This window comes from Mixta mediterraneensis (genome assembly GCF_030283135.1).
GTDB lineage: Bacteria > Pseudomonadota > Gammaproteobacteria > Enterobacterales > Enterobacteriaceae > Pantoea > Pantoea mediterraneensis.
The window spans coordinates 1-115,343 of record NZ_JASUAZ010000009.1 but is presented as its reverse complement, the minus strand read 5'-3'; the positions used below and the strand labels follow the sequence as shown (position 1 = coordinate 115,343).

Genomic DNA, 115,343 nt, shown 5'->3' with positions numbered 1-115,343 from the left:
CCCTGAGCGACGTAACCCCGACGGAAGCGATAATGGCTGATAGCAATACCCAGCCAGGCAATAAAACCGGTCATGCCGGAGGTATTCAGCAGCCAGAGATACACTTCCTGATTGCCGAATTTTGAGGTGAGAAAACACAGCCCGGCCACCACGGTGGTTGCCCATAACGCGTTGCGCGGCACGCCACCTTTTGACAGCCTGGCGAAAATACGCGGCGCTTTACCTTCGCTCGCCAGGTTATAAAGCATACGCGTTGAGGCGTACATACCTGAGTTCCCCGCAGATAATACTGCTGTCAGGATCACTGCGTTCATTACCGCTGCTGCCGACAACAGACCGGCGTTTTGGAACACTAAGGTAAACGGGCTGACGCTAATATCTTTGATGTCATTGTGCAGCAATTGCGGATCGGTATAAGGCAGGATCAGGCTGATAATCAGGATAGCCAGCACATAGAACAGCAGGATTCGCCAGAATACCTGGCGTACTGCGCGCGGAATGTTTTTCGCCGGATCTTCAGATTCCCCCGCCGCGATACCGATCAGCTCGGTGCCCTGGAAGGAGAAACCAACAATCATTGCCACGCCAATCATCGCAGCAAATCCACCCGCAAATGGCGCATCGCCAACCTGCCAGTTATGCCAGCCCGCGTGCTCTGCGCCGCGCATAATGCCAGTAATCATCAGCACGCCAACCACAATAAAAATGATAACAGTGGCGACTTTGATCAGCGAAAACCAGTACTCCGCTTCACCAAACCCTTTCACCGAGATGTAGTTCAGCAGAAACATCAAACCGAGGAACAGCGCACTCCAGATCCAGCCTGGCGTGTCCGGGAACCAGTAGTTCATCACCAGTTGCGATGCGACCAGGTCAACCGCGATGGTGACCGCCCAGTTGTACCAGTAATTCCAGCCCAGGGCGAAACCAAAGCCTTCTTCAACATATTTCGCGCCGTAGGTAGCAAAAGAACCGGACACCGGCATAAATGCCGCCAGCTCGCCAAGGCTGGTCATCAGAAAATAGACCATCAATCCAATCAGCGCATAGGAGAGCAGCGCCCCGCCGGGTCCCGCCTGTGAAATGGTGGCGCCAGAAGCCACAAACAGACCGGTTCCTATGGAACCGCCAATGGCGATCATCGTCAGATGACGCGCTTTCAACGCACGTTTTAACGCAGGTTGTTGTGTTGTATTTGAGTCGTTATGCATGTGTAAACGCTACGTCAGGTAAAAATGAGGCGCGATTGTAGCAGCTAAGCCTGCTCTGTATAGCAAAGGTGCGCTGTTATAAGTTACCTTCATAATTTCTCTTACATTATTAGCCAGCCCCTGAGTTATTCCCGACAATAAGAGAGAAAACGCGTTAACGCTTTTGAAATGTGTTTTTGCCGATGATGGATGCGATAAAGGGTGCGCGTCAGCCGTGGCAGCGGGATTTGCAGCTCTACCAGCGTGCCGGCTTCAAGCAAATCGCTTATTACCCGACGCGACAAACAGCTGATGCCCATGCCGTGACGAACGGCGTGTTTGATGGCTTCCGAATTACCCAGCTCCATGCCAAGTTGAAAGGCAGGCAGATGCGACAACAGCAGATAATCGACGATTTCACGGGTGCCGGAACCGCGCTCGCGCAGGATCCAGGGCGCGGAGGCTAGCGTATCCAGCGTAACCGGCTGCTGCAAAATCCCGGCGTCTGGCGCGGCAAACACCACCAGCTCGTCTTCCAGCCAGGCTTCACTGACCAGATCAGACATGTGGCAGGGGCCTTCAATCAAGCCGACATCGACACGGAAATCAGATACCGCATTAATAACGTCCTGGCTATTTCCGACGCTCAGTTCCAGCGGTAATCCGGGGAAGTCACGACGATACCCCGCCATCATTCCCGGCAGTAAATAGTTGCCAATGGTGCTGCTGGCGAAGATACGTATCGCACCGTTATCTTCTTTAAACAGCTGCTCAATTTCACCCGCCTGCTCCAGTAATCCTACCGCACGCGGATAGAGTAAGCGGCCATGCTCGTTCAATACCAGCCGCTTGCCCACGCGATCAAACAGCTGCACGCCAAGCTGCCCTTCCAGATCCGCCAGCGCGGCGCTCACCGCAGACTGCGATAATGCTAAGATCTGTGAAGCCTGGGTTGTCGAACCGCTTTTTAATACTTCCGTAAACACTTCAATCTGACGCAGCGTAATATGCATGCGTTTTCCTCATATTACTTAATGCTTCACAAAATAAATCACCACGGCGAGCCAGATAAGCAACACCAAAAGTAACCCGAACGCGCGCGCTGAACTTCGGCCCGCCCGGCGGCGCTGCTATGGATTTCACGCGGCAGCAGCCTGAGCAAAATCATCACCCCCAGCGGAATAATAATGGCGTCATCCAGCAGGCCAACGATCGGGATAAAGTCAGGGTTGAAATCAATCGGGCTGATCGCATAGGCAGCCAGTCCTACAGCGACTATTCTGAACCACCAGGGTGTGCGCGGATCGCGGCAGGCGAACCACAGAATCAGAACATCTTTTTTAATTAAACTGGCCCAACGGCGAAGTCGTCCAAACAGCATATCTTCTGCCTTATCACTTATAGCGGTTAATATTAAATATATTATCAATTTCTCTTTTAAGCCAGACAGCGTCATGATCGGGTTTCAATCAGGAGCAACGATTATGGCCGAATTCAGTATTCACAAAACGCATTTGCCCTTCCAGCACTGGCTTTCCGGCTTATTACTGACCGCCTCGATTGGCGCTGCGGCGGCCTGGCTGGCACAACAGCCGTGGTTAAGCGGGTTAGGATTAGGGGCGCTGACGCTGGCTATCATGCTGGGCATCGTAGTGGGCAACAGTGTCTATTCACCGCTGGCATCACGCTGTGATGCGGGTGTGGTGTTAGCGAAACAAAAATTGCTGCGACTTGGCATCATCCTGTTTGGCTTTCGTATTACGTTGCAGCAAATCATGGATATTGGCGTCAGCGGCATTGTTATTGATACGCTGACATTAAGTAGCACCTTCTTAATGACCTGCCTGATCGGCCGACGATTACTAAAGCTGGATCGCGAAACTGTTTGGCTGATTGGCGCAGGGTGCAGCATTTGTGGCGCCGCAGCCGTATTAGCAACAGAACCGGTCGTTAAAGCTGCCCCGTCGAAAGTGGCGGTGGCGGTTGCTACCGTCGTGCTGTTTGGTACGTTAGCCATTTTTGTCTATCCGCTGCTGTGGCCGCTGGTTCAGAGCCTGTATCCTGCTCTCAGCCTGACGCAGTTTGGTATTTTTACCGGATCAACGGTTCATGAAGTGGCGCAGGTGGTTGCGGCGGGTCATGCGATGGGAGCGGATGCGGAAAACAGCGCGGTGATTACCAAAATGTTGCGCGTGATGATGCTGGCACCGTTTCTGTTATGTCTCGGCGGCGTACTGCGTCGCCATCAGCGCGGCACACAGTCGCGTGGACCGGTGACCTTTCCGTGGTTTGCCTTGCTGTTTGTGCTGGCCGCCATGTTCAACTCGCTGCATATTTTGCCGGTAAGCGCAGTAGCAATGCTGAATCAGCTGGCAAATCTGCTGCTGGCCATGGCAATGGCCGCGCTGGGCCTCACCACGCGTTTCAGCGCACTGCGTGATGCCGGCATCAAACCGCTGCTGTTGGGGGCCATAATATTTGTCTGGCTGATTGTTGGCGGCGGCAGCATCAATCTGCTGGTGCAACATTTCATGGGTTAAGCGCATCAGGTATTATGCCGGCACATCTGTGCATAGCGACTTCAGGAGATCGGCATGAAATATATTGGCGCACACGTCAGCGCGGCTGGTGGGGTAGACCAGGCAGTGATTCGCGCCCATGAGCTGGAAGCCACCGCCCTCGCTCTGTTTACCAAAAATCAGCGTCAGTGGAAAGCCGCCCCGCTTTCGACTCAGGTCATCGATGCTTTTCGCGCCGCCTGTGAAAAATATCATTACGGCCCGCAGCAAATTCTGCCGCACGACAGCTATCTGATTAACCTTGGCCATCCGGTGATGGAAGCGCTGGAAAAATCGCGTGAGGCGTTTTTGGATGAGATGCAGCGTGCCGAGCAGCTTGGCCTTACGCTGTTAAACTTCCATCCTGGCAGCCACTTGCAGCAGATAGATGAGCTGGCATGCCTGAAGCGTATCGGCGAGTCAATCAATAAGGCATTAGATAAAACCCACAACGTAACAGCGGTAATCGAGAATACCGCCGGTCAAGGTAGCAATTTAGGTTTTCGCTTTGAGCATCTGGCGACCATTATCGACCACGTTGAAGATAAATCGCGGGTTGGCGTATGTATTGATACCTGTCACGCTTTTGCGGGGGGTTATGATTTGCGTACGGAGGAGGCCTGCGTTGACACCTTTGCGGAATTTGAACGCATTGTCGGTTTTAAATATCTGCGCGGGATGCATCTCAACGATGCCAAAAGTGAACTGGGGAGTCGTGTTGATCGCCACAACAGCCTCGGTGAAGGCAATATTGGTAAAACGGTATTTAGCTGGCTAATGAAAGATCCGCGATTCGACGGCATTCCGCTGATTCTGGAAACCATCAACCCAGCTATCTGGAAAGATGAAATTGCCTGGCTGAAGTCCGAACAATCAACCTAAATGCTAAGGGAGCCAACCGGCTCCCTTATCTTAAGTTTACGCTTTGACCAGCTCGTCTTCAGGCCGTTTCAATACGGCGTAGCCCAGGCCCGCAATCACCGTGCCAGCCACAATCGCCACCAGGTAACCCAGTACAGGCGTGATAGCACCAGGGATCAACAGCACGAACAGGCCACCGTGCGGCGCCATCAGTTTAGCGCCCACCGCCATAGAGATAGCACCGGTTACCGCGCCGCCGATAATGCAACATGGCAGAACACGCATGGGATCACGCGCCGCAAACGGAATCGCCCCTTCGGAGATAAAGCATAAGCCCAACACCAGCGCAGCTTTGCCACCTTCCTGCTGACCTTTACTGAACTTGCGGCGTGCAACCAGCGTTGCCAGCCCCATCGACAACGGTGGCACCATACCCGCCGCCATAATCGCGGCCATTGGCGCGTAAGTTTGCGAACTCAGTAAACCCACACCAAACGCATACGCTACTTTGTTAACCGGGCCGCCCATGTCAGTACACATCATACCGCCAAGGATTGCGCCCAGCAGCACGGCGTTCGCGGTTCCCATATTCGCCAGCCAGCTGGTCAGGCCGCTCATGATGCCTGCAACCGGTTTGCCTACCACATAAATCATCAGCAGGCCGGTAATCAGGCTGGCAAACAGCGGAATGATTAAGATTGGCTTTAACGCTTCCATACTTTGCGGCAGCTTCACTTTACTACTGATCAGTCTGGCAGCGTAACCGGCAATAAAACCGGCGATGATGCCACCCAGGAAACCGGCGTTAATACTGGTCGCCAGCATACCGCCAATCAATCCCGGCGTCAGGCCAGGGCGGTCAGCAATGGAGAAGGCAATGAAACCCGCCAGTACCGGCACCATCAAAGCAAAGGCGCTGCCTCCTCCAATCTGCATCAATGCCGCAGCCAGCGTGCCCTGTTCTTTAAACGCGGTGATACCGAAGGCGAACGAGAGCGCAATACTTAAACCGCCCGCGACGACCATCGGCAGCATATAAGAGACGCCGGTCAACAGGTGACGATACGCGCCTGCGCCCTCTTTTTTCTCTTCCTGATTGTTATTGCCTTGCGCGCCAGACGGCTTGTACGGTTTCGCTTCTGCTACCGCTTTGTCCAGCTCCTGAGACGTTTTCTTCAGCGCTAAACCGGTTGAGGTGCGATACATCGGTTTACCGGCAAATTTTGCCAGATCGACTTCAATATCAGCCGCAACTATGACCAGATCGGCTGTAGCCACTTCTTCCGGGGTAATCGCATTACCGGCGCCGACCGAACCGCGGGTTTCCACTTTTACCCACCAGCCGCGTTTGGATGCTTCCGCCTGAATCGCCTCGGCCGCCATAAAAGTATGTGCTACGCCGGTTGGACAGGCCGTTACCGCCACGATACGTTTTTGCGCATTCGCTGGCGCTGCGGAAGCGGCTGGGGCCGTCTGCCAGGTTTTGGCTTCGTCTTTGGCGCGATGCAGAAACTGTTCTGGCGCGCGTACTGCCTGCTGTACATCGCCCAGCCATACCGCTTTACCATTTAGCGTCGCGTCATTGGGCACCTGATTACCGATAACGATAACCAGCTCAGCGTCAGCAGGCTTCTCAGTTATTGTCAGCCCGGCCTGGGCAGCCGCCGCGCTAAGGCGCTGTGTTGCCATGTAGGCAGAGGCCAGACCGAGTGTAGGATCTTTTATCAGCAGCGTTTTCATTATCGCTCTCCTGCTGTCAGTTAACGGGTTGTAAGTCGACGCGCGCCATCATCGCGGCCAACTGGGTACGATCGGACACACCGACGTTGCTCTGGCTGACGGCCATTGCCGCCACGGCTGTGGCAAGGCGCAAGGTGTGTTCGCTGGATTCACGCATCAGCAGGCCGTAAATCAGGCCGCCCACCATTGAATCGCCTGCGCCCACGGTGCTGACAACCTCGCACACCGGCGGTTTGGCGAGCCATTCGCCAGAGGCATTCACCCAAAGCGCGCCTTCAGCACCCAGCGAAATCACCACATGCGCAATGCCTTGCTCACGCAGCTCATGTGCGGCACCGATCACATCCTGCAGCGTTGGCAGTTTGCGGCCTGCCCAGATTTCCAGCTCGCGACGATTTGGCTTGACTAACCACGGCGCGGCTTTCAGGCCCGCCACCAACGCGGCGCGGCTGCTGTCAAAAATGATGCACGGACAGTGCGTGCGCAGCTCACTCATCCATCGGGTAAATGCGTCGGGGTCAACGCCTTCCGGCAGGCTGCCGCTGACGCAGACCATATCGAACTGACCCAGCCAGGTCAGCGAGTCGCTGGTAAAACGATCCCAGTCCTGCGGATTGACAGTAAAGCCCGAAAAATTCAGATCGGTTACGTCACCGGTTTGTTCGGTGAGTTTAACGTTGATGCGGGTACGGCCTGATACCACCTGAAAGCGATTAGCAATGCCTAGCTCGCTAAACAATTGCTGAAAGCCGTCCTGATTTTCTTTACCCAGGAAACCGCCGACGGTGACATCAATACCCAGATCTTTCAGCACCTTCGCCACGTTGATGCCTTTACCGGCCGCGTGTAATCCGGCGGTTTTTACCAGATTGACTTCGCCGCGTTCGATCTCCGGCGTATAGCCGACTAAATCGTAGGCTGGATTAAGTGTGATGGTTGCTACGCGCCTGCTCATGCTGCCCCCTCGCCCAGTCCGCTGTTGATCGCTTCTTCAATTGCGGTCAACGCTTGTTGTGCATCTTCTCCACTGACGGCGAAACGCAGGCGATGCCCTTTTTTGACACCAAGCGCCACAACTTTCATCAGGCTGCGGCCATTGGCTGGCTTACCGCTGCCATCAAGATTGGTGATGGTAACCTCACTATTAAACTGTTTGATCACGCTGACCAGCGCGGTTCCTGGACGTGCATGTAAACCATGCTCGTTACGGATGGTGAATTCGGCCGTTAACACCTCGGCCTGTTCATCAACATCACTGGTCAGCAGCGCGTAGACGCCCGCAGCATCCGCTTTCAATAAACGATCGGCTTTCTTGTTCAGCAACAAGGCGCTGAGATAGCCCAACACTTCTAAGGGTCGATCGTCGGTAGCAGCCACGTTTACCAGCATCGCGACTGATTCGCCCTGATAGTCGAAGGGGGTTGCTGCACGGCTTACCGCGATACCGCTGCGCAAGTTACCGCTGGCGCTGTCGCTCAGCCAGATGCCCTGACCGAGACTTAACGGCGCGGTCGTCACCACGCTGGCAACATAACCTGCATCAACCACGCCAGCAGCCTGTAAACGACCCGCGTTCAGCGCTTGCAGCGTCATTAAGTCATTGGCTGCAACCTCAACGCTGATCAAAGAGGTGTCAAAACTGAATTCAGCGGCTTGTTTTTCACCCATCAACAGCGCGCGTAGATCTTCAGCTGATGCGGTTTTAAGCTGACCGGCAATGCTGTCGTCGCTCAATACGTGGGTAAGCTGACGCAGCAGCGCCAGGTGTTCGTCAGATTTCGCTGCGATACCAATCGCGACGTAAGCGGTTTGATCTTCGCCCCAGCGAATACCCTGGGGAAACTGAAAGACCTGGACGCCGGTTTTCAACACCAAATCGCGGGTGTCGGTAGTGCCGTGGGGGATGGCGATCCCATTGCCAAGAAACGTCGAGGTTTGCTGTTCACGCGCCAGCATCCCATTAACGTAATCTTCCGCCACGTTGCCTGCAGCGGTAAGCGCTGCCGCAACCTGACGAATAGCGTCTTCTTTGTTTTGCGCACTGGCTCCGGTATGGATGGCCTGCAACTCGAGCTGGAACATAATTCTCCTCGCTTGCTGAAAATGAATCGTTTCAGCTTAATGGCGGCAACATTTTCTGAATAAGATCAGGAAGGCTTCGCAGACGATGCTGAAACGTTTCAAGGATTCTGGTGCAGTGAACGAAAGCAGGCAAGAAAATGCGCAAACGGCATAGCAGATTTTTGACGCTACGCACATTTCACCGGTTATTTAGGCGTTTATTAAATTTATGCTGACGCTTTGCTGTAACCACAGCGTCATCAACGACAGGAGAATCAGCAAACTTCAGCGAATTAAGGCGCGGTATCCGCTTCCAGCTTCAGCAGGAAGATCATGGCGTCATGGCGCGAAACACCGCACATTTCAGGTTGCGGCTGTAAGCCCGCACACACCGCAGGCCGCAAAGGGGATGCAAAGATTTTACAGCGTAGATTGTCATCAAGCTGGATGCACGGCGTGTTTGCTGGCTTGCCATTTGGCATACCCGGAATGGGCGAAGAGATGGAAGGCGCCGTACAGCAGGCGCCGCATTGGCTACGACATTGCATGTTGCGCTCCGGCCGGAAATTTCGTCGCGACAATAGCAGCCCAATACACTTTTTGCCATGCTTCTGTCAGCACAAATAAAAATTCCCGCGCGGCATATTGCCTGTTTTCATCCGCGCGAGTAACGTGACGCGCAATTTAATCTCAGAGAAAGCGAGAACTGCAATGCCAAAAGCCAATGAAATCAAAAAAGGAATGGCGGTAACCCATAATGGCAAGCTGCTACTGGTGAAAGATATTGATATTCAAAGCCCGAGCGCGCGTGGCGCCGCGACGCTGTATAAAATGCGTTTTACCGATGTTCGCACCGGCATGAAAGTAGAAGAGCGCTTTAAAGGCGACGATATTGTTGAAGCGATTTCGCTCAGCCGCCGCAGCGTCACCTTCTCTTATATCGATGGTGATGAATATGTATTTATGGACGATGAGGACTATACGCCTTTCACCTTCAAAAAAGAGCAGATTGAAGAGGAACTGCTGTTTATTCCTGAGGGCGGTATACCTGGCATCCATGTGCTGACGATGGATGGCCAGGTGCTGGCGTTAGAGCTGCCACAGACGGTGGATATGGAAATTGTTGATACCTCGCCGGGCATTAAAGGCGCCTCTGCCAGCGCACGCACTAAACCGGCAGGTATGAGTACCGGTTTAAGCATTCAGGTGCCGGAATACCTCAGCAATGGCGATCGCATCCGCATTCATGTCGCTGAACGTCGCTATATGAGTCGCGCAGATTAATTGCCCCGCCTTTTCGCCAACAAATAATGTTATAAGATAACATCTTACCGTTGGCGATTTTCTACCGGAGCTTTTCATATGACGCGCGTTAACCTTCTCACTGGCTTTCTCGGCAGCGGCAAAACCACCACCCTGATCCATCTGCTGGCACACAAACCTGAAAACGAAAACTGGGCGGTGCTGGTCAATGAGTTCGGTGAGATTGGTATTGATGGTGCGCTGTTAGCCGGTCACGGCGTGGCATTAAAAGAGATCCCAGGCGGCTGCATGTGCTGTGTCAACGGCCTGCCAATGCAGGTGGGGCTGAACATGCTGCTGAAACAAAGCAAACCGGATCGCCTGCTGATTGAACCCACTGGCCTGGGCCATCCACGCCAGTTGCTTACAATGCTGAGTTCGCCGGTCTATCAGGACTGGTTAGAACTCAACGCCACCATCACGCTTCTTGACGCACGCCAGCTTTCCGATGCGCGCGTAGTGGCAAATGAAAACTTTCGCGATCAGCTGGTGGCTGCGGATATTATCGTGGGAAATAAAAGCGACCGCTGGAGTGATAGCGATCGCCAGGCGTTACAGCGCTGGCAGACACAGTTTCTTGCCGATCGCCCGTTTGTCACCACGGCATTTGGTCAGATCTCAACGGCTTTGTTAGACACACCGCGCGGTCAGCCACGCGATATTCCGCAGCCGCAACATCATCATGCCTCAGCTTCTACCAGCGGAATGGCTGCGCTACGTCCTGAAGGCCCATCGCGCTGGCGTCGTGCGTTAAATGAAGGCCAGGGCTACGTTGCCTGTGGCTGGATTTTTGATAGCGAAACGGTGTTCGACACTATCCCGCTGCTGGAATGGGCACGCCTGGCACCCGTTGATCGGGTAAAAGGTGTGTTGCGGATCGCGGCTGGCGCGGTAAGCATTAATCGTCAAGGCGAGGACTGGCATATTGAAACACTCCCGACCGCGCCCCTCGACAGTCGGGTGGAGATGATCCATTCGCAGCCAGAGCCAGTTAACTGGAATAAACTACAATCCGCATTGTTGAAGTGCCGTTTATCCTAACCAGGTTAGGTTCTGCGGTTGTTTTTCAGTTATGAGTTGAATTATGGCCGCTTCCCGTCTTATTACAATCCTGTTGCTTAACGCACTGGGTGCTGTGTTGTTTTTATCCTGGTATTTACCGCCTGAACACGGTTTTTGGTTTGGCGTGGATAAAGCGATATTTTTTAGTTTTAACAAACAGATGGTCGCACATCCAGGCTTTGCCTTGCTGGTTGCGATGACTAATTTCCGTGGCTTTGATTTGATTTCACTGCTGGCAATGGGTTTGCTTTACCTGACTTTCTGGCGTCGTGAAACGCCGCAAGGTCGCCGCAAACTGTTGGCGATTGGCATCACCATGCTGCTGACGGCGGTTGTTCTCAACCAGCTTGGTCATTTATTGCCAGTACAACATGCCAGCCCAACGCTGTTTTTTGAAAATGTACATCGCGTCAGCGAACTCACGGGCATTCCTGCTAAGGACGCATCAAAAAACAGTTTTCCTGGCGATCATGGCATGATGCTGATCATCTTTGCCTGCTTTATGTGGCGCTATTTTGGTTTTCGACCATTTCTGATCGCTGCGGCTATTGTGATTATCTTCGCTCTGCCACGCATCATGGCGGGTGCGCACTGGTTTACTGATGTTGCCGTCGGTTCGCTTTCGATAATACTGGTGGGGTTAAGCTGGTGGCTATTAACGCCAGCGAGCGATGTGGTGGTGAACTGGTTTTATCGCAAGCTTCCTGCAAGACATAAGCGACAAGCGTAACTGATTAGCGCGGGCATTAAATCGGAGATTAACTGACCTGCCCGCGCTTATTAAAAACGAGAATATATTATTAGCAAACTAAGCAAAAGAACTAAAAGAAAAGATTATGACCGTGTTAGCGGCTAACGCGTCTGATGACCGCGTTGTCCAGCGTAAACATTCTTAAAAACCCGCCAGGACGAGAATTAACGCCAGTTTCCTCTGCTATTCCCTCCATTATTTCCTGTTAATTGCTAATAAATTAACCAGCATGTTACAGATTGATTTCACATCATAAAAACCTATAAAAATTTGACTAAAAGCACTCGCCACGGCGTCTGTAATCAGTTAACCTCAGTCGCAATGAGGCAACAGCAGCAGAAAATGCGGTCTTTTTTATCGTTAAATTGTGGGCATTAACACAATTTAGTAATTAAGGAATTGTCTTAGGCTGACTCGCTTATTAATCTCATTCCGTTTTGTCATCTGGCTGGCGACAATCTTGTCGTAAGGACATCGAAGGAAAACCCGAACAATGGTCAAATCTCAACCAATACTGAGATATATCTGGCGGATTGTGCCCGCAATGGCGCTGGCAACTCTGCTCTCAGCTTGTAGTAGTACTCATAACGGTCAGAACGCGAATAACGAGAAACATGAAGTTAACAACCAGAATGGTTTTTTACTTCAAGCGTCTCAGGATGAATTTGAAGAGATGGTACGCAACGTCGATGTTAAGTCGCGTATCATGGATCAATATGCCGTCTGGAAAGGTGTGCGCTATCGCCTTGGTGGTGAGACCAAACGGGGTATTGACTGCTCAGCCTTTGTTCAGCGTACCTTTCGCGAACAGTTTGGTTTAGAATTGCCGCGCTCAACTTCTCAGCAGAAGGATAGCGGCAGAGAAATTTCCCGTACGAAGTTGCGCCCAGGGGATCTTGTCCTGTTCCGTGCAGGTTCCACTGGTCGTCATGTTGGCATCTATCTTGGGAACGATAATTTCGTTCACGCGTCTACCAGTAGCGGTGTGATGATCTCCAGCCTGAACGACAGTTACTGGAAGAAGCGCTACCGTGAAGGACGCCGGGTGTTAAGCCGCAATCCAGGTTAAAACTCGGTTTCGGGCACCTTCTCAGCCAGAGAACATTAAAACGCTGCCGATGCAGCGTTTTTTTTCGCCTTTTGTTGCAAGCCTTAGCACTATGCGGAAAGGGGGTAATTAACCCGCCGGATAACGGTTATTTTCCTGTAAGTTAGCCGTTTACACTGAAGCAGCAGTGCGTTGATCTCCCTGTCATCCATCATAAATTGACTTCACGCGCTGACTTTGCCAAAAATCTGTGCAGATCACAGGACACGCTTTTAATTTCTCTGCCACGCTCGCTTTTATCGGCTGCTTATTTCCCTGCTAACCCATGCGAGGCGTGACGGTGATATACAGATTAAACCCGACTATTTTCAGTTTCACAGCGCCTAATCTGCCGTTATGCTTTGGTTATTGCTACCTTTGCGGCGGAAACCGATAAAAGAATGTCATGCTTATGCTGCTTCGCTTTGTAATCTTGCTGCTTTGCACGCTCGTTGCCCCGTTACAGGCGGCCACTATTCATGAAAGCTATGCCTTTGCTCAGCTGGGCGAGCCGAAGTATGCCGCCAACTTTACGCATTATGACTACGCGAATCCCGCTGCGCCCAGGGGTGGCAAAATCGTCATGGCCGTGACTGGCACCTACGATAACTTTAATCGCTACGCTTCACGCGGCAATCCCGGCGTCGGCACCGGCACGCTGTATGACGGCTTATTTACCACTTCCGATGATGAACCCGGTAGCTATTACCCGCTGATCGCGCAGTCAGCACGCTATCCCAGCGATTTTCACTGGATGGAAGTTAACATCAATCCACGTGCGCAATTCCAGGACGGTACGCCTGTCACCGCCAGCGATGTGGCCTTCACTTTTAAAAAGTTCATGCGTGAAGGCGTACCGCAATTTCGTGTGGTGTATAAAGGCGTCCGCGTTACAGCATTAAATCGCCTGACGGTACGTATTGATGTGCCGAAACCGGATAAAGATTTAATCCTCGGTTTGCTGACGCTACCGGTGATCCCTGAAAAATTCTGGCGGGATAAAAAATTCAACGAGCCACTGAGTTCGCCGCCGCTGTCGAGCGGACCTTATCGCATCAGCAACTGGAAGCTGGGTCAGTTTATTGAGTACAGCCGGGTAAAAAATTACTGGGCGGCTAACCTGCCGGTTAATCGTGGTCGTTTCAATTTCAATGTCATGCGTTACGATTATTATCTTGATGACAACGTGGCCTTTGAAGCGTTTAAAGCCGGAGCTTTTGATCTACGCGAAGAATCTTCAGCCAAAAAATGGGCGACGCAGTATCGCGGGCGCAACTTTGACAATCATCAAATCATTAAAGAAACCACGCCAAATAATGCTTCTACCGACACACGCTGGCTGGCTTTTAACAATGAAAAGCCACAGTTTAGCGATCGCCGCGTGCGCCAGGCGCTGAGCTTAACCTTGGATTTTGAGTGGATGAACAAAGCGCTGTTCTATGGGGCTTACAAACGCACCAGCAGTTATTTCCAAAATACTGAATATGCGGCATCCGGTTATCCCGATGCCGATCAGCTGGCGTTGCTGGCACCGTATAAAACACAACTACCGGCCGCATTGTTTACAGAAAAATATGCCCCGCCCCGCTCCAGTGGCAGCGGCTACGATCGTGCTGGTTTACTTAAGGCATTGGCACTACTGAAGCAGGCGGGATGGTCGATCAAAAATCAGCGACTGACTAATGATAAAACGGGTCAGCCATTTAATATTGAATTGTTATTGCGCGGCGGCAGCAGTAATGAATGGGCGCTGCCATTTCAACACAGCCTGGCACGCCTGGGTATCACGCTCACGCTGCGCCAGGTGGATACGTCGCAATATCTGCGACGTCTGCGTGAAGGTGATTACGACATGATCGGGTCGGTCTATTTAGCCATGCCAACGCCGTCAACCAACCTGCAAATGAACTGGCAGTCAGATTATATTCAGTCGTCGTGGAATACCGCCAGGGTGAAAGATCCCATCGTCGATCATTTCGTGAAAGCAATCGTGGCGCAACAGGGTAACGCCGACGCGCTGCTACCGCTCGGCCGGGCGCTGGATCGCATCCTGCTGTGGAATGCCTATATGATCCCCATGTGGTTCAATGCTGAACAGCGGCTGGCTTACTGGGATAAATTTTCACACCCTGCTATCAAACCGGCTTACAGTACCGGGCTGGATAACTGGTGGTATGACGTGAACAAAGCCGGACGATTACCGGCTGATCGACGCTAAGGGGAACGCAGTTGGCGGCTTATTTTCTGCGCAGGATTTTACTGATTATTCCTACCTTGTGGGCCATTATCACCCTCAACTTTTTCATTGTGCAGATTGCGCCCGGCGGGCCGGTCGATCAGGCGCTGGCCAATATTCAGTTCGGTCAAACCAGCGGTTTGCCTGGCGGCGGCGGTGATAATAGCGGCGCGCGCGCCAGCTTCAGTCACGCCAATCCCGGAGATAATCAATACCGTGGCGCGCGTGGTCTCGACCCAGAAGTCATTGCAGAGATCAAACAGCGTTACGGCTTCGACAAGCCGCTGTGGCAGCGCTACGTCGATATGCTGTGGAACTACGTGCGCTTTGATTTTGGCGACAGCCTGTTTCGCAGCGCCTCGGTGCTGCAGCTGATCAAAGAGAGTTTACCGGTTTCGATGAGCCTGGGGTTATGGAGCACGCTGATCATTTATCTGGTTTCTATTCCGCTGGGCATCAAAAAGGCGGTGCGCAACGGTAGCGCTTTTGATGTCTGGAGCAGCATCGTTATTATCATTGGCTATTCGATTCCGGCGTTTCTGTTCGGCATCATGCTGATTGTGCTGTTCGCGGGTGGCAGCTATCTCGACTGGTTCCCGTTACGCGGACTGACCTCTCCACAGTTCGACAGCTTGCCGTGGTATGGCAAAGCGCTGGATTATCTTTGGCACATCAGTTTGCCGGTACTGGCGACGGTGGTTGGCGGCTTTGCCACCTTGACCATGCTGACCAGGAACGCCTTCCTTGATGAAATCCGCAAGCAATATGTCGTGACCGCGCGTGCCAAAGGAGTGCCGGAACAGCGTATCCTCTATCATCACGTTTTTCGCAATGCCATGCTGTTGGTGATCGCCAGCTTCCCCGCCACCTTTATCAGCATGTTTTTCACCAGTTCAGTATTAATTGAGGTGATGTTTTCACTGAACGGGCTGGGATTACTGGGTTACGACGCCACTATTCAGCGCGATTATCCGGTGATGTTTGGCACGTTATATATATTTACCTTGATCGGACTGCTGATGAATATTCTCAGTGATTTGACCTACACGCTGGTCGATCCCCGCGTTGATTTCGAGGGCCGCTGATGCATTTGTCTCCCCTGAATCAGCAGCGCTGGCAGCGTTTTTGTTATAACCGCCGTGGTTACTGGTCGCTCTGGCTTTTCCTGATTATTTTTGTGTTGTCACTGGCGGCCGAGCTGATTGCCAACGACAAGCCGCTGCTGGTGCATTATCAGCAACGTTGGTATGCGCCGCTGTTTTTCAATTACAGCGAAACCGATTTTGGCGGAGCGTTAGCCACCGCGGCCGATTATCAGGACCCGTGGTTGCAGCAGCGCATTGAGCAGCAAGGATGGGCGATATGGGCGCCGATCCGCTTTAGCGACAGCACGATCAATTACGCCAGCCAGGTCCCCTTCCCTTCGCCGCCGTCAAAGCAAAACTGGCTCGGCACCGACGCGAATGGCGGCGATGTGTTGGCTCGATTGCTATATGGCACGCGGATTTCACTGCTGTTTGGCTTAATGCTGACGCTATTCTCCAGCGTAATCGGTATCGTGGTGGGCGCAGTGCAAGGCTATTTTGGCGGCAAGGTAGATTTAGTCGGGCAGCGGCTGATTGAAGTATGGTCGGGCATGCCATCGCTGTTTTTACTGATTTTGCTCTCCAGCGTGATTCAGCCCGGTTTCTGGTGGCTGTTGCTGGTGACGGTGATGTTTGGCTGGATGAGCCTGGTCAGCGTGGTACGCGCCGAATTCCTGCGCACGCGCAATTTTGATTATATTCGTGCGGCGCAGGCGCTGGGCGTTAGCGATAGTCGTATCATGCTACGTCATATGCTGCCCAATGCGATGGTCGCCACGCTGACTTTTCTGCCGTTTATTCTTTGTGGATCGATTACTACGCTCACGTCGCTCGATTTCCTCGGTTTTGGTTTACCCATCGGTTCACCCTCACTCGGTGAGCTGTTATTGCAGGGCAAAAACAATCTGCAGGCGCCGTGGCTTGGACTGGCGGGATTTTTCTCGCTGGCGATTTTATTGTCGTTGCTCATTTTTATCGGCGAAGCGGTGCGCGACGCTTTTGATCCCAGCAAAGGAAATTAAATGTCATCGTCGCTGCTTACTGTTAATCATCTTTCCGTGGCTTTCCGCCAGGGGAAAACGCTGCGTTCGGTAGTGAATGACGTGTCATTGCAGATCAATGCCGGTGAAACCCTGGCGCTGGTTGGTGAATCCGGTTCGGGTAAAAGCGTTACCGCGCTGTCGGTTATGCGCCTGTTACATGCGTCGTCGGTAACTTATCCCAGCGGTGAAATCTTATTTGAAGGGCAAGATCTGTTACATCGCCATGAACGTGAACTGCGCGCCATTCGCGGGAACAAAATCGCGATGATTTTTCAGGAACCGATGGTGTCGCTTAACCCGTTGCATAACGTTGAAAAACAGCTATATGAAGTGCTGTCGCTACATCGTGGCATGCGGCGCAATGCAGCGCGAGCAGAAATCATTAGCTGTCTCGATCGCGTGGGTATTCGCCAGCCAGCTTCGCGACTTAATGATTTCCCCCATCAGCTTTCTGGCGGCGAACGTCAGCGCGTAATGATTGCAATGGCATTACTGACTCAGCCAAAACTGCTGATTGCCGATGAGCCGACCACCGCGCTGGACGTCACGGTTCAGGCGCAAATTCTCAACCTGCTGCGCGAATTACAGCGTGAACTCAATATGGGCATGCTGTTTATTACCCATAACCTGAATATCGTACGCCAGCTGGCAGACAGCGTCAGCGTGATGCGTCACGGCAGCGTAGTTGAGCACAATCGCTGCCAGACACTGCTCAGTCAGCCACAACATCCCTATACCCAGCAGTTGCTCGCCGCCGAGCCGGAAGGTCACGCCCTACTGCTTGCCGCCGACGCGCCGGTGATTCTTAAAGTGAAGAATTTGCGCGTTAGCTTCCCGCTGCGCCAGGGGTTGCTAAAGCGTCAGGTTGGCGAAAAAATTGCGCTACATAATCTCACCTTCAGCCTGAAACGCGGTGAAAGTCTGGGCTTAGTCGGGGAGTCTGGCTCGGGAAAAAGTACCACGGGTCTGGCCCTGCTGCGTCTGATTCCGGCACAAGGGGAAATTTGGTTCGATGGTCATCCGCTGCACCAGATAACGCGCAAACAATTATTGCCGCTGCGTCGCCGGATCCAGGTGGTGTTTCAGGATCCTAGTTCTCCTCTGGATCCTCGCATGACGGTGCAACAAATCATCGCTGAAGGTCTGGCGGTACATCAGCCGATGCTCAGCCCGGCGCAACAGGAAGCGCGTGTCATCGCGGTGATGGAAGATGTGGGACTGGAAACGGCAAGCCGACACCGTTATCCGGCTGAGTTTTCAGGAGGACAGCGCCAGCGTATCGCTATTGCACGTGCGCTGATTCTGGAGCCGGAGCTCATTGTGCTGGATGAACCGACCTCTTCACTCGACCGCTCCGTACAAAAACAGATCCTGACGCTACTGCGCCGGTTACAGCAGCAACATCAGCTAAGCTATCTGTTTATTAGCCATGACCTGGACGTCGTGCGCACGCTCTGCCATCAGTTGATTGTGCTACGACAAGGCGAAGTGGTTGAACAGGGTGAATGTGAAACATTGTTTGCGACGCCTGGCGAAGCCTATACCCGTGAGCTGCTCGCCTCGGCGCAATTTAGTGACCATTAAAAGTTTCCGCAATGGCGACGCCCTGGTTCTTCAAACAGCAATTGGTCGCACTTTCGTCGCTGCGCTGAATAAACAGGCAAGGTTGCCCTTCACATTCGGCGACTTTGCAATCGACCTGAATCGCGGCCAGCACGTCCTGAAGCTGATGTAAAATTTCCCATGCGGGCTTGCCATCATGGCTGATCAGACGCAGCGCAATCACATCCTGTTCATCTGTCGCACCATCCTCTGCTTCGATGGCGCTGTGGCGATCGCTGGCCCAGCGGAAACGCTGCGGTAGGCGATGCACAACTGAAAGTTGCAGCATTGTCATTAATGTCCCCAGAAATTAACGCTTAATTCACAACGAACGGCATCTAGCGCAGTGAATCCCTTTTCCCGGTCAAAATAGAATACGGACGTCAAGGTTTGCCTTCTCGTTTCAAAATAAAGCGCGTCGGTAATATTATTTTTTTTGCGAGTGGTCTCGCAATTTAAGGCTATATGTACCGCGTTCAGCAGCGCTTAACAATCATTTTAGACGCAATATGATTACTTTTTTGGCTATATTTTTTCACATAAGCGAAACATCGTCCTCAGTTTTGAGGACGATGATAAAAAAATTTTGTATTGTACAATGCAGACTGTGGCCTAATCAGGCAGCGGCACGCGGGCGGGAAGCATAGAAAAACAGCAGGACAGAAAGGGTTGCGCACAGAGCAATAGTTCCGACCATCGGCCAGGCGCTGTTAAAGCTGGCAAGCGACAGTAATGCCCCCACTAATGCCCCAACGCCGAAGCGCAACGTACCAGCCAGCGATGACGCCGTGCCCGCCATATGCGGAAATTCATCCAGAATGACCGCCATAGCATTTGACGACACCATCGACACGCAGCCAATAAACATCGCCACACCAAACACCAGCGGCAAAAAGCCCAGGTTCAGCGCACTCACCACCAGCAGCCAGATGCCCATGCAAAACTGAATTAACAGGCCTAAACGGAACAGCGCAACCGGGCCAAAACGGCGTACCGCGCGGCTGTTGATTAGCGTCATCACAAATAAGAACACCACATTCAGGCCAAAGTAATAGCCAAAGCTTTGCGGCGAGACATGGTTGAGTTCGATATAGACAAAGGGTCCGGCGTTGAGAAAGGTAAACAAACCAGCAAAAGAGAAGCCGCTCGACAACATGTAGCTGAACGCGCGTTTGTGGCGAAACAGGGTCACAAAATTGCCCAGCGTGGTGCGCAGATGAAAACGCTGGCGCTGTTCAGGTTTCAGGGTTTCGCGGATCTGTGTCGCCACCAGCAGAGCGGTAATCACCCCGGCCACAGAAAGTGACCAGAAGATAGCGTGCCAGTTCCAAATCAGCAACAGCCAGCCCCCCATAATCGGGGCCAGCAGCGGTGCGATGGTAGTGATGAGCATGACGAAAGACATCATGCGTGAGAAATCCTCTTTCGAGTAACTGTCACGCATTAACGCATTGATTACCACGCTGGCAGCCGCAGCAGATAAACCATGCAGGAAGCGCATGGCAATCAGCTGATCGATGGATTGCGACAGCGCGCAGGCGGCTGCCGCACCGGCAAAAATCAATGTGCCCAAGGAGATCACCGGTTTGCGGCCATAGCTGTCAGCCAGCGGGCCATACACCAGCTGACCCACGGCAAAACCCAGAATATACAGATTAAGCGTCATCTGCACGCTGCCGGCCGATACCGCAAATTCACGCGCGATTTGCGGCATTGCAGGCAGGTACATATCAATCGATAACGGCATCAACATCGCTAATAAACCGAGGATGACCACCAGACCCACCGGTGAATTTTTTTCCTTGCGCACACAGGCTCCCGCTATTTTTGTTTTAACTCGTCGGGCAGGCCGACGCTGGCAATCTCTTCTTCGGTTAGCGGACGGTATTCGCCTGGCGCTAAATCATCGTCCAGCACAATCCCGCCAATCCGTTCACGATGTAATTCCACCACACGGTTACCGACAGCGGCAAACATGCGTTTAACCTGATGATAACGCCCTTCGCAGATCGTCAGCAGCACTTCTGTTGGGGTAATCACCTGCAACTGCGCGGGCTGAGTCAAATTCTTTTCACCATGCAGCTGCACGCCAGCGGCAAACTGCGCTTCCGTGTCGTCACTGACTGGCGATTCCAGCATCACACGATAAGTCTTATCGCAGTGATGACGCGGGGAAGTGACGCGGTGCGACCATTGGCCATCATCGGTTAATAACACTAACCCGGTGGTATCAATGTCCAGCCGGCCGGCGGCGTGCAGTTTGAACGCCATCGGTTCTTCGATAAAATAAAGTAAAGTGGGATGATCGGGATCTTCATTCGCGCAAACATAACCTTGCGGTTTGTTGAACATAAAATAGCGCGGCCCTGTTTGCATCTGCAATATATTGCCGTCGTACTCTATCTCGTGTTCGGGCAGCAGCTTAAAGGCAGCATCGCGTACCACTTCACCGTTGATGGTAACTTTTTGAGCACGGATTTCGCGTCCGGCGATGGCACGGCTGACTTCCAGCTGCTGAGAAATGAATTTATCAAGTCGCATGAATTCGTTTTGCCTGTTACTGCGGAGGGAAACTGAAACGGTGTTTTTAACCGTTGAAATTGTGCGGGAAGTATAGCCTGAACCGGCGTCGCCTGACAGAGCGTTTGCTGCACTTTCATGGCATAATTGCCACCGGTTTTAGAAAAATGATCGGTATGTCTTTTACCTTACGTCCTTATCAGCAGGACGCGGTTAATGCCACCGTGGCATATTTCCGGCGTCATCATGAACCCGCCGTTATTGTTTTACCAACCGGGGCGGGGAAAAGTTTAGTGATTGCTGAACTGGCGCGGCTGGCGCGTGGCCGGGTGCTGGTACTGGCTCACGTCAAAGAGTTAGTGGCACAAAACCACGCCAAATATCAGGCGTACGGCCTGGAAGCGGATATTTTTGCCGCAGGTCTGCAACGTAAAGAAAGCCAGCGTAAAGTTGTGTTTGGCAGCGTGCAGTCGGTAGCGCGTAACCTTGAGCAATTCGACAGCGCCTTCTCACTGGTGATCGTTGATGAATGTCACCGCATCGGGGATGACAGCAGCAGCCAGTATCAGCAAATTTTTACTCACCTGCGACAGCACAATCCGCAACTGCGACTGCTCGGTCTCACCGCGACGCCTTTTCGCCTCGGCAAAGGCTGGATTTACCATTTCCATTATCACGGCATGGTACGCGGCGATGAAAAAGCGCTGTTTCGCGACTGCATTTATGAATTACCGCTGCGTTACATGATCAAGCATCAGTTTCTGGTGCCGCCAGAGCGGCTGGATATGCCGGTAGTACAATACGATTTTAGTCGCCTCAGCGTGCAGACTAACGGCTTGTTCAGCGACGCCGATCTCAACCGCGAACTGAAGCAGCAGCAGCGCGTCACGCCGCATATTATTCGTCAGATCGTCGAATTTGCGGCGGATCGCCTGGGCGTAATGATCTTCGCGGCTACGGTAGAGCATGCCCGAGAAATTTTGCGCTTACTGCCGGACAACAACGCGCTGGTATCAGCAGAAACCCCCGCCAAAGCGCGTGATGCGCTGATTGTGGCGTTTAAAGCACAGCAGCTAAAATTTCTGGTGAATGTCGCGGTGCTGACCACGGGTTTTGATGCACCCCATGTTGATTTGATTGCTATTCTGCGCCCCACCGAGTCGGTAAGCTTATACCAGCAAATTGTCGGACGTGGTTTGCGCCTGTCACCCGGTAAAACTGATTGCCTTATTCTGGATTATGCGGGAAATCCGCACGATCTCTTCACACCGGAAGTCGGCATGCCCAAAGGCGCCAGTGATAATCAGCCCGTCCAGGTGTTTTGCCCGGCCTGCGGTTTTGCCAATACTTTTTGGGGCAAGACGACCGCCGACGGCATGATTATCGAACATTTTGGTCGTCGCTGTCAGGGCGTGCTGGAAGATGACAATGGCGAAAGAGAGCAGTGTGATTACCGTTTTCGTTTTAAAAGTTGCCCGGATTGCGGGGCAGAAAACGACATCGCCGCGCGGCGTTGCCATCAGTGCGACAAAATTCTTGTCGATCCCGATGACATGCTAAAAGCCGCGCTAAAACTGAAAGATGCCTTAGTGCTGCGCTGCGGCGGCATGACGCTGGAGCAAGGGCGCGATAACCAGGGTGAATGGCTTAAAGCCACCTATTTTGATGAGGACGGTACCCACGTCAGCGAGCGCTTTCGCCTGCAAACTGCCGGACAGCGCAAAGCGTTTGAACAACTGTTTATGCGTCCGCATCAGCGTGCGCCAGGGGTGCCGCTTGGCTGGCAAACGGCCGCCGATGTACTGGCTTTGCAACCCTTGCTGCGTTATCCCGATTTCGTCGTGGCACGGGCTAAAGGCCGTTTCTGGCAGATCCGTGAAAAAGTATTTGATTATCAGGGCCGCTTTCGCCGGGCAAATGAGCTGGGATAATCATTTGCCCGTCCACCCTATAACGGCTATAATGCCGCCCGCTTTTGCATGGGTAAAAGCGATTTTGAATAACCCTCCTGCTGCTGGGTCGCCTGTAGCAGGGATCATAAAGAGATATAGCAATGTTCACTATCAATGCAGTAGAACGTAAAGAGCAGGGTAAGGGTGCGAGCCGCCGCCTGCGTACAGCGAACCGCTTCCCGGCCATCGTTTATGGTGGTAATGAAGCTGCTGTTTCTATCGATCTGGATCACGATAGCGTGATGAATATCCAGGATAAACCTGGTTTCTATACTGACGTTCTGACTCTGGTTGTCGACGGTAAAGAAACTAAAGTAAAAGTTCAGGCTGTTCAGCGTCACCCGTTCAAGCCAAAACTGTTCCACATCGATTTCATTCGTGCTTAATCGCCGAGTGGATTGAAGTAAAAAAGCCGGTTGCGAAACCGGCTTTTTTATTGCCAGCTGAAAACCTGCTCTGGGAGCTTTTTTCAGTTAGCGATAAAATCCGGGAACCTGCCCTACCCGGATATTCACTTATTTAGTGCTGGTCCGACGCTGTAGCTGATCGCGTAGATTCGGTGGCGTACCTTTAATGGTCAGCGTGTCCGTGACAGGATCCCAAAAGATACGTTCGCCAAGCAGCATGGCATCAAAATTCAGGGTGAGCCCCCCGCCGCTACCGGCAAATTTTGTCAGCTGACGCAGCGTGCTGCGATCCGCCGGGAAGTGTTCTTCCAGCTCATAGCCCTGTTCCTGAGTAAAAGCCTGGAACGTTTTTTCGCCCAGCGGGGGTAGCTCACTCGACAGATCTTCCAGCGCAATTTCTTCGCCCGCCTGCAGCTGATCGTTGCAGTAACTGTACACTTGCTGGCGATAGTTCTGCCGCTCGTTTTTATCAAGATTCGATTCATCGAAATAGTCATCCACTGCCTGCAACAGGCCGCGGTTTTGCGCTTTAGTGTCAAGCCCCACTTCCGCACCTAAGAAATCCATAAAGAAATCAGCGATCTTGCGGCCTACGCGACCACGCAGAAAAGTCAGATAGCGGGTGGATGCTGGATTGGTTTCCCATTCGGTTAAATCAATACGCGCCACAATATCGGCATGATTAATATCCAGATAATGGGTGCTGCTGATGTCCATCTGTTCATTGACGCGCATGCTGGATTGGCTGTTTAACACGGCGATCAGCAAGTATTCCACCGCCAGGTAGCGATAATGAACAAACAGCACCACGCCGCCTTCAGCAAACGGATATTTTGCCAGCTCATCACGCAAACGGCCGGTTGCCGCGCGGCTGAAGGCGAGAAAATCATCGTTTCCTTTGCGACAGTTGCGCAGCGCTTGTGCCAGTTCACTGTCGGCATTAAACAAACCGTAAGCTTTGCTTTTGGCGCTGTAAACACGGTGCAACTCTTCCACCATCGCTTCAGCGGTGTGGGTAGCAGGCAGCAAGGAATCGCGCAGCACCAGCTCTAACTGGTTCTCGTCGCGTTTAATTAACTGATGCAGGGCGATCTGGTCGATATCCAGACTCATGGTAGACTCTCCTTTAAGCTCAGGCGCGTATTCAAACACCGCCTGCAACGGCTTTCAACTCCATGCGTAAAACCAACGGTGCACTTTCGATAAAATTGCAGAAAAAACCGCGTTGTTACGGTAATATATCGCCTTTTGAAATGAGCCTAGACGACGATATGCCACAATCATCCCGTTACAGTGACGAACGCGTGGAGCAGCTCCTCGCGAAAATGGTGCAAATCCTGGAAAAAGATCAGGCACCGACGGACCTTTCCCTGATGGTGTTGGGAAACATGGTCACCAACCTGATTAATAACGATGTGGCCCCGGCTCAACGCCGTTCGCTGGCCCGATCTTTCGCTGAAGCTTTGCAGTCTTCAGTTCGTGACGACAACGCTCATTAACAGTTGATTTGACCCTATAATATGGTAACCAACCGGCAGCGCTACCGCGAAAAAATCTCCCAGATGATCAGTTGGGGACACTGGTTTGCGCTGTTTAATATCTTATTCGTGCTGATTTTAGGCAGTCGCTATCTGTTGGTCGCCGACTGGCCCTCTTCGTTGGCCGGACGTATTTACGCTTACAGCAGCTGGATTGGCCACTTTAGCTTTATCGTATTTGCCGTTTATCTGCTGCTTATTTTCCCCCTCACCTTTGTGGTGATGTCGCAACGGCTGTTAAGGGTGTTATCGGCGGTGATTGCCACCGTCGGGTTGACATTGGTGATGGTAGACAGCGCGGTATTTAGCCGCTTTCACCTGCACCTGAACCCGGTGGTGTGGGAGCTGGTTATCAATCCCGACCAAAGCGAGATGGCGCGTGACTGGCAACTCATGTTTATCTGCGTACCGCTGATATTCCTCGTGCAGTTGTTGTTTGCCACCTGGAGCTGGCAGAAGTTACGCAGCCTTAATCGCCGTTCGTTTGGTAAACCGCTGGCAGCGCTGTTTATCTGTGCCTTCTTTGCCAGTCACCTGATGTATATCTGGGCAGATGCCAACTTCTATCGTCCAATTACCATGCAGCGCGCGAACCTGCCGCTTTCTTATCCGATGACGGCCCGCCGCTTTCTTGAGCGTCATGGTTTATTAGATGCCCAGGAATATCAACGCCGTCTGGTGCAGCAAGGCGATCCAGAAGCCTTGTCGGTGCAATATCCGCTTAGTGATATTACCTTTCGCGACGGCGGTACACGTAACAATTTGCTGGTGATTACCGTTGACGGTCTGAACGGGGCCACTCTGCAGAAAGCGCTGCCGCAGTTGAACCAGTTTGCTAACGATAATGTACGTTTTACCCAGCACTTCAGCGCGGGGGATACCCCTGAGAAAGGCCTGTTTGGTCTGTTCTATGGCATTTCAGCCAGCTATATGAATGGCGTTTTGGCCTCACGGACTCCATCGGCATTGCTCGGCGCACTGAGCAGCCAGGGGTATCAGTTTGGCTTGTTCTCGTCGGAAGGTTTTAATCCGCCGCTCTATCGCCAGGCCTTGCTGGCGGATTACTCCTTACCTGCCGGCAATAGCCAACCAAATAGCGCAACGGTGACGCAATGGCAGAACTGGCTGAAGCAGAAAGATGACGGCAATCCGTGGTTCTCCTGGGTGTCATTAAACGGTGTAGATTTAAGTGGCGACACGGCTAAAGCGCGTCAACGTAGCTATTTACATCAGACTTCGGCGATAGATGCGCAAATTCATAACGTGCTGAATACGTTAGAGCAGCAAGACTTATTGAAAAATACCGTGGTAGTCATTACCGCACAGCGGGGACTGGCGCTGGATGGCGATGGCGAAAGTGCCAGCAATCGCGCGGCGTTGCAGGTGCCGTTAGTGATTCACTGGCCGGATACGCCAGCGCAAACGGTAAATCGCTTAACCGATCATCAAGACGTGATGACCACTCTGATGCAGCGCTTGCTGCACGTGCGTACCAACCCAGTAAATTATTCTCAGGGTGAAGATCTGTTTGCCGCTCAGCGCCACCACGATTGGGTCGCCAGTAGTGAAGATAATAAATTAGTGATTACCACGCCGCAGATCACGCTGGTGCTGGATAACAATGGTAGCTATCACGCCTATGATGCCAGAGGAAATACGCTAAAGGATCATAAGCCGCAGCTGGCGCTGTTGTTACAAGTGCTAACGGAAGAGAAGCGTTTTATCGCAAACTGATTAATTATGAGGCAGTTAGTTTGCTGATAGCTTGCAATCAGTGCAATTATCAGTAGACTCATTCTCCACAGTTCGGCACGTAGCGCAGCCTGGTAGCGCACTGTCATGGGGTGTCAGGGGTCGGAGGTTCAAATCCTCTCGTGCCGACCAAAATTCCCAACTAAAGCAGCCTGTTATGGCTGCTTTTTTATTGGCTTAAGTTCGCGATGGCAAAATGATGGTAAAAACTACCGCACCTTGCCACACGGTTCTGGCTCATTTTGCTACTGCCAGATCAGACAACCGGGTCGTGTAAGCAGATGCAAGCATTTCGCGCTTCATAGCCCATGCCTTTTGCTTCCCCAGCCCGGCAAACCACCACTTCCCGCATGACAGGGAGCATACGTAAAAGTGGTTTATTTCACCCGCACTTTCATCGGCTTGTAACATTTATCGCCTGAAACTCTTCTATACCGGCAATCGCGACTATAATCAGATTTGTGTGGGTAACAAGAGGAGAGTTTATGCATCGAGTCGAAAAAGACGATCCATCTGAAGCACCAGAGTCCGGCGATAAGACATCCCAGCCGGACAATAAGTAACCCACTAAGGCCGCCATTTATTGCGCGGCCTTTCACTGCGTGAATCGTGCTGCCCGCTGCGGAATGTCCCTGCTCTCTCGCGCTGGTCGCATTCTCAGAAAAATGCCATACACGCTGTTATTTTAATTGGATATTCAGTCGGTTACACAGCACGGCCTTTTGTGTTATCCGTCACTAAAATCTCAAATCTACTAACTCTTCATTAAATTGAAACAAAAACGTCACTTCTCTGCCTTATGCTAAAGGCCCTTGATTTTGACGGAATATTTTATGGTCATCAAAGCGAAAAGCCTTAAAGATGCAGAAGATATGTTGCATTCGGGCATTAGCAAAATTGAGTTGGCATACGACATTGGCAGCGACGATTTCTTTCGTCTGGCGTCTCGTTGGTGCGATCGCGGTGCGCGTATCAGCAAAGGGCATGACCACTTTGTCGTTTCACTAAAAAGTTTTGCCATCCCGCCTAACGACTGACTATTCAGGGCCACTTGCCCTTATTGCGGCGGGCTGATTAAATGCCTTTTTCACCTTAATTGTGATGCCGCATGCGCTATCCCGACATTCCCCTGCCGCTTCCTGCAAGCGGCTTTGTGCTTTCTCAACACCTGAATGACAGCGATCCGTTGCTGGCGATCGGTCGCTTTGACGCTAGCCGCTATCATGATGAGCTGTGCGGACAATGGTGTTTACCGTTGCCGCCGCGCCTGCAAAAAGCGGTGAAAAAGCGCCGTGCTGAATATCTTGCCAGCCGGGTATTAGCCCGGCAAATCATGGCGCGGCTGGGACACAGCGGATTCATCCTGCATAACGCGGCGGATCGCTCTCCGCTGTGGCCAGCTGGCATACAGGCATCGTTGTCACACAGCGATAGCGTTGTGGTAGTAGCGGCAACCAGCCGGTCGCTGTGCGTAGGGGTCGATGTTGAACAGAAAATGACAGCGGAAACCGCACATGAAACTGCAGGGATGCTTATGTGTGCCGCCGAAAAAGCCTATTTACATACCCTGCCGCTGGATTTTTCTCTCGCCGCGACCTTGCTGTTTTCGCTGAAAGAGAGCGTTTACAAAGCGTTATGGCCACAGCTGCATCAGCCAATGGATTTTCATCAGGCCGAGTTGATACAGATGGATTTAGCCTCACAGTGTGCCACGTTGCAGTTGACGCATCGCTTTAGTGAAACCTTTAAGGAAGGCTGTTTGCTTCAGGCGGAATTTCTGTTACAGGATAAATATGTCATTACCCTGGTAACCCATGATGGTAAAAACCGGCTTAGCGGGCAGGCTAAACCGGTATAACTACAGCCGACAGCAGGTATTAATGGCCGGTATCCGTTCGTTTTACTGCGTCCAGCGTCGCCATCGCTCGTTCTTTGCCGGTAAGCTCATTAAGCTGCCCGTCACGCATCTCCAGTAGCCGATCGGCATGGATAAAGTAATGATCGTCATGGCTGATAGCCAATACGGTTTTACCGGAACGCTGTAACCACGGTAGCAGCTCACGATAGAAAATGCGTCGAAAATGTGGGTCCTGATCCGCAGCCCATTCATCCAGCAGTAGCACGTCGCGTTCTTCCGCCGCCGCCAGTAACAATGCCAGTCGTTTGCTCTGCCCTTTTGACAACTGCAGGTTGAGAACCCGGTTACCTTCAATCTTCAGCTTGTCCTGCATTTTCAGTTTTTCCAGCCATTGCTGCACCAGCGCCGGGTTAGCGGGTTCGCCTTCCCGGCTAATCAGGCGATCAAACACATGCACATCGGTAAATACCGCCGAGAAATGCCTGCGCCACATGTCAAGGTCGCTTGCATCAATCACATTGCCATCCAGCAGTAACGTGCCGGACTGGGGCTGGTACAAACCGGTTAGCAGCATAGCCAGCGTCGATTTACCGCTGCCATTGCCACCAATCAGGAAAACTAATTCACCCCGGCGCAACGTCAGGTTAATTGGCCCGACCTGAAAACCGTTTTCGCCATAATGAAAACTGACGTCACGCAGTTCCAGCGTTTGCCAGTGGGTTAGCGTAGGCAACGTAGGAAATTCGGGTTGATAAGGCGCCAGGTCGAAGGTGTTGAGTTTACGAAATGCCACCTGTGCGCTAAGCAAGGTGGGTAGCGCGCCAACAGCAGAAAGTAGCGGCGTGCGCAAAAAAAGCAACGTCAGCGAGAAGGTCGCCGCAACTGCCGTGTTGGCCCAGCCAAGACTGTTGGCCATAAAAAACACCATGCCAATCGCGCCCAGCGTCATAATATTTGACCAGTTCACTGCACTGAGATGATAAGTATCGGCACGCACAATATGATGACGGTAGGTGTTAGCATCTTCCAGATAAACGGTGTCGTACACCAGTCTGGCGCGTTCGCGGTTAAGCTGAAGCTCTTTGCGCCCATCAATTACCGTTTGATAATCCCGATACAGGTTATCTTCAACTTCACGCAACTTCGCCATATGCTGATAAACACGCGATACCAGTAACCAGCCGCCGAAGAGTGTCACGGTCAGCCATAAACTGGTCACTATCAGCATTTTAGGTGACAGCCAGGCGAGATATATCGCCGAGCCGAGGGTAAGGATGATGCCCTGGATCAGCTCCGGCAAGCGGACAAAGGCGATGGTAATCGCACGTACGTCGCTGGTTAATCCTGCCAGTAACTGCGCGCTGCCAATTTGCTCAATGCGCTCGACGCGTGTATCCAGAATACGTTTGATAAACTGACCACGCATGCGCCAGACAAACTGATGCCCAAGCAGCGTTAATGCCAGCTGTGAAGCCAGCGTCACTGCCATTAACAGCAACAGCTGAAACAGGAACTGCGGCAGTACGCTAAAGGAGGTATTGATGGCGACAATCATTTCACGATTGATAAAGGCGATCATGCCAATACCTAACGCCGCGCTCAGCAAGGTAAGGAAAATAACCCCGATAAATGGCCAGCGGAACTGGCGAAAAACAACGTTTAACAACGTCATAAAAAGTATCCAGCAGTCAAAAAGCAGCCTGCAGTTTAAAGCGATGCGGAATGATAGCAATAATTATTCGCAGGGCGTATTGACGCCCCTGTTAATGCACGCGACGGAAGGTCAGATTATAACGGAAGGCGCCGATCAGCGGATGCACGCCCGGTTTCAGCGGTAAAATCCCGTGATAGCGCAGGCGCGATGGCCCGCCCCACACCACCACGTCGCCGTGCTCCAGCAATATACGCTGAGCGCTGTCGCCACGTTCAAACCCGCCAAACTGAAATACCGCCGGCAAACCCAGTGATACCGACACAATCGGCTGGCGCAAATCCTTCTCATCTTTATCCTGATGCAGCGTCAGTTTTGCCCCCGGTTCATAGCGGTTAAGCAGGCAGGCGTCTGGGTTGAACAGAGGGAAACCTGCTTCGCGGGCGGCCTCCTGCGCCAGGCTGCGAAATAAGTGCGGCATCGGCGGCCATTTGCGGTTGTTTTGATCGTCTTGTTCGCTGTATTTATAACCGCGCGAATCAGTAGACCAGCCAAAATCGCCGCAGTTGGTCATGGCTACCGACATACGATGACCGCCTGGCGTGATGCGATAGGCAAACGGATTTTGCGCGGAGATGGACAAGATGTGTTGATAAAGCGCATCAGCATTGTCGCGTGCGCGGCGGCGTAAAATGACGGCCCCTTCCGCCAGCGGTTCTTGCCATGGTTCATCTTCGCTAAACAGATCCAGCATAGTGGCCCTCCTGTCGATCACTGTTTAATAAGGAAAGCGGCAAACTGCGGAGACATCCAGCTAACAAACTGGTCGCCCTGTTTGCTGATTAAATACACGGCCAGATGCTCTTTTAGCGCCAGCGCTTTCGCCTTTTCACTGCCCAGCACCATCAGCCCGGTATCCCAGCCATCGGCTTCAAGCGCGGTCGTCGCAATTACGGTTGCCGAAACCAGCCTGTGCTCAATTGGCCGCCCTGTGGCGGGGTCGATGATGTGGGAAATGCGTTTGCCGTCTAGTTCATAATAGTTGCGATAGCTGCCCGCCGTACTGATGCCATGACCGTGCAGTTCAACGCGCGCCTGCACCGCATTTTCACGATCGGTAGGTTTTTGAATTGCCACGCGCCACGGCTGACCGCTGGCATTGTTGCCGCGGCTCAATACTGCCCCGCCCACCGACACCAGATAATTACTGATGCCCTGCTGCTCCAGTAAACGTGCCAGATGATCGGTAGCAAATCCTTCGCCCAGCGTTGAAAGATCAACATACAAACCTGGCAGATCTTTTTGTAGCCACTGCCCATCTACGCCCTGAAGCACGCGTAAATGCTGTAAGCCGGTTAAGGCTTTAGCGGCAGCAATTTGTGCCTCGCTGGGTGTACGCGCTGGCTGCCTGTCCGGTCCAAACCCCCAGAGATTGACCAACGGCCCGACGGTGATATTCATCGCGCCCGACGTTTTATGACCAATGCGCAACGCTTCGGTGACAATATCCGCCATATTGGCGCTTACCGGTTGCGGCTCCCTGCTCTGGTTTTGATTAAAACGCGATAACGTCGAGTCCGGCTTCCAGGTAGAAAGCTCAGCATCATCGGCATCAAGCTGCTTTTGTATCGCCTGCCGCAAGGCAATTTTACGCCCGGCTTCCACGCCTGCCATACTGACGCGCCATACGGTCCCCATGGTTTTGCCTTCCAGTACCAGGGTCTGCGAGGGCGAACCTTGATCACAGCCTGCTAATAAAAACATTGCCAAAACCACTAACGGCAGATTAATCTGAATACGCATCATTCCTCACCTGTAAAACTTTATTCCAAGCTGATACAAAGCATAAACAACTCGTAAATCCGTGAAAATCGTCTTGATCCATTGTCAGGCCATTGCCACCATGAAGGCTTCCGCTCGCAACCGGGGCATGACATTAAAGGAGCATCAGATGATTTATATAATTCTCGCCATCGCTCTCGGCCTGTTTGCCTTCAGCAGTTATAAACTGTGGCAGCAAAAGCGCATCAGACATATTGCGCCCTCCCAGCCGCGCCAGCATTAACGCTCTCTGCACCAAAACAGAACATTGTTCCCTTCATCAGGGCGGCGGCAGTTTACCAGTTTCCAGTCGGTCTCCGTGGCGTTACGAGCGGTGAAACTGGCATGAATTCTGCACTGTTAAATCAGCGTTTAACTCTGAGAGGTGCGGAATGGATAAGACACAACCAAAGCGTATAGGCTGGCAACGCTGGCTGGATTTTTCAGCCTTCACCTTAGCAGGTTCGGCCTTTGAAGGAAGCGTTCCACCCGTTAACAGGGCGCGGAAGCAAAAGAAATGGCGTTCAGCGGAATAAAAAAAGGGGAGCGTGAGAGAGTCACGCTCCCTGTCCGCTTAGAACTGGTAAACCAGGCCCAGGGCGACAACGTCGTCGGTATTAACACCGGCAGCATCAGTAAAATCATTGTCGTCTAACAGGTTGATTTGATAATCAACATAAGTAGACATGTTCTTGTTGAAGTAGTAAGTCGCACCTACATCAATATATTTTTTCAGGTCCTGTTTGCCCCAGCCCTGAATATCTGTACCACGAGAAGTCACGTAAGCCAGTGATGGACGCAGGCCGAAATCAAACTGGTACTGTGCAACCAGTTCCCAGTTTTCTGCTTTATCTGCGTAACCGTAAGCGGCTGAATCACTGTCACCGAAGCGCGTCGCATTGTAAGACTTGGTGTACATCGCTGCCAGGTAAATATTGTTCGCGTCATATTTCAGGCCGCCGGTGTAGGCTTCGGCTTTATCACCACGACCCAGTATGGCTGGATTGTTCCGGCCATTCTGGTCATTAGTACGATCAGACTGGAACATAGCCGCACCGATACCAAAACCAGAACCCAGATCATAAGTGGTGCTCAGGCCCCAGCCGTCGCCGTTCTGACCCAGTACGTCACGGCCATTCGGTGATTCGTCACCGTCGCCGTTTTTCCCCTGATACTGCACGGCAAAGTTCCAGCCATCAACCAGGCCAAAGAAGTTGGTGTTGCGATAGGTTGCCATGCCATTGCCGCGCTGGAACAGGAAGTTATCTGCGCCATAGGTATCGCCGCCGAACTCAGGCAGTACGTCGGTCCATGCGCCGATGTCATACGTCACGCCATAGTTGCGACCATAATCAAGTGAACCTGCATCACCAAATTTCAAACCGGCAAAACCAATACGGGTATAGCTATTTGCGGTGCCTTCAGACTCAGCCGTATTCAGTGCAGCCTGATATTCCCACTGACCGTAACCAGTAATTTGATCATTAACTTCGGTTTCGCCCTTGAAACCAAAGCGCAGATACGACTGGTCACCATCGGTGCCATCGTCATCTGAGAAATAGTGCAGACCATCAACTTTCCCGAACAGGTCTAATTTATTACCGTCTTTATTATAGATCTCAGCTGCGTTTGCTGAACCTGCGGCGACCAGCAACGCAGGAACCATCAGGGAGAGAATGCGAAGTTTCATTTTATTACCCTCTGTTATGTGCCTTTATAATTTGCCACTGCAAACTGAACGATTAAAAATTCAGCCGGCAAGCCATTGTTCTTTTATAAAGAGCAATAATCCACCGCGAAAATGCTACTAAATTTCCGAAACTGTTTCATAAACCGCAATAGTTATTTCAATAAGTAAATTTTGGGGAACTAATAACCAGCACATATTGATGATAAACATAGCACAAAATGTTTACTTAATTTAATTCCCTTTAAAATCAAAAAGTTGAATCATGTCCTTCTCAGCACTGAATGATAAAACTTATATCTCATCAGTGCCTACAATAGATCCCGCTATCATCATTTATTTCATTATTACCTTCATTCACCCCGAATGAGATATTTACCCTAATTTCCCGCCGGACATGATTGTCCGGCATTTTTTTGCACAAAATGTCTCCCTGTCTTATTTAAACGTAAACTTAACTTACGTCTTAAAATAACAGCGTTTGCAGACCGCACTAAAGGTCAAATTCAGCACGGGTTATTCATTTAACCGGCAAACAATATTCGACTTAATTTATGCTGATAATAAAGAGAGGTGGATATAGCGCTGGATCGAATGATCAACGCTCACGCATCGATTCTTTGGCTTTATTCAGGGGTTTAAGTAAATAATCTATTACTGATTTCTGACCGGTTTTAATTTCCACATTCGCCACCATACCCGGCACAATCGGGAATTTTCGGCCTGCCCGGTTCGTTAGCTCTGCTTTCTGGGTACGAACATAGACACGATAGTAATATTGATCGCGTTTTGCCTCGTCCTGAAGGGTATCTGGCGAGACGATTTCTACTTCGCCAGGTTTATGCCAGGAAAGTTCTGGAAAAAAATCGCGGCGGGGAAAAAGTCGGTAAACTCCCTTTTTTGCCGATTGTTCGCTAATGATCACCCGTTTGATGAATACCTATTACGCGCAGAGAATTAACGGCTTCAATGCTACACTTGGCCGCTTTGTCACCGATGAATTTAAGCTATGACCGCACTGAATACCGCACAGCAGAACAGACATACCAGCCGCCTGCATTGGGGCACGCGCACTATCTTTTTAATTAACGGATTAGCCATGTCTGCCTGGGCCCCTCTGGTGCCTTTCGCACGCGATCGTTTACAGCTTACGGGTGCGTCGCTGGGCGCGCTGCTGCTGTGTTTAGGGATTGGATCGCTGGCAGCGATGCCGGTCACCGGTAAGCTGGTGGCACGTTTTGGTTGCCGCCGCGTCATGCTGGTATCAACGCTATTGGTGTTGATTATGCTGCCGCTGCTGGCAACCGCAGCATCTCATCTATTACTGGCTGCTGCGCTGATGTTGTTCGGTGCCGGTTTGGGCACACTGGATGTGGCAATGAACTATCAGGCGGTCGAGGTAGAAAAAGCAGCGGGTCGCCCGATGATGTCAGGCTTTCACGGCTTCTTCAGCCTGGGCGGCATCTTAGGCGCGGGAACGGTTAGTCTGTTACTGAGTGCCGCATTCACACCGCTCACTGCCGTTTTAGTCGTGATGGCCATCATGCTGCTGCTACTGATATGGCGTCTTCCTGGTTTTATGAACGATCGGCTGCATCAGCCCGAACAGCCGTGGCTGGTGATCCCACGCGGCTGGGTGGCGTTTCTCGGTGTGCTGTGCTTTATCCTGTTTCTGGCCGAAGGCGCGGTGCTGGACTGGGGTGCGCTACTGCTGCTACAAAGCCCGACGATGCCGCCCGCTCATGCGGGTCTCGGCTATGCGTTGTTTTCGGTGGCGATGACGCTGGGACGCTTCACTGGCGACAGCGTCATTCATCGCTTTGGTCGCTATCCGGTCATGCTGACTGGCGCCTTAGCCGCAGCGGCGGGCATGTCGCTGGCTGTGTTGCTGCCCTGGCCTGAGATGGCGCTGCTCGCCTTTTTGCTGGTCGGTTTTGGTTTAGCTAATACGGTGCCGATGTTGTTCAATGCTGTCGGGAATCAACAGGATATGCCAGCAAACCTGGCGATTTCAGCCATGACAACGCTGGGATATGCGGGTATTCTCTCAGGTCCGGCCTTAATCGGATTCATTTCTCAATGGTTCAGCCTCAGCGGCGCGTTTTTGCTAATTGCGCTATTACTGCTAGCTGTGGCGGCCAGTGCGCGACTGGTTGCGCGATAATTCAGGTATCTGAGACGTTATGTTGTATAAGTTTCCCCTGACATCAGGCAATGTCACCCGCTTTTTTGTGGTTTTCAATCTGGTGCTGTTACTGGCGCTGGGCTTTGTGGTGCACAACTCGGTGAACGCCTGGCTGACCGAAAAACGTTATGCCATGACTGACGTGGCGCGCGCCATGCAAAAACGCATTGATGCTTACCGTTTCGCCACCTGGCAGATTTATGAAAATCTGGCTACCAGTGCAGCGGGATCGACGCCGACCAGCAGCCTGCAGGAGACGCGTCTGCGCCCTGATGTTTATTATCTCGAAAAAACCCGTCGCAAAACCGAAGCGCTGATTTTTGGATCGCATGACAGCAGCACGCTCGACATGACCATGCGTATGTCCAGTTATCTGGATACGTTGTGGGGTGCAGAAAATCCAACCTGGTCGATGTATTTTCTGAATGGGCAGGATAACAGTCTGATTATGATCTCAACGCTGCCGCTGAAAGATATGGCGACACGTTATAAAGAAAGCGCCATCAGTTCGCTGGTTGATGGACGCCGTGCTGAGATGCTTCAGCAGGCCAATGCGCTGGACGAGCGAGAAAGCTTTTCGCCGCTGCGCCATTTATCCTTTCAGAACGACCACTATTTTACCGTGCGCACCACCTTCAATCAGCCAGGCCATCTGGCAACGGTGGTGGCATTTGATCTGCCAATTAATGACCTGATCCCACAGAATATGCCGTTGGAAAACTTCCAGCTGCGTCAGGTCGCGGCGTTGCCGAGCAGTACCGATCAGGAAGAGGCAGAGAACTCGCAAATTTCTTTGGCAAACCCTAACTTAGAAATTGCCGCCACGCTGCCGAGCACCTCGTTACAGCTGGTATATCGCGTTCCGGTTACCCGCTTATTTATCGATACGCTACACAATTTGTTATGGCCGCTGCTGAGTAACCTGCTGCTGTTCCTGCTGTCGCTTGCGGGCATGGTGCTGCTGCGTCAGCAGTCGCTGCGTCCCAGCGAGAACCAGAGTGCGGAACTTGATTCGCTGCGGGTTCTGAATGAAGAGATCGTCGCCAGCTTGCCGGTCGGCTTACTGGTATATGACTTTGCCAGCAACCGTACTTTGCTGAGCAATAAAATTGCAGAGCACCTGTTGCCTCATCTTAATTTACAAAAAATCATCAACATGTCAGACCAACATCAGGGCGTATTGCAGGCAACCATTAATAACGAAGTGTATGAAATCCGTCACGCACGCAGCATGCTATCGCCGCATACCCAGCTATTTATGATGCGCGATCAGGATCGTGAGTTGCTGGTGAATAAGAAGCTGCAAAAAGCGCAGCAGGTACTGGATCGTAATCACCAGATGCGTCAGCAACTGCTACAGAATCTGGGCCATGCGATAAATGTGCCGCTGGAAAAAATGGTGGCCCAACTGGTGCAACTGAGTCAGCACGATCACAACGAAGCCGTGCTTGACGTGCTGGATGAAAGCCAGGGTTTATCACGCCTGGTCGATGATATTGTGCTGCTGAATCGCCTTGAAGCGCACGACTGGTCGCCTGACGCCACGGTATTTAATTTACAAGAATTGTTAGATGAAATCGCGCTGGAAAGTTTGCCGCTGATGCGCCGCAAAGGCTTATCACTGGTGGTTAATAATCATCAACCTAATGATGAAATGCGTTTTGGCGATCGTCGTGCGCTGCGAAAAGTGCTGACCACGCTGGTGCATTATGCGTTGACCACCACGCGCTGGGGTAAGATTTCACTTGATGTAAAAACGCCTGAACAACATGCCGATCGCCTGAGCATTGAGCTGGTAGATACCGGTGCAGGCTTAACAGTAGATGAACTGGCCAATGTTGATTTCCCGTTCCTGGGTGATACCAGCCAGGATCGCTACGGTCAGGCTTCTGGCATGGCGTTTTTCTTGTGCAAACAGCTCTGTAAACAGATGGGCGGCAGCCTGGAAATCGTGGCAAAAGCCGACATCGGTACGCGTTATAACATCCAGTTGCCGCTCGCGCTGGAGCAAAGAAGTGTAGAGGAAGAAGAGAAAATTCTTGATGGCGTGACCGCATTAGTGGAAATCGCTATGGAAGATGTGCACAAAATCGTGTGTCGTCATTTGGAAAACTGGGGCGCACGTTGCCTGACGCCTGATGAACGTATTTCAGGACAAGATCATGACGTGCTGGTGACAGACGATCCGGCAAAATTAACGGGCTGGGCACTGCTGCTGGCTGAGGATGAACTTGGCCATCATGCGTTGAACGACCAGCAATATCGGGTCAATTTCAATCTGAGCAGCGCGTTACTTGATGCGCTGCTGGCGCTGATTGAGAAGCAATTGTCCCATGATGTTATGGAGGATAACACTGAAACAGAGGCTGCCACGCCACTTATGAGCGGGGGTTATTTCCAGCTATTCACTGAGACAGTACCGGATGATGTAAAGAGATTGTATACTGAGTCGGCGGAAAAGGATTACGCCTCGCTTGCTCAGACAGCGCATCGCCTAAAAGGCGTGTTTGCCATGCTCAATTTGCTACCAGGCAAACAGCTTTGTGAAGAGTTAGAACAGCACATTAATGTGTGTGACGATTCAAACATTACAAATACCACCAGTGATATTGACGCTTACGTCAACCAACTGCTGCAGCAAGGTAACCAATAAGATGAATAACTTAAACGTAATTATTGCCGATGACCATCCAATTGTTCTTTTCGGTATCCGAAAATCACTGGAACAAATTGAATGGGTTAATGTTGTAGGTGAGTTCGAAGACTCAACAGCACTGATTAACAACTTGTCCAAACTGGATGCTAACGTTCTGATCACCGACCTTTCTATGCCAGGTGAAAAATACGGCGACGGCATCACGCTGATTAAATACATTAAACGCCACTATCCCGATCTGTCGATTATCGTTCTGACCATGAACAATAACCCGGCCATTCTGAGTTCAGTACTGGATCTGGATATTGAAGGGATTGTGCTGAAGCAAGGCGCACCTACCGATCTGCCGAAGGCGCTGGCTGCCCTGCAGAAAGGCAAAAAATACACGCCAGAAAGCGTAGCAAAATTACTTGAGAAGATCAGTGCCGGTGGTTACGGCGATAAGCGTTTATCGCCGAAAGAGAGTGAAGTCCTGCGTTTGTTCGCCGAAGGTTTCCTGGTAACGGAAATCGCTAAAAAGCTGAATCGCAGTATTAAGACCATCAGTAGCCAGAAAAAGTCGGCGATGATGAAACTGGGCGTGGATAATGACATTGCTCTGCTGAACTACCTCTCTTCCGTGAGCGCGACGCAAGTCGAAAGAGACTAAGTGGTTTCCGGCAGTCATACATCCAGCCACGCTTCGGCTGCTGACAAACCTGAAGCGCGGAAAGCACAGGCCGAAAAGTAAAGCGTTCCGCGCCATGAACGGCGCGAACCGAGCCGTCATGGATGACGTTTCTGCAACTTTACTATCGTCTGTGTGATTTGCGCTGGCAGGCTCAGACGGTGCGTTCAGTACCGCCTTTCTCTTTCGCCCTACCCTTACCGCGCTATCCTTGCCGCGCTTTGCGTACCCGTTCAGCATAAATTGCCAGCGTCACTTTTAGCACGTCTAACGTCACCGGTTTCGACAGGCAATTGTCCATCCCCGCATCCATACAGCGCTGTTTCTCTTCCGCTAAGGCATTCGCCGTAACGCCAATGACAGGGAAAACATGACCTAACTGGCGTAAACGCTGTGTCAGGCGGTAACCATCCATATTTGGCATATTAACGTCGGTAAGGACAATATCGATCTCATTGCGACTTAATACATTGAGCGCATCCACGCCGTCCTGAGCCGTTTTGACCTGATAACCTAATGTTCCCAGCTGCTCAGACAGCAACATACGGTTTATCGGATGATCGTCAACGATCAGGACCATCAGATCGTCGTTATGTACTTTTTCTTCGACAGGACCCACTAGCAGTAGCGTATCAGCGGCCTCACTCTCGACAGCAATGCGATAGATGCGTGCCAGCAACGTTGGCAGTTCATGTAAAGTGGCTGTGCTATGAACCCAGCGCCCCGGCTGGTATTCACGCGGCATATCGGCATGCCCACCATTAAAGATGATACCGGCACGCAGCGGTGTATCGATCTCTGGCTCATAATCAGACAGCAAGACGTCATCGCTGCCCGCCTTGCCATTATATTCAGCGACCTGAATCCCCTGCTGCTGCAATAACCGTTCGATAAACTGCGCCAGATATTCATTACGCATCGCCAGCCAGATAGTTTTATCCTGCATTCCTTCCAGCAGCGGCGGCGAAGGCTGTTGCCCTTTATAAATGGGAATGCGCACGATGAACTGGCTACCCATAGCGGGTTCAGAGTCAACCTCAATATCGCCATCCATCATGTTGATCAATTTTTCACAAATTGCCAGCCCCAGGCCGGTTCCCTGGAAATTACGCTGTACGCCGCTACCCACCTGGAAAAACGGATCAAACAAACGCGGCATTTCTTTCGCCGGAATGCCGACGCCGGTATCACGTACGCGGAACGCCAGATACCCCTCGCACACGTAGGCGTGCAGAATAATGCAGCCGGTATGGGTAAACTTAATGGCGTTGTTCAACAGATTAGAGATGACCTGCTGCAAGCGCAGCGGATCGCCATCCAGCGACTGCGGCACATCGTGTTCGATGTAACAATATAATGTCAGGCGTTTTTTCACTACCAGCGACAGATAATTACCCACAATGTGGGTAATTACTTCACGCGGCGCAAACGGACGCGGCTCAATCTTTAGCTGTTCCGACTCAATTTTTGAGAAGTCGAGAATATCGCTGATGATTTTGAGCAACAGGCTGGAGGAGTTATTCATCGCCGTAACCAGAGAGTCCACGCTGGCTGGCAACTTTTTGGTTTGCAGCAAGTCAAGGTTGCCGATGATGCCGTACAAAGGCGTCCGCAGCTCGTGGCTGACGGTCGCCAGGAACATGGATTTTGACTGGCTGGCCTGCTCTGCTGCGTGCGCCATCTCCTGTAATGACTGTTCCATGCGCACGCGCGCAGAAACATCCACTAATACGCAAATCGCTACGTTTTCGTTGCGATAGCGTGAATGCACAAAACTGATTTGCAGGTTGGTATTGCTACCGGTAAGCACATCAACAAAGTTAACCTGCTGCCCGCCAATGATTTCATTAAGGCGCTGGCGATCTTCCTGCGTCAGCAGGGTCAGATAGTTATGCGCCAGTTCGTTACTCAGAATATTGGTGCCGTCGCTGGTGCGCAGAATACAAATGCCTACCGGTGCTGAAGCGACAATTTTACGGTTGAACTGTTCATGTTCTTCCAGCCGATGGGCGTTCTCTTCAGCAGGCAGAAACATACGGCGCTCAAACAGCCAGGCAAACGTAAACAGCAATACCGCGCTAAGTACATTCAGTAGCAACGCGTTAATCATCAACAGCTTGAGTTGATCAACCAGCACATCGGTGGAAACCGACCACACTACATTTAAGTCAGACGGTGGCAGCGGCTTTTTCAGCACCAGCTGGCGATAACCATCCAGGTAGCCAAACCAGGTTTTTTCATCGGGCAAATCATCCATTGCAAAGCCAACGCCGCCACGGCGCGACGTAATTAACGGACGATAGTTACTGTCGGTAATGGTAGCAACGACAGGCAAATTACCCGGCTGAATAAATTCGTCGAGGCGGATATTCTGCTCAACGCCAAGCAGCGCCTGCAGTTTATTGGCAACATATACCGGCATCACCATATAGAAATTGCCAATGCCAGGCTGCGTGCTGTTGTTTATCCAGTATATCGGATTGCGCCGTTCTTCTTCATTGCTGTTGCGGTAGTGCAGGACATGCTCGCGCAAGGTTTTCAGGCTGCGTTCACGATCGACACTGCTGCTGCCGATGGTGAAATCGGCGAGGCACTGATTTTCTCCTCCAATAAAGAACATGCGATTAAGTTCGTAAGACGAGGCGAAATTGCTTTTCCAGTAGTTGATGTAATAGCTCAGCGAATCCAGTGAGCTGCGCCAGGCTTTACTCATTGAAGTGCAATCGCCATCGGAAAACAGCGGCGTGAATTGGGGTTGAGTCGATTTGCCGGGCATCATGCCGGTCAAAACATCCAGCCCATTGTTGGCATTGGTTAAGCGGTTTTCGGTGATAAATTTCAGTTCACGCAACATGTCGGCTGAGTGCCGAACGTACCATTCTGTCAGGCCGTAATTACTGGAGAATTCCTGACGCACCTGGTTCTCTTTTTCATGAAGCACATTGATGATATAGAACGAGGTAAGCACCGCGCCCAACAACCAAATCAATAGCGCCAGCGCTCTGAATAAGTAGCGCGAAATGCGAAGCGTGGTGCGAAAAGAGACAAGATATTTCAAAGGAAACTCGCAGTTGGCAAGGTGAATCGCGTGATGAATGTGGAATGCCCATACACTAGCTTTATCATGCGAAAAAAGCCAGCCGGGGGCTGATCTGACAGGGTTTTAGGAACAGGGAACGTTGGCGTATCAGGGTTTCAGACGTAACGATCCAGCAACCCGTATTAACAGGCGCTGCGTAAAATTTAATGCGGTTCAGTTGAGACAGGTAAGCCATTAGATAAAAACGGCAAGTCGGGTTTCCCCTGACCTGCCGTTTACCGTTAAGCCTGAATTTCAGCCTGGCACAACATTACTCTTCGTCGTCAGCCGCTTCGTCTTCATCGTCGATGTCAGCTTCCGGTGCAATATCGTCATCACCTTCTGCGACGCTGCCATCAATGGAATCTAACTCTTCTTCCTCAACCGGTTCAGCCACACGCTGCAGACCCACTACGTTCTCGTCTTCTGCGGTACGAATCAGAATGACACCCTGCGTATTACGGCCCACGATACTGACTTCTGAAACGCGCGTGCGAACCAGTGTACCCGCATCGGTAATCATCATGATCTGATCGCTGTCAACGACCTGCACCGCACCAATTACCGGGCCGTTACGTTCAGTGACTTTGATCGAGATAACGCCCTGAGTCGCACGCGATTTGGTTGGGTATTCCGTGTTAGCGGTACGTTTACCGTAACCGTTCTGCGTCACGGTAAGAATGGCGCCATCTTCACGCGGCACAATCAGCGACACAACGCGATCGCCTTCTGCCAGCCTGATGCCACGAACGCCCGATGCGGTACGTCCCATTGCACGGACTGCCGTTTCGGCGAAACGCACCACCTTGCCCGCCGCGGAAAACAACATGGTTTCATCGCTACCGTTGGTCAGCGCCACGCCAATCAGCTCATCATCTTCACGCAGGTTGACCGCAATAATACCGGCGCTACGTGGGCGGCTGAACTCTTTCAGGGCCGTTTTCTTCACCGTACCGCTGGCGGTTGCCATGAAGATATTAAAGCCTTCAGTGTACTCGCGGACCGGCAAAATAGCAGTGATGCGCTCGTTGGCTTCCAGCGGTAGCAGGTTGACGATGGGTCGTCCACGCGCGCCACGGCTGGCTTCCGGCAGCTGATAGACCTTCATCCAGTACAGACGACCACGGCTTGAGAAGCACAGAATCGTATCGTGCGTATTAGCAACTAACAGACGATCAATAAAGTCTTCTTCTTTAATACGGGCTGCTGATTTGCCTTTACCGCCACGGCGCTGCGCTTCGTAATCCGTTAACGGCTGATATTTGACATAACCCTGATGTGACAGCGTTACGACAACATCTTCTTGATTGATGAGATCTTCAATATTGATGTCAGCGCTGTTAGCCGTGATTTCGGTTCGGCGTTCATCGCCAAACTGATCGCGCATTAACTCCAGCTCTTCACGAATGAGTTCCATCAAACGTTCCGCATTTTGCAGGATGTTAATCAGTTCGGCGATCTGATCGAGTAAGTTTTTGTACTCGTCGAGCAGTTTTTCATGCTCAAGTCCCGTCAGCTTCTGCAGACGTAAATCAAGGATGGCCTGCGCCTGCTGTTCGGTCAGATAATATTGGCCGTCGCGAATACCAAACTGGGCGTCCAGCCACTCTGGACGGGCGGCGTCATCACCGGCGCGCTCAAGCATGGCGGAAACATTACCCAGTTTCCATGGCTGCGCGATCAGGCCGCTTTTCGCTTCTGCAGGCGTTGGCGCCCGACGAATCAGCTCAATAATCGGATCGATATTCGCCAGCGCAATCGCCAGCCCTTCAAGGATGTGTGCACGGTCGCGCGCTTTACGCAGTTCGAAAATAGTACGACGCGTAACAACTTCACGGCGATGGCGAACAAAGGCTTCCAGAATCTCCTTCAGCGCCATAATCTTCGGCTGGCCCTGATGCAGCGCCACCATATTGATACCGAACGAAGTTTGCAGCTGTGTCAGGGAATACAGGTTATTCAGAACCACTTCGCCGACCGCATCGCGTTTGATCTCAATGACGATGCGCATGCCGTCTTTGTCAGACTCGTCACGCAACGCACTGATGCCTTCAATACGCTTCTCTTTTACCAGCTCCGCAATCTTCTCGATCAGGCGCGCTTTATTTACCTGATAAGGAAGTTCATGGACGATAATGGTTTCACGGCCTGTTTTCGCGTCAGCCTCTACTTCGCCACGGGCGCGAATGTAAATTTTGCCGCGACCGGTGCGATACGCCTCTTCGATACCGCGACGACCATTGATGATGGCCGCAGTAGGGAAATCAGGCCCCGGAATGTGCTCCATCAACCCTTCAACGCTGATGTTTTCATCTTCGATGTAAGCCAGGCAGCCGTTAATCACTTCGCGCAGGTTGTGTGGCGGAATGTTCGTTGCCATGCCCACTGCGATACCGGACGAACCGTTAACCAGCAGGTTAGGAATTTTAGTTGGCAGAACTTCAGGAATTTGCTCGGTGCCGTCGTAGTTCGGGACGAAATCGACGGTCTCTTTTTCCAGGTCAGCTAACAGATCGTGGGCGATTTTAGACATGCGCACTTCGGTATAACGCATCGCAGCAGCGGAGTCGCCGTCGATGGAGCCGAAGTTGCCTTGACCGTCCACCAGCATATAACGCAGGGAGAAAGGCTGGGCCATACGAACGATGGTGTCGTAAACGGCAGAATCACCATGTGGGTGATATTTACCGATAACGTCACCCACGACGCGGGCAGATTTTTTATAGGGTTTATTCCAGTCGTTACCCAGTTCGCTCATCGCGAAGAGTACGCGGCGATGCACCGGCTTCAGGCCGTCACGCACATCGGGTAAAGCTCGGCCAACGATGACCGACATGGCGTAATCGAGATAAGAATTTTTTAATTCTTCTTCGATATTGACCGGTGTAATTTCTCTCGCAAGGTCGCTCATGGAGCCGCTATCCCTCTACTTAATCCCGGATTTAAAGGTGCGAAAGTATATCACACTGCATTCATCTGGTGAATGTTAACCGCCGATTTCACGCGCTTTTCCTTGTGTTTGAAAGATGCGCCGCAGCAGGTTAAGCGTTTATACTGAGTCCACATTTTGTCAGGAGTTACGATTCAATGAATGCACAGCCGCAGAATCATCAGCAGAACGTCGATGCACAGGAAATTGCCAAGTTTGAGGCCGTTGCCTCGCGCTGGTGGGATCTCGAAGGTGAATTTAAGCCCTTGCACCGCATTAATCCGCTGCGCCTCGGTTATATTGCGCAACACAGCAACGGTTTATTTGGCAAAACGGTGCTGGATGTCGGCTGCGGCGGCGGTATTCTGGCGGAGAGCATGGCGCGAGAAGGCGCTCTGGTCACCGGCCTGGATATGGGCGCGGAGCCGCTGGCAGTAGCACGCCTGCACGCACTGGAAAGCGGCGTAAAACTCGATTACGTGCAGCAAACAGTGGAAGAGCACGCCGAAGCCAGCGCCGGAAAATACGATGTGGTGACCTGCATGGAGATGCTGGAACACGTTCCCGATCCGCGTTCGGTCGTTCACGCCTGCGCACGTTTAGTTAAGCCCGGTGGAGAGGTATTTTTCTCTACCCTCAACCGCAACCCTAAAGCCTGGCTGCTGGCCATATTTGGCGCGGAATATGTGTTGCGCATGGTGCCGCGCGGCACACATGATGTGAAAAAGTTTATCCGCCCGTCAGAGTTGCTGGCCTGGGTCGATGAAACCCCGCTGCGCGAGCAGAACATAATTGGTTTGCACTATAACCCGCTTACCAATGCATTCCGGCTGGGTCGTGGCGTTGATGTTAACTATATGATTCATACCCGTCACAGTAAAAATTAATCTCAGCGGCGCACAGCATCGCGTTTGTGCGCCGTCGTCATTTTCCTGTCATGATGTATTCTTAGCGTAGGTAACGCCCTCTTTAGCGGATGTGCATGTCAGCAGGCAGCCGATGCGTTTTAAGCCCAGCCGTAGGAAACGCCAGCCTGCTGTCTGGAAAAATGCGACGATGAATGAAAAATCAGCGGTCGATCAAGGAACGGAATTTTTTATCAAACCGGTTGACACGATGGCGAGCCTTACAACACGCGGCTTAAGAAATTCCGCAAAAAAAACAACCCTTGAATCATCATTTTTTCCTCTTGTTATGCCGCCGCAAATTACTAGAATATACCCCCATATTGTTATGCATTTCCTCTTTACCCCCTAGATGTAGTGTTTATCCACAACATTATTCACAATGAATATGTTGTGCATAAGCCGGGATTTCTTTTAATTTTTGGATACTCACGCAAAGGTAAAAACGCGACATGAACCAAAGTCTGCTCGTTACTAAACGCGATGGCCGCCAGGAGCGCATTGATCTCGACAAAATTCACCGTGTACTGGACTGGGCAGCCGAAGGGCTAAACAACGTCTCCGTGTCACAGGTTGAACTGCGCTCCCATATTCAGTTTTATGATGGCATCAGAACATCTGACATCCATGAGACTATCATCAAGGCCGCTGCAGACCTCATCTCTCGCGATGCCCCCGATTATCAGTACCTCGCTGCACGTTTAGCGATTTTCCATCTGCGTAAAAAAGCATACGGCCAGTTTGAACCGCCGAAGCTGTACGATCAGGTTGTGAAAATGGTGGATAAGGGTAAATACGATCGCCATCTGCTGGAAGACTACAGCGTTGAAGAATTCGAACAGATGGACGCGTTTATCGACCACTGGCGCGATATGAACTTCTCTTACGCTGCGGTTAAGCAGCTGGAAGGCAAATATCTGGTACAGAACCGCGTCTCGGGTGAGATTTATGAGAGCGCGCAGTTCCTGTATGTTCTGGTCGCCGCTTGCCTGTTCTCAGGTTATCCGCGCGATACGCGTATGGATTACATCAGGCGCTTCTATGATGCGATCTCAACGTTTAAAATCTCGCTGCCGACGCCTATCATGTCTGGCGTGCGTACCCCAACGCGCCAGTTCAGCTCGTGCGTCTTGATCGAATGTGGCGATAGTCTCGACTCCATTAATGCCACCTCCAGCGCAATCGTGAAATACGTTTCTCAGCGTGCAGGTATCGGCATCAACGCCGGTCGTATCCGCGCTCTGGGCAGCCCAATTCGTGGCGGCGAAGCTTTCCACACCGGTTGTATTCCGTTCTATAAGCATTTTCAGACGGCGGTGAAATCCTGTTCGCAGGGCGGCGTGCGCGGTGGTGCAGCCACGCTGTTCTACCCCATGTGGCATCTGGAAGTCGAAAGTCTGCTGGTGTTGAAAAACAACCGCGGCGTAGAAGGCAACCGCGTGCGTCACATGGATTACGGTGTGCAGCTCAATAAACTGATGTATCAACGTCTGCTAAAAGGCGAAGAGATCACTCTGTTTAGCCCCTCCGATGTGCCGGGCCTGTACGATGCGTTCTTCGCCGATCAGGATGAATTTGAACGCCTGTACACCAAATACGAAAAAGATGACAGCATCCGCAAGCAGCGCGTGAAAGCGGTCGATCTGTTCTCATTGATGATGCAGGAACGTGCCTCAACGGGCCGTATCTATATTCAAAACGTCGATCACTGCAATACTCACAGCCCGTTTGATGCCAGCATCGCGCCGGTTCGCCAGTCTAACCTGTGCCTGGAGATCGCGTTGCCAACCAAGCCGCTGGATGATGTTAACGACGAAAACGGTGAAATTGCGCTGTGTACGCTATCGGCGTTTAACCTTGGTGCTATTGAAAGCCTCGACGATTTAGAAGAGCTGGCAACGCTGGCGGTGCGTGCGCTTGATGCCCTGCTCGACTACCAGGATTATCCCATCCCCGCCGCACAGCGTGGCGCGATGGGGCGTCGCACGCTGGGTATCGGCGTCATTAACTACGCTTACTACCTGGCGAAGCATGGCGTGCGTTACTCTGACGGCAGCGCCAATGGTCTGACACACAAAACGTTCGAAGCGATTCAGTACTATCTGTTGAAAGCTTCCAGCGAGCTGGCGAAAGAGCAAGGCGCGTGCCCGTGGTTTAACGAAACCACTTATGCGCAAGGCATTATGCCCGTTGATACTTACAAGAAAGATCTCGACGCCATCTGTAGCGAGCCGCTGCATCTGGACTGGGATGGCCTGCGTGAGCAGATTAAAACCCACGGCCTGCGTAACTCTACGCTGTCCGCGTTGATGCCGTCTGAAACCTCTTCACAGATCTCCAACGCCACTAACGGTATCGAGCCGCCACGCGGTCACATCAGTATTAAAGCGTCCAAAGACGGCATTCTGCGTCAGGTAGTGCCAGAGTACGAGCGTCTGAAAGATCAGTATGAGCTGCTGTGGGAAATGCCAAACAACGACGGGTATCTGCAACTGGTTGGCGTGATGCAGAAGTTTATCGACCAGGCGATTTCGTCAAACACCAACTATGACCCGTCACGCTTTGCAAACGGTAAAGTACCAATGAAGCAGCTGCTGAAGGATTTGCTGACGGCATATAAGTTCGGTGTAAAAACGCTTTATTACCAAAACACCCGTGACGGTGCAGAAGATGCGCAGGACGATCTGGCACCTTCAATCCAGGATGACGGCTGCGAAAGCGGCGCATGTAAAATCTAACGGTCAGGCGGGAGCTCTCCCGCCTTAGTCATTTCACGGGGCCTTTGTGCGTCCCGTTCAATTTTGGACAGTTTTTTATGGCTTACTCCACTTTTTCACAAAACAAAAATGATCAACTGAAAGAGCCGATGTTTTTCGGTCAGCCGGTTAATGTGGCGCGCTTTGACCAGCAAAAATATGACATCTTTGAAAAACTGATTGAGAAACAGCTCTCCTTCTTCTGGCGCCCGGAAGAGGTTGATGTTTCCCGCGACCGCATCGATTATCAGGCGCTGCCGGAGCATGAAAAACACATTTTTATTAGTAACCTGAAGTATCAGACGCTGCTGGACTCGATTCAGGGCCGCAGCCCGAACGTCGCGCTGCTGCCGCTGATTTCTATCCCGGAACTGGAAACCTGGATTGAAACCTGGGCCTTCTCCGAAACCATTCATTCTCGCTCTTACACCCATATCATTCGTAACATCGTCAACGATCCGGCTGTGGTTTTTGATGACATCGTCACGAACGAGCAGATCCTTGCACGCGCGCAGGACATCTCGCAGTACTACGATGATCTGATCGAAATGACTAACTACTGGCATCTGTTGGGTAAAGGCTCGCATCAGGTAAACGGCAAAACGGTTACGGTTAGCATGCGGGCGCTGAAAAAACAGCTCTATATCTGCCTGATGAGCGTGAATGCACTCGAAGCCATTCGTTTTTACGTCAGCTTTGCCTGTTCATTCGCGTTCGCTGAGCGCGAACTGATGGAAGGTAACGCAAAAATTATTCGCCTGATTGCACGCGATGAAGCACTACACCTGACCGGCACTCAGCATATGTTGAACCTGCTGCGCACGGGTGAAGACGACCCGGAAATGAAAGAGATTGCGGCGGAATGTCGTGATGAATGTTTCGAACTGTTTAAGAAAGCGGCGCTGCAAGAAAAAGAGTGGGCAGAATATCTGTTCAGTGGCGGTTCGATGATCGGCCTGAACAAAGATATTCTGTGTCAGTACATCGAATATATCACTAACATCCGTATGCAGGCGGTGGGTCTCGACCTGCCATTCCAGACGCGTTCTAACCCAATTCCGTGGATTAACTCCTGGCTGGTGTCTGATAACGTTCAGGTTGCGCCGCAGGAAGTGGAAGTGAGTTCGTACCTGGTGGGTCAAATCGACTCTGAAGTGGGCGAAGACGATTTTAACGACTTCCAGCTGTAAGCATGAGCCGTTCTGTTGTTATCCTGCGCACTTCCGGCACCCGGCTGGAGTGTTCAGAAGATCACCCTAACCTGCTGACGATGCTGGAAAAGCAAAACATCTGCATAGAGTTTCAGTGTCGTGAAGGCTATTGTGGCTCCTGCCGTACGCGCTTGCTGAAAGGGGAAGTGCACTACGCAGAGACGCCGCTGGCATTTGTGGAACAGGACGAAATTCTTCCCTGTTGCTGCAAGGCAAAGGGTGAGATCGAAATTGAGCTGTAATTGACATGGGCGCCTGGGGCGCCCATTTTGCTTTAATTTTTTACCGTTTCGAGCACATCAATCCAGCCATGACCCGTGCTGACTTCACTGCCGTATAGCCAGCGACGCAACATATTCATCGCCATCATCGCCACCACTTTCTGCCGTGTCTCCTGATTATGCCGACCATGCGTGAACTTCACCCGTTGTCCCCACGTCGCCTCTGGCGTATGCAGCGCTACCGATACTTCGTCTTGCTCTAATGCACCGACTGATAACGCCAGCTGCGTATGCTGGCGCGTTGCCAGCGCTTTAGTCCGTGCCACCAAAGCTTCCAGCGTCTCATTCTGGTGCGGCAATATTTCTGCGGCGCTCAACGGCACGCCTGCGGCGGCTAACTGCCAGTTCAGCAGGCCAGCCGTGAATTGTTCGCTGATCGTCAGATAAAACTCACGCGCTGTTAATTCACGTGCCAACAGCGCTGGTAATCCTTCCGTCCCTTCAAAAATAGTGCACTCCGCCAGTTGCAGGCGGATTTGCTGCCATATCTGCTCCATCGCCACTTGCTGACTGGCTGGACCGGTAAGTTTGATTTCAATGACTGGCATAGAGGTGCGATACCCCATCACGACACCTTCTGGCAGCACAAGCGGTTCCAGCTCTGCCGCTAAATCGCTTTCACCCCGACCAAAGGTGGTCAGACGTAAACAAAGCGGTGGTGCCGGCAGCGCAAATTTACTTTTTAATCGCGGGATGATTTGCTGCTCAACCATGATTTTAAATTCGGATGGCACGCCAGGGGTAAAGAACATCCAGCAGCGATTGAGTTGCAGCGCAAAGCCACAGGCAGTGCCGACCGGATTATCCAGCATCTCAGCATTGGCTGGAATTTCAGCCTGCTTGCGATTGCTGGGCGCCATGGTACGGCCGCGACTGGCAAACCAGGTCTCTATTTTTTCCAGCCACGCCTGCTGCATCACCAGCCCGATGCCGCAGGCCTTTGCGGCCGCCTGCGCGCTGAGATCATCGCTGGTGGGGCCAAGCCCGCCGTTGACGATCAAAACATCGGCTTCGTGACTGCGCGCCAGTAGCGTATCCACCAGTGACGTCATCGCGTCGCCTACCGTGCTGCGAGATGTCATCGGTAAGCCCTGCTGGAACAGGACATCAGCCAGCCAGGCTGCGTTGGTATCGACGATTTGGCCGTGCAGCACTTCATCACCGGTTGATAACATTTCTACTCTCATCACGTTCAGTTCTCCTTTTGCCGGTTGCTCTACTGTAGGAAGCCCGCCGACTAAACACAATCAATCCTGTGCGATTAACGGTTTTACCAAATAGCAGCAATAGTTTTTGCCAGATTGCCGAACGAAGCGCAAAAAAACAAAATGGGCGTACAAAAGGTTTACCCAATCGTTAAAAGATAATCAGACGGCAATTCTTATCATAAGAGGGAAAAATAGTGATGAAAAAAGGGCTTACTACCGCTTCGGGCGCACCGGTTGCGCATAACAATAACAGTATGACCGCAGGCCGACGTGGCCCGATGCTGCTGCAAGATGTGTGGTTCCTTGAAAAGCTGGCCCACTTCGACCGTGAAGTTATCCCTGAACGTCGCATGCATGCGAAAGGGACTGCGGCGTATGGCACCTTTACTGTTACCCAGGATATTACACATTTTAGCCGGGCCAATATTTTCTCTGAGGTGGGCAAGAAAACTGATCTTTTCTTGCGCTTCTCAACCGTAGCGGGTGAACGCGGGGGAGCCGACGCCGAACGGGATATTCGTGGTTTCGCCATCAAGTTTTACTCCGAAGAAGGCAACTGGGATCTGGTTGGCAACAATACGCCAGTATTCTATCTGCGCGATCCGCTGAAATTCCCCGATCTTAACCATGTCGTAAAACGCGATCCGCGCACTAATCTGCGCAATCCAACCTACAAATGGGACTTCTTCTCGCATCTGCCGGAAGCATTGCATCAGCTCACCATCGATTTTAGCGACCGTGGACTGCCCCGCTCTTATCGCCATATTCATGGTTTTGGCAGCCATACTTACAGCTTTATCAATGATCAACAGGAACGCTTCTGGGTTAAGTTCCATATGCGCTGCCAGCAAGGCATCGAAAATCTGATGGACGAGGAGGCGGCAACCTTAATTGGTCAGGATCGTGAAAGTTCGCAACGCGATCTGTTTGAATCGATCGAAAAAGGTGATTTCCCGCGCTGGAAATTTTATGTACAGGTGATGCCGGAGCAGGAAGCCTCCCAGACGCCCTATAACCCCTTTGATTTGACCAAAATCTGGCCGCATGCCGATTATCCGCTGATTGAAGTGGGTGAATTTGAGTTGAACCGCAACCCGGATAACTATTTTGCTGAAGTGGAACAGGTGGCGATGAGTCCTGCCAATATCGTACCGGGCATTGGCTTCTCGCCGGATCGTATGCTGCAAGGTCGGCTGTTCTCGTATGGCGATGCGCACCGCTATCGTCTGGGCGTAAATCATCATCAAATCCCGGTTAATGCGCCAAAATGCCCGTTCCATAATTATCATCGCGATGGGGCGATGCGTATTGATGGCAATAGCGGCAATGGCCCAACGTATGAACCGAACAGCTTTGGCGTATTCCAGGAGCAGCCAGATTTCAGCGAACCCCCGCTCTCGCTGGAAGGCGCCGCCGATCACTGGAATCATCGGGAAGATGAAGATTACTTTAGCCAGCCTCGTGTGCTGTTTGCGCTGATTGGTGATGAAGAACGTCAGCGTATGTTTAAGCGTATCGCCGGAGAACTGGCACAGGTGCCAGAATTTATCCAGCAGCGTCAGATTGCCTTATTTTATCAGGTGGATGAAGTGTATGGTGCTGGCGTCGAACGCGCGCTGACCGAAGCAAAATAGCCAACAAAAACGGCGGGGAGAAACCCGCCGTTTTATGACTGCTGATACGGCTTAACGACGCGCCAGCAGCAGTCCCATTATCAGCCCGGCGGTCGCACCGATGCCGATGCCCTGCCAGGGTTTTTCATGCACATAATCATCAGCGCGATAAGCAGCTTGTTTGGCGCAATAGTAATAACTGTCGGACGCCTGGCTGACACGTGATTTCACATCGTGCAGCGCCTGCTCCGCTTTAGTTTTGAGCTCAATGTATTTCTGGTCTGTCGGATCGCCCGACGACTTCAACACTTCTTCCAGCGTTTCAGTCAGCAGCGTTAAATCATCATCCAGGCCAGTCTCAAACGGTTCAGTCTGTTTCACCATTATTTTCTCCGTGTACATTGCGAAGCGGTCCATTAACTATAGCCACTAATTTTCGCCCTGCCGCTTTCCCTTGCCAGGAATCACCCGAGTTTTCATCCGTTAACGTGTTTTTCCTTTTCACGCTACGCTTGAGACTTGTACAAAGAACCTGAGCCAGACACTGCAAGCGACAATTTCCCTTCGCTTCTTTGATTAATCTGATAAATTTTGTTCAGACTGAATTTTTCAATAACCCGGCTGTCGTATCCACCTGTTGCCTGCGATTATCAGGCCATGTAAGTGCATTACGCACGACAGTCACGACAAACTCGAACAGCTAAGGAAAGATCTCTGGCATGAATCGAAGAATGTTTATGAAAGCGTCAATGGCCTTTTCCGCTGTCAGCGGCATGACCGGCCTGTCAACGCTGTTTGCACAATCCGCCTGGGCAGAAGATGGCATTGCTGACGGAACCGCAGTACGCTTCGATTTTGACGTATTGAAGAAAAAAGCGGCTAATCTGGCAAAACAACCCTGGGGCGGCGCACCGGGTGCGCTTCCAGAAACGCTGGCTACTTTAACGCCGCAGGCGTACAACGACATTCAGTACGATGCAAATCACTCTTTATGGAATAATATTCCCAACCGCGAGCTTGACGTGCAGTTCTTTCACGTTGGTATGGGCTTTAAGCGTCGCATCCGTATGTTCTCGGTTGATAGTGACAGTCGCGAAGCGCGTGAAATCCACTTTCGTCCCGAGCTGTTTAACTACAACAGCGCCAAAGTTGATACTCAACAGCTGGAAGGCAAAACTGATCTTGGCTTCGCCGGCTTCCGTGCCTTCAAAAAGCCTGAGCTGGCCCGCCGCGACATCGTCTCATTCTTAGGCGCCAGCTATTTCCGTGCCGTTGATGATACTTTCCAGTACGGTTTGTCGGCGCGCGGCGTGGCTGTGAATACTTTCAGCAATGGCCAGGAAGAGTTTCCTGACTTTACCGCTTTTTGGTTCGAAACCCCGGCAGCGGATGACAACACTTTTACCTGTTATGCACTGCTGGACGGCGCCAGCCTGACCGGCGCGTACAAGTTCATCATTCATTGCGAAGATAAACGCGTGGTAATGGAAGTGGAAAACCACTTGTATGTCCGCAAAGCCATTCGTCAGCTTGGCATCTCGCCCATGACCAGTATGTTCAGCTGTGGCACCAACGAACGGCGGATGTGCAACACCTATCATCCACAGATCCACGACTCCGATCGTCTGGCGATGTGGACCGGCAAAGGCGAATGGATCGCTCGCCCATTGAATAATCCGCAGCGTTTGCAGTTCAACGCCTACGAGGACGAGAACCCCCGCGGGTTTGGTCTGCTGCAGCTTAATCATGATTTCAAGGATTATCAGGATGTTATTGGCTGGTACGACAAACGTCCAAGCTTATGGGTTGAACCAGTCGGAAAATGGGGTAAAGGTGCTATCAATTTGATGGAGATCCCCACTACCGGGGAAACGTTAGATAACGTGGTTTGCTTCTGGCAACCCGCGGAGCCGGTTAAAGCCGGTAGCGAATTAAGTTTCTCCTACAAACTCTACTGGAGCGGCTTACCGCCCGTTCGTAGCGCGTTGGCGCGCGTTGATGCCACCCGCACCGGTATTGGTGGCTTCCCTGAAGGCTGGGCACCTGGCGAACACTTCCCGGATACGTGGTGCCGCCGTTTTGCTATCGACTTCATCGGTGGCGAACTTAAAGCCGCAGCGCCGAAAGGGATTGAACCCGTCATTACCGTGTCTTCCGGTACGTTTAAGCAGGTTGAAATTCTTTATGTCGAGCCGATTGACGGTTATCGCATTCTGTTCGACTGGTATCCAGACAGCGACGCCACCCAGCCGGTAGAGATGCGCCTGTTCCTGCGTACCAAAGATGAGACGCTGAGTGAAACCTGGCTGTATCAGTATTTTCCACCACCACCAGACCAGCGTAAATACGTTGATGACCGGCAAATGACGCCGGGTTAACCGGGCGGCGAGGAAGATTCCTCGCCGTTTTTATTTCTGCATATCAACGTGCGGAATAGCATCTTCAAGATATTCCGCGCTCACCGCCGTGAAACCATGTCGGCCATAGAATGTTTGCAGATGCGCCTGAGCAGAAAGAAATAGGGTGCGATCGGGCCAGTGCTGCTGACAGCAGGTTAACGCCTGCTCCATCAGGCGGTTGCCCAGACTTATGCCGCGCACCTTATCGGAGACGATGACACGACCGATTTTTACCGGGCTTGCTGCATCCATCGGAGAAAGAATGCGCGCGTAAGCGACCAGCTGGTCGCCGTGCATTCCCAGCAGATGACGGTTTTCTGCCAGCAGATCCTGACCATCGACATCCTGATAGGGGCAATTCTGCTCCACCACAAATACCTCACAGCGCAACGCCAGCAAGGCATAAAGCTGTTGCACGCTTAAGTCACGATGATGAAGATCCAGCCAGTTAATTTCCATGCTTTCTCCTTTTTAAAGCCGCCACTATAAATTAACTGCGGCGCCTCTGCATCAACGCGAAACCGGTAAAAAGCGCACATAAAATGGCGGCCAGCCACGGCAAACCGTGCACGGTCAGTGACATCGCCACACCGCCTAATGCCGGCCCCAGCAAAGCGCCAACGCCCCACGCCACAGACAATGCCGCATAAGCTCCGGCCAGTTCCGCGCCCTGGAAATGTTGACCCGTCAGGGTGATGATGACCGTGTAGATTCCGACAAACACGCCTCCCCAACAAAACAGCAATAGCCGCGCCAGCCACAGATGCTGCAACGCCAGCGGCCAGACTAACGCACCAAGAGTCGAGAGTGCGGCCAGCCAGATGATAAGACGATGACGATCGAGACGATCGGCCAGCCAGCCAATCGGTAACTGCAGCACAATCGCACCAACCATCAGAATGGTAATGAATGAAGTTGCCTGCGCTTCGGGCCAGCCAAGATTCATCGCGTAAATCGCCAGCAAATTCATACCTGCCGCTTCCAGCGCGGCATTAAGCAAGGTCGCCGCCAGCGCCAGCGGCAACAACCGCAGCCAGCGGGAAAGTTTATGCGGTACGCTGGATTCGGCGTTGAGCCGCAAATGACGCGAGGCTAATAGCGTTAAGGCCGCCAGCGCCGCTAAGCTGGCAGCGGTGATAAATGCATCTGTTCCACTGCCCTGAAGGGTGAGAATGAACGGGCCAAGGGCAAAACCGAACGACAGCATGGCGGTGTAGGTCGCCAGCATTTTGGCCCGGTTGCTTTCGGTACTTTGCTGATTAAGCCAGGTTTCGGTGACCACCAGCATGACTTCGGTCGCCATTCCTAACAGCAGACGCAGCACAAAACTGCTCCACAGCGGCAAAAAAGGAAAAAGAGTTAACAGTAGCGCAGCAGCGATCAGCGAGGTGATCAGTAAGCCGGTAGCTGAAAAACGGCGGCACAGCGCGGGTAACCCAGGCGCAATCAGTAGCACACCCAACGCGTGCATCGCCGCATTGATACCAATGAATGCCTCGCTATAACCAGCGACGGAGAGGCGCAACGCTATCAGCGGCGAGCTGAGTCCGTAGGTCAGGCCGAAGATAGTCACGGCGAGCAGAACCGCCAGACGGTTACGTGTCATTTCACCACGCTACGCGATGGCGCCCGCTTTTTCTGCCACAGCGCATGACGTAAACGCAGACCCTGCCACAGGCGCAACGGCCATAACTGGCTGGGCTGCGGCTCAATGACGCGCTTCAACAGGCGGACATAATCCAGTACCAGCCCTGGCGTCCAGGTCACTGCCTCTGCCCGGCCACGAATCACGCCAAGTAGCCAGAAATTAGGATCGATAAACAGGCGAAAACCCGCATACGGCTGCTGCGCTAAAATGCCCTCAATCGCCACGTCTAACGCCTGAATCACGGTGGATGAGCAGTTGCGCGCCGTCAGGTTGTAAGCGCTGTCGGCGCTGTAGCGCTGCCAGTAATTTTTCAGCGCCTCCTGATTGTAACGCGGGAAGTGAACCTGCTTATCCGGGCGACACCACTCCGCCACTTCAACGGCCAGCGACGGCAAAAACCGGCCAGCAACATCATTTTGCTCACTGGCACGTAGCACGGCGCGGAAGTTACTGCTGTCACGATCGATCTCATCGCGCGGATAGTGGCTGATATACAGATCACCGCCCGCTTCCATTGCGGCATGGCCGGTCGAGATCACACCGTTGTGATCGACGGCAGCGATGTAACGATCAATTAACCGATAGCCTTCGCGCACCACACCGGATCCTATCGGCGTCCAGACATACACCGTCAACGGCTGAGTTGGCATCTCAGCGGGAAACGGTGGATGTGAATAGTGGCTGCTGTGCCAGCACCGCAGTCCGCCAGCCTTAAACAGCGGCAGCACGGTAACCGAGCTGTCTTCCGTTAATAATCGAGCCTGACGCGCCATCAGCAGCAGATGGATGCCGATACTGAACAGCAGCAAGGCAAAACAGAGTGGGACGGCGATGTGATGATGAAATGGCCAGTTACTGATAATCAGAATGCTGAGGATCAGTTCGACAATGCCGGTGATGCAGCGTTTGCGCCAGCGCGCGCCGCGCAACACCAGCGCCGCCGCAATACGAAGCACGCCATCTGCAAAAAATGCGACGCCGAACAATACGGCTGAAACATCATTATTATCTTGCGGGCTGTCGAAAATCAGAAACGCGATGAACAAAAAGCCCATGCCTTTCAGCATAGTGAGCCAGTCAATCAACATTTCTTTGGTCAGGGCTAAAAACATCTGCACCAGCCCTTCAATGATGAACAGGATGGCGAGCATATCCAGCGGCACCGAAAGCAGACCGTCACTGCCAATATCGTAGAGGATTAATGCACAGAGCAACAGCAGCGCTACGCCGCCTAAAGCCAGCCAGGACCAGCGTCTACGCAGTACCTGCGCACCGGTCAGCAAAAAGATCAACTTGATCACGTAACCTCGCAGCTCAGGATGAACACTGCTTAAAGTTAGCAACCCGCGCAGCAGTTGTCAGATTACAGGCAAAAAAGTCAGGCCCAGGGGCCTGACTTTACGTCTGGGTCACATCCATTATAACGTCTGGATTGCATCCATTACATCAACGGCTGAGCCATCTGCACCAGATTAATCAACGGTTGTGGATACACACCCAACAGCAATACCAGAATCGCAGAAATCAGTACCACCACCCCACCGGCAGTAAATGCCCAGTTAGCTGGCGTGTCGCGGGTGTGCAATTCTGGTGGGCTAAGATACAGACTCACCGTTACACGCAGATAGTAATACAAGCCAATCGCACTCCCCGCGACCACTGCACCGGTTAACCACCACAGATGGGCGCTGACACCGGAAGCGATCACATAGAATTTACCGATAAAGCCCAGCGTCATTGGGATTCCCGCCAGCGATAACATCATCACCGTCATCACCGCTGACAAAACTGGGCGATGCCAGAACAGGCCACGGTAGGAATAAAGTGAATCCGCATCCGGGCCACGATATGGGCTGGACATCAGGCTAACCACGCCAAACGCGCCCAGGCTGCTGAACAGATACCCGGCCAGATAAACCCCTGCCGTTTCCAGCGACAGCTGATGCGATTTCACGGCGATCAACGCCACCAGCAGATACCCAAGGTGGGCGATAGACGAGTAACCTAACAGACGCTTAATGTTGCTCTGCGAGATCGCCATCAGGTTACCAAACAGAATTGACACAAAGGCGATGACACCCAGCACCGTGCGAACAGCTTCGCTGTCGGTAACCGGCGCGTACATAAACAGACGCATAATCACGCCAAAGATAGCAATTTTGCTCGCGGTCGCCAGGAAAGTGGAAACCGGTGCGGGCGCGCCCTGATAAACATCCGGCGTCCAGAGATGGAACGGCACCAGCGACAGCTTAAAGCCAAGACCGATGATCATCATCCCCAGGCCCACCAGCAATAGCGGCTCCTGGATCATGCTGTCATTCAAACTTTTGCCCAGCTCAACGAAGCTCAAACTACCGGAATCGGCATAGACCAGTGCAATACCAAACAGCAGAAATGATGACGCTGCGGCTGACAGTATGGTGTATTTCAGCGCCGCTTCCAGCGAACGTTTCTGGCGGAAAGCGTAACCGATCAAACCAAACAGCGGCAGCGACAGCAGTTCAATGCCGATAAACAGTGCAGCAAGATGATTCGCGCTTGCCAGTACTACGCCGCCTAGCGCAGCAATCAGTACCAGCAGGTAGAACTCATCTTTGTTGTCCGGGAAATCGGCCAGCCATGGATAAGCAAAGGTACAGGTTGCCAGACTCGCCAGCATCACCAGCGCGGTATAAAACATGGAGTAGCCGTCAATGCGCAACAGCGGCGTGACGTCTGTTGGACCGACCTGACCGACAAAATACAGCGAGAACAGTGCGAGATTGAGGCCAATCACCGTCAGCGTGGCGTTAACGAAATGGTTGCGTCGCCAGGCAATGGACAGCATCACAACCACCACCGTCAATCCGACGATCAACAGCGGCAGCAACGCGATCAATTGTTGAGGAGTTATTGTCATGGCGAATTACGGCCTTGTAGTTGAAATTGAAGCGGTAAACCACTGCTGAATATTGCTCATTGCAGCATGCGAAGTGTCCAGAATCGGCTGCGGATAAATGCCCAACAGCACCAGCAGAACCACCAACACACCGATCGTCATGAACTCGCGTGGCGACATGCCCGGCAGCGGCTCTTTTGACTTCGCTTCGCCGTAGTAAGCGCGCTGCATCATGATCAATGAATAAACAGAAGCAAACACCAGACCAAAAGTTGCAATCACGATAATCATCGGTACTACCTGGAAACTACCGGTAAGAATCATAAACTCACCGGCGAAGTTACCTGTACCCGGCATACCGAGGTTAGCGACCGCGAAAAACAGGGACAAACCCGGAATCCACTTGATGCGTGACCACAGCCCGCCCATCTGACGCATGTCGCGCGTATGCAAACGCTCATATAGCTGCCCACACAAGATAAACAGTGCAGCCGCTGACAAACCGTGTGCAATCATCTGTACGACCGCGCCCTGGAACGCCAGTTGACTACCGGTGTAAATCGCAATTAACACAAAACCCATATGCGAGATCGAGGTGTAAGCAATGAGTCGTTTAATATCGGTCTGGGAAAATGCCATCCACGCACCGTAGAAGATGCCGATGATACCGAGCCACATCGCGATCGGTGCGAACTCAGCCGACGCATTCGGGAACAGCGGCAGGCTAAAGCGCAGCAGGCCGTATGCAGCGGTTTTCAACAGAATACCGGCAAGGTCAACAGAACCGGCCGTTGGCGCCTGGCTATGTGCATCGGGTAACCAGCCATGCAATGGCACAACCGGCATTTTCACCGCAAAGGCGATGAAGAAGCCCAGCATCAGCAAATACTCAACGGTGTGCGACATGGGCGTTTTCAACAGCTGTTCGTAGTTAAACGTCCAGACGCCAGTCGCATTGTAATGCACAAACACTAACCCCAGAATGGCAATCAACATCACCAGACCCGATGCCTGGGTATAGATGAAGAATTTGGTTGCCGCCGTAATTCGGGTTTTACCGTCTGACGCTTTATGCCCCCAGAGCGCGATGAGAAAGTACATCGGCACCAGCATCATTTCCCAGAAAAAGAAGAACAGAAACATATCGATGGAGAGGAACACACCGATAACGCCGCCTAAAATCCACATCAGGTTGAGATGAAAGAATCCCTGATATTTGTTGATTTCATTCCACGAACAGAGCACTGCCATCAGGCCGAGCAAGCCGGTCAACACCACCATCAGAAGTGACAACCCGTCAATGGCCAGATGGAAGTTAATCCCGAAGCGCGGGATCCACGGCACGGAGAAGCTCGATTGCCACTGCGGTATACCCGCTGCCTGCGTCAGTGAATAGCCTCCCTGCAACCACAATTGCAGCGAAAGCGCCAACGTCAGTCCCATGGTAAGCAGGGCGATCCAGCGCGGCACCTTCGCGCCGAGGCGCTCGGTCAGCCAGCAGATCAAGCCGCCGACGAAGGGGATTATGATTAGCCAAGGTAGTAACACGGCGTTTAGTTCCCTTTTGTTATCCTGAGTGGGCTATCTTGCTTGCCCTTTCTGCCCCCGAAAGCGTTACAACCCTCCTGTATTTCAATACGTTCGTGTTGTTTTACGCTAACGGTGACAAAACTGACTGCGCCGATGACGCCCTTATATCCCAGGTAATTTTTTACAATCTCGATCGGGAATGAGCGTTTATCTCACCCCACGCAATAACCTTTAAATCACCAACATCAATGCCAGCACGACAACCGCACCAACGCTCATGGATGCGACATACCAGCGCAGATACCCATTTTCACTCACCACCAGACCCTTATTGGCAATGCGTGAAAGCAGCGCAGGCAGGTTCATTAATCCATTAAGCGGATCGCGTTGCAGCAACCACGCAATACCCAGGTACGGTTTAACGAACACTTTATCGTAGAGCCAGTCAAAGCCCCAGGCCGCAAACCACCATGTACCAAAGAAGCGGCCCGGCGCGCTGTTGGCGATGCGGGTGACCAGCTGACGTTTGCCCAGCCACAGCGCGGCAGCAATCAGAATGCCGATAATCGCGACTGCGCCCGAGGTCATCTCCAGCGCCACTTTGCCGCCTTCACCAAACTCATTACCCGGTAATACGCCCGCCAGTGGAGGAGTAATTAACGCGCCAACAAAGGTGGACAGTACCAGCAGCACAATCAGCGGCAGGTGATGGGTAATGCCTTTACCGGCATGGGCATGGATTTTCTCTTCGCCATGGAACACGATGAAGATCATGCGGAAGGTATAAATCGAGGTCAGGAACGCACCGACCAAACCGGCAACCATCAGATTGATATGGCCGTTGGCTAATGCACCAAACAGGATTTCGTCTTTACTGTAGAAGCCTGCGGTAATCAGCGGCAGCGCAGCGAGTGCGGCACCGCCCACCAGGAAGCAGGTATACACCAATGGGATGCTTTTACGCAGTCCGCCCATCTTAAAGATGTTTTGCTCATGGTGGCAGGCCAGGATGACGGAACCTGAAGAGAGGAACAGCAACGCTTTGAAGAACGCGTGCGTCATCAGGTGGAAAATTGCTGCATCCCACGCCTGCACGCCCAATGCCAGAAACATATAGCCGATCTGGCTCATGGTGGAGTAAGCAAGCACACGTTTGATGTCGGTTTGTACCAGTGCGGCAAAACCGGCCAGCAACAGGGTAATGGCACCAATAATGCCAACCAGATGCAGCACTTCCGGCGTCAGCAGGAACAAGCCATGAGAACGGGCGATAAGGTAAACACCCGCTGTTACCATGGTTGCGGCGTGGATCAGTGCTGAAACCGGTGTCGGGCCCGCCATCGCATCGGCCAGCCAGGTCTGCAAAGGTAGCTGGGCTGATTTACCCACTGCCCCGCCTAATAACATCAGGGTCGCCCATTGCAGCATAGGGTTATCAGCAGCGAAATGTGCCGGCGCCAGTTCTACCATCTCACGGAAGTTCAGCGTGCCCAGTTCGTTATAAAGAATGAACAGCGCAAACGCGAGGAACACATCACCGACACGCGTAATGATGAAGGCTTTCATCGCCGCTTTGCCGTTGTCTGGATTGGTGTAGTAAAAACCAATCAGCAGGTAAGAACACAGCCCCACGCCTTCCCAACCCAGATACATCAGCATCAGGTTATCGGCCAGCACCAGAACGACCATGCTGGCGATAAACAGGTTGGTATAAGCGAAGAAGCGCGAATAGCCCTCTTCACCGCGCATATACCAGGATGCGAACATATGGATAAAGAAGCCCACACCGGTCACTACCGATAACATGGTCAGCGACAAACCATCCAGTGTCAGATTCACCTGAATATTAAAGTGACCGACCTGCATCCAGGTCCAGAGCGCCTGGTTGAAAACCTGCTGGCCGTTAGCGAAGAAGTCGAAACCTGCATACACCGTTACCAGTGCCGCCAGTCCAACCGATCCCATGCCAACCGTTGCCGACAGGTTCTCTGACCAGTGGCCGCGAGAAAACGCTAACAGCAGAAAGCCAATCAGCGGAAACAGTACAGTTAAATAGAGAAGATTCATCCGCGCATCTCGCTCACAGTATCAATGTTCATCGTCTGACGACGACGATAAAGCTGGAGCAGCAGCGCCAGGCCAATACTGGCTTCGGCTGCAGCAAGGCTGATCGCCAGGATATACATCACCTGGCCATCGGCCTGACCCCAGTAGCTTCCCGCCGTGACTAATGCCAGCGCCGCTGCGTTGATCATGATTTCAAGACCAATCAGCATAAACAGCAGGTTGCGGCGTAGCACCAGTGAAGTCAGTCCCAGGACAAACAGCACAGCGGCCAGAATCAGTCCATGTTGTAGAGGGATCATGCTTGCTCCTTATTCACTTGCTGAGCGTCAACCTGGCGATGACTCAGCATTTCACCTGCACGTTCTTCGCGCCCGATATGGAACGCCACCACCAAACCGGCCAGCAGCAGCATAGACGCCAGCTCAACCGCCAGAACATAGGGGCCGAATAACAGGATACCAACCGCTTTCGCGTCAATAACTTTGCCGTCAATGCCTTGATCATTTGCAGTCAGAATGGCGTAAACCATCACGATCAGCAGCAGCAGCGACACGATGCCTGGACCGATCCATAGTGAAGGTTTCAGCCATTCACGCTCCTGCTTCTCTGTGGCTTTACCCAGATTCAGCATCATCACCACAAACACAAACAGCACCATAATGGCCCCGGCGTAAACGATGATTTCCAACGCGCCGGCGAAGTAAGCGCCCATAGAGAAAAACACACCGGCAATCGACAGCAGCGAAACGATCAGGTACAGCAACGCATGTACCGGATTAGTGTGGGTGATAACGCGCAACGTCGTTAGCACCGCCACCAGCCCGCAAAGATAAAACGCAAATTCCATGCCCTGCTCCTTAAGGTAATAGGCCTTTGACGTCGATAGGTTTGGCTTCGTTTTCCGCCTCGCCTTTGTCTTTGCCGTCAATTGCCATACCCGCCATGCGGTAGAAGTTGTACTCGGGATATTTACCCGGCCCCGAGATCAGCAGATCGCCTTTCTCGTATACCAGATCCTGACGTTTAAACTCGCCAAGCTCGAAATCTGGCGTCAGCTGAATGGCTGTTGTCGGGCAGGCTTCTTCGCACAGACCACAAAAGATGCAGCGTGAGAAGTTGATACGGAAAAATTCTGGATACCAGCGGCCATCTTTCGTTTCAGCTTTCTGCAACGAAATACAGCCCACCGGACACGCTACTGCACACAGATTACAAGCAACACAACGCTCTTCACCGTCGGGATCGCGCGTCAATACGATACGACCGCGGTAACGTGGCGGCAGATAAACCGGCTCTTCCGGGTACATTTGCGTTTCGCGTTTGGCGAAGGCATGCATGCCTATCATCCAGATACTGCGAACTGTCGTGCCGAAGCCAACGACAAGATCTTTTAAAGTCATTTGTTAACCCCTTACTGCGCTGTATAGAGGATCACTGCGGCGGTCGCCAGCAGGTTCAACAGCGTCAACGGCAGACACACTTTCCAGCCGAACGACAGCACCTGGTCATAGCGTGGACGCGGAAGCGCAGCACGAATCAGGATGAACATCATCATAAAGAACGCCGTTTTAATGGCGAACCAGATGAACGGCGGCAGGAACGGTCCTTGCCAGCCACCAAAAAACAGCGTGACAATCAGCGCGGATACGGTGGTAATCGCCACATATTCACCCACAAAGAACAGACCGAACTTCATCCCGGCGTATTCGATGTGATACCCATCGGCCAGCTCTTGCTCTGCTTCGGGTTGGTCAAATGGATGACGGTGACATACCGCAACGCCCGCAATGCAGAAAGTCAGGAAGCCGAAGAACTGTGGAATGATATTCCACAGATGCGCCTGGCTATTCACGATGTCATTCATATTGAATGAACCCGCTTGCGCTACCACACCCATCAGCGACAGGCCAAGAAACACTTCGTAGCTCAGCGTCTGCGCAGAAGCACGCATCGCCCCCAGCAGCGAATATTTGTTATTGCTCGACCAACCGGCAAACAGCACCGCGTAAACGGCAAGTCCAGCCATCATCAGGAAAAACAGCAGACCGATGTTCAGGTCCGTGACCATCCAGGTTGGCGATACCGGCACAATCGCAAACGCCAGTAACAACGACACAAAGGCAATAACCGGCGCCAGGGTAAAGATAAAGCGATCGGTAAACGGCGGGACCCAGTCCTCTTTAAAGAACATTTTGATCATATCAGCCGCTAACTGCAGCGAGCCGCCCCAGCCCACACGGTTAGGCCCGTAACGGTTCTGGAACAGGCCGAGCAAACGACGCTCGGCAAAACTCATAAACGCACCACAGGCCACCACCACCAGTAAAATGACGATGGCTTTGACGATGGCCAGCAGAATGTCAATAACGTCCGGTGTTAACCAGCTCATTGCGTCGCCTCCTGCAGTTTGTCAATCTGGCCGTTTGCCAGGAATGGTGGAACGCCCGGCATACCCAGCGGCAAACCAACCTGGCCTGCCTGCAATGCTGTTGAAAAACGCACTGGCAAACGCAACGTTTCACCGAAGCAGGTGAACTCAACGGCAGCGCCATTGTTGACGCCCAGTCTGGCGGCATCGTCTGGGTTGATCACCAGCATCGGCTGCGGCATACGCTGTTGGAAGGTAGGCGAACGTTGGGTCATCTCTTCGCTACCAAACAGCTGATAGTAAGGCGCAACACGCCAGTGATCGCCGCTCACGAATGAGGACGGCACATTACTGAACCACGGCAGTTGCGTATCGCTGGCTTCAAACAGACGTACACCCGGATCGCCGTTACGCAATTTGCCCCCCACTTCAGCCTGGAATTTGTTCCAGGCCTGCGGAGAGTTCCAGCCTGGCGCCCAGGCAAAAGGAATCTGCGAACGTGCGGCACCTGGCTGGTTGTTTCCTTCCATTGAGAAGGCAAACATGGTGTCTTTATCCTGCGGCTGGCGCGGCTCGTGTACGCTGATATTCGCGCGAGCAGCAGTACGTCCACTGGAACGGTGCGGTGAACGTGACAGTTTCTGACCACGAATGCGGAAGCTGGCATCCGGCGCCGCGTCTTTGACGCCTTTCAGCTGGGGCAGTTTCGCCACAACGGCATCAATTACGTGATCCAGTTGTGTCCAGTCAACCTGACGGCTTTCCAGCGTGCTATGCAGCGAATGCAGCCAGCGCCAGCTTTCCAGCATCACAATGCTGTTATCGTAGTAAGAAGGATCATAAACCTGGAAGAAACGCTGAGCGCGTCCTTCATGGTTTATTGAGGTGCCGTCACTTTCTGCAAAACTGGCGGTGGAGAATATTAAGCCTGCTTTTTCTAACGTCGCGGTACGCTGATGATCGACCACTATAACGTTGTTTGCGTTAGCTAAGGCTTCATCAACCAGGGCTTTCGGCGCGTGGCGATACAAATCGTTTTCCAGCACCACCAATGCATCGGCTTCACCGTTACGCAGTTGTTCCAGCGCGTTATCCAGCGGCTGTCCCCCCATCAGGCCAAGCCCCATACTATTAGCCTGTCCCGCCAGCAGGGTAATGCCCACATCCGCGCCACGCGTTTTCAGCGCTTTGGCAACGTTAGCGGCTGCTTCGATCATCGCGCTGCTGCCGGAATGGGTACCGGAGATAATTAACGGCTTTTTGGCACCGGCTAGTGCCTGCACCACGACATCCAGCTTGCCGTTCAGGCTGTTATCGAAATCGCTAACGGCTGGTGCGGTTTCATCAAGCGCATTGGCAATCGCGAAGCCCAGACGAGCCTGATCTTCAACCGGTGCGCGGTAGCTCCAGGCAGCAATATCATCAAGGCGGGTTTCATCGACGTTAGTGACAAACAGCGGATGTTTAGCATGTTGACCGATATTCATAATGGCGGCGATTTGCCAGTCGGCTACTTTTTGCGCGGCAGCCATTTCACGTGCTTTACCTTTTACCGCCTGACGAACGGACAGCGCGACACGTGCGCCAACCTGGGTTAAATCTTCCCCCAGCACCAGCACCGCATCATAGCTTTCCATTTCACGTAGTGAAGGCGTGTAGATTCCACCTTCTTGCAGCACTTTCAGCATCAGTTCAAGGCGAGCCTGCTCACCTGCTGGCATACCCGTAGAGAAATTCTCTGCCCCAACCAGTTCACGCAGCGCGAAGTTGCTTTCAATGCTGGCACGCGGCGAACCGATACCAATGACTTTCTTCGCCTGACGCAATACATCGGCGCCTGCGTTTACCGCTTGCTCTGCATTGAGCATGACCCAGTCATTGCCGCGCAGCAGCGCCGGATGACGTGGACGATCTTTAAGATTGACATAACCATAACCAAAGCGACCCCGGTCACAGAGGAAGTAATGGTTTACGGTGCCGTTATAGCGGTTTTCAATACGACGCAGTTCACCATAACGCTCGCCTGGGCTGGTGTTACAGCCAACGCTGCATTGCTGGCAAATGCTTGGCGCAAACTGCATGTCCCATTTACGGTTGTAGCGTTCTGAATGCGTTTTATCGGTAAAGACACCCGTTGGGCAGATTTCGACCAGATTGCCGGAGAACTCGCTTTCTAGCGTGCCGTCTTCTGGGCGACCAAAATAAACGTTGTCATGGGCGCCATACACACCGAGATCGGTGCCGTCTGCGTAATCTTTGTAATAACGCACGCAGCGATAACAGGCGATACAGCGGTTCATTTCATGAGAAATGAACGGGCCGAGATCCTGATTACGGTGGGTACGTTTAGTGAAGCGATAACGACGGAAGCTGTGGCCGGTCATGACGGTCATGTCCTGAAGATGGCAGTTACCGCCCTCTTCACAGACCGGACAATCATGCGGATGGTTGGTCATCAACCACTCAACCACACTTTCACGAAACTCTTTGGCTTCGCCATCATCAATAGAAATAAACGTGCCGTCAGAAGCCGGTGTCATGCAGGACATGACAAGACGGCCGCGGGTATCTTCGGCATTCTGGAATTGCTTCACCGCACACTGGCGGCAGGCCCCAACGCTTCCCAGCGCTGGATGCCAGCAAAAATAAGGAATATCAAGGCCCAGAGAAAGACACGCCTGCAACAGGTTGTCCGCTCCGTTCACATCATATTCTTTACCGTCTACATGGATTGTAGCCATAGTGAACATGCTTCCGTAAGGCTCGTTGGACACGAGCGTTAATCATATTCCTGACCCTGACCACGTCAGGGACAGCGGCGCAAGGCCCGTTTCCGTATGCTGCGGTGGATTACCAGCGCGCTTTCAGCAGGTTTGGCTGAATACCGCCTATCGAACGGGCATTGCCAAATACCTGCGGCGCTATGCCGGCTTCAAACTCTTCACGGAAATATTTGATCGCGCTTTGCAGCGGCTCGACGGCACCTGGCGCATGTGCGCAAAAGGTTTTACCTGGGCCAAGCTGGCGGCAAAGCTGCTGCAAGGTTTCAATATCCCCTGGCTGGCCCTGCTTTTGCTCCAGCGCACGCAAGATCTTCACGCTCCACGGCAAACCATCGCGGCACGGCGTACACCAGCCGCACGATTCGCGTGCGAAGAACTCTTCCAGGTTACGTACCAGCGACACCATATTGATCTCATGATCAACCGCCATCGCCAGCGCGGTACCCAAACGGCTGCCTGCTTTACCAATACTGGCAAATTCCATCGGCAGATCGAGGTGCTCATCGGTCAGGAAGTCTGTTCCCGCGCCGCCCGGCTGCCAGGCTTTGAAGCGCAGACCATCCCGCATACCCCCCGCATAATCTTCGAGAATTTCTCGTGCAGTAATGCCAAAAGGAAGCTCCCAGACGCCAGGGTTTTTGACCCGTCCCGAAAAGCCCATCATTTTGGTGCCGGCATCATCGCTTTTTGAAAGACCTTTATACCACTCCACGCCGTTAGCGAGGATAGCGGGCACGTTTGATAACGTTTCCACGTTGTTGACGCAGGTAGGTTTACCCCAGGCACCGGCGCTTGCCGGAAAAGGCGGCTTAGAACGTGGGTTGGCCCGACGCCCCTCCAGAGAGTTAATCAGTGCCGTTTCTTCCCCGCAGATATAACGCCCTGCACCGGTATGCACAATCAGCTCAAAATCAAAGCCAGTACCGAGAATATTTTTGCCCAGGAAACCGGCTTCAGTGGCTTCAGCAATCGCGCGGCGTAGATGCACTGCGGCTTCAATATATTCGCCACGCAGAAAGATATAGCCGCGATAGGCTTTCAGCGCGAATGCACTGATTAACATCCCTTCCACTAACTGGTGTGGCATTTGCTCCATCAATAGGCGGTCTTTGTAGGTGCCTGGCTCCATTTCATCGGCGTTACACAGCAGGTAACGGATGTTCATGGATTCATCTTTTGGCATCAGGCTCCATTTCAGGCCCGTGGAGAAGCCTGCGCCGCCACGCCCTTTCAGCCCTGAATCTTTGACCAGCGCCACGATTTCATCAGGCGCCATACCGTTTAGCGCTTTTTCAGCACCGGCGTAACCGTTTTTGCTGCGATATTCATCAAACCACACCGGCTGCTTATCGTCGCGCATGCGCCAGGTCAGGGGATGAGTTTCAGCAGTACGAATGATCTGTTTCATTGTCATTGATACTGCTCCAGTAACGAGGCGATAGATTCCGGCGTCAGGTGGACGTGGGTATCTTCATCCACCATCATGGTCGGCCCTTTATCGCAATTGCCCAGACAGCAGGTTGGCAGCAGCGTGAAGCGACCATCTGCGGTAGTTTGTCCCGGTTTGATATTCAGGTTCTGCTCCAGCGCGGCCTGAATCCCCTGATAACCGGTAATGTGGCATACCACGCTGTCGCAATAGCGAATCACATGGCGACCAACCGGCTGGCGGAAAATCTGGCTATAAAATGTCGCCACGCCTTCTACATCACTGGCAGGAATACCCAAAACTTTTGCAATGGCGTGAATAGCGCCGTCCGGCACCCATCCGCGCTGCTTCTGCACGATCTTCAGCGCTTCAATAGACGCTGCGCGCGCATCTTCGTAATGATGTTTTTCGTGCTCAATGGCGTGATGCTCTTCCGCGCTTAGCACGAAGACCTCGTTTGGGTCGATCGTTTTAACGGCAATGTATTGATCGTGCATAATTAGCGGTCCACGTCTGACATAACAAAATCGATACTACCGAGATATACGATCAGATCGGATACCAAGCTGCCGCGGATCACCGATGGGATCTGCTGCAGATGCGGGAAGCTCGGCGTACGCACACGGGTGCGGTAGCTCATGGTGCTGCCATCGCTGGTCAGGTAGTAACTGTTGATTCCTTTGGTCGCCTCGATCATCTGGAAGGATTCATTGGCTGGCATTACCGGCCCCCAGGAAACCTGCAGAAAGTGCGAGATCAAGGTTTCAATGTGTTGCAGCGTACGCTCTTTCGGTGGCGGCGTGGTCAGCGGATGATCCGCTTTGAACGGACCTTCCGGCATGTTTTTCAGACATTGCTCCAGAATGCGCAGCGATTGCCACATCTCTTCCATTTTTAGCTGTACCCGGGTGTAAGCATCGCTGATGCCTGCACCTACCGGGATTTCAAAGTCGAAATTTTCGTAGCCTGAATAGGGGCGCCATTTGCGCACGTCAAAATCGAGACCGGTGGCACGCAGGCCCGCGCCAGTCGTTCCCCACGCCAGCGCTTCTTCCATATTGTAAGCAGCAACGCCCTGCGAGCGGCCCATTAACACGGAGTTACGTAACGCGGCTTTGTCATATTCCTTCAGACGCTTCGGCATCCAGTCGAGGAAGTCACGCAGCAAACGCTCCCAGCCTTTCGGCAGATCGTGCGCGACACCGCCAATACGGAACCATGCCGGATGCATACGGAAGCCGGTGATCGCTTCCACAACATCATAAATTTTTTGCCGATCGGTAAAGGCAAAGAACACTGGCGTCATGGCGCCAACGTCCTGAATAAAGGTGGAGATATACAGCAGGTGACTGCTAATGCGGAACAGTTCAGACAGCATCACGCGAATAACGTCGACGCGATCCGGCACCACAATGCCAGCCAGCTTTTCAACCGCCAGCACGTAAGGCATTTCATTAACGCAGCCGCCGAGGTATTCAATACGATCGGTATAGGGAATGTAGCTGTGCCATGACTGGCGCTCGCCCATCTTCTCTGCACCGCGATGGTGATAGCCCACATCGGGTACGCAGTCGACGATCTCTTCACCATCCAGCTGCAAAATGATGCGGAAAGCACCATGCGCTGAAGGGTGGTTAGGGCCAAGGTTGAGGAACATGAAGTCTTCGCTGGCGGTGCCGCGCTTCATGCCCCACTCTTCTGGCTTGAAGGTCAGCGCCTCCATCTCCAGATCTTCCTTCTGTTTCGTCAACGTGAAGGGATCAAATTCGGTTGCACGCGCAGGGTAATCTTTACGCAGCGGGTGGCCTTCCCATGTCGGCGGCATCATGATGCGCGTCAGGTGTGGGTGCCCATCAAACGTGATACCAAACATCTCCCACGTTTCGCGCTCATACCAGTTTGCGTTGGCGAAAAGTTTTGTGATGGTCGGCACGTGCATGTCGTTTTCAGATAAAGCGACCTTGAGCATGATGTCGCGATTACGTTCAATCGACAGCAGATGATAAAAAACGGAAAAATCCGCGGCAGGTAACCCTGCGCGGTGGGTACGTAAACGCTCATCCATACCATGTAAGTCATATAACATGACGTAAGGCCTGGCTAATTTACGCAGGAATTCAGTGATTTCCAGTAGCTGTTCACGCTTTACCCAAACAACCGGAATGCCGGTACGGGTAGCCTGAACGGTAAAAGCATCTGGTCCAAAACGATTACGCAGCTCGCCGATCACCGGATCATCCAGATGGTCCCGGGTTTGCCATGCTGGCTGAGCGAGATCTTGCGTGGTCAAATCTGTCATACGTTACTCACCATTCCGGCCTGTAATCAGGCGCTCAAATGAAGGCGTCAGGATGGGGCCGTGCATTAAATTCTGATGTTATGCTGCGGGCGCTAAATCCATCCATATACGGTTAGCTTAAACTTCGTCTGGTGTGCGCAGATTGGTAACCGCAATACGCTCGCCGCGCTTTCTCTCGCGCTCAGACTGCATATTGGCGCGATACACGCCCTGATCACCAACAACCCAGGAAAGTGGACGGCGCTCTTTACCGATCGATTCTTGCAGCAGCAACAGCGCCTGCATATAAGCTTCTGGACGTGGCGGGCAACCTGGAATGTACACATCTACCGGCAGGAATTTATCAACGCCCTGAACCACGGAGTAGATGTCGTACATGCCGCCCGAGTTCGCGCAGGCTCCCATAGAAATCACCCATTTCGGTTCCAGCATTTGGTCATACAGACGCTGAATAACCGGGGCCATTTTGGTAAACGGCGTACCGGCGATCACCATGAAATCGGCCTGACGTGGAGAGGCACGCATAACTTCTGCGCCAAAACGCGCCACGTCATGCACCGCAGTAAAAGACGTGGTCATCTCAACGTAACAACAGGAAAGCCCAAAGTTGTACGGCCAAAGGGAATTTTTACGTCCCCAGTTCACCATATCGTGCAGGGCATTTTCGAGCTTGCCCATATAAACGCTGCGATGAACGTGCTGCTCCAGCGGATCGCTGACGATTTCCTGCTTTTGCAGAGGATAACGGTCGTTATCACCGCCGTTTGGGTCTATGCGGGTGAGCGTATAGTCCATCTTATTGCCTCTCTTTTACTGCTTGTGAGGATTGGTGTGGCTGATCGTGTTGGTCTTAACCACGATGCGGCGACGTGCAGGAGCCCAATCCAACGCACCAATGCGCACCAGATAGACCAAGCCCGCCAGGAGCACCAAAATGAAAATTGCGGCTTCCACAAAGCCAACCCAACCGCTTTCACGGATTGAAGTCGCCCATGCGTATAAAAAGAGGGCTTCGACGTCGAAAATCACGAAAAACATCGCAACCAGATAAAATTTTGCCGAAAGGCGGAGATGGGTATCACCAACGGATTCAATACCAGACTCAAACGGCGTGTCTTTATAGCGGGCGCGTGCTCTGCCGCCTAACAGCCATCCTCCGGTCAACATAAAGGCACAAAGGCCGAATGCGATGACAATAAATACGATAAACGCCCAATGATGAGCGATGATTTCGGTGGTTGTAGACATACTCTTTGCTTACTCATCAAAAGTGGCGTTGGCATCCTGCACGAGTTCTGGCAGCAGACTCACCACATCGATTCAAGGGAAGGATGAAAAAACCTTATAAACTTTGCTGTTATTATTTAAATAAGCAGCAATTTTATGGGGTTTTTTACTCCTTTCTATAACCTTTTGTCAACTTTGACAAAAGTATCCAAACTTTATTTTACACCTGCATCATATTATTAACATATGATGCTTCTCACGTCAGCTAAATCGCTTCAGTCTGTAAGGTTAATTTTAGTGTAGCGGTATCCACACGCATGAATCGTGCATTTAACAAACATATTTTGACAGGATTCACAGGGTTTTCCTTCCCCTTCGCAGGGGTATTTTTTTGATCCAGAACACAGTTCTGTCCTTTTCGCGCTAAAAATCACCAATCCAAAAACACTTTCGAAATAAGTTTTTCAATTTTTCGGCTGAAGGATTTCATTCGACGATAAAACCGAAAATAATTTCATTTTGAAATTACTGGCAGTTTTTTGACGGGGGATGGCAGTACGTATGAAGCAGGTTAAAGCTCATAAAATAAGCCTCTTATTCCATCTGAAGAACAAGAGGCTTATTTTGGGCTTTTTTACGGTGATGCAAAAAGCAGCGAAGGTATTAACGGCCTACAGGGTTACTCTTCGTCATCCAGCAGAAATGTACCGTCTGGATTCGCGCTGAGATTGTAAGGATCGTTAGTAGATTGCATCGCGTTAAAAATGGCTAATGCCAATTCATTATCGCTGTCCGGGTTACGGCACAGCAGATATTGCGTATCTGGTAGCACAGGCAGGCCTTCAGCTGCGCCCATTACACGCAGTTCCGGGCTCATCATTTCAACCGGACGCGCCGTTACACCCAGTCCCGCTTTAACCGCTGCACGTACTGCGGCTAATGTTGAAGCAACGTAAGAAATGCGCCATGGGATACCCGCTTCGTTGAGATGGTCAATGGCCATATCACGATACGGGCTTGGCTCATCCAGCAGGACCAGTGGAATAGCTTCACCACGCTGGAAAATATAATCAGCGGCGCAATACCATAAAGTCGGCGAAGTACGCAGAACCTGGTAAGTAAAATTCCCTGGGCTGGAAGTCGTGATGACCAGATCCACTTCGCCCTGGTTCAGCATTTCCATCATGAATGGATTACGCTTCACGCGGACATCAATCGCGAGTTTTGGATAAACCGATGTCACGCGGTTTAGTAAAAACGGCAGAATGGTGTCTGAAGTATCATCAGATGCACCAATCGTCAGGACGCCCTGAATATTGCTATACATCAATGAAGTACAGGCTTCATCATTGAAGCGGAGGATTTTTCTGGCGTAACCCAGAAGCTGAATGCCGTGTTCGGTTAGCAGTTTATTACGTCCATGTCTGGCAAAAAGCTCTTTACCTACCAATTGCTCCAGACGTTGCATTTGCTGACTGACTGCTGACTGGGTTCGGCAGACTGCTGCAGCCGCGGCCGCAAAAGTATTCAAATCTGCAACGGCAACGAAAGTTCTCAGCAGATCGAGGTCGAGATTAAGTATCGGACGATTTGCATTAGTCATGTTTTTTCTTCACTTATAAGATTTTTACGAATTACTTCCCTGGTGTTATTACATGGCTTATCAAAGAGATAAGCGGTAATAGTGCTTAATGCAACCCTGTGTGAAGGCTGGCATAAAATTTTTTGAAACGGATACAGACGAAATTTATCCCGCTTGATGGGATAAAACGACGTCGTATAGACAGATACAACTTCTGAGTCGAAGGCGCTGGGTGCGCAAATGCAGTAAGCTGCGTAGTTGTCTAAACTCCCGCCAAAACACACACTGCGGGACAAAAAAGGGCTTCGCATTCTCATGACGCTTGGTGAATAAAGGCGCCAAATAATAAATTATACTTAATCATTTTTAGCTTCAAAATGGAAATGATTTTGTGAAAAGCACTGTAAATTTTGACCACAGGCCATTTTGAGCACATCCTGCCACACCTCCGGCTCATTTTTAGCACTCCTGTTTATAAAATGTATAAGCGAAGCGGTAAAATGTGCCTGAAATGCACTTCATGCAGGCTCTACGGGGCTTTTAGAAGGGTAGAGTGATCCGGCTGGATTTTGCGCTAACGACAATGTTTATCAGGTATATTTATTAATACTTAAGCATTGCAGCTCCCCTGTGTGTAAAAAACGGCCATCAATGCAATATCGTTTAACTATTTCGTCTGGCGCTTATTTTATTTCACTCTCTAATGTGTAAAACAGCGCAATGCCCTTGCAGTTAACTGTCTGGATTGTCGGCTTTCCAGCCTTTCCCTTCTGATCCAGTCAAAAATATTACAAACTATTATTTATTCGGTTTGTGTAGCTGATTTAAAGCTAAATGTATATTTTTTCCACCGTGCCGGGTCCAAAAAAATGCTTAACACGCCAAAACCAATAAGCGCCCTTCTTTTGTGTTCATCAGAAGAGTACATTGTGCTGGTTTGATTTCTGTGGCAGGTAAAAGGATTCTGCCCATAAAGGCGATAACGATGACTTTTCAAATTGATAAATCCGGAAAGCTGGAAAATGTTTGCTATGACATTCGCGGTCCGGTGTTAAAAGAGGCTAAACGTCTCGAAGAAGAAGGTAATAAAGTCCTTAAGTTGAATATTGGCAATCCAGCGCCATTTGGCTTTGAGGCGCCCGATGAAATTCTTGTCGATGTCATTCGCAACTTACCTGGCGCACAAGGCTACTGTGATTCCAGGGGGCTCTATTCAGCGCGTAAAGCAATCATGCAGTATTACCAGGCGCGTGATATGCGTGACGTAACGGTTGAAGATATCTATATCGGCAACGGCGTTTCTGAACTAATTGTTCAGGCGATGCAGGCATTGCTTAATAGCGGTGATGAAATGCTGGTTCCTGCGCCTGATTATCCTTTGTGGACGGCAGCCGTTTCGCTATCAAGCGGCAAGGCGGTGCATTACCTGTGTGATGAATCGGCAGACTGGTTTCCCGACCTGAATGACATCCGCAGCAAAATCACGCCGCGCACGCGCGGTATCGTGATTATTAACCCGAATAACCCAACCGGCGCGGTTTATAGTAAAGAATTACTGCTGGAAGTGGTCGAGATCGCGCGTCAGCATAATCTGATTATTTTTGCCGATGAGATTTACGACAAAATCCTTTACGACGAAGCGCAACACCATTCCATCGCTGCGCTCGCGCCCGATCTTCTTACCGTAACCTTTAACGGCTTGTCTAAAACCTATCGCGTGGCGGGTTTCCGTCAGGGATGGATGGTGTTAAACGGTCCGAAGAAGCACGCCAAAGGGTACATCGAAGGGCTGGAAATGCTCGCTTCTATGCGTTTGTGTGCCAATGTTCCTGCACAGCATGCCATTCAGACCGCACTGGGTGGGTATCAAAGTATCAGTGAATTTATTGTTCCGGGTGGACGCTTATACGAGCAACGTCAGCGAGCCTGGGAACTAATTAATGATATTCCCGGCGTGAGCTGCGTGAAGCCGCAGGGCGCGCTTTATATGTTTCCACGTATAGACGCCAAAAAATTTAACATTTTCGACGATCAGAAAATGGTGCTGGACTTCCTGCTGCAGGAAAAAGTGTTGCTGGTACAGGGCACGGCTTTCAACTGGCCCTGGCCGGATCATCTGCGCATTGTCACGCTGCCACGCGTTGACGACCTGGAGATGGCGATCAATAAATTTGGCCGTTTCCTGCAAGGCTACCGTCAGTAATCACGCCCGCGTATACTGTTGGTATTTCGGGGAGGGTTCGCCTCTCCCCTGCCTGCAAACAGGGACCACTATGACTCAAAGCCATTTTTTTGCCCACCTTTCCCGGCTCAAACTTATTAACCGCTGGCCGCTGATGCGCAACGTGCGCACTGAAAATGTCTCCGAGCATAGCCTGCAAGTGGCGATGGTTGCACACGCTTTAGCCGTCATCAAAAATAAAAAATTTGATGGCGATCTCAACGCCGATCACATCGCGATGCTGGCGCTTTATCATGACGCAAGTGAAGTCTTGACCGGGGATTTACCCACACCGGTAAAGTATTACAACGCGCAAATCGCGCATGAATATAAAAAAATTGAGAAAATCGCTCAGCAGAAGCTAATAGAAATGTTGCCTGCCGAATTGCAGGACGTCTATCGCCCGTTGATTGATGAGCATCTGCATAGCGAAGAAGAGCAATCGGTCGTGAAGCAAGCCGATGCGCTCTGTGCATATGTGAAATGTCTTGAGGAGTTATCCGCAGGGAATAATGAATTTTTGCTGGCAAAAGCACGGCTGGAAAAAACCCTGGCACAGCGACGCTCGCCGGAAATGGATTATTTTGTGACGGTGTTTATTCCCAGCTTTAATCTGTCACTGGATGAAATTTCTCAGGATACGCCGCTGTAAAAAGCGGCTTTCGCCGCCCTTTAGTTCCGGACATTCAACGTAAATTGCCCGTCAGCCAGTTTAGTGATGTGCAACGACGCTAACGAAGTAAGCTGAATAGTCACTTCATTGAGACGCGGCGTATCTACTGGCGCATTCGTCGCAATGACAGCACAGCCCGCGTTCAGACCCGACAGAATTCCCGCCGGCGCATCTTCTACCACGACGCAAGCGCCAGGGGCTAAACCTAACTTTTTCGCCCCTAAAAGATAAGGATCAGGCTCTGGCTTCCCCTTCAATACTTGCTCAGCAGTGATGAATACAGAAGGTTGCGGTAACCCAGCGGCTTTATGGCGTGCATGTGCGACCGGTACAGAACCGGACGTTACAATTGCCCAGGGGATCTGCAGTTCATCCAGCTGAGACAGTAAGGCTTTCGCTCCCGGCAACGCCCGCACACCCTCGGTGTCTTCCGCTTCCGTTTTTTCCAACGCTAAAAACTCTGCCTGAATGGCCTCTTCAGACTGCCCCGCCATAAAATGACGCAGCGAAGTGATCGCCTGCTTACCATGAATAAAGCTCAGAATTTCATCGGGTGCAATGTTATGCCGTGCTCCCCAGTAACTCCACGCCCGTTCTACTGCGGGCAACGAATCCACTAATGTGCCATCTAAATCAAATAAAAAACCGCTGTACGTCACACGTCACTCCTCATCAGGCGTTAATCACTTGCGCAATTTCATTCGCGCTTAAATGGTATTGACGCGGACAAGTCTGCCACAATGCCAGCATGCGTTGGTATTTTTCCCACATTGGGGTTTGCGCATTGAAGCCGTGCGTACCTGAATCAAACTGGGTGTAGCGCCCTTCACTGTTCACCATAAAGCGAATATAGCTAAGATAAGGTGCTTCGGTGGCCGCATCAAAGCCGAGAAAGGCCAGACGGCGCGCCTCAAGCTGGCCTTTTTCTTTAAGATTTGACCAGGAAACTTGCAGTGCGTGGTGCATTTCCATAATGTCAATCAGCGTGCGGCAGGTAACCTCGCTAAGCTCACCAAAGTCTTTATCCAACTCACGCATCTGCAAACCATAACCGCGTTCGATGATAGTTTGGTAGCGGCGGAAACGTTCGGCATTTTCCGGCTCCAGCATCGCCATTATCTTGTATTGATTGGTAAGAATGAGTCGTTGTGCGTGGGTCATTTCCATCATTTACTCCTGGGCCAGCTAAACCGCTTAAGTTTTATATGACAGAGAAATGATTACACAAGGTTAGCGACGCGGGTATCTCCGCATCGCTTTTCTTTGATTTGACCGCAGGATCCGCGCAAATTCTTATCTGTGCAGCGATCTTAATGGATTAAAGATCGTCAAGGAAAGTGCGATCAAGTTGTTTAAAGGCACGCTTTAACACATCGGCCAGCGCCTGATAAGTGGGTTTGCCTTCAACGGGCGCAATGGCCTGTCCCGCTTCTTCCAGCCTGGCGCGAACTTCATGGAACCAGTTCAGCAGCGTGGGGGGTAATGGCGTTATGGAGCGCTTACCTAACCACCACAAGCCTTGCATTGGCAGGCTACAGGCAAATAATGCGGTAGCAACAGCCGGGCCGAGATGGCCGCCCAACGCAATTTGCCAGCTCAGCGTAAACACCGCCAGCGGCGGCATAAAACGAATCGCGAAACGGGTAGCCGTCGAGACGCGATTTTCAGGAAAAATGGGCGCAAGGCGTTTGTCACTTGGCCAGGTCTTCATATAGTGCTGTCCGCACTGGAACATGCGGAACCAGCCGGTATTGCCAGATTCATTCGCCATGGCTGACCCTCAACTAATACTACAAAACTTAAAAGATAGTTATAACTACACAACTTTACGTGACATTCTTCAAAAACTTTTGTCTTTAAAGGTGACCCCAGCTATTCTGGCGTCGTTTTAACCCTGTTAAAGCAGCGATGCGTGCCTTCGGCAATGAGCCAGGGCATGTTTTAGCCAGAGAAATTCAAATTTTTGCGTAAAATTACTAAAAACCTTTGCATAAAATCATCGTTTTGACTGGCACATGATGCTTGTCATTAATTTACCAGCTTTCATGGGCTACCCTGTTAGTCTGATTGCGTTTTTTTAGCCACCTTTAACCAATAGGTACTTCCATGTCGAGTAAGTTAGTACTGGTTCTGAACTGCGGCAGCTCATCCCTAAAGTTTGCCATCCTGAATCCTGCCAGCGGTGACGAATTCCTCTCCGGGCTTGCAGAATGTTTCCACTTACCTGAAGCACGTATTAAATGGAAGCTGGATGGTCAGAAACAGGAAGCGCCTTTAGGCGCTGGCGCTGCGCATAGCGAAGCACTCAACTTCATTGTTAAAACCATTCTGGCACAAAAACCAGAGCTTTCGGTACAAATCGCTGCAATCGGCCACCGTATTGTTCATGGTGGTGAAAAACTGACTCAGTCGGTAATTATCACTGAAGACGTTATTCAGAGCATTAAAGATGCCTCTTCCTTTGCCCCGCTGCACAATCCCGCGCACCTTATCGGTATTGACGAGGCAATGAAAAACTTTCCGCATCTGTCTGATAAGAATGTCGCGGTATTTGACACGGCTTTCCATCAGACTATGCCTGAAGAGTCATATCTGTATGCGCTACCGTACAGACTTTACAAAGAACATGGCGTACGTCGCTACGGCGCCCATGGCACCAGCCACTTCTATGTCACTCACGAAGCGGCCAAAATGCTCAACAAGCCCCTTGAAGAGCTAAATATTATTACCTGCCATTTAGGCAACGGCGGTTCTGTGTCTGCCATCCGTAATGGCGTATGCGTTGATACTTCAATGGGCCTGACGCCGCTTGAGGGTCTGGTGATGGGTACACGCAGTGGCGATATTGATCCCGCGATTATCTTCTTCCTGCACGACACGCTGGGAATGAGCGTTGACGCCATCAATAAGCTGCTGACCAAAGAGTCGGGACTGCTTGGCCTGACAGAAATCACCAGCGATTGCCGCTACGTTGAAGATAATTATGAAACCAAAGAAGATGCCAAACGCGCAATGGACGTGTTCTGTCATCGTCTGGCCAAATACATCGGCAGCTATACCGCGCTGATGGAAGGCCGCCTGGATGCCGTCGTGTTCACCGGTGGTATCGGTGAGAATGCGGCGATGGTACGCGAACTGACGCTGAAAAAGCTGGGACTATTGGGCTTTGACATCGATCACGAACGCAATCTGGCGGCGCGTTTCGGTCAGTCAGGTTACATTAATAAAGAAGGTACTCGCCCAGCGCTGGTGATCCCAACCAACGAAGAGTTAGTTATCGCCCAGGACGCCGCGCGTCTGACCGCTTAATCCTTTTTCTCCGTCAGCGCAGGCTGACGGCGTGGTTTTTGACACCCCGCAACACCAGAGAGGTTCAAACGTGTCACGTACAATTATGCTCATTCCGACCGGCACCAGCGTCGGCCTGACCAGCGTCAGCCTCGGCGTTATTCGTGCGATGGAGCGCAAAGGCGTTCGCCTCAGCGTATTCAAACCCATTGCACAGCCACGCACCGGCGGTGATACGCCCGATCAAACCACCACCATCATCCGCAAAAACTCGTCCATTCCTGCCGCAGAACCCTTGCAGATGACACGCGTCGAATCCCTGCTCGGCGCTAATCAGCAAGACGTATTAATGGAAGAAATTATTGCGCGCTATCACGCCAGCTCGCAGGATGCTGAAGTGGTATTAGTTGAAGGCTTAGTACCGACGCGTAAACATCAGTTTGCGACCGCGCTTAACTATGAAATTGCCAAAACGCTGAATGCGGAAATTGTCTTTGTGATGGCGCTGGGTAATGATTCTACCGAGCAGCTAAAAGAACGTATTGAATTAACCCAAAGCAGCTTCGGTGGCAGAAAGAATAAAAACATTACCGGCGTTATCATTAATAAACTTAATGCACCGGTTGATGAACAAGGCCGCACCCGCCCCGATCTCTCCGAAATTTTTGATGATTCCTCAAAAGCCAGTATTGCGAATATCGATCCTAACCAGCTGTTTTCCGACAGTCCGCTGCCGGTGCTAGGTTGTATACCGTGGAGCTTCGAACTGATAGCGACACGTGCAATCGATATGTGTCGCCATCTGAATGCACGTATTATCAACGAAGGGGATATTCAGACGCGCCGGGTTAAGTCAGTGACATTTTGCGCACGTAGCCTGCCACATATGCTGGAACATTTCCGCCCCGGTTCGCTGCTGGTAACATCAGCCGATCGCCCGGATGTGCTGGTTGCCGCTTGCCTGGCTGCGATGAATGGCGTGGAAATTGGTGCCATTCTGTTGACCGGTAACTATGAAATCGATCCGCGCATCGCTAAGCTTTGCGAGCGTGCTTTCCAGACGGGCCTGCCCATCTTCATGGTAAAAACCAATACCTGGCAAACCTCGCTTAGTCTGCAAAGTTTCAATCTGGAAGTGCCTGCCGACGATACCCAGCGTATTGAAAAAGTGCAGGAGTATGTAGCCAGCTTTATCAATGCTGACTGGGTTGAATCACTGACCGCCACCTCCGAACGTAGCCGCCGTCTGTCGCCACCCGCGTTCCGTTATCAGCTGACCGAGCTGGCGCGCAATGCCGGTAAACGTATCGTCTTGCCAGAGGGTGACGAGCCGCGCACCGTTAAAGCAGCGTCAGTTTGCGCCGAGCGCGGCATTGCTACCTGTGTGCTGTTGGGTAATCCAGACGAGATTCAACGCGTTGCGGCGGCGCAAGGCGTAGAGCTGGGCAAAGGTATTGAAATTATCGATCCGACCGTTGTGCGTGAAAACTATGTTCCGCGCCTGGTTGAGCTGCGTAAGAACAAAGGCATGACCGAAGTGGTTGCCCAGGAACAGCTGGAAGATAACGTGGTGCTTGGCACGATGATGCTGGAAAGCGGCGAAGTCGACGGGCTGGTCTCCGGTGCGGTTCATACTACCGCCAATACCATTCGTCCACCGTTGCAGCTGATCAAAACCGCACCGAACAGTTCACTGGTCTCCTCTGTGTTTTTTATGCTGCTGCCGGAGCAAGTTCTGGTTTATGGTGACTGCGCCATTAACCCGGATCCAACCGCTGAACAGCTGGCAGAGATTGCGATTCAGTCCGCTGATTCTGCCCAGGCATTTGGTATCGATCCGCGCGTAGCCATGATCTCTTACTCAACCGGTACCTCGGGTGTCGGTAGCGATGTTGAAAAAGTGCGTGAAGCCACGCGTATCGCGCAGGAAAAACGCCCTGATTTGGTGATTGATGGTCCCTTGCAGTATGACGCGGCAATTATGGAAGATGTGGCGAAATCTAAAGCGCCAAACTCTGCGGTGGCGGGTCGCGCTACGGTATTTATTTTCCCGGATCTCAATACGGGCAACACCACTTATAAAGCGGTTCAACGTTCAGCCGATCTGATCTCCATCGGACCCATGTTGCAAGGTATGCGCAAGCCGGTCAACGATTTGTCACGCGGCGCATTGGTAGATGACATCGTCTACACCATTGCGTTAACCGCAATCCAGTCTCAGCAGGCTGAAGGTTAATTTCATCGGTAATCACAAGGGTATGCGGTAACGCATACCCTTGTTTTATCCCGTCACCTTTCAGGCTCCGGGTGACAGGACAGGCCGGTGTCACTGCCCTCTTTCCGGTCAGATGTCCGTTTCGGTGAGAGCAGTGATTTTTCTGTCGGCCGCTTCGCACTTCGAGGCCGTGCCTTATTGCCAACGGTTCAGTGCTATTTTTCGCCGTTGCGACTCATCCACAGCGACAAAGCCTTTAATGAATCGTCGGTAAACTCATCACAGCGCGCGGTGATTTCATCTGCCGTCATCCAGAAAATCTCGTCAACTTCGGCTTCCTGCATGGCAAACGGGCCGTGGGATACACAGCTGAACAAACTTCCCCAAACGCGGCAATGTTCATCTTCAAAATAGAATTTGCCATGTTCCGCGAATGGCACAGCGGCAATCCCCAGCTCCTCTTCCGCTTCACGACGTGCTGATTCCAGCAGATCTTCGCCGCTCTGCACCACGCCGCCTGCTGTCGCATCCAGCATGCCTGGCATGAAATCCTTAATCTCGGTGCGACGCTGAACCAGAATTTTACCCATGCCATCGTGTACCACGATGTAGGTGGCACGATGACGCAGGCATTGCGCACGCATTTGTGCCCGCGTGGCCTGTGCTACGACCTCGTTTTCTTCGTTAACGATGTCGACCCACTCAATGTCGTCGCCTTTTTGATCCACCATCCGTAACCCTTTCCTGTTTAGCATGCCTGGGTGCATGCGCTGTTTTGCCGCGTAATGACATCGTGTGGCGTAAGGTAATCACTTCCGTGAGCGGGAGCAAGTCTCGATCTTTATCGATTTTTACCGCTTTCAGCCAACCACAGCTGTACCGAGGCGCGTTGCCATTGAAATTCAGCGTAATGCTGAAGCTTTACTGGCAGAGTATCGCCATGCAATACCAGTCGATTTAACATCACAGCCAAATCGGTATCCGCAATTGACCACTCTCCAAACAGATTTTGCTGTCCTTCTGGCAACAAACGCTGGCAGGCATCAATCAATTTTTCTGCTGCCTGTTGCGCTTTCGTTGTCAGCGGAGCAAAGCGTTCAGCTGCAAACAATACTTCGGTCGGGCGCTCCTGACGAATCGGCATAAAATCGCTACGCAGCCAGGCCTGGATTTCACGTGCCCTGGCGCGTTTCTCCAGATTACGAGGATACAGGCGCTCAAATTCAGGCGCAGGAAAACGCTCTTCAAGATATTCACTGATGGCAGAAGATTCACACAATACCAGATCATCTACCTGCAATGCGGGCACGCGACAGGTTAATGACAGCTCGCGGTAATCCGCTGCGAATTGCTGATTCTGAGATAAATCGATGCGTTTCAGACTGAAAGGAATGCCTTTTTCCGTTAGCGCAACGTAAACCGACATGGCGTAAGGACTAAAAAATGATGAATCAGACCACAGGGTAATGGACGGATAATTCATCTGCTACCTCAATTGGCTATCAGGGTTGCATCATGTTTACCGATTTTTATTTACAAAGGCAACGCTCTGCTGGTCCGATGTTTGCCCGTTGCACGCTAAACCTCGAAACGCCACACACCGCTCTGACGCTACTCTTCTATGCTGAATAAAGCAGAAAAACACACACCCTGAATGTCGGGTTGCGGCAAGCCGATAATCTTTCAGGCGTTTACCAGGTAAAAAACAGCCTGGGCGGCGGCCGCTCGAAGGCTAACGGGTCATAAGGAGTCACAACATGCACATTTTGATTACCGGTGGCACAGGATTAATTGGCCGCCATCTGATTCCTCGTCTGCAGCAGACTGGACATCAAATCAGCGTGGTTACGCGTGATGTTGTGAATGCGCGTGAAAAACTGGGAGACGGTATCGCCTTTTGGTCCGGGCTGGCGCAACAACAGAACCTGAACGGTATTGATGCCGTGATCAACCTGGCGGGTGAGCCCATCGCAGACAAGCGCTGGACCGAAGTACACAAACAGCAACTGTGCGAAAGCCGTTGGCAGCTAACTGAACGCATCGCGTCGCTGATTAACGCCACCGCTACTCCCCCGAACGTTTTGATTTCTGGCTCAGCCACCGGCTTTTATGGTAATACCGGGGAGCTGGTATTGACGGAGGACGATCCGGGTCATGATGAGTTTCAACACACCCTGTGCGCGCGCTGGGAACAGCTGGCGCTTAGTGCGCAGAGCGATCGCACCCGTGTCTGTCTGCTCCGCACCGGTGTGGTATTGGCTAAAGACGGTGGCGCGATCAGTAAAATGAAGCTGCCGTTTAAGCTGGGAAATGGTGGGCCAATTGGCAGCGGCAAGCAGTATATGCCGTGGATCCACATTGATGACATGGTCAATGGCATTCTTTGGCTGCTGGATAATAAGGATTTGCGCGGCCCGTTCAATATGGTGGCACCTTATGCGGTGCGCAATGAACAATTTGCCGCTACGCTCGGCCATGTGATGCAGCGTCCGGCCTTTATGCGCACGCCCGCCAGCGCGATTAAACTGATGATGGGCGAATCATCAGCGTTAGTGCTGGGTGGACAGCATGTGTTGCCGAAAAGGCTGGAAGCGTCGGGATTTGGTTTCCGCTGGTTTGATCTGCAGGAGGCACTACAAGATGTCGTAAATGCGTAGAGCGCTACATGCGGATGGCTGCATATCAGGCGACTTTCTGGCTCACCGCTTAATGAGGCAACCAAAATAATCAGTGAAATCGGTTTACGAAGGCAGGTGACGGTAAGAAACGGGGAGCCGCTCGCTCCCCAGTCTCGTTATTGCGATGTCACTGGCGATTTTGCCGTTTCGCGCAGCTCCCCCTGATTCGGCTGCGGCACTTTAATAATAAAAGTCAGCACGCCGGCAAAGACATACAGCAAGGTATATGCCCATACCACGCCGACAATATCGAAGAACGGTAACAACACCGAAGCGATAGCAGGTGCGACAAAGTTGCTCATTCCCGCCGACAGGTTGTAAATCGATACCGCCGCGCCTTTGTGATGCGGTTCCAGAGTCGGAAAAACAGCCGTCATTGGCACAAAGGCCGCAACGAAAATACCTAACATCACCGCCGGGATTAACGCTACCCAGAAATTATGTCCGGCATAGACGGGCAGGTAATAAAACGCCAGGCTGGAAAGCGCCATGCCCAGGCATCCAAACCAGCGCACCTGACGGATCCAACCAATATGCTCACCCATAATGCCCCAAAAAATATTGGTGAAAATGGTGACGAAAAAGAACACTGCCCAGATTTGCAACCATTCCGAAATGGTAAAGCCCAGGCGGTCCACAAACAGCAGCGGCATAATGATGGCAAAACCAAACAGCGATAACGTGTTAATAATGCGAATCAGACAGGCATAGAAAACGTGCTGATTAGTAAACAGAATGGTCACAGCACGCGACATCTCGGTCATCTTTTCGCGCAGAGGCAAGTTCACTCTCGAACGATCAACCGGCACGTTACGCAGACTGAAAATAGCCAGAATACCGCCACATGCCACCCAACCAATTGCCAGCCATAAGGTGCCAGTCTCGCCAATTGACGGGATAATCAGGCTCGGTAAATAGCTGCCAACTACGCCAATGCCTACTGAATACATCGCCCAAAACCAGCCCGTCGCCGCCGCCAGACGCTCACGCGGAAGCACCTGCACTAACATCATCATGAACGAGTAAATAAATAACGGATAAGCCAGCCCGCGAATCCCATAAAACAGCACCATCAGCGGATAATTGCGCATGCCAAGGCCCAGACTCATAAACAGCGCATGCATGACAATCCACAGCACAAAACCAATGAGCATTGCGCGTTGTGGCGTGATCAGTTCCGCTACTACCCCAGATGCCCAGGCCGCCAGCGCTGCCGCTAAGCCATAAAAGGTAAACACGACCGCCGACTGCGCGGGTGAAAAGCCCATATCGGTAATATGGCGTGACAGGAAAGCCATCTCGAAACCATCACCTGCCATAAAAATGGCGATAGCGATAAAACCCCAGAGCAGATGTCTGGGCAAGCCAAACCAGTATTCTTTCGATTGCATCACGATGATCCTTTCTGTTAGGTCACAGCGTTAATCAGGGCAGCAGCTTACGGGCCTGCTGTTGTTGGGCGTAAAGCGCACGGAAAAGCGTCAGACGTTGTTGCAACACCTTACTCCGCGACAGATCGGGTTGATAATGCGCCTGCACCGGCGGTTTAAGGCACACTTCCGCTTCCTGGCCGCCATCAGCCAGCCAGGCGAGGCGTGCAGCGCCTAACGCGCCAGATGCACTGACAGGGTGCGTAACAATTGGCAGCGCCAGCACATCGGCGATTAATTGCGCCCACAGCGTGCTACGCGCGCCGCCGCCGGTCAGGCTGCATTGACGGATCTGCTGACGCGCATCGCCCAGCACCGCCAGTCCGTCCGCCAGACCAAACGCCACGCCTTCTATCACCGCATAACCGAGCACGGCGCGTTGGGTTTCATGGCGTAAACAGAAGAACGAACCGGAAGCATGCGGATCGTTATGCGGCGTGCGCTCGCCAGACAGATAAGGCAGAAAAATGGGCGCCTGCTGCTTTTGCTCATCTGAAAGCTGCGCCATCTCATCCATTAGCTGACTTTCGGTGACAGACAACAGGTTGCACAACCAGCGTAAACAGCTGGCGGCGCTGAGCATGACGCTCATTTGATGCCAGCGGCCCGGCAAAGCGTGGCAAAAAGCGTGTACGCCGGATTGTGGATCGGCCTGTAAGCGATCGTTTACCACAAAAATCACGCCGGAAGTGCCGAGTGAAATAAATGCATCGCCAGGAGCTACCGCTCCGACACCGACCGCTGAAGTGGCGTTATCACCGCCGCCGCCCGCGATAATCACCGCAGAGGAAAGCCCCCATTCGCTGGCAAGTTGCGGCAGAATGGTCGCGCTGATGGCGCTCCCTTCCACCAACTCCGGCATCTGCGCACGGCTTAACCCCGTGGCAACTAATAACGTTTCTGACCAGTCACGCTGCGCCACATCCAGCCAGAGCGTTCCCGCAGCATCTGACGGCTCGCTGACGTAGCGACCACTCAGCCGCCAGCGCAGGTAATCTTTTGGTAACAGCACTTTGGCAATACGCTGAAAAATTTCAGGCTCATGCTGTGCAACCCAGCGCAATTTCGGCGCGGTAAAGCCTGGCATGATCATATTGGCGCTGATGCGCATCATTTCGGGATGGTGTGTTTGCAGCCAGTCACATTCCGCTGCGCTGCGCGTGTCATTCCACAGAATGCAGGGACGCAGCACTTCGCCTTGCTCATTCAGCAATACCGCGCCATGCATCTGCCCGGATAAGCCAATCGCCTTAATGGCAGACCAGGCATCCGGTGCCTGCTGACGTAAATTTGCCACCACCTGATTGCAGGCCAGCCACCACGTGTTGGGGTCCTGCTCTGCCCAGTGCGGATGGGGACGCTGCACCTGCAAGATGGCATGGTCAGACGCCACGATCTCGCCCTGCTCGTTGATGATGAGCGCTTTAAGCTCGGAAGTACCAATATCAATACCGAGGTACATCACGCTTCTCCTTATATCGCGACCAGCGACTGTTCAGGCTGTACCAGCCACTTTTCCAGCCCTACTACCGTGCGCGCCATCAGGGCATGAAATTCGGTTGAACGTGTGAGCTCGCCAAACAGCGTTTCATCACGTAAAAAGGCGCTTAACGGATCGGTATCCGTAAATAGCTGGCGGATTGCATCGGGTCGTATTACGCCATCCTGATATTCGTAAGGTAATTCGCCCTGCACCCAGCGCTGTAAAAACAGGAAAAATAAGGCGGGTAATACGGCGCTGGCAGCAGGGGTTTCACCGCGCTGATAGCATTCGCGCAAGGTTGGCGTCACCATGCCTGGAATTTTCGACATGCCATCGGCGGCTACGCGCTGATTGGTATCTTTGATCCACGGATTGCTAAAGCGGGCCAGCACAACGTCGCGGTATTCAGCGAGGTCGAGCGGGCTCGGCGACAGAGAAGGAATCACATCCTTTGAAACATATTCCCACGCCAGCTGGTGAATAGTTTTCTGGCGCGTGCTTTCGTCAATATAGTTAAGGCCGATTAACGTGCCCGCCCAGGCAATGCCGCTGTGCGTCGCGTTAAGGATGCGAATTTTTGCTTCTTCCCACGGCAGCACTGAGGCGACTAACTCAACGCCAACCTTTTCTAACGCTGGCCGACCGGCAATAAAATCATCCTCAATCACCCACTGAATAAACGATTCGGCCATCACCGGCACAGCATCATCTTTGCCAGTCGCCGCTTTTACCCGCTCAGCAACATCCGGCGTTGGGCGCGGCGTGATGCGGTCAACCATGGTGTTTGGCGATGTAGTATTTTCACGCACCCAGTCAGCTAATGCGCTTTCCCCTTTCGCGGCGAGAAAAGCCAAAAAGCCGTGACGGAAACGCTCGCCGTTATGACGCAGGTTATCGCAATTAAGCAGCGTTACCGGTGCGCCCCCGTTGGCGACACGCTGTTTAAGGATGCGCGTTAAGGCGCCATAGATAGACCGCAATTCCCCGTTGAGATCGGCTTTGATGTCGCTCTGCTGTAAATCCAGCTCATATTCCGGCGTCAGATAATAACCCGCTTCGGTCACGGTGAAGGCGATAACGCGGGTCTGTTCATCCGCACCCTGCTGCACTAAGGCGCTAATGTTGTCGTCCCACGGCAAAACTTTGCGAATCGAGGTGATGATCTCATAGGCCCGCTCACCCTCTGGCGTCACCGTTTCCAGCGTGTATTCACCATTTTGCGCGGCTAAATGATTGAGTAATGGCGTGGCATCGTTGCGCACGTTCCCCAACGCAATACTCCAGCGGTCGTCGCCCTGCTCAAGCAGCTTGTGTAGATACCACGCCTGATGGGCGCGATGAAATGAACCTGCGCCGATATGCATCCACACTGATTTGGTCATCATGAGCCTCGCTATTAAACATTTGTCTGTTAGTGGGGCATTTGCCCGATTAGCGCTATGTTAGACGTGACGCAGGGGGATAATCTGCGAGGCGAGTCACAATTAAAGCAATTGCCCATCTTAAAGACTTTTGCCCAATTAGTGATTTGATCGTTTTCGGGGATAGAATGGCGTTTTACTCAATAGGGGATGCCGCAATGAATAAGGAAGAGAGAAAACAAGAGTTGGCGGCACGTGCGGCCTGGATGTATTACGTGGCAGGCGTAACACAGCAAGAAATTGCTAAAGCGCTGGGATTATCACGTCAGGTGGCACAGCGACTGATTTCAAGTGCTCAGGCAATGGGCATGGTCAGTGTAAAAATCGATCATCCAGTGACGCACTGTCTGCGCTTAGCACGTGAAGTACAGATAAAATTTGACCTGCAACTGTGCCGCGTAGTGCCGTCTGCCAATCTGAACGATGAAGCTATACAGCAAATGCTGGCGGTGGAAGGTGCAGAGGTAATGTCACAGTTTATCAACGAAACCGCGCCGCAGGTGTTTGGTATCGGTTCAGGTAAAACGCTGCGTTCGATGATTGATGCGTTACCGTGGGTTGAACGCCCACAACATCATTGCGTGTCGATGATAGGGGCCATTGCGCGTGATGATTCGGGTACACGCTACGATGTCCCGCTAAAGATGTCGGAAAAAATGCAGGGTAAATATTTCTTCATTCCAGCCCCACTGTATGCCGACAGCCCTGAAGATAAAGCGATGTGGTGCCAGCATCAGGTTTATCAGCGCGTCACGCAGCGTGCCTTAGATGCTGATGTCGCCTTTGTAGGCATTGGCGAAGTTCGCGCCGGCTGCCCGTTAAATGCCGAAGGGTTTATTACCGATCAACAGGTTAAGGCGCTGAATGCACGCGGCGTGGTCGGTGAAATGCTTGGACACTTTTTTAATCAGCAAGGCGAGCGGGTTTACGGCGAAACTGATGAGCTGCTGACCAGTGTGACGCTGGAAAGTCAGACCTTGCGTAATATCATTGGTTTTGCGGGTGGCGAACGAAAATATTCAGCCATTCATGGCGCGCTGCGCGGAGGTTGGGTATCGGGGTTAGTCACCGATGAAGCCACCGCGATGCGGTTGCTAAAAGAGCAATAGTCCCGCGCCCTATGACGCGGGAACGCTTTACTTCAGTGAGCCTTTCAGGAACTGTTGCAGGCGCGGGCTTTTCGGATTGCCAAACAGCTCAGCGGGCGGCCCCTGCTCTTCAATCTTGCCCTGATGCAGGAAGATAACATGGCTGGAAACGTGGCGTGCAAACTCCATCTCGTGCGTCACCACCACCATGGTTTTTCCCTCTTCCGCCAGCTTTTGCATGATGCGCAGCACTTCACCGACTAATTCTGGATCGAGTGCGGAAGTGGGTTCGTCAAATAACAAAACTTCCGGCTCCATTGCCAGCGCACGCGCAATCGATACACGCTGTTGCTGTCCGCCAGAAAGATGCACCGGATATTTGGCGCGTGCACGCTCATCAATTCCCACTTTGTCGAGATATTTGATGGCACGTTCACGCGCTTCTACTTTGCTCAACCCAAGCACCTGGATCGGCGCTTCCATGACGTTTTCCAGCACCGTCATGTGACTCCACAAATTGAAGTGCTGAAACACCATAGTCAGGCGGGTACGTAACGAACGCAGATGCTCCTTGTTTGCGACTTTCAGCTGGCCATCGGTATCGCGTACCAGCGCAATCTGCTCATTGTTAACCACAATGACGCCTTCACTCGGTTTTTCGAGGAAATTAATACAGCGTAAGAAAGTACTTTTCCCTGAACCGGACGAGCCAATAATGCTGATCACATCGCCAGCATCAGCTTGCAACGAGACCCCTTTCAGCACTTCATGTTCACCGTAACGTTTGTGCAATTCGGTGACGCTTAATTTATTTTCAGCCATAGTCTTACTCAATGCGATGAAGAGGGTTTCACGTGCGCCAGCCAGCGTCGCTCTGCCAGACGGAACAGACTGATCAACACATAAGAGATAATTAAATAGAGCACAGCGGCAATGCCAAACGCGGTAAACGGCTGGTAGGTCGCCGAATTAATGTCACGCGCGATCTTTAACAGGTCCGGGACCGTAGCAGTAAATGCCAGCGCCGTAGAGTGCAGCATCAGGATTACTTCGTTACTGTATGCCGGTAATGCCGTGCGCAGCGCCGAAGGCAAAATAATGCAGCGATAAAGTTTAAAGGTAGAGAAGCCGTAAGCCCGCGCGGCTTCTATTTCTCCGTGCGGCACCGAACGAATCGCTCCGGCGAAGATTTCGGTGGTATAAGCACAGGTATTCAGCGTGAAGGCCAGCAGCGTACAGTTCAGTCCGCTGCGGAAAAACGCGTTCAGCAATTCTGTTCCTTTCACAATCTCCAGCGTGTACATACCGGAATAAAATACCAGTAGCTGCACATAAAGCGGTGTACCCCGAAAAACATACGTGAATAACCAAACCGGCGTACTTATCCAGCGGTTAGGAGAGACGCGCGCAATGGCAAGCAGTATTGCCAGGCAACCGCCGATCACGACGGAAAGGATCAGCAGCCACAGCGTAATGGCCACCCCGGTAAAGCGATACCCATCGGTCCAGAGCAGCGCTTTCCAGTATTCCTGAATAATATCAATCATAACTCCGCCCTTTTAACCCCTACCGTGTAGCGGCGATTCAGCCACCACAACACACCGTTCGACAAGGTGGTAAAAACTAAATAAATGACTCCCGCGACAATCGCAAAATAGAAAGGCTGCCAGGTGCTTTTGCCCGCCAGCTGCGTGGCTTTTACCACATCCTCCAGACCGAGCAACGATACCAGGGCCGTCGCTTTCAAAATTACCTGCCAGTTATTGCCAATGCCAGGTAGCGCGTAGCGCATCATCGCCGGGAACAAAATGCGGCGAAACACCTGCGAACCGGTAAAACCGAATGCGGTGGCCGCTTCAATCTGCCCTTTTGGCACGGCCAAAAAAGCACCACGAAAAGTTTCGGTAAAGTAAGCGCCATAGATAAAACCAAGAGTGATGATACCGGCCACCATCGGATCGATATTAAACTGATCCAGGCCAAGCGCATCGGTAAGTTGGTTAAGGGCGATCTGTAAACCGTAGAAGATCAACAGCATAAGAACGAGATCAGGTACGCCACGGATCAGTGTGGTGTAGCCTTCAGCGATTATCGATAAGGGTCGATTGCGCGACAATTTAGCGCCTGCGCCAAGCAAGCCAAGAATTACCGCGAACACCACGGAACTCAGCGCCAGCTCCAGCGTGACCAGCGTGCCACTAAGAATTACGTCAGAATAGCCATACAGCATGAAAATGATCCTGTCGTGGGGGTGAAAACGAACGCTGTCCGCAGATGTATCGCGGGCAGCTTTACCCTGATCATTCGCGCCACCAGAAAAGCGGCGGGCTCACATCTCAATCCCTTAACGGATAAGCGATCAACAATGCAGAGCGCCGCCAACGCCCCTGTGGCGTAAAGAACGATGGGTAAAGACGACAGGTTTTACTCAGTCACCGTATACATTGAAATCAAAATACTTCTTAGCAATTTTATCGTACGTGCCGTCCTTGCGCATCTCATTAAAAGCGTTGTCGATGGCCTTTTTCAGCTCAGCATCATCTTTACGCAGGCCCATACCGGTGCCGATGCCAAAAATTTTGTCATCTTTAACAGCCGGTCCAGCAAAAGCGTAGTTTTTACCAACCGCCTGCTTCAGGAAACCTTCGCTCGCCTGTACTTCATCCTGGAACGCGGCATCAATACGTCCCGCATTCAGATCCTGATAAACCAGATCCTGGTTTGCATACGGCGTTACGGTTATGCCTTTTGAACGCCAGTATTCATTCGCATAAGTTTCCTGGGTGGTGCCCTGCAGCAGCCCGATGTTTTTGCCTTTCAGCGATTCAATGGTTGGCTGGATTTTCGAGCCTTTCGGAGCGACTAAACGCGCATTCGCAGCGTAGAGTTTTTCCGAGAAAGCAATTTCTTCCTGGCGTTTTGCTGTGATGGAAAGTGAAGAGATGATGGCATCAATTTTCTTCGCTTTTAGCGAAGGGATCAGCGCATCAAAATCGCTTTCAACATAGGTGCACCTGATGTGAATACGTTTACAGATTTCGTTAGCGAGATCGATGTCGAAGCCCACTAACTGTCCTTGCGCATTTTTCGATTCAAACGGCGGGTAAGTTGGATCGGTTCCAATACGAATGGCACCTGGTACCGCGGCGAATACGCTGGCAGCGCTGGACAGACCCAGCATCAGAGAAAGAGCCAGAACACGCTTTTTCATAGTTTACCCTCAAGTGAAGTGCTTTTTGTTATGTACTACGTGATGTGTTTGCGCAAAATAATTTGCATGTTTCATGCCAGTTCTGCAAGTTATCCGCATGTTTAGCGTGACGCTGCACAGGCGAACCCGGCAAGTTTGTGAGAGGAATATATCAGCGATGTAATAGAGAAAAAGCGATGTTGTTAACTTTTGGTGCATCAAATGCACGAACAGTGATCTCAGACGCGCTATCGCACCAAAATAGTGCGGTTAATTAGCGATCTGCACCTTGCCAGCGCGTAAACAGATCTTCAGGAAGCTCAATATCAAATTGATCAATAACGCGATTAACTGTTTGATCAACCAATTGTCCAATGAGACTGGGGCGATGATAAAACGCCGGAACCGGTGGCATGATAATCGCGCCTAGCTCAGCGGCGGTGGTCATCATACGCAAATGTCCCATGTGCAGCGGGGTTTCACGCACGCACAATACCAGCTTACGCTGCTCTTTCAGTACGACATCAGCAGCTCGCGTCAGCAATGAATCGCTATAACTATGGACAATGCCTGATAACGTTTTCATTGAGCACGGCAGAATAACCATGCCCAACGTTTTAAACGATCCGGAAGAGATGCTGGCTGCAATATCGCGCACATCATGTACCACATCAGCCAGTGCCTGCACCTCACGCAGAGTGTAATCGGTTTCCAGCCCCAGGGTTTGCCGGGCCGCATTACTCATCACCAGATGCGTTTCCACCCCGTCCACCTGCTGCAAAACCTGCAACATGCGAACGCCATAAATCACGCCGCTGGCACCTGAAATGCCAATGATGAGTCTTTTCATAGTTCAGCCTTGCCGTTTTGGTATGCGCCATCATAACGGACTTGATGGATAAATAAAAAAGGCGAGATTTCTCCCGCCTCCTCTTTCTGCTTAACGTGAGCCGTTAACCTTCGTTATGCAGCTCCAGATTTTCTACTTCATTTTGACGCGCCAGGGCTTTGGCATCATCATTACGCAGCGACTGGAGGTACTCCAGATATTGCTGATCAACATCTTTCGTAACGTAGATACCATTAAAGACCGAACACTCAAATTGCGTAATATCCGGGTTTTCTTCCCGCACGGCTTCAATCAAATCGTTCAGATCCTGAAAAATCAGTGCATCCGCTTTAATCAGCTGACAAATTTCATCGACTTCACGGCCATGGGCGATCAGCTCGGTTGCGCTCGGCATATCAATGCCATACACGTTTGGAAAACGGATTTCCGGTGCGGCTGATGCCAAGTAAACGCGTTTTGCGCCAGCTTCACGCGCCATCTCGATGATCTGCTCGGAAGTGGTGCCACGCACGATAGAGTCATCAACCAGCAGTACGTTCTTGTCACGGAATTCAGCGCGGTTAGCATTCAGCTTGCGGCGAACCGCGCTGCGGCGTAACTGCTGGCCTGGCATGATAAAAGTACGGCCAACGTAACGGTTTTTTACGAACCCCTGGCGATACGGCTTATCCAAAATACGGGCGATTTCCAGGGCAATATCGGTTGACGTCTCTGGGATAGGAATAACTACGTCAATATCCAGCTCTTCCCATTCACGCGCAATCTTTTCGCCCAGCTTGGTACCCATACGAACACGCGCGCTGTAGACGGAAATTTTGTCGAGGAAAGAATCCGGGCGGGCAAAGTAAACATACTCGAACAGACAGGGATTACTTTTGGGATTCTCAGCGCATTGACGGGTAGAAAGCTGTCCCTGCTCGGTAATGTACACCGCTTCACCTGGCGCAACATCACGGATAAATTCAAAACCCAGCGTGTCCAGAGCGACGCTTTCTGAGGCCACCATATATTCGGTGCGGCCATCGGCAATAACCCGCTTGCCCAGCACCAGCGGACGAATACCGTTTGGATCGCGGAAAGCGACCATTCCATGGCCGATAATCATCGAAACCACAGCATACGCGCCCCGCACCTGCTGGTGCACAGCCGCAACGGCAGCAAAAATATTCTCAGCTTCCAGCGGGTAATGCTGAAAACGGTCCAGCTCCTGAGCAAAAATATTCAGCAGGATCTCAGAATCTGAAGTGGTATTGACGTGACGGCGGCCTTTATCGAACAGCTTTTTCCGCAGTTCATGGGCGTTGGTCAGATTACCGTTGTGCGCCAGAGTAATGCCGTACGGCGAGTTTACATAGAATGGCTGCGCCTCAGAGGCACTGGAGCTGCCCGCCGTTGGGTAACGTGCGTGGCCGATGCCCATATTACCCTGCAAACGCTGCATGTGGCGTGCTTCGAAAACGTCGCTGACGAGGCCGTTGGCTTTACGCAGGCGAAAGCAATTCAGCGCATCAATGGTACAGATGCCTGCGGCATCCTGCCCACGGTGCTGGAGCACTGTTAACGCGTCATAGATCGACTGGTTTACCGGCATGAAACCGGTGATACCGACAATACCGCACATGTTGTCATTTCCTCATTAAGCCACACTCCCGGTGGTGTCACCGGGGTAAAAAACTCGACGTGCTTTTCAGGTAATCAAAGAACCACCTGATTATATAACTGAACTGGGGAATGAGTTGAGACTGTTGCCAGTCGGGACTTTTCGAAAATCCCGTGAATGTATCAAGGAAGAAGAGAATAGCGGCCACGATTAGCACACCACGCAACGCCCCGAAACAGACTCCCAATACCCGGTCGGTTCCCGACAAGCCAGTTTTCTCCACCAGCGTGCCGATCACATAGTTCACAATCGCTCCCACAATCAGGGTAGCCACAAACAGCACCGCGATGGCGATACCGTTACGAACCAGTTCGTCGTCAAAACCTGTAAACCAGACTGCAAGGAAGGGATAGTAATGACTGGCGACAAAAAACGCGCATCCCCAGGTAACGAGAGATAAGGCTTCCCGGATAAACCCGCGAACCAGGCTGACCAGAGCCGAAAAACCAACTACCGCAATAATGACGTAATCAATCCAGATCATGAACTTTCCCAGCGCCAGCGCGCCCCTGCATCCAGTTCGGGGCGCATTCTAACAGAAAAAGAAAACGTTTGCGTAGGGGTTTTCCCAATCTGTTTCCATAAAAAAGGCGATGAAAAAACACTCCCTCGCCTGCTACTTTTTAAAGCGATTAACCGTTTGAAAATAACTTATTTTTCCCTGTTTCTCTGCTTTTAACCCTCAGTGCGGTATTGAAAAGACGCCGCCCGTTTTTGTTACGGACGGCCTCAGTTACACCGCTCAGCGTATGCTGTAAGGTTTTACCACGCCGCTTAAACCGGAGAGACCTTTTAGCTCTGAAATCGCACCCTGCATCTTCGCTTTTGACGCATCAGGACCGACATAAATACGCGTAATCTGCCCTTGCACCGGCGCTGATGGCACGGTAAAGGCACGGTAGCCCGACAAACGCAGTTTTGCGACGATCTCATTAACTTTGCTGGCGTTCTTCAATGCGCCGAGTTGCACAACATATGCCTGTCCGGCTGGCGTATTTTGTTCAACTGGTTTCGGTTGCTCAGCAGGTTTCGGTTTTGGCTGTTCCACCGGCTTTGGCTTCGGTGGTTGCTCCACTGGCTTTGGCTTAGGCTGGCTAACCGGCTGTGATGGCGCGGGCTGATGAACCGGCGGAGGTGTCACCACGCTCGGCTGACTGTTATCGCCTGGCCTGGTGCTACCGTGTTCAGCGTCACTATTGGTTTTGCTGTCGTTACCAGCAGCGTTAGCTCCTGACGGAGGTTGTGCAGGCAGCGACTGGGTAACCGGCGGCACCATTTCGCTGTCCTGTTGATCGTCAGGTTTTGGTACCAGCGGGATCGCGGCAAATTCCTCTTTATAGTGCTTCTTTTTACCATCCAATAGCCCCGGCAGCACAATGACGCCAACCGCGACCAAAATAACAGTACCGACTAAACGGTTTTGAAACTTACTTGCCACACCCTTTCTCCGTTTCCATCGATTCCATGACCTGCGCAACGGTATGAAACGATCCACACACCAGTACGATGTCCTGCGGCTGAGCCTGCTGGCGAGCGGCCTGCCATGCGCTTTCCACATCGTTCAAAGCCTGTGACTGCGGCGGCAAATGCATTATCAGCTGTTCTGCCGTGGCGCCACGCGGCCCCTCAAGCGGAGCGCAATACCAGCGATCAACCTGTGGCGCTAAAACTGCCAGAGTGCCGGCAATATCTTTATCATGCAGCATGCCGACCACTGCATGCACCGCACCTTTTCGCGGCACGTCAGCCAGGCGCGACGCCAGATACGTTGCGGCATGCGGATTGTGCGCCACATCCAGAATGACTCGCGGCGATTCACTTACCGTCTGAAAACGCCCCGGCAAAACAGCCAGCGGCAGGTAAGCACGAATATGTGCTTCGCTGACATTCAAACCGGAAGCGCGCAGCGCTACCAGCGCGCTGGCGGCGTTCGGCAAGGGCACCTGCGGCAAGGGCAGATCGTTTAGCTCGCCCCGGCTATCGCGCAAAGACCAGCTTTCCGCCTGCTGACGATATGACCAGTCACGATCGCGCTGCATCAGTTTTGCGCCCTTTTCGTCTGCTACAGCAGCAATACTGAGCAGCATATCAGGTTCACCCACCACCGCCGGTTTACCAGCACGAAACACGCCAGCTTTTTCGCGTCCGATACTTTCGCGGTCCGATCCCAGCCAGTCGGTATGATCCAGTGCGATGCTGGTCACGACTGCGACATCCGCATCAACAATATTGGTGGCATCCAGACGTCCCCCGAGACCAACTTCCAAGATCACAACGTCAAGCTGGGCCTGCTGGAACAGTTTCAGCGCTGACAACGTGCCATATTCAAAGTAAGTGAGGGAGATCGCGCCGCGTCCCGCTTCGATTTCAGCAAAACTGGCGGTGTGGAGCGCTTCACTCAATTCCTGGCCCTGTACGCGCACGCGCTCGGTGTAACGCACCAGATGCGGTGAGCTGTAAACGCCCACACGATAACCGGCAGCTATAAGCAGCGTTTCGAGCGTACGGCATGTGGTGCCTTTACCATTCGTGCCAGCAACAGTAAAAACGAAAGGAGCAGGTTTCAACAGGTCCAGACGCTGCGCCACCTGGCGAATACGATCCAGCCCCAGTTCAATAGCCTGAGTATGAAGGTGCTCAAGATAGTAAAGCCACGTGGCCAAAGGCGACGTGGCTTGAGGAAGGTGAAGATTATCCATATGTCCCGTTTTGCAAATTTATACCCGGCTGATTCAGCGCTAAAGGTATACGGTGCATTGGTGAAAGGCGCGACCAGCGCGCCATTCTATCTCCTGTCAGGCCTCGTTGCTTTCCGGTTCAATCGTCGATGTAGACTGTTCACCATCATGCAGCGGTGCCGGCAGGTTCATCATTTTTGCCAGCAGGCTTGCCAGTTTATAACGCATTTCCGGGCGGCGAATAATCATATCAATCGCGCCCTTCTCGATCAGAAACTCGCTGCGCTGGAAGCCCGGTGGCAATTTTTCGCGTACGGTTTGCTCAATCACACGCGGACCAGCGAAGCCAATCAGCGCTTTCGGTTCTGCCACGTTGAGATCGCCTAACATGGCAAAACTGGCAGAAACGCCGCCCATAGTTGGGTCGGTCAGCACGGAAATGTACGGCAAGCCGCGCTCCTGCATTTTTGCCAGCGCTGCGCTGGTTTTAGCCATCTGCATCAGCGACATCAGCGCCTCCTGCATACGCGCACCACCGCTGGCAGAGAAGCAGATCAGTGGACAGTTATCTTCCAGCGCCTGCTCAACCGCACGCACAAAGCGCGCGCCAACCACAGATCCCATCGAACCGCCCATGAAGGCAAACTCAAAGGCTGCGGCCACGACTGGCATACTGTGTAACTGACCTTTCATAACGATCAATGCGTCTTTCTCGTCGGTGGCTTTTTGGGCCGCGACCAGACGATCTTTGTACTTCTTCGAGTCCCGGAACTTCAGTAAATCTTTTGGTTCCAGCTCGCTTCCCAACTCTACCAGTGTACCCTGATCAAGTAGGCTTGCGAGACGCTCGCGGGCATGCATGCGCATGTGATGGTCGCACTTTGGGCAGACCTCAAGGTTACGCTCCAGCTCGGCACGATAAAGTACCTGACCACAGCTGTCGCATTTAGTCCAGACCCCTTCCGGGATACTGGCGCGGCTAGCAGGCGTAATATTGCTTTTGTTAAGAATGCGTTCAATCCAGCTCATTGATGACCTTTCTGTTGAAACTGACCTGGTCCAGTCGTCTTAATGCTGCTGAAGTAACTTCAGCAGACGGGAAATGTCGCTCATTAAACCACAACCCGTTCAGACTGTGGATAAAAATCTGGTCTTACCCCTGAGCGACGCTGCCGCTTACGGCTATTAGTGCTGCTTCGCCTGATGGCGGTGACGCCAGATTTCAATTACGCCGGGCAAAATGGATACGACGATAATCCCGACAATTAGCAGCTTGAGATTTTCCTGTACCACCGGCAAGTCGCCAAACAGGTAGCCTGCATAGGAGAACAGCAAAACCCACGCCAGTGCGCCAGTAACGTTGAACAGCGCAAAATGGCGATAAGACATGTGGCCCATCCCGGCGACAAACGGCGCGAAAGTACGGACTATCGGCACAAAGCGCGCCAGGATAATGGTTTTTCCGCCATGTCGTGCATAAAACGCGTGAGTTTTATCAAGATAGCGACGACGAAAAATTTTGGAGTTCGGGTTACTAAACAAACGTTCACCAAACAAACGGCCAATGGTGTAGTTAGCTGCATCGCCAAGCACAGCGGCAACGACCAATAACGCCACCAGCAAATGAACGTTGAGATCGTTGCCTGGCAGCGCCGCCAGCGCACCCGCGACAAACAGCAGTGAATCGCCTGGCAAAAACGGCGTGAGAACCAGACCCGTTTCGCAAAATAAAATCAGGAACAGAATAGCGTAAATCCAGATGCCGTATTGCGCCACCAGTTCGGCCAAATGCACATCAATGTGCAGAATAAAATCGACCACAAAATGGATAAACTCCATAACGCTCCCTTCCTGTCCTGAATTTTTTGATTAATCCGCGAGGAACAAAGGTCCCAGCGCCGGTTGTGGTAACGCAAAGTGGGATGGATAATCCACCGCCACCAGATAAAGCCCGGCTGCTTTGGCTGTCGCCGCCGCCAGCGTGCGGTCTTTCGCAGCCAGTAAAGTGGCCATCCACGATTCTGGCTGATTGCCACAGCCAATTTCCATCAGGCTGCCAACGATGTTACGCACCATGTGATGCACAAAGGCATTAGCTTTGATGTCCACAATGACGTAAGGCCCCTGGCGCGTCACGTTAAGGTGAATCACGTTGCGCCACGGCGTGCGCGACTGGCACTGTACCGCGCGGAACGAGGTAAAATCGTTCTCACCCAGCAAACACTGACCGGCGCGCTGCATCTTTTCTGCATCCAGCGGATGATAAAAATGCGTAACGCCGCTGCCTAAAATAGCCGGGCGCAGGCGCTGATTATAAATCAGGTAACGATAGCGCCGGGCGGTCGCACTAAAGCGTGCGTGAAATTCGTCCGGCACCGCTTTTACCCAGCGCACCGCGATGTCATCAGGCAAACTGGCATTAACACCTAATGTCCAGGCCCCCTCGGCACGGCGCGAAGTGGTTTCAAAATGTACCACCTGGCCGGTGCCATGCACGCCAGCGTCGGTGCGCCCAGCGCAAAACACGACCACCGGATGATTAGCCACTTTTGACAGCGCACGTTCTAACTTCTCCTGCACGCTGCGTACTTCCTGCTGTCGCTGCCAGCCGTAATAACGGCTGCCGTCATACTCTATGCCGAGCGCCAGTTTTTGCGTCTGACCATCGGACATTAGTACATATACTCCTGCACCAGCTTCTCTGCGGTTTTCACGGCCATCAACGCACCGCCAAAGCGAACGTTATCGGCCACCGACCAGAATTGCAGCAGTTCAGGAATGCCGTAATCGTTACGTACCCCGCCAATGCTCAGTTCAACGTTGCCCGATGCCTCTGTTACCGGCGTTGGCACCTGATCTTCTTCGCTCAGAATAATGTCAGCGGTCAATGCCAGTTCTGCGCGCGCTTCTTCCGCAGACAGAGGACGCAGGTTCTCAACGTAGACGATTTGCGCGTTGCCGTAAAATACCGGCGCCTGAATGCTGGTCACTGCAACGGGTAAACCTTCGTCTTGCAGCACTTTACGCACCTGATCAATCAGTCGGCGCTCACTTTCTACGCTGCCCTCGGCATCAACCTGCTGAGGCAACAGGTTAAACGCCAGCTGACGGCCATAATAATGTTCATCCGCTGGCACGCCATTCAGCAAACGCGCACTTTCGCCCGCTAACGCATCTACCGCCGCTTTACCGTGATTAGAAACCGAAAGCAGGTTCGTCACCTGTAAACGCCCCAGGCCTGCGGCATCAGTCAGCGGCTTCAACGCGGTAAGCAACTGGCTTACCAGGCTGTCGGCAACGCTAATAATGTTACGATTGCGGTAGTCGGCCAATACGTGAGCATTCACATCCGGTACTACCAGCGGAACATCCGGTGACAGGGCAAACAGGTCGCTGCTGTCAATCACCAGGCATCCGGCGTTGGCCGCTTCTTCTGCATAACGCGCTGATACGTTACGACCAGCAACGAAAAAGGCCAGCTGCGCCTGCGACCAGTCAAATTCCGCCGCATTCTGTACCTGAACGGCACGTCCTTCATAACGTTTGGTTTCACCCGCGCCGTTTTCACTCGCCAGCAAATACAATTCACCAACCGGGAACTGGCGTTCCGCCAGCAGTTCCAGTACAGCGTTCCCTACTGCGCCTGTTGCGCCTAATAGCGCAATATTCCAGCCGTCAGACATGGTGGTTTACTCCAGACAATGACATAAAAACAGAAGGCGGTGAATTTCACCGCCCAGGGATTCGGATTTTTACCCAATAAACTGCACCTGCTACGCCAGATCAACAGCCTGCTGCAGACGGGCATCAAAACCCAGTTTCATCAGCATTTCGACGGTTTCACTTTCGTCGCAAATCACCTGCAATGAGGACCATTCGCGGCGCTCTTCGTATTGCTTACGCAGGCGATCAAATTCACCGGGTTGTGCGGCCACTTTACGTAACGGGGCATCGTCGCGGCGCACATCATACACCAGATGCACCAGCCGTTTCAGCGTTGGCTGATCAAGCGCGCCATGCAGCGTAATATGGCTGAATTCGGGTATTGGCAGCAGCTCACTGAGCGGCACCTGCTGCGGCTGACCAATAAACGCGCTCCAGGCTTCAAAGACTTGCGTAGTACCACGCGCTTTGCCTTCCAGCGTATAACCGGCGATATGCGCGGTGGCAATATCGACTTTATCAAGCAGATCAAGCGACAGCTCCGGTTCCGGCTCCCATACATCCAACACAACGCTGAGATCCGAACGCATTTTCAACACCTCCAGTAACGCAGCATTATCCACCACCGGGCCGCGACAGGCGTTGATTAAAATGGTATTGGGCCGGAGCGCCATCAGCAGCGCTAAGTCAGCCAGATGCCAGCTTTTATACGGCCCGTCTTTAAATAGCGGGGTATGGAAAGTCAGAATATCAGCCTGGTTAACGACGTCATCCAGCGACAGGAAATCACCTTCATCGCCGCGTTCAGCGCGCGGCGGATCGCACAACAGCGTTTTCACGCCCCAGGCGTCAAGCCGTTTTTGCAAACGCCCGCCGACATTGCCCACGCCGATAATACCCACCGTGCGGTCGCGCAGCTGGAAGCCGTCACGCTCTGCTAATAACAGCAGCGAAGAAAAAACATATTCCACCACCGCAATGGCGTTACAACCGGGAGCCGCAGAGAACGCAATCCCCGCCTGTTGCAGCCACGCCTCGTCAATATGATCGGTACCCGCTGTTGCAGTACCGACAAATTTCACTGGCTTACCCGCCAGCAATGCTTCATTGACGTTGGTAACTGAGCGCACCATCAGGCCGTCAGCATCTGCCAACCCAGCTTCTGGTAAGGGACGTCCCGGCACCGCCAGCACGTTTCCGGTGCGGCTGAACAGTTCACGGGCATAAGGCATATTTTCATCGACGAGAATCTTCACCACGGCTTTCCTGTCTGTTGCGTTTAAGGGCGTTATTTTGGCACAAAGCCGCGCGTTAGCCTAACCGCATGCGGTAGCGATCTGGCGTAGTGCCTGCCTGCTGCTGAAACATTACAATCAGCGCAGAAGCGGAGCTGTAACCCAGTTCATGCGCAATGGCTTGCACGCTACGGCCCTGCTCCAGTAGCGCAATGGCGCGTAAAAAACGCAGCCGCTGTCGCCACTCGCTGAACGACATATTAAGCTGCTGCTGGCAGCGCCGTGCCAGAGTGCGTTCCGTCGTAAAAACACGGGAAGCCCACACCGAAAGCGTCGTGTTATCGCCTGGATCGGCCTCCAGCGCCTGCAGAATCGGCGCAAGAAATTTATCATTCGACAGGGGTAAATAACTTTCCTCTACTGGCGCCAGGCGTAAGCGATCGCACAACACGTCACACAGTCGCCACTGCGCATCGCTGGTCGGCTGTTCAATTTCGTTGTGGGCAAATTCGTCCATGATCGCCTGCACAATCGGATCGACAATTAGCAGGCAGGCTCTGGCAGGCAAACCTGCGCACAGCGTCGCGGCCAGATTAAAGGTGCGAAACTGCGCCTGGCGATGATTGTAGCTGCTGTGCCGATGCCCCGGCGGGATCCAGATGGGAATATCAGCTGGCGTTAATAAACGTTCACCTTCCACCTGCATCTCCAGTACGTGGCTTTTAACAAAAATGACCTGACCCCAGTCGTGCGCATGCGGCAGATATTCGGTTTTGGCATTGGCCTGCTCGAAGCGAAAAAAGTAGCGTAAATGCCCGGCATCAACAGGCGGTTGGTAGGTAATTTGTAGGGTCATTATGTCCGGTCATTAATGATTTTTGTCCGATATTAACTATCCGAATAAAAGCAGACAAGCGTACACTGCGCTCACTTCGCGTCTGGAGAAACAAAATGAATTTTTTATTCCCGCTGATTGCAGTATTCATCTGGTCAGTCAATTCGATTGTTAGCAAGTTATCGGCAGGTGCCATCGACCCGGCGGCGATCTCCTTTTATCGCTGGCTGCTGGCGCTGCTGGTATTAACCCCCTTTATTCTGCCCGGCATCAGACGGCAGCGACAACAGATCACGCCGCACCTGGGTCGATTGCTGATTCTTGGCCTGCTGGGCATGGTGCTGTATCAAAGTCTGGCCTATTACGCGGCGCACAGCGTTAGCGCGCTGTTCATGGGCATTATCGGTGCGTTAATCCCTCTGCTTACCGTGTTGTTGAGCGTGGTGCTCCTGCGCATTGCGCCAACCGTTGGCATCCTGTTTGGTAGTCTGATTTCGTTTGCGGGTTTGGTGTGGCTGGTCAGCGAGGGCAATCTTCCGCTATTACTGAGTCACGGGCTGGGTAAAGGCGAGCTGATGATGTTAGCGGCTTCGGTTTCCTATGCCCTGTATGGCGTGCTCACCAGGCGCTGGGCGATTCCGCTGCCGATTTGGCAAAGTTTATATGTCCAGATTTTATTTGGCGTGCTGCTGCTGTTGCCCGGCTTTCTACGTGCGCCAAACGTGTCGCTTAATCTGCATAACGTTCCGCTGGTCGCCTTCGCCGGCCTGTTTGCCTCGATTATTGCGCCTTTCCTGTGGATCCACGGCGTGCAGCGCTTAGGTGCCAGCACCACCAGCATTTTTATGAACCTGACGCCGGTATTTACCGCGGTGATTGCCGTGCTGTTCCTGCATGAGCAACTACACAGCTATCACTGGATTGGTGGCGGGCTGACGCTGTTTGGCGTGATCCTCGCACAGCGACTGAAAACACCCCTGGCAGGCCAGAAACCGGCTAGCGTTGATCGGGTTTAAATTGAATCGTCACGCGCAGTCCGCCCAATAGCGGGCTGCGATCCAAACTGATCAACGCGCCGTGCCAGGCACAAATATCCTTTACTAACGCCAGACCGATGCCCGCGCCAGGCTGTAGGCTTCCATGATCAAACCGCGAAAAAGGTTGTAACGCTTTCTCCTGCTCCGCACTGTCGATGCCCGGCCCGCTATCTTCAATCTCCAGTTTTCCGGCGTACAATCTGGCGGTAACAATGCCGCCTATCGGCGTATATTTAATGGCGTTGTCCAGCAGGTTGGCGCATAGCTCGCCGAGCAGCAAGCTATCTCCTTTCACCTCATCATTTTGCTGGCCTTCATAGCCTAAATCGATGCGCTTGTTTCTGGCTGCAGTGTAACTGCTGAAACAGGCATCGCGCAGGATGTCAGCCAAATCTACGTTTGTTAACGGTTTTTCTTCGCCATGTCGCGCTTTCATTCGTGCCAGTTGCAATAAACGATCGGTGAGCAAAATGGTGTCATCCAGGGTATGCCGCATACCCTGTAAACTTTCCCGCCACTGTTCGGGACGCTCGCTGTCTAACGCCACGCCAACCTGCGTTTTAAGGATCGCCAGCGGCGTGCGCAACTGATGCGCGGCGTCGGCGCTAAAGCGATCCTGTCGTGCCAGCAAACTGCGCAGCCGTTCCAGGTAGCGGTTAAAAGCGATAATCAACGGCTGCAATTCAGACCAGGGTAGCGACGGCAATGGCGTTAATTCACTGCCATCACGGTGCAACACAATACGCGACAAACGTCGCAGCGGGCGCAGTACGCGTCGCAGCATTAAACCGGCCAGCAAAAGGGTGACAAGCACTAAACAACTCTGGCTGAGCAAAGCCGTGCGCAGCAAACCTTCGGCGAAGGCCTGACGTGAATTCAGTGTTTCTGCCACCAGCACCAGCGCCATGCCGTTAACACCTGCCTCATTGACCGGCTGCCAGAGCGCGGCAATGCGGATACGCTGTTGGTGATAACGCGCGTCATAGAAATACACTAACGCGGGATAAATCTCGGAAAGCTGGCTGGTGGGCGGGATAGTCGGCAGATCGTCATAACCAGAGAGCGTTTTCCCTTCAGGTGAAATGACCTGATAAAACAGTTGGTCATTCATGTTGCGCTCGAAACTGTCGAGCACAACCCAGGGCACATCGACTTCAAGGTGGCGATGGCGCACCACTAAACGTTCGGCAACGGTGCGGGCTGACGCCAGCAAGGAGCGATCGTAAGCCTGATTCGCCGCATGCACCGCACTCTGATAATGGGTATAAACTGACAATCCCCACAGCAGCGCAAGCGGCAAACCCAGCCAGACCAGTAATTCGCCGCGTAGAGAGGGAATTATTCGCACGACAGCATTTCCAGGCTGTAACCCAGCCCGCGCAGCGTTACGATTGCCACGTCACTGCCAGCCAGTTTTTTGCGCACCCGGTGTACGTAAAGCTCGATACTTTCCGGGCTGACTTCATCATTCAGGGTGAAGGTTTGTTCATACAGATGCTGACGTGAAACCGGCCGCCCGCGTCGCTGCATCAGCGTAGTAAGAATGCTGGATTCGCGCGGCGTCAGCGCCAGTGGCTTTTCTGCCAGCAAAAAATACCCTTCGTTGTCGAGCATCAACTGGCCCAGTACCTGACTTTGTGGCGGCTGACCCTGACTCCGTCGCCATAATGCCCGCAGGCGCGCTTCCAGTTCATCAAGTTCGAAGGGTTTGGTGAGGTAATCATCGGCCCCCTGATTGAGACCGCGTACCCGATCATCAAGCGCGCTGCGTGCAGTCAACAGCAATACCGGCACGTTTTGACCGCGCCGCCGCAGCCGCGACAGCACCTCAAAACCATCCATGCGCGGCAGCGAGACGTCCAGCACCACCAGCGCATACTCTTCGCTTTGCAGCATAAGGTCTGCCGCCACGCCCTCTGCAACCCAATCCACCGCAAATCCTTTTTGCGTTAGCGCTTTTTGTAACCAGCACGCCAGCTCAACCGTATCTTCCACCAGTAAGAGACGCATATCACATCCTGTCATTATTTCCGGGCAGCGAAAGGTAAATGAAAGGTAACTGTTTTAACAATCCAGCAACGCCGAATATTCGGTAGTAATCACACTCTGGAAGAAAGAAGGGAGCGAAAGATGAAAAAAATAATCCGCACCACGCTGGCCTCAACCCTGCTGGCTCTGTTGGTTCCAACTACGTTTGCCGCCGATGCGCCCGAACGTACCGAATGCATCGCCCCGGCTAAACCCGGCGGCGGCTTTGACCTGACCTGCAAGCTGCTGCAAGTTTCATTGCAGGAAACTAAACAGATTGATTCGCCAATGCGCGTGACTTACATGCCTGGCGGCGTCGGTGCGGTCGCTTATAACGCCATCATTGCGCAACGCCCCGCCGAAGCGGGCACGGTTGTCGCTTTCTCCGGTGGATCGCTACTCAACCTGTCGCAAGGAAAGTTTGGTCGCTACTCAGAAGATGATGTGAAGTGGCTGGCGGCGGTCGGTACTGACTACGGCATGATCGCAGTGCGCGCCGATGCGCCATGGAAAAACCTGGGTGAGCTGATGGAAGCCATGAAAAAAGATCCCACCAAAGTCGTGGTGGGTGCAGGTGCCTCCATTGGCAGTCAGGACTGGATGAAAACAGCCTTACTGGCGCGGGAAGCGGGCATTGATCCACGCAAAATGCGTTATGTGGCATTTGAAGGCGGTGGCGAACCGGTGACGGCGCTGCTGGGGAATCATATTCAGGTGGTGTTGGGCGACATGAGCGAAATGGTGCCGCATCTGCAGGCCGGCAAACTGCGCGTGCTGGCGGTGATGTCAGACAAGCGCCTGTCGGGCCAGCTGGCAAACGTGCCGACAGCGAAAGAACAAGGTTTTGACGTTGTCTGGCCCATCATTCGCGGTTTCTACCTCGGCCCGAAAGTGACCGATGCCGAATACAAATGGTGGGAAGATGCCTTTAAAAAAATGGTCACCACGCCGGAATTCCAGAAACAGCGCGATATGCGTGGCCTGTTTGAATTCAACCTGTTTGGCGCAGAACTCGACAGCTACGTGAAAAAGCAGGTAACGGATTATCGCGAAAAAGCGAAGTCTTTCGGTCTGGCAAAATAACCGGAGCACATAATGAGCGATCGTATTTTTGCGGTTATCTGGCTGGCGCTGTGCTTTGGCGGCATGGTGATTGCCTGGCAGCTCCACAGCGAATACAGCTACGAACCCGTGGGACCACGCCCGTTTCCCATGGGGATTCTGGGCCTGATGGCAATCTGCGCTCTGCTAATGCTGTTTCGCAAACCTGACAATATTCAGTGGCCCGCCAGCGGCACATTAAAGCGTTTGATTGCGCTGATACTGATGATGTTGCTGTATGGCTGGCTGTTTGAAACGCTCGGCTTTGCGCTGTGCACCACCTTGCTGACGTTCGGTATCGGCATGCTGTTTGGTGCACGCTGGTGGGCCGCCGCAATTGCCGGCGTGGTGATGGGGCTGGCGCTGTTTTACGCCTTTGATCATCTGCTGGAAGTTACCCTGCCTGTCGGTAGCTGGCTGAGTTAAGGAGAGAAGCATGGATACCTGGTCTTTTTTGATGCAGGGTTTCGCCGTCGCCATGACGCCCGAAAACCTGATGATCGCCCTGTTCGGCTGCTTTATCGGTACGATTGTAGGACTGCTACCGGGCCTTGGGCCCATCAACGGCGTGGCGATTTTAATGCCGCTGGCGTTTGCCCTGCACTTACCGGCGGAGTCTGCGCTGATTTTGCTGGCAACCGTGTACATCGGCTGTGAATATGGCGGTCGCATCTCGTCAATTTTGCTGAATGTACCGGGTGATGCCGGTGCGATCATGACCGCGCTGGATGGTTATCCGATGGCGCAACAGGGAAAAGCAGGCGTCGCGCTGTCAATTTCTGCCGTCAGTTCGTTTATCGGTTCAACCATCGCCATCGTCGGCATCATTTTGTTCGCCCCGCTGCTGGCAAGCTGGTCGCTGGCATTTGGTCCGGCTGAATACTTCGCGCTGATGGTCTTTGCCATCGCCTGTCTCGGCAGCATGATGAGCCAGAATCCGCTGAAGTCCTTCCTTGCGGCTTTAATTGGCTTAAGCATGGCCACCGTCGGCGTTGACGCTAACACTGGCGTTTATCGCTTTACCTTTAACAGCGTGCACCTTTCCGACGGCATTCAGTTCGTCGTTGTGGTGATTGGCTTATTCTCAGTGAGCGAAATTCTGTTAATGCTGGAGTCGACCAGAACGGGGCAGAAAGCGGTACGCGCCAGTGGCCGCATGATGTTCAACATGAAGGAAGCGACGATGGCGACCGGCGCTACGCTTCGTTCGTCATTTATCGGTTTCTTTGTCGGCGTTTTACCGGGGGCGGGAGCCACCATCGCCAGCGCCATTGCTTACATGACGGAGAAAAAAATCAGCGGTAGCGATCAGTTTGGTAAAGGTGACATTCGTGGCGTAGCCGCGCCAGAAGCGGCAAATAACGCCTCAGCCTGTGGATCGTTTATTCCGATGTTAACGCTTGGCATTCCCGGTTCTGGCACAACTGCGGTGATGGTCGGCGCGTTGACGCTGTATAATATTACGCCAGGGCCGGCAATGTTTACCGAGCAGCCCGATATTGTCTGGGGCCTGATCGCCGCACTGCTGATTGGTAACGTAATGTTGTTGGTCATGAATATCCCCATGATCAACGTGTTTGCCCGCATGCTGACTATCCCGCTCTGGTTCCTGGTGCCAACCATTGCCGCCATTTCTGCCGTTGGCGTGTATGCCGTACACAGCACCACGTTTGATCTGCTGCTGATGGTTGGGCTGGGTGTCTTCGGCTATATCCTGCGTAAGATGGATTTTCCCATGTCCCCGCTGATTTTAGGCTTTGTATTAGGTGAAATGCTGGAGCAGAATCTGCGTCGCGCATTATCGATCAGTAACGGCAACCTGCCCATTCTGTGGGAAAGTATGATCTGCAAAGTGTTGCTGCTGTTAGCGATAGCGGTATTGGTTGTTCCATTTGTGTGGAAACGCTGGCGTCGTAAACGCATGAAACTGGCTGCTGAGTAAATCACGCTGAAACAACCGCGCCCCCGTGGGATTTCCCGGGGGCTTTTGCTATCATGGCGCATTCTCATTCCGGCGCATCCCACGCTGTTCTGTTTTCTCCAAGGAATCCGTCATGCAACCTGTTAGCGGCCCTGGCGTGCCGGTCGGCGATCGTTCATCTGTAAATCCGCAAACGGGCGCGCCTCGTCCGGGTTCCGCTCCCGGCGAACAGCCGCTCTCCCCTGCGCAACGTACTACGCTGGAACGCCTGATTGTGCGCATTTTGTCTCTCAGCAATTTGAAAGCGCCAGAGTTGTGGGCAGGTATTCGCCGTGAAGTTAATGTGAGAAGCGATGCAGACTTACAGTCACGCCATTTTCCGGCGGCTGAACAATATCTCACGACGCGTTTAACCCAGGCGCAAACCGGCCACGCTACGCGCCAGTTGATGACGCAGCTAACCGATCTGCTACCGCAGGGCAATAATCGTCAGGCGGTAAGCGATTTCATCCGCCAGCAATTTGGTCAAACCGTGTTGAGCTCGCTGAGTCAGGATCAACTTCATCAAGTGCTGACCATGTTGCAAAACGGCCAAATGGCGATTCCGCAACCGCAGCAGACCCGCGCCAGCGATCGCTCTTTACTGCCCGCCGAACACCATACCCTGAATCAGCAAATCATCCGGCTGGCCGCCGCGACGGGCGAATCCAGTGGCAAACTCTGGGCGGCAGCGCTGAAGCTGGTGCAGCTCACCAGCGGTGATCCTATTCCATCCCGCCATTTTCCGCTGCTGACGCAATATTTACAGGCACGCCAAACGCTAAGCCAGCACAGCGCGCCAACTTTACAGCTACTGGAAGCATCGCTGAAGCAGCCACTGGCACAGGCTGAACAGCGGATGCTGGAAGAGTACAGTCAACAGCGGTTTCAGGCGACGCCGCAGACCGTGCTGACGGCGACGCAAACCCAGGATTTACTGAACTTCCTGTTTTCGCGTCGTGCTGAAAAGATGCAGGAGCAACCTTTAGCCGCCAGCGAAATCAAGCCGCAACCCATCTGGGCGCCCTTCCCGGCGTCGTTGCCACCTGTGCTGAAACCGCTAGCGCAACGCCCGCTGCTCGGTGCATTCGTGGCGTTGTTGGTCGTGATTTTTCTGTTGTGGCTGTTTCTCTAAATTAACAACCGCACGACGCGGCAGCCGCCGCGTCCGGCCATTCGCCCGGCGCATCGCCCCATGCCATCGGATGTCCATCGCGCTTCCAGAAATCTAATCCACCGATCAGTTCTTTTACCTGAAAGCCTAATGCCGCCAGCTTATACGCCGCTTTGGTCGAGCCGTTGCAACCAATGCCATCGCAATAGGTCACGTATACTTTACTGCGATCCCAATGCGCAGTTGATGTCTCATTCATGGTGCGATGCGGGAAACAGATGGCACCGCAAATATGTCCGCCCCGATAAGCCTCCGTCGAGCGCGCATCAATGACCACGATGTCGGTAATATGTTGCGCCAAATCTTCAGCAAGATCCCAGGCATCGGTGTAGTAAGCCAGTTTGGCCTGTAAATATGTCAGACTTTGCTGTGGTGAAGCAGGGGGAAAGCGCAATACCGATGACATTATGATGCTCCTGTTATGTTTTAAGCCGTTTGCGGCTGACGCGCGAAACGCCAGGTAACCAGAATGCCGAGCGCCGCACAGCAGGCCCCCGCCAGATAGACAGAACCATAACCCAATGCGGTCGCCAGCAGGCCGGTAACAGGTCCGCTGGCTCCATAAGCCACGTCCTGGAAGGCAGAGAAACCGCCTAGCGCGGTGCCGCGCACCTGCGGCGATACGCGTTTGATCACTTCCACACCAAGCGCCGGGAAGATCAGTGAGCAGCCGCAGCCAGTTAAGGCCGCGCCAACCAGCCCCATCCAGCTTTGCGTGGCCAGTGCCAGCAGCAGCAAACCGCAGGCTTCAATCAGCAGCGAAAACATCGCCACTTTTACGCCACCCAGGCGATCCGGCAATCCGCCAAAGAACACCCGCACCAGCACAAATGCCAGACCAAAAGCAGACAACGTAAAACCGGCGTTGCCCCAGTGCTGCGCGGCGAAGTAGAGCGAGGTAAACGTTCCAATCACCGCAAACCCTGTGCCTTGCAGCGCCAGCGCCAGGCCTGGCTGAAAAATGGTACGTACGACGCTAAACAGTGACGGCCGTTCACCGCCCACTACCGGCACCGCTTTGATCCCGCTATTCAGTGCCAGCGCAATCAGCGGTAACACAATCGCGACCGCACCCAGCAAGGCAAAACCGCCATGCTGATGCAGCAGCAAGCCGAGCGGCGCACCTGCTGCCAGCGATCCATAAATCGCCATACCGTTCCATGACATTACCAGACCGGAGCGCTTCGGACCCACCAGCCCCATGCCCCACGTCAGGTTGCCGGTCAGCAGTAAACTTTCGCCGAAGCCCAGCAGCAAACGCCCCAGCGCCAGCAAACCAAACTTTGCCCATACCGGCACCGGCAGCAATGCAGCAATCAGATACGCCAGGCCCACCAGGGCAATGGCCATCATGCCATGTTGCGTGGTGCGCTTTGCGCCGTGCTGATCGGCGCGACGCCCGGCAAAACCACGCGTTAATAGCGTGGCAAAAAACTGGATGCCGACCGCGACGCCGACCATCACGTTATTCATCCCTAACTCCTGATGCACGTAGAGCGGGATGACCGGAAGCGCTAATCCTGCGGTGAGATAAGTGAGAAATACGGCCAGCGATGTACAGGCCAAAGGAAAGGTCGACTGAACCTGAGATTCAGCGGCGGAAAATGACATCAACGTAACTCCTTGTTCATAGACGTGCCGTAACGGCAAAAACCAACTGCATGCGCACGCCATCTGCGTGATAACAGACTGGATACGCGTTGGTTAACGTGAACGCTTACGTAACGAGAAAGATCGTTAAGGCAGGACCTGAGAGCGTGAATTTTGACAAGAGGTTAAATTAATGTCAAAGAAAAGGGCCGGCGAGCCGACCCTTGAGGTGTTAATGAGGTGAAAAAATTACGCCTGATATGTACTAGCTCAGACCTGATCTGACAGTTACCGGTTATTTATACAGGTGTCTGTCAGATTAAATCTGGTTCAGATTCTTTTCTGCCCAGACCCGTTTTCCATCAAGTAACGTGGCCATTG

At 52.4% G+C, this 115,343-nt stretch carries 102 protein-coding genes, 1 tRNA gene and 2 pseudogenes (1 of these 105 running past the window's edge); 40 read left to right on the top strand and 65 right to left on the bottom strand.

The window, feature by feature from the left end; all coding sequences use genetic code 11:
• From QRY16_RS08560 to QRY16_RS08550, 3 genes are all read right to left on the bottom strand, one after another.
• Window positions 1–1,211: the 5' portion of an amino acid permease gene (locus QRY16_RS08560; protein WP_289776285.1), read on the bottom strand. The gene continues 256 nt to the left of window position 1, outside the view; the window shows 1,211 of its 1,467 coding nt (coding positions 1–1,211); it begins with the start codon at window positions 1,209–1,211; the stop codon falls past the left edge of the window.
• Window positions 1,212–1,336: 125 nt separating this feature from the next.
• On the bottom strand, window positions 1,337–2,203 hold the full coding sequence (gene yieE, locus QRY16_RS08555) for a DNA-binding transcriptional regulator YeiE (RefSeq protein ID WP_289776284.1): 867 nt from the start codon (window positions 2,201–2,203) through the stop codon (window positions 1,337–1,339).
• A 38-nt stretch (window positions 2,204–2,241) separates the two neighbouring features.
• Window positions 2,242–2,571, bottom strand: coding sequence for a DUF1232 domain-containing protein (locus tag QRY16_RS08550; RefSeq protein ID WP_309249243.1), 330 nt, complete (start codon window positions 2,569–2,571; stop codon window positions 2,242–2,244).
• 103 nt (window positions 2,572–2,674) lie between these two features.
• On the opposite strand from QRY16_RS08550, the gene QRY16_RS08545 reads away from it, so the two are divergent.
• Window positions 2,675–3,730 carry a YeiH family protein gene (locus QRY16_RS08545; RefSeq protein ID WP_289776283.1) on the top strand — a complete coding sequence of 352 codons (1,056 nt, stop codon included), beginning with the start codon at window positions 2,675–2,677 and terminating at the stop codon, window positions 3,728–3,730.
• Between the two features lie 54 nt (window positions 3,731–3,784).
• Window positions 3,785–4,630 (top strand): deoxyribonuclease IV, encoded by an 846-nt coding sequence (nfo, locus tag QRY16_RS08540; RefSeq protein WP_289776282.1) that lies wholly within the window; start codon window positions 3,785–3,787, stop codon window positions 4,628–4,630.
• Window positions 4,631–4,666: 36 nt separating this feature from the next.
• On the opposite strand, the gene fruA is transcribed toward nfo, so the two are convergent.
• The 4 genes from fruA to QRY16_RS08520 form a co-directional block, all read right to left on the bottom strand.
• Window positions 4,667–6,349: a PTS fructose transporter subunit IIBC gene (fruA, locus tag QRY16_RS08535; protein WP_289776281.1), complete on the bottom strand. Its 1,683-nt coding sequence runs from the start codon at window positions 6,347–6,349 to the stop codon at window positions 4,667–4,669.
• A gap of 16 nt (window positions 6,350–6,365) precedes the next feature.
• A complete protein-coding gene (fruK, locus tag QRY16_RS08530) occupies window positions 6,366–7,304 on the bottom strand; it encodes a 1-phosphofructokinase (protein WP_193404843.1) in 939 nt (312 codons plus the stop codon).
• Window positions 7,301–8,431 carry a fused PTS fructose transporter subunit IIA/HPr protein gene (gene fruB, locus QRY16_RS08525; RefSeq protein ID WP_289776280.1) on the bottom strand — a complete coding sequence of 377 codons (1,131 nt, stop codon included), beginning with the start codon at window positions 8,429–8,431 and terminating at the stop codon, window positions 7,301–7,303. The genes fruK and fruB overlap by 4 nt, the downstream gene beginning before the upstream one ends.
• 272 nt (window positions 8,432–8,703) lie before the next feature.
• Window positions 8,704–8,958, bottom strand: coding sequence for a YkgJ family cysteine cluster protein (locus QRY16_RS08520; protein WP_193404841.1), 255 nt, complete (start codon window positions 8,956–8,958; stop codon window positions 8,704–8,706).
• A gap of 163 nt (window positions 8,959–9,121) precedes the next feature.
• On the opposite strand from QRY16_RS08520, the gene yeiP reads away from it, so the two are divergent.
• The 8 genes from yeiP (at window position 9,122) to yejF (ending at window position 18,560) form a co-directional block, all read left to right on the top strand.
• On the top strand, window positions 9,122–9,694 hold the full coding sequence (gene yeiP / locus QRY16_RS08515) for an elongation factor P-like protein YeiP (RefSeq protein WP_193404840.1): 573 nt from the start codon (window positions 9,122–9,124) through the stop codon (window positions 9,692–9,694).
• Between the two features lie 78 nt (window positions 9,695–9,772).
• Window positions 9,773–10,753, top strand: a complete 981-nt coding sequence (locus tag QRY16_RS08510) for a CobW family GTP-binding protein (RefSeq protein WP_193404839.1) — start codon at window positions 9,773–9,775, stop codon at window positions 10,751–10,753.
• A gap of 43 nt (window positions 10,754–10,796) precedes the next feature.
• Window positions 10,797–11,504, top strand: coding sequence for a phosphatase PAP2 family protein (locus tag QRY16_RS08505; RefSeq protein ID WP_289776279.1), 708 nt, complete (start codon window positions 10,797–10,799; stop codon window positions 11,502–11,504).
• A gap of 514 nt (window positions 11,505–12,018) precedes the next feature.
• Complete coding sequence (gene mepS / locus QRY16_RS08500; protein WP_193404837.1) at window positions 12,019–12,594, top strand: bifunctional murein DD-endopeptidase/murein LD-carboxypeptidase; 576 nt, start codon at window positions 12,019–12,021, stop codon at window positions 12,592–12,594.
• A 430-nt stretch (window positions 12,595–13,024) separates the two neighbouring features.
• Window positions 13,025–14,830, top strand: a complete 1,806-nt coding sequence (locus tag QRY16_RS08495; RefSeq protein ID WP_289776297.1) for an extracellular solute-binding protein — start codon at window positions 13,025–13,027, stop codon at window positions 14,828–14,830.
• Between the two features lie 11 nt (window positions 14,831–14,841).
• Window positions 14,842–15,933: a microcin C ABC transporter permease YejB gene (locus QRY16_RS08490; protein WP_289776278.1), complete on the top strand. Its 1,092-nt coding sequence runs from the start codon at window positions 14,842–14,844 to the stop codon at window positions 15,931–15,933.
• Window positions 15,933–16,955, top strand: coding sequence for an ABC transporter permease (locus QRY16_RS08485; RefSeq protein ID WP_289776277.1), 1,023 nt, complete (start codon window positions 15,933–15,935; stop codon window positions 16,953–16,955). The genes QRY16_RS08490 and QRY16_RS08485 overlap by 1 nt, the downstream gene beginning before the upstream one ends.
• On the top strand, window positions 16,956–18,560 hold the full coding sequence (gene yejF, locus QRY16_RS08480; RefSeq protein ID WP_289776276.1) for a microcin C ABC transporter ATP-binding protein YejF: 1,605 nt from the start codon (window positions 16,956–16,958) through the stop codon (window positions 18,558–18,560).
• On the opposite strand, the gene QRY16_RS08475 is transcribed toward yejF, so the two are convergent.
• From QRY16_RS08475 to rsuA, 3 genes are all read right to left on the bottom strand, one after another.
• Complete coding sequence (locus QRY16_RS08475) at window positions 18,547–18,867, bottom strand: YejG family protein (protein ID WP_193405006.1); 321 nt, start codon at window positions 18,865–18,867, stop codon at window positions 18,547–18,549. The two genes, yejF and QRY16_RS08475, sit on opposite strands and share 14 nt — an antisense overlap.
• A gap of 327 nt (window positions 18,868–19,194) precedes the next feature.
• A complete protein-coding gene (locus tag QRY16_RS08470; RefSeq protein WP_289776275.1) occupies window positions 19,195–20,388 on the bottom strand; it encodes a Bcr/CflA family multidrug efflux MFS transporter in 1,194 nt (397 codons plus the stop codon).
• An 11-nt stretch (window positions 20,389–20,399) separates the two neighbouring features.
• Window positions 20,400–21,119 (bottom strand): 16S rRNA pseudouridine(516) synthase RsuA, encoded by a 720-nt coding sequence (rsuA, locus tag QRY16_RS08465; protein WP_193404834.1) that lies wholly within the window; start codon window positions 21,117–21,119, stop codon window positions 20,400–20,402.
• A gap of 155 nt (window positions 21,120–21,274) precedes the next feature.
• Between rsuA and radD the strand changes: the two genes are divergently transcribed.
• The gene (radD, locus tag QRY16_RS08460) at window positions 21,275–23,029 is read left to right on the top strand and encodes a DNA repair helicase RadD (RefSeq protein WP_289776274.1); all 1,755 of its coding nucleotides are present in this window, start codon (window positions 21,275–21,277) and stop codon (window positions 23,027–23,029) included.
• A 122-nt stretch (window positions 23,030–23,151) separates the two neighbouring features.
• Window positions 23,152–23,436 carry a 50S ribosomal protein L25 gene (gene rplY / locus QRY16_RS08455; RefSeq protein WP_193404833.1) on the top strand — a complete coding sequence of 95 codons (285 nt, stop codon included), beginning with the start codon at window positions 23,152–23,154 and terminating at the stop codon, window positions 23,434–23,436.
• 129 nt (window positions 23,437–23,565) lie between these two features.
• Here rplY and yejK read toward each other — a convergent pair whose 3' ends face one another.
• Window positions 23,566–24,570, bottom strand: coding sequence for a nucleoid-associated protein YejK (gene yejK / locus QRY16_RS08450; RefSeq protein ID WP_289776273.1), 1,005 nt, complete (start codon window positions 24,568–24,570; stop codon window positions 23,566–23,568).
• Between the two features lie 158 nt (window positions 24,571–24,728).
• Here yejK and QRY16_RS08445 point away from each other — a divergent pair, with 158 nt between their 5' ends.
• The 3 genes from QRY16_RS08445 to QRY16_RS08435 all read left to right on the top strand — a co-directional run bounded on the left by QRY16_RS08445 (window position 24,729) and on the right by QRY16_RS08435 (window position 26,879).
• Window positions 24,729–24,956 (top strand): YejL family protein, encoded by a 228-nt coding sequence (locus QRY16_RS08445; RefSeq protein WP_193405004.1) that lies wholly within the window; start codon window positions 24,729–24,731, stop codon window positions 24,954–24,956.
• Window positions 24,957–24,977: 21 nt separating this feature from the next.
• On the top strand, window positions 24,978–26,729 hold the full coding sequence (gene yejM, locus QRY16_RS08440; protein ID WP_289776272.1) for an LPS biosynthesis-modulating metalloenzyme YejM: 1,752 nt from the start codon (window positions 24,978–24,980) through the stop codon (window positions 26,727–26,729).
• A 73-nt stretch (window positions 26,730–26,802) separates the two neighbouring features.
• Window positions 26,803–26,879 (top strand) — tRNA-Pro (locus QRY16_RS08435).
• A 105-nt stretch (window positions 26,880–26,984) separates the two neighbouring features.
• Here the strand turns inward: QRY16_RS08435 and QRY16_RS08430 are convergent.
• A pseudogene (locus QRY16_RS08430) lies at window positions 26,985–27,095 on the bottom strand (DUF4113 domain-containing protein); the annotation flags it as partial.
• 137 nt (window positions 27,096–27,232) lie between these two features.
• Between QRY16_RS08430 and QRY16_RS08425 the strand changes: the two are divergent.
• From QRY16_RS08425 to QRY16_RS08415, 3 genes are all read left to right on the top strand, one after another.
• Complete coding sequence (locus QRY16_RS08425) at window positions 27,233–27,310, top strand: hypothetical protein (protein WP_289776296.1); 78 nt, start codon at window positions 27,233–27,235, stop codon at window positions 27,308–27,310.
• A 270-nt stretch (window positions 27,311–27,580) separates the two neighbouring features.
• Window positions 27,581–27,784, top strand: a complete 204-nt coding sequence (locus tag QRY16_RS08420; RefSeq protein ID WP_289776271.1) for a hypothetical protein — start codon at window positions 27,581–27,583, stop codon at window positions 27,782–27,784.
• 71 nt (window positions 27,785–27,855) lie between these two features.
• Entirely contained in the window at window positions 27,856–28,605 is a 750-nt protein-coding gene (locus tag QRY16_RS08415) for a 4'-phosphopantetheinyl transferase family protein (protein WP_289776270.1), read from the top strand.
• A 19-nt stretch (window positions 28,606–28,624) separates the two neighbouring features.
• Here the strand turns inward: QRY16_RS08415 and QRY16_RS08410 are convergent, their stop codons facing one another.
• The 3 genes from QRY16_RS08410 to apbE form a co-directional block, all read right to left on the bottom strand.
• Entirely contained in the window at window positions 28,625–30,277 is a 1,653-nt protein-coding gene (locus tag QRY16_RS08410) for a multidrug ABC transporter permease/ATP-binding protein (RefSeq protein WP_289776269.1), read from the bottom strand.
• A gap of 91 nt (window positions 30,278–30,368) precedes the next feature.
• Window positions 30,369–31,010, bottom strand: coding sequence for a DNA oxidative demethylase AlkB (alkB, locus tag QRY16_RS08405; protein WP_289776268.1), 642 nt, complete (start codon window positions 31,008–31,010; stop codon window positions 30,369–30,371).
• Between the two features lie 17 nt (window positions 31,011–31,027).
• On the bottom strand, window positions 31,028–32,062 hold the full coding sequence (gene apbE, locus QRY16_RS08400; protein ID WP_289776267.1) for an FAD:protein FMN transferase ApbE: 1,035 nt from the start codon (window positions 32,060–32,062) through the stop codon (window positions 31,028–31,030).
• Window positions 32,063–32,207: 145 nt separating this feature from the next.
• Here apbE and QRY16_RS08395 point away from each other — a divergent pair, with 145 nt between their 5' ends.
• Window positions 32,208–32,321, top strand: a complete 114-nt coding sequence (locus QRY16_RS08395) for a response regulator (protein WP_193404825.1) — start codon at window positions 32,208–32,210, stop codon at window positions 32,319–32,321.
• A gap of 330 nt (window positions 32,322–32,651) precedes the next feature.
• On the opposite strand, the gene ompC is transcribed toward QRY16_RS08395, so the two are convergent.
• Together ompC and QRY16_RS08385 are read right to left on the bottom strand one after the other, a co-directional pair.
• A complete protein-coding gene (ompC, locus tag QRY16_RS08390) occupies window positions 32,652–33,767 on the bottom strand; it encodes a porin OmpC (RefSeq protein WP_193404824.1) in 1,116 nt (371 codons plus the stop codon).
• A gap of 595 nt (window positions 33,768–34,362) precedes the next feature.
• Window positions 34,363–34,599: pseudogene (locus tag QRY16_RS08385) on the bottom strand (beta-barrel domain-containing protein); the annotation flags it as partial.
• Window positions 34,600–34,773: 174 nt separating this feature from the next.
• Between QRY16_RS08385 and QRY16_RS08380 the strand changes: the two are divergent.
• Genes QRY16_RS08380 through rcsB form a run of 3 tightly spaced genes read left to right on the top strand, consistent with a single transcriptional unit; the run spans window position 34,774 to window position 39,254 of the window.
• Complete coding sequence (locus tag QRY16_RS08380; protein ID WP_289776266.1) at window positions 34,774–35,928, top strand: MFS transporter; 1,155 nt, start codon at window positions 34,774–34,776, stop codon at window positions 35,926–35,928.
• Between the two features lie 19 nt (window positions 35,929–35,947).
• Window positions 35,948–38,602 carry a phosphotransferase RcsD gene (gene rcsD / locus QRY16_RS08375; protein WP_289776265.1) on the top strand — a complete coding sequence of 885 codons (2,655 nt, stop codon included), beginning with the start codon at window positions 35,948–35,950 and terminating at the stop codon, window positions 38,600–38,602.
• A 1-nt stretch (window position 38,603) separates the two neighbouring features.
• A complete protein-coding gene (gene rcsB / locus QRY16_RS08370; RefSeq protein ID WP_193404821.1) occupies window positions 38,604–39,254 on the top strand; it encodes a response regulator transcription factor RcsB in 651 nt (216 codons plus the stop codon).
• Between the two features lie 223 nt (window positions 39,255–39,477).
• On the opposite strand, the gene rcsC is transcribed toward rcsB, so the two are convergent.
• Together rcsC and gyrA are read right to left on the bottom strand one after the other, a co-directional pair.
• Window positions 39,478–42,330 (bottom strand): two-component system sensor histidine kinase RcsC, encoded by a 2,853-nt coding sequence (gene rcsC, locus QRY16_RS08365; protein WP_289776264.1) that lies wholly within the window; start codon window positions 42,328–42,330, stop codon window positions 39,478–39,480.
• A 292-nt stretch (window positions 42,331–42,622) separates the two neighbouring features.
• Complete coding sequence (gyrA, locus tag QRY16_RS08360; RefSeq protein ID WP_289776263.1) at window positions 42,623–45,262, bottom strand: DNA topoisomerase (ATP-hydrolyzing) subunit A; 2,640 nt, start codon at window positions 45,260–45,262, stop codon at window positions 42,623–42,625.
• A gap of 176 nt (window positions 45,263–45,438) precedes the next feature.
• Here gyrA and ubiG point away from each other — a divergent pair, with 176 nt between their 5' ends.
• The 5 genes from ubiG (at window position 45,439) to yfaE (ending at window position 50,394) form a co-directional block, all read left to right on the top strand.
• Window positions 45,439–46,167, top strand: a complete 729-nt coding sequence (ubiG, locus tag QRY16_RS08355) for a bifunctional 2-polyprenyl-6-hydroxyphenol methylase/3-demethylubiquinol 3-O-methyltransferase UbiG (RefSeq protein ID WP_193404818.1) — start codon at window positions 45,439–45,441, stop codon at window positions 46,165–46,167.
• Window positions 46,168–46,279: 112 nt separating this feature from the next.
• Window positions 46,280–46,537, top strand: a complete 258-nt coding sequence (locus QRY16_RS08350; RefSeq protein ID WP_289776262.1) for a hypothetical protein — start codon at window positions 46,280–46,282, stop codon at window positions 46,535–46,537.
• Window positions 46,538–46,637: 100 nt separating this feature from the next.
• Window positions 46,638–48,923, top strand: coding sequence for a class 1a ribonucleoside-diphosphate reductase subunit alpha (gene nrdA, locus QRY16_RS08345; RefSeq protein WP_193404817.1), 2,286 nt, complete (start codon window positions 46,638–46,640; stop codon window positions 48,921–48,923).
• A gap of 77 nt (window positions 48,924–49,000) precedes the next feature.
• Window positions 49,001–50,131 carry a class Ia ribonucleoside-diphosphate reductase subunit beta gene (nrdB, locus tag QRY16_RS08340; protein WP_289776261.1) on the top strand — a complete coding sequence of 377 codons (1,131 nt, stop codon included), beginning with the start codon at window positions 49,001–49,003 and terminating at the stop codon, window positions 50,129–50,131.
• Between the two features lie 2 nt (window positions 50,132–50,133).
• Window positions 50,134–50,394: a class I ribonucleotide reductase maintenance protein YfaE gene (gene yfaE / locus QRY16_RS08335; RefSeq protein WP_193404815.1), complete on the top strand. Its 261-nt coding sequence runs from the start codon at window positions 50,134–50,136 to the stop codon at window positions 50,392–50,394.
• Between the two features lie 32 nt (window positions 50,395–50,426).
• On the opposite strand, the gene QRY16_RS08330 is transcribed toward yfaE, so the two are convergent.
• Window positions 50,427–51,623 (bottom strand): nicotinamide mononucleotide deamidase-related protein YfaY, encoded by a 1,197-nt coding sequence (locus QRY16_RS08330; protein WP_289776260.1) that lies wholly within the window; start codon window positions 51,621–51,623, stop codon window positions 50,427–50,429.
• Between the two features lie 215 nt (window positions 51,624–51,838).
• On the opposite strand from QRY16_RS08330, the gene QRY16_RS08325 reads away from it, so the two are divergent.
• Window positions 51,839–53,275 (top strand): catalase, encoded by a 1,437-nt coding sequence (locus QRY16_RS08325; RefSeq protein ID WP_289776259.1) that lies wholly within the window; start codon window positions 51,839–51,841, stop codon window positions 53,273–53,275.
• Window positions 53,276–53,326: 51 nt separating this feature from the next.
• On the opposite strand, the gene elaB is transcribed toward QRY16_RS08325, so the two are convergent.
• A complete protein-coding gene (gene elaB, locus QRY16_RS08320) occupies window positions 53,327–53,638 on the bottom strand; it encodes a stress response protein ElaB (protein ID WP_289776258.1) in 312 nt (103 codons plus the stop codon).
• A 335-nt stretch (window positions 53,639–53,973) separates the two neighbouring features.
• Between elaB and QRY16_RS08315 the strand changes: the two genes are divergently transcribed.
• On the top strand, window positions 53,974–55,632 hold the full coding sequence (locus QRY16_RS08315) for a glucan biosynthesis protein D (RefSeq protein ID WP_289776257.1): 1,659 nt from the start codon (window positions 53,974–53,976) through the stop codon (window positions 55,630–55,632).
• Between the two features lie 30 nt (window positions 55,633–55,662).
• Here the strand turns inward: QRY16_RS08315 and QRY16_RS08310 are convergent, their stop codons facing one another.
• The 17 genes from QRY16_RS08310 to lrhA form a co-directional block, all read right to left on the bottom strand.
• On the bottom strand, window positions 55,663–56,112 hold the full coding sequence (locus QRY16_RS08310; protein ID WP_193404810.1) for a GNAT family N-acetyltransferase: 450 nt from the start codon (window positions 56,110–56,112) through the stop codon (window positions 55,663–55,665).
• Window positions 56,113–56,143: 31 nt separating this feature from the next.
• Entirely contained in the window at window positions 56,144–57,259 is a 1,116-nt protein-coding gene (locus QRY16_RS08305; RefSeq protein ID WP_193404809.1) for an MFS transporter, read from the bottom strand.
• Complete coding sequence (locus tag QRY16_RS08300; protein WP_289776256.1) at window positions 57,256–58,602, bottom strand: HdeD family acid-resistance protein; 1,347 nt, start codon at window positions 58,600–58,602, stop codon at window positions 57,256–57,258. The genes QRY16_RS08305 and QRY16_RS08300 overlap by 4 nt, the downstream gene beginning before the upstream one ends.
• A 140-nt stretch (window positions 58,603–58,742) precedes the next feature.
• Window positions 58,743–60,200: an NADH-quinone oxidoreductase subunit NuoN gene (gene nuoN, locus QRY16_RS08295; protein ID WP_193404808.1), complete on the bottom strand. Its 1,458-nt coding sequence runs from the start codon at window positions 60,198–60,200 to the stop codon at window positions 58,743–58,745.
• A 6-nt stretch (window positions 60,201–60,206) separates the two neighbouring features.
• Entirely contained in the window at window positions 60,207–61,727 is a 1,521-nt protein-coding gene (gene nuoM / locus QRY16_RS08290) for an NADH-quinone oxidoreductase subunit M (protein WP_193404807.1), read from the bottom strand.
• Window positions 61,728–61,940: 213 nt separating this feature from the next.
• Window positions 61,941–63,776 (bottom strand): NADH-quinone oxidoreductase subunit L, encoded by a 1,836-nt coding sequence (gene nuoL, locus QRY16_RS08285; RefSeq protein WP_289776255.1) that lies wholly within the window; start codon window positions 63,774–63,776, stop codon window positions 61,941–61,943.
• A complete protein-coding gene (nuoK, locus tag QRY16_RS08280; RefSeq protein WP_193404805.1) occupies window positions 63,773–64,075 on the bottom strand; it encodes an NADH-quinone oxidoreductase subunit NuoK in 303 nt (100 codons plus the stop codon). Before nuoK ends, nuoL begins: the two co-directional genes overlap by 4 nt.
• Window positions 64,072–64,623 (bottom strand): NADH-quinone oxidoreductase subunit J, encoded by a 552-nt coding sequence (gene nuoJ / locus QRY16_RS08275; RefSeq protein ID WP_289776254.1) that lies wholly within the window; start codon window positions 64,621–64,623, stop codon window positions 64,072–64,074. Before nuoJ ends, nuoK begins: the two co-directional genes overlap by 4 nt.
• 10 nt (window positions 64,624–64,633) lie before the next feature.
• On the bottom strand, window positions 64,634–65,176 hold the full coding sequence (gene nuoI, locus QRY16_RS08270) for an NADH-quinone oxidoreductase subunit NuoI (protein WP_289776253.1): 543 nt from the start codon (window positions 65,174–65,176) through the stop codon (window positions 64,634–64,636).
• Between the two features lie 11 nt (window positions 65,177–65,187).
• Entirely contained in the window at window positions 65,188–66,165 is a 978-nt protein-coding gene (nuoH, locus tag QRY16_RS08265) for an NADH-quinone oxidoreductase subunit NuoH (protein ID WP_193404802.1), read from the bottom strand.
• Window positions 66,162–68,885 carry an NADH-quinone oxidoreductase subunit NuoG gene (gene nuoG, locus QRY16_RS08260; protein WP_289776252.1) on the bottom strand — a complete coding sequence of 908 codons (2,724 nt, stop codon included), beginning with the start codon at window positions 68,883–68,885 and terminating at the stop codon, window positions 66,162–66,164. The genes nuoH and nuoG overlap by 4 nt, the downstream gene beginning before the upstream one ends.
• Before the next feature lie 109 nt (window positions 68,886–68,994).
• The gene (gene nuoF, locus QRY16_RS08255; RefSeq protein ID WP_193405002.1) at window positions 68,995–70,335 is read right to left on the bottom strand and encodes an NADH-quinone oxidoreductase subunit NuoF; all 1,341 of its coding nucleotides are present in this window, start codon (window positions 70,333–70,335) and stop codon (window positions 68,995–68,997) included.
• 2 nt (window positions 70,336–70,337) lie between these two features.
• Complete coding sequence (gene nuoE / locus QRY16_RS08250) at window positions 70,338–70,853, bottom strand: NADH-quinone oxidoreductase subunit NuoE (RefSeq protein WP_202987391.1); 516 nt, start codon at window positions 70,851–70,853, stop codon at window positions 70,338–70,340.
• A 2-nt stretch (window positions 70,854–70,855) separates the two neighbouring features.
• The gene (gene nuoC / locus QRY16_RS08245; RefSeq protein WP_289776251.1) at window positions 70,856–72,655 is read right to left on the bottom strand and encodes an NADH-quinone oxidoreductase subunit C/D; all 1,800 of its coding nucleotides are present in this window, start codon (window positions 72,653–72,655) and stop codon (window positions 70,856–70,858) included.
• Between the two features lie 117 nt (window positions 72,656–72,772).
• Complete coding sequence (locus QRY16_RS08240; RefSeq protein ID WP_193404799.1) at window positions 72,773–73,450, bottom strand: NuoB/complex I 20 kDa subunit family protein; 678 nt, start codon at window positions 73,448–73,450, stop codon at window positions 72,773–72,775.
• 15 nt (window positions 73,451–73,465) lie between these two features.
• Window positions 73,466–73,903 carry an NADH-quinone oxidoreductase subunit A gene (locus tag QRY16_RS08235; RefSeq protein WP_193404798.1) on the bottom strand — a complete coding sequence of 146 codons (438 nt, stop codon included), beginning with the start codon at window positions 73,901–73,903 and terminating at the stop codon, window positions 73,466–73,468.
• A gap of 658 nt (window positions 73,904–74,561) precedes the next feature.
• Window positions 74,562–75,485, bottom strand: coding sequence for a transcriptional regulator LrhA (gene lrhA, locus QRY16_RS08230; RefSeq protein ID WP_193404797.1), 924 nt, complete (start codon window positions 75,483–75,485; stop codon window positions 74,562–74,564).
• 964 nt (window positions 75,486–76,449) lie between these two features.
• On the opposite strand from lrhA, the gene QRY16_RS08225 reads away from it, so the two are divergent.
• Both QRY16_RS08225 and yfbR read left to right on the top strand, forming a co-directional pair.
• Complete coding sequence (locus QRY16_RS08225; protein WP_289776250.1) at window positions 76,450–77,667, top strand: pyridoxal phosphate-dependent aminotransferase; 1,218 nt, start codon at window positions 76,450–76,452, stop codon at window positions 77,665–77,667.
• Window positions 77,668–77,737: 70 nt separating this feature from the next.
• On the top strand, window positions 77,738–78,337 hold the full coding sequence (gene yfbR, locus QRY16_RS08220) for a 5'-deoxynucleotidase (RefSeq protein WP_193404796.1): 600 nt from the start codon (window positions 77,738–77,740) through the stop codon (window positions 78,335–78,337).
• A 20-nt stretch (window positions 78,338–78,357) separates the two neighbouring features.
• Here the strand turns inward: yfbR and QRY16_RS08215 are convergent, their stop codons facing one another.
• The 3 genes from QRY16_RS08215 to yfbV form a co-directional block, all read right to left on the bottom strand.
• Entirely contained in the window at window positions 78,358–79,017 is a 660-nt protein-coding gene (locus tag QRY16_RS08215) for a sugar phosphatase (protein WP_289776249.1), read from the bottom strand.
• Window positions 79,018–79,030: 13 nt separating this feature from the next.
• Entirely contained in the window at window positions 79,031–79,525 is a 495-nt protein-coding gene (locus QRY16_RS08210; RefSeq protein ID WP_289776295.1) for a YfbU family protein, read from the bottom strand.
• A 151-nt stretch (window positions 79,526–79,676) separates the two neighbouring features.
• Window positions 79,677–80,129, bottom strand: coding sequence for a terminus macrodomain insulation protein YfbV (gene yfbV / locus QRY16_RS08205; protein WP_193404794.1), 453 nt, complete (start codon window positions 80,127–80,129; stop codon window positions 79,677–79,679).
• Window positions 80,130–80,464: 335 nt separating this feature from the next.
• Between yfbV and ackA the strand changes: the two genes are divergently transcribed.
• Window positions 80,465–81,667 carry an acetate kinase gene (ackA, locus tag QRY16_RS08200; RefSeq protein WP_193404793.1) on the top strand — a complete coding sequence of 401 codons (1,203 nt, stop codon included), beginning with the start codon at window positions 80,465–80,467 and terminating at the stop codon, window positions 81,665–81,667.
• A 70-nt stretch (window positions 81,668–81,737) separates the two neighbouring features.
• On the top strand, window positions 81,738–83,882 hold the full coding sequence (pta, locus tag QRY16_RS08195) for a phosphate acetyltransferase (protein WP_289776248.1): 2,145 nt from the start codon (window positions 81,738–81,740) through the stop codon (window positions 83,880–83,882).
• Between the two features lie 194 nt (window positions 83,883–84,076).
• Here the strand turns inward: pta and yfcD are convergent, their stop codons facing one another.
• Window positions 84,077–84,592: an NUDIX hydrolase YfcD gene (gene yfcD, locus QRY16_RS08190; protein WP_193404791.1), complete on the bottom strand. Its 516-nt coding sequence runs from the start codon at window positions 84,590–84,592 to the stop codon at window positions 84,077–84,079.
• Between the two features lie 110 nt (window positions 84,593–84,702).
• On the bottom strand, window positions 84,703–85,344 hold the full coding sequence (yfcF, locus tag QRY16_RS08185; protein WP_193404790.1) for a glutathione transferase: 642 nt from the start codon (window positions 85,342–85,344) through the stop codon (window positions 84,703–84,705).
• 274 nt (window positions 85,345–85,618) lie between these two features.
• Between yfcF and QRY16_RS08180 the strand changes: the two genes are divergently transcribed.
• Entirely contained in the window at window positions 85,619–86,518 is a 900-nt protein-coding gene (locus QRY16_RS08180) for a TIGR01777 family oxidoreductase (protein ID WP_289776247.1), read from the top strand.
• A 137-nt stretch (window positions 86,519–86,655) separates the two neighbouring features.
• Here the strand turns inward: QRY16_RS08180 and QRY16_RS08175 are convergent, their stop codons facing one another.
• Genes QRY16_RS08175 through dalD form a run of 3 tightly spaced genes read right to left on the bottom strand, consistent with a single transcriptional unit; the run spans window position 86,656 to window position 90,834 of the window.
• Window positions 86,656–87,930, bottom strand: a complete 1,275-nt coding sequence (locus tag QRY16_RS08175) for an MFS transporter (protein ID WP_193404788.1) — start codon at window positions 87,928–87,930, stop codon at window positions 86,656–86,658.
• A gap of 34 nt (window positions 87,931–87,964) precedes the next feature.
• Entirely contained in the window at window positions 87,965–89,431 is a 1,467-nt protein-coding gene (gene xylB, locus QRY16_RS08170; RefSeq protein ID WP_289776246.1) for a xylulokinase, read from the bottom strand.
• A gap of 11 nt (window positions 89,432–89,442) precedes the next feature.
• A complete protein-coding gene (gene dalD, locus QRY16_RS08165; protein WP_289776294.1) occupies window positions 89,443–90,834 on the bottom strand; it encodes a D-arabinitol 4-dehydrogenase in 1,392 nt (463 codons plus the stop codon).
• Window positions 90,835–91,031: 197 nt separating this feature from the next.
• Here dalD and QRY16_RS08160 point away from each other — a divergent pair, with 197 nt between their 5' ends.
• Window positions 91,032–91,982 (top strand): sugar-binding transcriptional regulator, encoded by a 951-nt coding sequence (locus tag QRY16_RS08160; protein ID WP_193404786.1) that lies wholly within the window; start codon window positions 91,032–91,034, stop codon window positions 91,980–91,982.
• Between the two features lie 27 nt (window positions 91,983–92,009).
• On the opposite strand, the gene hisP is transcribed toward QRY16_RS08160, so the two are convergent.
• The 15 genes from hisP to QRY16_RS08085 all read right to left on the bottom strand — a co-directional run bounded on the left by hisP (window position 92,010) and on the right by QRY16_RS08085 (window position 106,093).
• The gene (gene hisP / locus QRY16_RS08155; protein WP_289776245.1) at window positions 92,010–92,783 is read right to left on the bottom strand and encodes a histidine ABC transporter ATP-binding protein HisP; all 774 of its coding nucleotides are present in this window, start codon (window positions 92,781–92,783) and stop codon (window positions 92,010–92,012) included.
• Between the two features lie 8 nt (window positions 92,784–92,791).
• Window positions 92,792–93,508: an ABC transporter permease gene (locus QRY16_RS08150; protein ID WP_193404784.1), complete on the bottom strand. Its 717-nt coding sequence runs from the start codon at window positions 93,506–93,508 to the stop codon at window positions 92,792–92,794.
• A complete protein-coding gene (locus QRY16_RS08145) occupies window positions 93,505–94,191 on the bottom strand; it encodes a histidine ABC transporter permease HisQ (protein ID WP_289776244.1) in 687 nt (228 codons plus the stop codon). The genes QRY16_RS08150 and QRY16_RS08145 overlap by 4 nt, the downstream gene beginning before the upstream one ends.
• Before the next feature lie 198 nt (window positions 94,192–94,389).
• Entirely contained in the window at window positions 94,390–95,172 is a 783-nt protein-coding gene (gene argT / locus QRY16_RS08140) for a lysine/arginine/ornithine ABC transporter substrate-binding protein ArgT (RefSeq protein WP_289776243.1), read from the bottom strand.
• Between the two features lie 253 nt (window positions 95,173–95,425).
• Window positions 95,426–96,001: a UbiX family flavin prenyltransferase gene (locus QRY16_RS08135; RefSeq protein ID WP_289776242.1), complete on the bottom strand. Its 576-nt coding sequence runs from the start codon at window positions 95,999–96,001 to the stop codon at window positions 95,426–95,428.
• A 103-nt stretch (window positions 96,002–96,104) separates the two neighbouring features.
• Window positions 96,105–97,622: an amidophosphoribosyltransferase gene (gene purF, locus QRY16_RS08130; RefSeq protein WP_289776241.1), complete on the bottom strand. Its 1,518-nt coding sequence runs from the start codon at window positions 97,620–97,622 to the stop codon at window positions 96,105–96,107.
• Between the two features lie 37 nt (window positions 97,623–97,659).
• Window positions 97,660–98,145 carry a colicin V production protein gene (cvpA, locus tag QRY16_RS08125; RefSeq protein WP_193404779.1) on the bottom strand — a complete coding sequence of 162 codons (486 nt, stop codon included), beginning with the start codon at window positions 98,143–98,145 and terminating at the stop codon, window positions 97,660–97,662.
• Between the two features lie 258 nt (window positions 98,146–98,403).
• On the bottom strand, window positions 98,404–99,099 hold the full coding sequence (gene dedD, locus QRY16_RS08120) for a cell division protein DedD (RefSeq protein ID WP_193404778.1): 696 nt from the start codon (window positions 99,097–99,099) through the stop codon (window positions 98,404–98,406).
• Window positions 99,089–100,360, bottom strand: coding sequence for a bifunctional tetrahydrofolate synthase/dihydrofolate synthase (folC, locus tag QRY16_RS08115; protein ID WP_289776240.1), 1,272 nt, complete (start codon window positions 100,358–100,360; stop codon window positions 99,089–99,091). Before folC ends, dedD begins: the two co-directional genes overlap by 11 nt.
• A 96-nt stretch (window positions 100,361–100,456) precedes the next feature.
• Window positions 100,457–101,368, bottom strand: coding sequence for an acetyl-CoA carboxylase, carboxyltransferase subunit beta (gene accD / locus QRY16_RS08110; RefSeq protein WP_289776239.1), 912 nt, complete (start codon window positions 101,366–101,368; stop codon window positions 100,457–100,459).
• Between the two features lie 156 nt (window positions 101,369–101,524).
• Entirely contained in the window at window positions 101,525–102,178 is a 654-nt protein-coding gene (locus QRY16_RS08105) for a DedA family protein (RefSeq protein ID WP_289776238.1), read from the bottom strand.
• Window positions 102,179–102,208: 30 nt separating this feature from the next.
• The gene (truA, locus tag QRY16_RS08100; RefSeq protein ID WP_193404774.1) at window positions 102,209–103,012 is read right to left on the bottom strand and encodes a tRNA pseudouridine(38-40) synthase TruA; all 804 of its coding nucleotides are present in this window, start codon (window positions 103,010–103,012) and stop codon (window positions 102,209–102,211) included.
• On the bottom strand, window positions 103,012–104,022 hold the full coding sequence (locus QRY16_RS08095) for an aspartate-semialdehyde dehydrogenase (protein ID WP_289776237.1): 1,011 nt from the start codon (window positions 104,020–104,022) through the stop codon (window positions 103,012–103,014). The genes truA and QRY16_RS08095 overlap by 1 nt, the downstream gene beginning before the upstream one ends.
• Before the next feature lie 90 nt (window positions 104,023–104,112).
• On the bottom strand, window positions 104,113–105,258 hold the full coding sequence (gene pdxB / locus QRY16_RS08090; protein ID WP_193404772.1) for a 4-phosphoerythronate dehydrogenase PdxB: 1,146 nt from the start codon (window positions 105,256–105,258) through the stop codon (window positions 104,113–104,115).
• 55 nt (window positions 105,259–105,313) lie between these two features.
• Window positions 105,314–106,093 (bottom strand): AraC family transcriptional regulator, encoded by a 780-nt coding sequence (locus QRY16_RS08085; RefSeq protein WP_289776236.1) that lies wholly within the window; start codon window positions 106,091–106,093, stop codon window positions 105,314–105,316.
• A gap of 95 nt (window positions 106,094–106,188) precedes the next feature.
• Here QRY16_RS08085 and QRY16_RS08080 point away from each other — a divergent pair, with 95 nt between their 5' ends.
• Window positions 106,189–107,088, top strand: coding sequence for a DMT family transporter (locus QRY16_RS08080; RefSeq protein ID WP_289776235.1), 900 nt, complete (start codon window positions 106,189–106,191; stop codon window positions 107,086–107,088).
• Here QRY16_RS08080 and QRY16_RS08075 read toward each other — a convergent pair.
• A complete protein-coding gene (locus tag QRY16_RS08075) occupies window positions 107,069–108,457 on the bottom strand; it encodes a sensor histidine kinase (RefSeq protein WP_289776234.1) in 1,389 nt (462 codons plus the stop codon). The two genes, QRY16_RS08080 and QRY16_RS08075, sit on opposite strands and share 20 nt — an antisense overlap.
• Window positions 108,448–109,119: a transcriptional regulator TctD gene (tctD, locus tag QRY16_RS08070; protein ID WP_193404768.1), complete on the bottom strand. Its 672-nt coding sequence runs from the start codon at window positions 109,117–109,119 to the stop codon at window positions 108,448–108,450. Before tctD ends, QRY16_RS08075 begins: the two co-directional genes overlap by 10 nt.
• 120 nt (window positions 109,120–109,239) lie before the next feature.
• Between tctD and QRY16_RS08065 the strand changes: the two genes are divergently transcribed.
• The 4 genes from QRY16_RS08065 (at window position 109,240) to flk (ending at window position 113,333) form a co-directional block, all read left to right on the top strand.
• On the top strand, window positions 109,240–110,220 hold the full coding sequence (locus tag QRY16_RS08065) for a Bug family tripartite tricarboxylate transporter substrate binding protein (RefSeq protein ID WP_289776233.1): 981 nt from the start codon (window positions 109,240–109,242) through the stop codon (window positions 110,218–110,220).
• A gap of 12 nt (window positions 110,221–110,232) precedes the next feature.
• Complete coding sequence (locus tag QRY16_RS08060; RefSeq protein ID WP_193404998.1) at window positions 110,233–110,664, top strand: tripartite tricarboxylate transporter TctB family protein; 432 nt, start codon at window positions 110,233–110,235, stop codon at window positions 110,662–110,664.
• A 10-nt stretch (window positions 110,665–110,674) separates the two neighbouring features.
• Window positions 110,675–112,180, top strand: a complete 1,506-nt coding sequence (locus tag QRY16_RS08055; protein WP_289776232.1) for a tripartite tricarboxylate transporter permease — start codon at window positions 110,675–110,677, stop codon at window positions 112,178–112,180.
• Between the two features lie 112 nt (window positions 112,181–112,292).
• On the top strand, window positions 112,293–113,333 hold the full coding sequence (flk, locus tag QRY16_RS08050) for a flagella biosynthesis regulator Flk (RefSeq protein ID WP_289776231.1): 1,041 nt from the start codon (window positions 112,293–112,295) through the stop codon (window positions 113,331–113,333).
• Between the two features lies 1 nt (window position 113,334).
• Here the strand turns inward: flk and QRY16_RS08045 are convergent, their stop codons facing one another.
• A complete protein-coding gene (locus QRY16_RS08045) occupies window positions 113,335–113,778 on the bottom strand; it encodes a rhodanese-like domain-containing protein (RefSeq protein ID WP_193404764.1) in 444 nt (147 codons plus the stop codon).
• A 20-nt stretch (window positions 113,779–113,798) separates the two neighbouring features.
• A complete protein-coding gene (locus QRY16_RS08040) occupies window positions 113,799–114,983 on the bottom strand; it encodes an MFS transporter (RefSeq protein WP_289776230.1) in 1,185 nt (394 codons plus the stop codon).
• Window positions 114,984–115,343 lie beyond the last annotated feature (360 nt).

Bases quoted from the DNA above. Each gene is read 5' to 3' on its own strand.
- gyrA (WP_289776263.1), bottom strand. From the start codon at position 45,262: ATGAGCGACCTTGCGAGAGAAATTACACCGGTCAATATCGAAGAAGAA.
- QRY16_RS08420 (WP_289776271.1), top strand. From the start codon at position 27,581: ATGGTCATCAAAGCGAAAAGCCTTAAAGATGCAGAAGATATGTTGCAT.
- QRY16_RS08550 (WP_309249243.1), bottom strand. From the start codon at position 2,571: ATGCTGTTTGGACGACTTCGCCGTTGGGCCAGTTTAATTAAAAAAGAT.
- QRY16_RS08425 (WP_289776296.1), top strand. From the start codon at position 27,233: ATGCATCGAGTCGAAAAAGACGATCCATCTGAAGCACCAGAGTCCGGC.
- QRY16_RS08485 (WP_289776277.1), top strand. From the start codon at position 15,933: ATGCATTTGTCTCCCCTGAATCAGCAGCGCTGGCAGCGTTTTTGTTAT.
- fruA (WP_289776281.1), bottom strand. From the start codon at position 6,349: ATGAAAACGCTGCTGATAAAAGATCCTACACTCGGTCTGGCCTCTGCC.
- argT (WP_289776243.1), bottom strand. From the start codon at position 95,172: ATGAAAAAGCGTGTTCTGGCTCTTTCTCTGATGCTGGGTCTGTCCAGC.
- truA (WP_193404774.1), bottom strand. From the start codon at position 103,012: ATGTCCGATGGTCAGACGCAAAAACTGGCGCTCGGCATAGAGTATGAC.
- nuoK (WP_193404805.1), bottom strand. From the start codon at position 64,075: ATGATCCCTCTACAACATGGACTGATTCTGGCCGCTGTGCTGTTTGTC.
- QRY16_RS08210 (WP_289776295.1), bottom strand. From the start codon at position 79,525: ATGGAAATGACCCACGCACAACGACTCATTCTTACCAATCAATACAAG.
- nrdB (WP_289776261.1), top strand. From the start codon at position 49,001: ATGGCTTACTCCACTTTTTCACAAAACAAAAATGATCAACTGAAAGAG.
- yejM (WP_289776272.1), top strand. From the start codon at position 24,978: ATGGTAACCAACCGGCAGCGCTACCGCGAAAAAATCTCCCAGATGATC.
- folC (WP_289776240.1), bottom strand. From the start codon at position 100,360: ATGGATAATCTTCACCTTCCTCAAGCCACGTCGCCTTTGGCCACGTGG.
- QRY16_RS08175 (WP_193404788.1), bottom strand. From the start codon at position 87,930: ATGCAATCGAAAGAATACTGGTTTGGCTTGCCCAGACATCTGCTCTGG.
- QRY16_RS08180 (WP_289776247.1), top strand. From the start codon at position 85,619: ATGCACATTTTGATTACCGGTGGCACAGGATTAATTGGCCGCCATCTG.
- QRY16_RS08095 (WP_289776237.1), bottom strand. From the start codon at position 104,022: ATGTCTGACGGCTGGAATATTGCGCTATTAGGCGCAACAGGCGCAGTA.
- QRY16_RS08505 (WP_289776279.1), top strand. From the start codon at position 10,797: ATGGCCGCTTCCCGTCTTATTACAATCCTGTTGCTTAACGCACTGGGT.
- rcsB (WP_193404821.1), top strand. From the start codon at position 38,604: ATGAATAACTTAAACGTAATTATTGCCGATGACCATCCAATTGTTCTT.
- xylB (WP_289776246.1), bottom strand. From the start codon at position 89,431: ATGTACCTCGGTATTGATATTGGTACTTCCGAGCTTAAAGCGCTCATC.
- dalD (WP_289776294.1), bottom strand. From the start codon at position 90,834: ATGACCAAATCAGTGTGGATGCATATCGGCGCAGGTTCATTTCATCGC.
- yfaE (WP_193404815.1), top strand. From the start codon at position 50,134: ATGAGCCGTTCTGTTGTTATCCTGCGCACTTCCGGCACCCGGCTGGAG.
- nuoG (WP_289776252.1), bottom strand. From the start codon at position 68,885: ATGGCTACAATCCATGTAGACGGTAAAGAATATGATGTGAACGGAGCG.
- yieE (WP_289776284.1), bottom strand. From the start codon at position 2,203: ATGCATATTACGCTGCGTCAGATTGAAGTGTTTACGGAAGTATTAAAA.
- fruK (WP_193404843.1), bottom strand. From the start codon at position 7,304: ATGAGCAGGCGCGTAGCAACCATCACACTTAATCCAGCCTACGATTTA.
- QRY16_RS08545 (WP_289776283.1), top strand. From the start codon at position 2,675: ATGGCCGAATTCAGTATTCACAAAACGCATTTGCCCTTCCAGCACTGG.
- nfo (WP_289776282.1), top strand. From the start codon at position 3,785: ATGAAATATATTGGCGCACACGTCAGCGCGGCTGGTGGGGTAGACCAG.
- purF (WP_289776241.1), bottom strand. From the start codon at position 97,622: ATGTGCGGTATTGTCGGTATCACCGGTTTCATGCCGGTAAACCAGTCG.
- nuoH (WP_193404802.1), bottom strand. From the start codon at position 66,165: ATGAGCTGGTTAACACCGGACGTTATTGACATTCTGCTGGCCATCGTC.
- QRY16_RS08315 (WP_289776257.1), top strand. From the start codon at position 53,974: ATGAATCGAAGAATGTTTATGAAAGCGTCAATGGCCTTTTCCGCTGTC.
- QRY16_RS08380 (WP_289776266.1), top strand. From the start codon at position 34,774: ATGACCGCACTGAATACCGCACAGCAGAACAGACATACCAGCCGCCTG.
- elaB (WP_289776258.1), bottom strand. From the start codon at position 53,638: ATGGTGAAACAGACTGAACCGTTTGAGACTGGCCTGGATGATGATTTA.
- nuoE (WP_202987391.1), bottom strand. From the start codon at position 70,853: ATGCACGATCAATACATTGCCGTTAAAACGATCGACCCAAACGAGGTC.
- nuoL (WP_289776255.1), bottom strand. From the start codon at position 63,776: ATGAATCTTCTCTATTTAACTGTACTGTTTCCGCTGATTGGCTTTCTG.
- QRY16_RS08225 (WP_289776250.1), top strand. From the start codon at position 76,450: ATGACTTTTCAAATTGATAAATCCGGAAAGCTGGAAAATGTTTGCTAT.
- nuoJ (WP_289776254.1), bottom strand. From the start codon at position 64,623: ATGGAATTTGCGTTTTATCTTTGCGGGCTGGTGGCGGTGCTAACGACG.
- QRY16_RS08045 (WP_193404764.1), bottom strand. From the start codon at position 113,778: ATGTCATCGGTATTGCGCTTTCCCCCTGCTTCACCACAGCAAAGTCTG.
- ackA (WP_193404793.1), top strand. From the start codon at position 80,465: ATGTCGAGTAAGTTAGTACTGGTTCTGAACTGCGGCAGCTCATCCCTA.
- yfcD (WP_193404791.1), bottom strand. From the start codon at position 84,592: ATGGTGGATCAAAAAGGCGACGACATTGAGTGGGTCGACATCGTTAAC.
- ubiG (WP_193404818.1), top strand. From the start codon at position 45,439: ATGAATGCACAGCCGCAGAATCATCAGCAGAACGTCGATGCACAGGAA.
- QRY16_RS08510 (WP_193404839.1), top strand. From the start codon at position 9,773: ATGACGCGCGTTAACCTTCTCACTGGCTTTCTCGGCAGCGGCAAAACC.
- yfbR (WP_193404796.1), top strand. From the start codon at position 77,738: ATGACTCAAAGCCATTTTTTTGCCCACCTTTCCCGGCTCAAACTTATT.
- accD (WP_289776239.1), bottom strand. From the start codon at position 101,368: ATGAGCTGGATTGAACGCATTCTTAACAAAAGCAATATTACGCCTGCT.
- QRY16_RS08085 (WP_289776236.1), bottom strand. From the start codon at position 106,093: ATGACCCTACAAATTACCTACCAACCGCCTGTTGATGCCGGGCATTTA.
- QRY16_RS08040 (WP_289776230.1), bottom strand. From the start codon at position 114,983: ATGTCATTTTCCGCCGCTGAATCTCAGGTTCAGTCGACCTTTCCTTTG.
- nuoF (WP_193405002.1), bottom strand. From the start codon at position 70,335: ATGAAACAGATCATTCGTACTGCTGAAACTCATCCCCTGACCTGGCGC.
- tctD (WP_193404768.1), bottom strand. From the start codon at position 109,119: ATGCGTCTCTTACTGGTGGAAGATACGGTTGAGCTGGCGTGCTGGTTA.
- alkB (WP_289776268.1), bottom strand. From the start codon at position 31,010: ATGCTGGATCTGTTTAGCGAAGATGAACCATGGCAAGAACCGCTGGCG.
- QRY16_RS08410 (WP_289776269.1), bottom strand. From the start codon at position 30,277: ATGACGTTGTTAAACGTTGTTTTTCGCCAGTTCCGCTGGCCATTTATC.
- QRY16_RS08160 (WP_193404786.1), top strand. From the start codon at position 91,032: ATGAATAAGGAAGAGAGAAAACAAGAGTTGGCGGCACGTGCGGCCTGG.
- QRY16_RS08445 (WP_193405004.1), top strand. From the start codon at position 24,729: ATGCCACAATCATCCCGTTACAGTGACGAACGCGTGGAGCAGCTCCTC.
- QRY16_RS08235 (WP_193404798.1), bottom strand. From the start codon at position 73,903: ATGTCTACAACCACCGAAATCATCGCTCATCATTGGGCGTTTATCGTA.
- QRY16_RS08080 (WP_289776235.1), top strand. From the start codon at position 106,189: ATGAATTTTTTATTCCCGCTGATTGCAGTATTCATCTGGTCAGTCAAT.
- nuoN (WP_193404808.1), bottom strand. From the start codon at position 60,200: ATGACAATAACTCCTCAACAATTGATCGCGTTGCTGCCGCTGTTGATC.
- yfcF (WP_193404790.1), bottom strand. From the start codon at position 85,344: ATGAATTATCCGTCCATTACCCTGTGGTCTGATTCATCATTTTTTAGT.
- QRY16_RS08395 (WP_193404825.1), top strand. From the start codon at position 32,208: ATGATTTATATAATTCTCGCCATCGCTCTCGGCCTGTTTGCCTTCAGC.
- nuoI (WP_289776253.1), bottom strand. From the start codon at position 65,176: ATGACTTTAAAAGATCTTGTCGTTGGCTTCGGCACGACAGTTCGCAGT.
- yejK (WP_289776273.1), bottom strand. From the start codon at position 24,570: ATGAGTCTGGATATCGACCAGATCGCCCTGCATCAGTTAATTAAACGC.
- QRY16_RS08240 (WP_193404799.1), bottom strand. From the start codon at position 73,450: ATGGACTATACGCTCACCCGCATAGACCCAAACGGCGGTGATAACGAC.
- QRY16_RS08150 (WP_193404784.1), bottom strand. From the start codon at position 93,508: ATGATTGATATTATTCAGGAATACTGGAAAGCGCTGCTCTGGACCGAT.
- QRY16_RS08055 (WP_289776232.1), top strand. From the start codon at position 110,675: ATGGATACCTGGTCTTTTTTGATGCAGGGTTTCGCCGTCGCCATGACG.
- flk (WP_289776231.1), top strand. From the start codon at position 112,293: ATGCAACCTGTTAGCGGCCCTGGCGTGCCGGTCGGCGATCGTTCATCT.
- yfbV (WP_193404794.1), bottom strand. From the start codon at position 80,129: ATGGCGAATGAATCTGGCAATACCGGCTGGTTCCGCATGTTCCAGTGC.
- QRY16_RS08105 (WP_289776238.1), bottom strand. From the start codon at position 102,178: ATGGAGTTTATCCATTTTGTGGTCGATTTTATTCTGCACATTGATGTG.
- nrdA (WP_193404817.1), top strand. From the start codon at position 46,638: ATGAACCAAAGTCTGCTCGTTACTAAACGCGATGGCCGCCAGGAGCGC.
- QRY16_RS08520 (WP_193404841.1), bottom strand. From the start codon at position 8,958: ATGCAATGTCGTAGCCAATGCGGCGCCTGCTGTACGGCGCCTTCCATC.
- hisP (WP_289776245.1), bottom strand. From the start codon at position 92,783: ATGGCTGAAAATAAATTAAGCGTCACCGAATTGCACAAACGTTACGGT.
- QRY16_RS08310 (WP_193404810.1), bottom strand. From the start codon at position 56,112: ATGGAAATTAACTGGCTGGATCTTCATCATCGTGACTTAAGCGTGCAA.
- QRY16_RS08325 (WP_289776259.1), top strand. From the start codon at position 51,839: ATGAAAAAAGGGCTTACTACCGCTTCGGGCGCACCGGTTGCGCATAAC.
- fruB (WP_289776280.1), bottom strand. From the start codon at position 8,431: ATGTTCCAGCTCGAGTTGCAGGCCATCCATACCGGAGCCAGTGCGCAA.
- mepS (WP_193404837.1), top strand. From the start codon at position 12,019: ATGGTCAAATCTCAACCAATACTGAGATATATCTGGCGGATTGTGCCC.
- QRY16_RS08475 (WP_193405006.1), bottom strand. From the start codon at position 18,867: ATGCTGCAACTTTCAGTTGTGCATCGCCTACCGCAGCGTTTCCGCTGG.
- QRY16_RS08065 (WP_289776233.1), top strand. From the start codon at position 109,240: ATGAAAAAAATAATCCGCACCACGCTGGCCTCAACCCTGCTGGCTCTG.
- yeiP (WP_193404840.1), top strand. From the start codon at position 9,122: ATGCCAAAAGCCAATGAAATCAAAAAAGGAATGGCGGTAACCCATAAT.
- QRY16_RS08305 (WP_193404809.1), bottom strand. From the start codon at position 57,259: ATGACACGTAACCGTCTGGCGGTTCTGCTCGCCGTGACTATCTTCGGC.
- QRY16_RS08145 (WP_289776244.1), bottom strand. From the start codon at position 94,191: ATGCTGTATGGCTATTCTGACGTAATTCTTAGTGGCACGCTGGTCACG.
- lrhA (WP_193404797.1), bottom strand. From the start codon at position 75,485: ATGACTAATGCAAATCGTCCGATACTTAATCTCGACCTCGATCTGCTG.
- yejF (WP_289776276.1), top strand. From the start codon at position 16,956: ATGTCATCGTCGCTGCTTACTGTTAATCATCTTTCCGTGGCTTTCCGC.
- rcsD (WP_289776265.1), top strand. From the start codon at position 35,948: ATGTTGTATAAGTTTCCCCTGACATCAGGCAATGTCACCCGCTTTTTT.
- QRY16_RS08495 (WP_289776297.1), top strand. From the start codon at position 13,025: ATGCTGCTTCGCTTTGTAATCTTGCTGCTTTGCACGCTCGTTGCCCCG.
- nuoC (WP_289776251.1), bottom strand. From the start codon at position 72,655: ATGACAGATTTGACCACGCAAGATCTCGCTCAGCCAGCATGGCAAACC.
- QRY16_RS08135 (WP_289776242.1), bottom strand. From the start codon at position 96,001: ATGAAAAGACTCATCATTGGCATTTCAGGTGCCAGCGGCGTGATTTAT.
- QRY16_RS08350 (WP_289776262.1), top strand. From the start codon at position 46,280: ATGCGTTTTAAGCCCAGCCGTAGGAAACGCCAGCCTGCTGTCTGGAAA.
- rplY (WP_193404833.1), top strand. From the start codon at position 23,152: ATGTTCACTATCAATGCAGTAGAACGTAAAGAGCAGGGTAAGGGTGCG.
- radD (WP_289776274.1), top strand. From the start codon at position 21,275: ATGTCTTTTACCTTACGTCCTTATCAGCAGGACGCGGTTAATGCCACC.
- rsuA (WP_193404834.1), bottom strand. From the start codon at position 21,119: ATGCGACTTGATAAATTCATTTCTCAGCAGCTGGAAGTCAGCCGTGCC.
- QRY16_RS08060 (WP_193404998.1), top strand. From the start codon at position 110,233: ATGAGCGATCGTATTTTTGCGGTTATCTGGCTGGCGCTGTGCTTTGGC.
- apbE (WP_289776267.1), bottom strand. From the start codon at position 32,062: ATGATGCGTATTCAGATTAATCTGCCGTTAGTGGTTTTGGCAATGTTT.
- ompC (WP_193404824.1), bottom strand. From the start codon at position 33,767: ATGAAACTTCGCATTCTCTCCCTGATGGTTCCTGCGTTGCTGGTCGCC.
- cvpA (WP_193404779.1), bottom strand. From the start codon at position 98,145: ATGATCTGGATTGATTACGTCATTATTGCGGTAGTTGGTTTTTCGGCT.
- QRY16_RS08415 (WP_289776270.1), top strand. From the start codon at position 27,856: ATGCGCTATCCCGACATTCCCCTGCCGCTTCCTGCAAGCGGCTTTGTG.